Annotated in this window: 31 protein-coding genes and 2 pseudogenes (1 of these 33 running past the window's edge); 11 read left to right on the top strand and 22 right to left on the bottom strand. The window is 72.8% G+C overall.

Annotated elements, in window-relative coordinates; all coding sequences use genetic code 11:
* The 7 genes from P3T35_RS23130 to P3T35_RS23100 form a co-directional block, all read right to left on the bottom strand.
* Positions 1–2,441: the beginning of a type I polyketide synthase gene (locus tag P3T35_RS23130; protein ID WP_101378595.1), read on the bottom strand. 8,632 nt of this gene lie to the left of the window's left edge; only the first 2,441 of its 11,073 coding nucleotides appear in the window; it begins with the start codon at positions 2,439–2,441; the stop codon falls past the left edge of the window.
* Positions 2,442–2,481: 40 nt separating this feature from the next.
* The gene (locus P3T35_RS23125; RefSeq protein ID WP_180356276.1) at positions 2,482–11,904 is read right to left on the bottom strand and encodes a type I polyketide synthase; all 9,423 of its coding nucleotides are present in this window, start codon (positions 11,902–11,904) and stop codon (positions 2,482–2,484) included.
* A 108-nt stretch (positions 11,905–12,012) separates the two neighbouring features.
* Positions 12,013–36,021 (bottom strand): type I polyketide synthase, encoded by a 24,009-nt coding sequence (locus tag P3T35_RS23120; RefSeq protein ID WP_101378596.1) that lies wholly within the window; start codon positions 36,019–36,021, stop codon positions 12,013–12,015.
* 60 nt (positions 36,022–36,081) lie between these two features.
* Positions 36,082–49,926, bottom strand: a complete 13,845-nt coding sequence (locus tag P3T35_RS23115) for a type I polyketide synthase (protein WP_101378597.1) — start codon at positions 49,924–49,926, stop codon at positions 36,082–36,084.
* A gap of 280 nt (positions 49,927–50,206) precedes the next feature.
* The gene (locus P3T35_RS23110; RefSeq protein WP_101378598.1) at positions 50,207–60,148 is read right to left on the bottom strand and encodes a type I polyketide synthase; all 9,942 of its coding nucleotides are present in this window, start codon (positions 60,146–60,148) and stop codon (positions 50,207–50,209) included.
* A 65-nt stretch (positions 60,149–60,213) separates the two neighbouring features.
* Positions 60,214–74,877, bottom strand: coding sequence for a type I polyketide synthase (locus P3T35_RS23105; RefSeq protein ID WP_101378599.1), 14,664 nt, complete (start codon positions 74,875–74,877; stop codon positions 60,214–60,216).
* 131 nt (positions 74,878–75,008) lie between these two features.
* Positions 75,009–87,311 carry a type I polyketide synthase gene (locus P3T35_RS23100; RefSeq protein ID WP_101378600.1) on the bottom strand — a complete coding sequence of 4,101 codons (12,303 nt, stop codon included), beginning with the start codon at positions 87,309–87,311 and terminating at the stop codon, positions 75,009–75,011.
* 277 nt (positions 87,312–87,588) lie between these two features.
* Here P3T35_RS23100 and P3T35_RS23095 point away from each other — a divergent pair, with 277 nt between their 5' ends.
* The 6 genes from P3T35_RS23095 (at position 87,589) to P3T35_RS23070 (ending at position 93,899) form a co-directional block, all read left to right on the top strand.
* Complete coding sequence (locus P3T35_RS23095) at positions 87,589–88,827, top strand: cytochrome P450 (RefSeq protein WP_101378601.1); 1,239 nt, start codon at positions 87,589–87,591, stop codon at positions 88,825–88,827.
* Positions 88,824–89,039: a ferredoxin gene (locus P3T35_RS23090; RefSeq protein WP_101378602.1), complete on the top strand. Its 216-nt coding sequence runs from the start codon at positions 88,824–88,826 to the stop codon at positions 89,037–89,039. The genes P3T35_RS23095 and P3T35_RS23090 overlap by 4 nt, the downstream gene beginning before the upstream one ends.
* Before the next feature lie 173 nt (positions 89,040–89,212).
* A complete protein-coding gene (locus P3T35_RS23085; RefSeq protein WP_101378603.1) occupies positions 89,213–90,175 on the top strand; it encodes a malonyl transferase in 963 nt (320 codons plus the stop codon).
* A gap of 15 nt (positions 90,176–90,190) precedes the next feature.
* A complete protein-coding gene (locus tag P3T35_RS23080; protein ID WP_101378604.1) occupies positions 90,191–91,267 on the top strand; it encodes an arylcarboxylate reductase in 1,077 nt (358 codons plus the stop codon).
* Between the two features lie 55 nt (positions 91,268–91,322).
* Positions 91,323–92,378, top strand: coding sequence for an AfsR/SARP family transcriptional regulator (locus P3T35_RS23075; protein WP_180356277.1), 1,056 nt, complete (start codon positions 91,323–91,325; stop codon positions 92,376–92,378).
* 45 nt (positions 92,379–92,423) lie between these two features.
* The gene (locus P3T35_RS23070) at positions 92,424–93,899 is read left to right on the top strand and encodes an FAD/NAD(P)-binding protein (protein WP_101378606.1); all 1,476 of its coding nucleotides are present in this window, start codon (positions 92,424–92,426) and stop codon (positions 93,897–93,899) included.
* Between the two features lie 73 nt (positions 93,900–93,972).
* Here P3T35_RS23070 and P3T35_RS23065 read toward each other — a convergent pair whose 3' ends face one another.
* Entirely contained in the window at positions 93,973–95,079 is a 1,107-nt protein-coding gene (locus P3T35_RS23065; protein ID WP_101378607.1) for a 3-dehydroquinate synthase II, read from the bottom strand.
* An 84-nt stretch (positions 95,080–95,163) separates the two neighbouring features.
* Positions 95,164–95,991 carry a 2-amino-3,7-dideoxy-D-threo-hept-6-ulosonate synthase gene (locus P3T35_RS23060; RefSeq protein WP_101378608.1) on the bottom strand — a complete coding sequence of 276 codons (828 nt, stop codon included), beginning with the start codon at positions 95,989–95,991 and terminating at the stop codon, positions 95,164–95,166.
* A gap of 142 nt (positions 95,992–96,133) precedes the next feature.
* Here P3T35_RS23060 and P3T35_RS23055 point away from each other — a divergent pair, with 142 nt between their 5' ends.
* Entirely contained in the window at positions 96,134–97,105 is a 972-nt protein-coding gene (locus tag P3T35_RS23055; protein WP_101378609.1) for a diiron oxygenase, read from the top strand.
* A 63-nt stretch (positions 97,106–97,168) separates the two neighbouring features.
* Positions 97,169–97,504, top strand: coding sequence for an SAV_915 family protein (locus P3T35_RS23050; protein WP_101378610.1), 336 nt, complete (start codon positions 97,169–97,171; stop codon positions 97,502–97,504).
* Positions 97,505–97,649: 145 nt separating this feature from the next.
* On the opposite strand, the gene lysA is transcribed toward P3T35_RS23050, so the two are convergent.
* The 12 genes and pseudogenes from lysA to P3T35_RS22990 all read right to left on the bottom strand — a co-directional run bounded on the left by lysA (position 97,650) and on the right by P3T35_RS22990 (position 109,353).
* The gene (gene lysA, locus P3T35_RS23045) at positions 97,650–99,029 is read right to left on the bottom strand and encodes a diaminopimelate decarboxylase (protein ID WP_101378611.1); all 1,380 of its coding nucleotides are present in this window, start codon (positions 99,027–99,029) and stop codon (positions 97,650–97,652) included.
* Between the two features lie 131 nt (positions 99,030–99,160).
* Positions 99,161–99,499: an SAV_915 family protein gene (locus tag P3T35_RS23040; RefSeq protein WP_180356278.1), complete on the bottom strand. Its 339-nt coding sequence runs from the start codon at positions 99,497–99,499 to the stop codon at positions 99,161–99,163.
* Between the two features lie 795 nt (positions 99,500–100,294).
* Positions 100,295–101,410: pseudogene (locus tag P3T35_RS23035) on the bottom strand (universal stress protein); the annotation flags it as partial.
* 27 nt (positions 101,411–101,437) lie between these two features.
* Positions 101,438–102,052 (bottom strand): potassium-transporting ATPase subunit KdpC, encoded by a 615-nt coding sequence (gene kdpC / locus P3T35_RS23030; protein WP_101378613.1) that lies wholly within the window; start codon positions 102,050–102,052, stop codon positions 101,438–101,440.
* 19 nt (positions 102,053–102,071) lie between these two features.
* A complete protein-coding gene (gene kdpB / locus P3T35_RS23025; RefSeq protein WP_101378614.1) occupies positions 102,072–104,195 on the bottom strand; it encodes a potassium-transporting ATPase subunit KdpB in 2,124 nt (707 codons plus the stop codon).
* The gene (gene kdpA / locus P3T35_RS23020; RefSeq protein ID WP_101378615.1) at positions 104,195–105,856 is read right to left on the bottom strand and encodes a potassium-transporting ATPase subunit KdpA; all 1,662 of its coding nucleotides are present in this window, start codon (positions 105,854–105,856) and stop codon (positions 104,195–104,197) included. Before kdpA ends, kdpB (P3T35_RS23025) begins: the two co-directional genes overlap by 1 nt.
* Position 105,857: 1 nt before the next feature.
* Positions 105,858–105,947 carry a K(+)-transporting ATPase subunit F gene (kdpF, locus tag P3T35_RS23015; protein ID WP_101378616.1) on the bottom strand — a complete coding sequence of 30 codons (90 nt, stop codon included), beginning with the start codon at positions 105,945–105,947 and terminating at the stop codon, positions 105,858–105,860.
* On the bottom strand, positions 105,944–106,096 hold the full coding sequence (locus P3T35_RS23010; RefSeq protein WP_180356279.1) for a hypothetical protein: 153 nt from the start codon (positions 106,094–106,096) through the stop codon (positions 105,944–105,946). The genes kdpF and P3T35_RS23010 overlap by 4 nt, the downstream gene beginning before the upstream one ends.
* 236 nt (positions 106,097–106,332) lie before the next feature.
* Entirely contained in the window at positions 106,333–107,031 is a 699-nt protein-coding gene (locus P3T35_RS23005; RefSeq protein WP_143676696.1) for a hypothetical protein, read from the bottom strand.
* Complete coding sequence (locus P3T35_RS23000) at positions 107,028–107,732, bottom strand: hypothetical protein (protein WP_143676697.1); 705 nt, start codon at positions 107,730–107,732, stop codon at positions 107,028–107,030. Before P3T35_RS23000 ends, P3T35_RS23005 begins: the two co-directional genes overlap by 4 nt.
* A complete protein-coding gene (locus tag P3T35_RS22995) occupies positions 107,729–109,063 on the bottom strand; it encodes a hypothetical protein (RefSeq protein ID WP_101378619.1) in 1,335 nt (444 codons plus the stop codon). Before P3T35_RS22995 ends, P3T35_RS23000 begins: the two co-directional genes overlap by 4 nt.
* Positions 109,060–109,353, bottom strand: a complete 294-nt coding sequence (locus P3T35_RS22990; RefSeq protein ID WP_101378620.1) for a hypothetical protein — start codon at positions 109,351–109,353, stop codon at positions 109,060–109,062. Before P3T35_RS22990 ends, P3T35_RS22995 begins: the two co-directional genes overlap by 4 nt.
* A gap of 840 nt (positions 109,354–110,193) precedes the next feature.
* Here P3T35_RS22990 and P3T35_RS22985 point away from each other — a divergent pair.
* The 3 genes and pseudogenes from P3T35_RS22985 to kdpB (P3T35_RS22975) form a co-directional block, all read left to right on the top strand.
* Positions 110,194–111,312: pseudogene (locus P3T35_RS22985) on the top strand (universal stress protein); the annotation flags it as partial.
* Between the two features lie 126 nt (positions 111,313–111,438).
* A complete protein-coding gene (locus P3T35_RS22980) occupies positions 111,439–112,179 on the top strand; it encodes a hypothetical protein (protein ID WP_143676698.1) in 741 nt (246 codons plus the stop codon).
* Between the two features lie 284 nt (positions 112,180–112,463).
* On the top strand, positions 112,464–114,584 hold the full coding sequence (gene kdpB, locus P3T35_RS22975) for a potassium-transporting ATPase subunit KdpB (protein ID WP_101378622.1): 2,121 nt from the start codon (positions 112,464–112,466) through the stop codon (positions 114,582–114,584).
* Between the two features lie 563 nt (positions 114,585–115,147).
* On the opposite strand, the gene P3T35_RS22970 is transcribed toward kdpB (P3T35_RS22975), so the two are convergent.
* Positions 115,148–115,343: hypothetical protein (locus P3T35_RS22970; protein WP_280707512.1), on the bottom strand; the 196-nt coding region annotated here is incomplete at its 5' end.

Genomic DNA, 115,343 nt, shown 5'->3' with positions numbered 1-115,343 from the left:
GCTTCGAGTTGGACGGGCCGGCGGAGGTTCCGGTACCAGTAGGCGGCGTCCAGCTGGGCGGTGTCGAACAGGCCGGCGGTGACGGTGGAGTAGAAGGGCACCTGCGAGGTACGCGGCGTGATCGGCCGCAGCACGTCCAGGAGTTCGGCCTCCACCGCCTCCACGTGCGTGGAGTGCGAGGCGTAGTCCATCGGGATCCGCCGGGCCCGCACGCCCTCTGCCTCGCAGCGGGCCAGCAGTGCGTCCAGCGCCGAGTTCTCGCCCGAAACAACCACCGTTGCAGGGCCGTTGACGGCCGCCACTGTCAGGTCAGAGATCAGCATCTCGCGCACCCGGTCCTGGGGCAGCGAGACGGAGACCACACCGCCTCGGCCGGCGATCGCTCGGAGGACCCGGCTGCGCAGCGCCACCACCCGGGCCGCGTCCTCCAGCGACAGTGCGCCGGCCACACACGCGGCAGCGATCTCACCCTGGCTGTGCCCGACGACCGCCGCGGGCGTGACGCCGTAGGAGCGCCAGAGCTCCGCCAGCGACACCATCACCGCGAACAGCACCGGCTGCACCACATCGTCGCGTCCGAGCACGGCACCGTCCCCGCGCAGTACCTCGAACAGGTCCCAGTCCACGAACGGCGCCAGCGCCGCCGCGCACTCACCCATCCGCGCCGCGAACACCGGTTCGATGTCCAGCAGTTCGACCGCCATGCCGGCCCACTGCGCACCCTGCCCCGGGAACACGAACACCACCCGGTCCCGCTCACCGGCCGCCACGCCCTGCACCACACCAGGCGCCGGCTCACCCGCCGCCAGCGCACCCAGCGCCGCCAGCGCGCCGGGCCGGTCCGCGGCCAGCAGCACCGCCCGGTGGTCCAACGCCGCCCGACCGGCCGCGAGTGTGCGCCCGGCCTCGGGGAGCGGCAGCTCCGGCCGGTCCACCAGGTGCGCGCGCAGCCGGGCCGCCTGGGCGCGCAGTGCGTCGGCGCCACGGGCGGACAGCGGCCAGGGCACCGGGAAGGTCATCGGTTCGCCGGGCTCGGCCGACTCCTCGACGGGGGCCTGCTCAAGGATCACGTGGGCGTTGGTACCGCTCATGCCGAAGGAGGACACCGCCGCGCGCCGCGGCCGGCCGGTCTCCGGCCACGGCACGGCCTCGGTCAGCAGCTCCACGGAACCCGCCGACCAGTCGACGTGTGGCGTGGGCACGTCCACGTGCAGCGTCTTCGGCAGCAGGGCGTGCCGCATCGCCATGACCGTCTTGATCACCCCGGCGACACCGGCCGCTGCCTGGGTGTGCCCGAGGTTGGACTTGACCGAACCGAGCCGGAGCGGAGCCGCCTCCCGGTGCTGCCCGTAGGTGGCGAGCAGCGCCTGCGCCTCGATCGGGTCACCGAGCGTGGTCCCGGTGCCGTGCGCCTCGACGGCGTCCACCTCGGCGGCCGTCAGACGCGCGTCGGCGAGCGCCTGCCGGATGACGCGCTGCTGGGACGGGCCGTTCGGCGCGGTGAGGCCGTTGCTGGCGCCGTCCTGGTTGACCGCGCTGCCGCGCACCACTGCCAGCACCGGGTGCCCGTTTCGGCGCGCGTCCGACAGCCGCTCCAGCAGCAGCACGCCGACGCCTTCGCCCCAACCAGTGCCGTCGGCCGCGGCCGCGAACGGCTTGCAGCGGCCGTCAGCGGCCAGCCCGCGCTGGCGGCTGAACTGGACGAAGGCGGCGGGCGTGGACATCACGGTGACACCGCCGGCCAGCGCGAGGTCGCACTCCCCCGCCCGCAGCGCCCGCACGGCGAGGTGCAGCGCGACCAGCGAGGAGGAGCAGGCGGTGTCGACGGTGACGGCCGGGCCTTCCAGCCCGAGCGTGTAGGAGATCCGGCCGGAGACCACGCTCGCCGCGTTGCCGGTGCCCTCGTGGCCGTCGAGGCCCTCCGGGTTGGCCAGCAGCAGCATCGAGTAGTCCTGGCCGTTGGTGCCGGCGAAGACGCCGGTGCGGCTGCCGCGCAGCGCGGCCGGGTCGATGCCCGCGCGCTCGATCGCCTCCCAGGAGGTCTCCAGCAGCAGGCGCTGCTGCGGGTCCATGGCCAGCGCCTCGCGCGGCGAAATGCCGAAGAAGTCGGCGTCGAACCGGCTCGCATCGGCCAGGAACCCGCCCTCACGGGTGTAGCTGGTACCGGACTGCTCCGGGTCGGCGTCGTGCAGCGCGTCCAGGTCCCAGCCTCGGTCGGCCGGGAAGTCCGAGACGGCGTCGACGCCGTCGGCAACCAGCCGCCAGAGCTCCTCCGGGGTCTGCACCCCACCGGGGAACCGGCAGCTCATCGCGGTGATCGCGATGGGCTCCGGCTCGCCCGACTCGACCGCCAGCAGGCGCTCGCGGGTCTGGTGCAGATCCGCCGTGACGCGCTTCAGGTAGTCGAGGAGCTTCTCCTCGTTCGTACGTGTGTCACCCATGGGACTGGTCAGGGCTCCTCGGAGATCGGAAGGCACCGGCTCAGGAGAACCCGAGCTCCTTGTCGATGAAGTCGAAAATCTCGTCGGACGAAGCCGACTGGATCTGGTTCGCGACCGCGTTGGTCGCCGTTTCCGACCGCGAGCCGCCGCACTTGAGCAGCAGGGTCTGCAGCCGGGTGGCGATCTGCGCCCGGTCGGGGTCCTCGGCGTCGAGCGCGGCCAGAGCCGTATCGAGCCGGTCCAGCTCGCCGAGCAGCGCGGTGCCGGCGGGAACCCCGCCGGGCGCGAGTTCGGTGTGCAGCCGGCGGGCGAGTTCGGCCGGGGTCGGGTGGTCGAAGACCAGGGTGGCGGGCAGCCGGACCTCGGTCGCGGCCGCCAGTCGGTTGCGCAACTCGACGGCGGTCAGCGAGTCGAAGCCGAGCTCGCGGAAGGCGCGCCGGGAGTCGACCGCCTCCGCCGTGCGGTGGCCCAGCACGGTGGCGACCTTGGTGCGCACCAGGTCGGTCAGCAACCGGAGTTGGTCGGCCGGCGGCAGGCCGGCCAACTTGGTGCGCAGCGACGGGGCGTCGGACGGCCCGTCGGCGGTCTGTTCGCGGCCTGCCCCTTCGAGCGCGCGCCGGGCCTCCGGCAGCGTGTCGAGCAGGCGGCCGGGCCGGTCCTTGCAGTGGGCCGGCGCGAAGTGCGACCAGTCGAGGTCGGCGACCGCGACGGTGACGTCCCCGTGCCCGAGCGCCGCGCCGAGCGCGGCCAGCGCCCGCTCGGGCGCCATCGGCCGCAGGCCGCCGCGCCGCAGCCGGTCCGCCACCGTGTGGTCGGCGGCCATGCCGGCGCCGGCCCACGGGCCCCAGGCGATCGCGGTCGCCGGCAGGCCGAGGCCGTGCCGGTGCTCGGCGAGTGCGTCCAGGTAGGCGTTCGCGGCGGCGTAACTCGCTTGGCCTGCCCCACCGGTGGTGCCGGCGAGGGAGGAGAACAGCACGAAGGCATCCAACTCCAGCTCGCGGGTCAGCTCGTGCAGGTTCCAGGCGCCGTCGACCTTCGGGCGCAGCACGGTCGACACGCGCTCGGGGGTCAGGCCGTCCAGCACGCCGTCTTCGAGCACTCCCGCGGTGTGGACGACGGCCGTCACCGGGATCCGGGAAAGCAGGTCGGCAAGTGCTTGACGCTCCGTCACATCCACTGTTTCGACCAGCACTTCCGTCCCGGTCGCGGACAGCTCGGACAGCAGCTCGGCCGCGCCGGGGGCCGCGAGGCCGCGCCGGCCGGCCAGGACGAGACGCTCGGCGCCGTTGGCGGCCAGCCAGCGGGCGACCTCGGCGCCCAGGGCGCCGGTGCCACCGGTGACCAGGACCGTGCCGGACGGGTGCCAGGCCTGCGCCTTCGGGCCGGTGGTGGCACGCGCCAGGCGGCGTCCCAGCAGGCCCGCCCCGCGTACGGCGACCTGGTCCTCGGCCCCACCCGCGAGGACCGCGACCAGGCGGGACGCCGCGCGTTCGTCCAGGGTCGGCGGCAGGTCGACCGAACCGCCCCAGGAGGAGGGAAGTTCGAGCGCCGCGACCCGACCCAGACCCCAGAGCGCCGCCTGACCGGGGTCGGCCGACCGGTCCGCGTGCCCCGTCGACACCGCGCCACGGGTGACCGCCCAGTACGGCGCCGCGAGTCCGGCGTCGCCCAGGGCTTGGAGCATGGTGATGGTCAGCGTGAGGCTCCGCGCGGCCTGCTCGGGAGCCGCACCGTCTTCCCAACCCACGAGTGCGGCAATGCCGTTGAGGTCGGCGTCGGCCAGCTCGGTGCGCAGCAGCGCAGTGAGGCCGGCACGCTCGGCGTCCGCGGGAAGCACGAGGCGGACTACGTGGGCGCCGTGCCGCACCAGGCCCGCCTCGATGGCGGTGACCGCCGGGTCGGCAGCGGCGGCCTGATCCAGCACCAGGGCCCAGGTGCCGTGGAGTGCGGTAGTGGCGGGTTCGGGCAGCGCCGCCCAGTCGATCTGGTAGCGGCAGCTGTCGAGCTCGTTCTGCTCACGTCGTCGGTGACGGTAGGCAGCGAGGGCGGGCAGCAGCTCGCTGAGCGGGCGGTCGGCGTCCAACTGGAGGGAGTTGGAGAGTTCGGCAGCGTCCGCGCGGTCGACGAGCTCCCAGAACTCGGTGTCCACCCCGGCGACGTCGGCGGGCCGAGCCTCGGACTCGGGGGCCTCCAACCAGTAGCGCTCGCGCTGGAACGGGTAGGTGGGCAGGTCGATCCGGTGGGCACCGGGGAAGGCGCGGGTCCAGTCGACGGTGGCGCCGTCCACGTACAGCTCGGCCAACGCGGAGAAGAACGCGGTCGGCTCGGAGCGGTCCTTGCGCAGGGCGGTGGTGACGACGCTCGGGGCGGTGGACAGGCCGTCCTCGGTGAGCGCGGTCAGCACGCCGTCGGGGCCCAGCTCCAGGAAGCGGGTGACGCCGGCTGCTTCGAGCGCCTGGACGCCGTCGTGGAAGCGGACCGCCTCGCGGACGTGCCGCACCCAGTAGTCCGGGTCGCGGAGTTCCTCGGCGGTCGCGAGGCGGCCGCTGAGGTTGGAGACCAGCGCGAGGCTCGGCGCGGCGAGGTCCAACCCGCGCACCACCTCGGCGAACTCCGCCAGCATCCCGTCCATAGCAGGAGAGTGAAACGCATGCGAGACCCGCAAACGCCTAGTCTTTCGACCCAACCCCTCCCAGTGGGCCGCCAACTCCAGTACGCCGCCTTCGTCGCCGGACAGCACCACCGAACGCGGACCGTTCACCGCCGCGATGGCCACGCCCTCGTCGAGGCCGTACTCCAGAATCTCGGCCTCAGTCGCCGCCACGGCCACCATCGCACCACCGGGGGGAAGTTGCTGCATCAGGCGACCGCGGGACGCCACCAGCCGGCAGGCGTCGTCCAGCGAGAAGACACCTGCCACGTGTGCGGCGGCGATCTCACCGACCGAGTGGCCGATGAGGGCGTCCGGCATCAAGCCGAAGGACTCCAGCAACCGGTACAGCGCCACTTCCAGGGCGAACAGCGCCGGTTGGGTGTACGCAGTCTGGTGGATCACCTCACTGTCGCCGAACACCACCTCCCGTAGTGGCCGTTCGAGCTCGGCGTCCATCCGTGCGCACACCGCGTCGAAGGCTTCCGCGAACACCGGGAACGCCGCGTACAAGTCTCTTCCCATACCCGGGCGTTGCGCCCCCTGGCCGGTGAAGAGGAACGCCGTCCGGCCGGCCGCCGCGACGCCCCGGACCAGCCCCGGCGCCTCGTCGCCCAGCGCGAGCGCCGCCAGCGCTTCCGGCTCCAGGGCGACCGCGCGGTGCTCGAACACCGCACGCCCGGCCGCCAACGAGAAGCCGCCGTCCGCCAACGAAGTCTTTCCGTCGAAGAGTTCACGCAGGAGATCGGCCTGTGCCCGCAACGCCGCCGCGCTGCGCCCCGACACCACCAGCGGCGTGACCTCACGGGTCGGCGTGGCCGGAGCGTCCAGGACGGCCGGTGCCTGCTCGATGATCGCGTGGGCGTTCGTCCCGCTGACCCCGAACGAGGACACGCCCGCCCGCCGCGGCCTGCCGCTCTCCGGCCAGTCCACCGCCTCGGCCAGCAGCCGCACTTCGCCCGCCGACCAGTCGACCTGCGGCGTCAGCTCGTCCACGTGCAGGGTCTGCGGCAGCACCCCGTGCTCGATGGCCAGCACCGTCTTGATCACCCCGGCGATGCCCGAAGCCGCCTGGGTGTGGCCGAGGTTGGACTTCAGCGTGCCGAGCCACAGCGGCCGTTCGGCGGGCCGGTTCTGCCCGTAGGTGGCCAGCAGCGCCTGCGCCTCGATCGGGTCGCCGAGCCGGGTGCCCGTACCGTGCGCCTCCACCGCGTCGACCTGGTCGGCCGTCAAACCGGCGTTGGCCAGCGCGGCTCGGATCACCCGCTGCTGGGAGGGACCGTTGGGCGCGGTCAGGCCGTTGCTCGCACCATCCTGGTTCACCGCCGTGCCTCGCACCACCGCCAGCACCGGGTGCCCGTGGCGCTCCGCGTCCGAGAGCCGCTCCAGCAGCAGCACCCCGGCGCCCTCCGCCCAGCCGGTCCCGTCCGCCGCCGCCGCGAAGGCCTTGCAGCGGCCGTCCGAGGAGAGTCCGCCCTGGCGGCTGAACTCCACGAAGGCCATCGGCGTGGACATCACCGCCACGCCGGCGGCCAGCGCCATGCCGCACTCGCCCCGGCGCAGCGACTGCACCGCCAGGTGCAGCGCCACCAGCGAGGAGGAGCACGCCGTGTCCACCGTCACCGCCGGCCCTTCGAGCCCGAAGGTGTAGGCCAGTCGGCCTGAGGCGACGCTGCTGGCGTTGCCGGTGAGCAGGTACCCCTCCACGCCCTCGGGGACGCTGGCGAGGCTGGTCCCGTACCCGGATGCACCGGCGCCGACGAAGACCCCGATCTGCTCGCCCTTGACCGTGTCCGCCCGGATCCCCGCCCGTTCGAACGCCTCCCAGGCGGTCTCCAGCAGCAGCCGCTGCTGCGGGTCGGTGGCCAGCGCCTCGCGCGGCGACATGCCGAAGAAGCCCGGGTCGAACAGGCTCGCGTCGTAGAGGAAGCCGCCCTCGCGGGCGTAACTCGTGCCGGGGTGCTCGGGGTCGGGGTCGTAGAGCTCGGCCAGGTTCCAGCCACGGTCGGCCGGGAAGCCGCCGATCGCGTCACCACCGGCGACGACCAGCCGCCACAGCTCCTCGGGGCTGCGCACCCCGCCAGGAAGACGGCAGCTCATGGCGACGATCGCGATCGGCTCGTCATCGATGGCGGCGACGGCAGCGACCGGCATGTGGTTGCCGGCAGAGACGGCCGCGCCCAGCAGCTCGTCGCGCAGGTGGCGGGCGACCACGGTGGGGGTCGGGTAGTCGAAGACCAGCGTCGCGGGCAGCCGCAGACCTGTCTCGGCGGTGAGCCGGTTGCGCAGGTCGACCGCGGTCAGCGAGTCGAAGCCCAACTCGCGGAAGGCCCGGCCGGGTTCCAGCTCCGCCGCCGACGCGTGGCCGAGCACAGCGGCCGCGTGGCTGCGGACCAACTCCAGCAGGCGGTGCTCGCGTTCGGCCTCGGCGAGCGGGGCGAGCTCACGCCGCAGCCGGGCGCCGGTGTCGGCCGGGTCGGCCGCGGGTGCCGCCTGCTCCAGGGCTCGACGGACCTCCGGCAGGTCGCCGAGCAGCGCGCTGGGGCGGGTCAATGTGAACGCCGGCGCGAACCGGGCCCAGTCGACGTCGACGACGGTGAGAGTCTCCTCGCCGGCTGCGAGTGCCTGCTGCAGTGCGGCGATCGCGGACTCCGGTGCCATCGCGGGCAAGCCGCGCCGGGCCAGCTGCTCGCCGGCGCCGTCGCGGGTGGCCATGCCGACCTCAGCCCACGGGCCCCAGGCGACGGCCGTGCCGGCCAGGCCGCGGGCCCGGCGGGCCTGGACCAGCGCGTCGAGGAAGGCGTTCCCGGCCGCGTACGCGCCCTGGTCACCGCCACCCCAGACGCCGGAGATCGATGAGAAGACGACGAACGCGTCCAGCTGCCGGTCGCCGAGCAGCTCGTCCAGGTGCGCGGCGCCGACGGCCTTGCCCGCGATCACCTGCGCTGCTTCGGCGAGACCGGTCCGGGCGAGCGGCGCCGCGAGGGTGACACCCGCCGCGTGCACCACTGCCGACACCGGCCAGCGGTCCAGCAGGTCGGCCACGGCCGCGCGGTCTGCCAGGTCGCACGCCTCGATCGCCACCTCCGCGCCCAGCGCGCGCAGTTCCTGGGCCAGCTCGGCGGCGCCGGGCGCGGCCGGGCCGCGACGGCTGGTCAGCACCAACCGCTCGGCGCCCGACCCGGCGAGCCAGCGGGCGACCTGCGCGCCGAGGCCGCCGGTGCCGCCGGTGACAAGCACCGTGCCGCGCGGGCGCCAGTCGACGAGCTGCCCGGAGTCGGCGCGCACCAGGCGCCGCCCGAAGACGCCGGAGCCGCGCACGGCCACCTGGTCCTCAGTCCGGGCGTCCTCAGACCGGGCGCTTTCGACCCCGGCGGCGAGTACGGCCAGCAGGCGGGCGACCGCACGCCGGTCCACCTGCTCGGGGAGGTCGATCAGCCCGCCCCAGGAACGCGGGGTCTCCAGGGCGGCCACCCGGCCCAGGCCCCAGGCCATCGCCTGCACGGGTGCCGCCAACCGGTCCGAGCGGCCGGTCGACACCGCGCCGCGAGTCACGCACCACACCGGTACCGGCAGCCCGGCGCCGGCCAGCGCGAGCGTCGCGGCGAAGCCCGCCGACAGCTGCGGATGCTCGGAGTGCGGCCGCTCGTCCAACGCGAGCAGCGACAGCACGCCGGTCGTCGCGTCGTCCAGCGCCTCGCGCACGGCGGCCGGTCCGCCCGACACCAGCACCGCGCCCCGGCGTTCGAACTCGGCGACCAGCTCCGACAGGCCGTCGGGGACGGTTTCCGGGAGTGCGACGATCCAGCGGCCGGGGAGCTCGGGAACGCCTGCCAGGTCCAGCGGCCGCCAGGACACCCGGTAGCGCCACCGCTCGGTCTCCGACCAGCTGCGGCTGCGGGCCCGGTACGAGGTCAGCGCCGGCAGCAGGCCGCCGAGAGCCTCCGTCTCGGTGAGCTCCAGGGCCCCGGCGAGGGTGGTGAGGTCGGCCCGCTCGACGGCGTCCCAGAAGCGGGTGTCGCCGACGGGTTCCAGCCGGACCTCGTCCGCCTCGGTGGCGGGGACGTCCTGGAGCCAGTACCGCTGCCGTTGGAAGGGATAGGTCGGCAGCTCCACGGGCTGGGCCGGCGTGCCGGTGAACAGGCCGCGCCAGTCCACCGCCCCACCACCGGTGTGGAGTTCGGCGACGGAGGTGAGCACCCGGCGGGCTCCGCCGTCGTCGCGGCGGAGCGTGCCGACCACGCAACTCGGCTGCTCAGCCGGTAGATCGGCCGCGTCGAGACTCTCCTGCAGGGCCATGGTGAGCACCGGGTGCGGGCTGACCTCCACGAGGCGGGTGTGCCCCGAAGAGATCAACTGCGAAACAGCCGCGCCGAGTTGGACGGTGCTTCGAAGGTTGCGGTACCAGTACGCGGCGTCCAGCTGCTCGGTGTCGAGTAGGCCGCCGGTCACGGTGGAGTAGAACGGCACCTGCGCGGCGCACGGCGTGACTGGGCGTAGTGCGTCCAGGAGTGCGGCCTCCAGCGCCTCGACGTGGGCGGAGTGCGAGGCGTAGTCGACCCAGATCCGCCGGGCTCGCACGCCGTCCGCCTCGCAGCGGGCCAGCAGCTGGTCCAGTTCCCCGGTGTCACCCGAAACCACCACCGTGGCAGGGCCGTTGATCGCCGCGATCGACAGTCCCGGTGTGAGCAGCTCACGCACCCCGTCCTGGGGCAGCGCGACGGAGACCATGCCGCCGCGTCCGGCGATCGCTTGCAGGGCCTTACTGCGCAGCGCCACCACCCGGGCCGCGTCCGCCAACGACAGCGCACCCGCCACACAGGCCGCCGCGATCTCACCCTGACTGTGCCCCGCCACGGCGGCCGGCTGCACGCCGAACGAGCGCCAGACCTCCGCCAGCGAGACCATCACCGCGAACAGCACCGGCTGCACCACGTCCACGCGTTCGAGCTCGGCCCCGTCCCCGCGCAGCACCTCCAGCAGGTCCCAGTCGACGAACGGCGCCAACGCCGCCGCACACTCCGCCATCCGATCGGCGAACACCGGTGAAGCGTCCAGTAGTTCGACCCCCATGCCGACCCACTGCGCACCCTGCCCCGGAAAGACGAAGGCCAGCCTGCCCCGGGAGCCGGCCACCCCCCGTACGAGCCCGTTCACCGAGGTGCCCGAGGCAAGAGCGTCCAGGCCCTTGAGGAAGTCCTCGCGCCGGTCGGCGAGCAGCACCGCCCGGTGTTCGAAGACCGCACGGGTGCCAACGAGCGAGAGCGCGGTATCGGCCGGGTCAAGGTCCGGGTGCTCGGCCAGGTGGGCCCGCAGCTGCTCCGCCTGGGCCCGCAGGGCGTCGGCGGTGCGCGCGGACAGCGACCAGGGCAGCAGGCCGGCGGTCCGCAGCACCGGCTCGGGCTGCACTCCGTTCTCCGGCTCGGCCACGGCCTCGGGTTCCGGTGCCTGCTCCAGTATCGCGTGGGCATTGGTGCCGCTGAGTCCGAACGAGGAAACGCCGGCCCGGCGAGGCTCGCCGGTCTCCGGCCAGGGTCGGGTATCGGTCAGCAGCGCCACGGCCCCGGCCGACCAGTCGATGTGCGGCGAGGGCGCGTCCACGTGCAGAGTCTTCGGCAGCAGTCCGTGCCGTATCGCCATGACCGCCTTGATCACCCCGCCGACGCCGGCCGCCGACTGGGCGTGGCCGATGTTCGACTTCAACGAGCCTAGCCAGAGCGGCCGTTCGGGGGTGTGCTCACGTCCGTAGGTGTTGATCAGCGCCTGCGCCTCGATCGGGTCGCCGAGCGTGGTTCCGGTGCCGTGCGCCTCCACCAGGTCGACCTGCTCCGCCGTCAGTCGGGCGTTGGCGAGTGCCGCGCGTATCACCCGTTGCTGGGACGGGCCGTTCGGTGCCGTGAGGCCGTTGCTCGCGCCGTCCTGGTTGACCGCCGTGCCGCGCACCACCGCGAGCACCGGGTGCCCGTTGCTGCGGGCGTCCGAGAGCCGCTCGACCAGCAGCAGCCCGACGCCCTCGGCCCAGCCCGTCCCGTCGGCGGCGGCCGCGAACGCCTTGCAGCGGCCGTCGGCGGCGAGGGCACGCTGGCGGCCGAACTCCTGGAACATGCCGGGGGTGAACATCACGGCCGCGCCCCCGGCCAGGGCGAGCGTGCACTCGCCCCGACGCAGCGACTGAACGGCCAGGTGCAGCGCCACCAGCGAGGACGAGCAGGCGGTGTCGACGGTGACCGCCGGGCCCTCCAGGCCGAGCGTGTAGGAGATCCGGCCGGAGGCCACCGAGAGGGCGTTGCCGGTCAGCATCAGGCCGCCGAGGCCGTCCGGGAACCGGGTGACGCCGGCCCCGTAGCTGGACGAGGCGGCGCCGACGAAGACGCCGGTCCGGCTGCCCTTGAGCGAGGCCGGGTCGATGCCGGCGCGCTCGCAGGCATCCCAGGAGGTCTCCAGCAGCAACCGCTGCTGCGGGTCTGTGGCCAGTGCCTCGCGCGGCGACATGCCGAAGAAGCCCGCGTCGAACTGCCCGGGCTCGTCGAGGAAGCCGCCGCGACGGACGACGGACATCTCGGCGGGGTCGGGCTCAGCGGCGAGCCCCCAGCCGCGGTCGGCCGGGAACTCGCCGACCGCGTCGCCGCCGTCGGCCACCAGCTGCCACAGGTCCTCGGGGCTGCGGACCCCGCCGGGGAACCGGCAGCTCATCGCGACGATCGCGATCGGCTCGTGGTCCTTGGCCTCCACCTCGTGCAGCCGGCGGCGGGTCTGGCGCAGGTCCGCCGTCGCCTTCCGGAGGTAGTCCAGGTACTTCTCTTCGTTCACCACTTACCGTCAGCCCCTTTGAGCAGCCAGGGAAATCGATTGAGCAGCCGGGCACCGCGGCTGTGCGGACCGGGCTGGGCCCAGGTGGGCCCGATCCGGTCCGCCGGTCCGTCAGATGCCGAGTTCGTCGTCGAGCAGGCTGAACAACTCGTCGGCGGTGGCCGCCTGGAGTTCGCCGTCCTCGATCGCCTCGCCGCCGCTCGCGGTCCAGGTCGCGAGTAGCCGCTGCAGGCGCTGGGTGATCTGTCCGCGTGCGTCCTCGTCCGGGGCGAGCGCGGCGAGTGTGCGCTCGATCCGGTCCAGCTCGCCGAGCACCGGCTCACCGGCCGAGGCGGGCTCCTGCGGCGCGAGCTCGACGTCCAGGAAGCCGGCCAGCGCCTGCGGGGTCGGATAGTCGAACACCAGCGTCGCGGGCAGCCGGACACCGGAGGCAGCGTTCAGCCGGTTGCGCAGCTCGACAGCGGTCAGCGAGTCGAAGCCGAGCTCCTTGAACGCGCGGCCCGGCTCGATCGCCTGTCCGGAGGCATGGCCGAGCACGATCGCCACCTGTCCGCAGACCAGGTCGAGCAGCAGGCTCTCCCGCTCGGCCGGTCCGCGACCGGCCAGCCGCTGGGCGAGCGCGCCCGCCGCGTCTGCCGACACCGCGCCGGCCTGGGCGGTGCGCCGGACGGTGGTGCGGACCAGGCCGCGCAGCAGGGTGGCGACCGCCTCGCCCTGGCCGCGCAGGGCGGCCAGGTCCAGGAGCATCGGCACCGGGTTCGCCGCGTCCAGCGCGAGCGCGGCGTCGTACAGTGCCAGGCCCTCGGCGGCGGTCAGGGCGACCATGCCGCCGCGGCTCATCCGGCTCACGTCCGCCTCGGCCAGCGCGGTGGTCATGCCGCTGCCCTGCGCCCACGGACCCCAGACAAGCGAGACCGCCGGCAGGCCGGCCGCCCGGCGCTCGCGGGCCAGCGCGTCCAGGAAGGCATTACCGGCCGCGTAGTTGCCCTGTCCCGCGCCGCCGAAGGTACCGGAGACGGAGGAGAACAGGACGAAAGCGCCGAGGTCGAGGTCGCGGGTGAGTTCGTGCAGGTTGAGTGCGGCGTCGACCTTGGCGCGCAGCACGTGGTCGAGCCGGTCGGGGGTGAGGGAGGCGATGGTGCCGTCGTCGAGCACGCCGGCGGCGTGCACTACGGCGGTGAGCGGGTGCTCGGCGGGCACGGCCGCGAGCAGCCCGGCCAGGGCCTCGCGGTCGGCCGTGTCGCAGGCCGCGATCGCCACCTCGGCACCCAGGTCGGCCAGTTCGGCACACAGCTCGGCCGCACCGGGTGCGTCCGGTCCGCGACGGCTGGTCAGCAGCAGGTGCCGCACGCCGCGCTCAGCCACCAGATGGCGGGCCAGCTGTGCGCCCAGGCCGCCGGTGCCGCCGGTGAGCAGCACGGTGCCGTGCGGGTCGAGCGCTGCCGGGACGGTCAGCACGACCTTGCCGGTGTGGCGGGCCTGGCTGACGTACCGGAACGCCTCCGGAGCCCGCCGCACGTCCCAACTCGCCACCGGCAGCGGCCTGAGCGCGCCGCACTCGAAGAGCGCGAGCAGCTCGGCCAGCATCTCCTGGATCCGGTCCGGGCCGGCCTCCATCAGGTCGAAGGCCCGGTAGGCGACGTCCGTGTGCTCGGCCGCGACCTGCTCGGCGGAGCGGATGTCGGTCTTGCCCATCTCCAGGAAGTGGCCGCCGCTGGGCAGCAGTCGCAAGCCCGCGTCCACGAACTCCCGGGCCAGCGAGTCGAGTACCACGTCCACACCCTGACCACCGGTCGCCTTCAGGAACTTCTGCTCGAAGTCCAGGGTGCGCGAGGAGGCCAGGTGGTCCTCGTCCAAGCCCAGTTCGCGCAGCACGTCCCACTTGCCCTCGCTCGCGGTGCCGAACACCTCGACACCGAGGTGCCGGGCCAGCTGGAGGGTGGCCATGCCGACCCCGCCGGCCGCCGAGTGGACCAGCAGCCGCTGTCCCTGGCTCATCGGGGCGAGCTCGGTGAGCGCGTAGTAGGCGGTCAGGAAGACGATCGGGGTGGCGGCCGCCTGAGCGAACGACCAGCCTGCGGGGATCCTGGCCAGCATCCGGTGGTCGGTCACCGCGACCGGGGCGAACGAGCCGAACAGCAGACCCATCACGCGGTCGCCGACGGCCAGCCCGGTCACCCCGGGGCCGACCTCGGTGACCACGCCGGCGCCCTCGCCGCCGAGCAGGCCGGCCTGGCCGGGGTACATACCGAGTGCGTTGAGCACGTCGCGGAAGTTCAGGCCGCCGGCCCGGACCGCGACCCGCACCTGTCCCTCCGTCAGCGGTGTGTCCACTTCGGGGCAGGCAGCCAGGGCCAGGTTCTCCAGGGTGCCGCGGGTGTCGATGTCCAGGCGCCAGCGGTCGGCACCCTCGGGCACGGCCAGCAGCTCGGCCGGGGCGCGCCGGGCCAGCCGCTGGGCCCGGATCACACCCTGACGGATCGCCAGGTGCTGCTCGTCCAACGCCAGCGCGCCGGGCAGGGCGGCCTCGGACTCCGCGGTGCCGTCGAGGTCGACCAGCAGGATCCGTCCCGGGTTCTCCGACTGCGCGGAGCGGGCCAGACCCCAGACCGGGGCGTGCTCCAGGTCCACGGCGCCGTCGTGCGCGTCGGTCGACACCGCGCCGCGGGTGACCAGGACCAGCCGTGCGGCATCGAGGCGCTCGTCGGCGAGCCAGGTCTGGAGCACGGCCAGGGTCTGGTGAGCAGCGGCGCGCGCCGCCGTCGCGAGCTCCGCCGCACCGGTGGCGGGCACCGGCCGCGGGTCCAGAGCCAGCACGATCGCGTCCGGCGCAGGGGCGCCGGCCTCGACCGCCGCGGCGAGCGCGGCGAGGTCCGCGTAGTGCTCACCCAGGTCTGCGGGCAGCAGGGCAGAGCGGCCGAGCACGGCGAGGCGCGGCGTGCGGGCGGGCGCGGGGGTCTCGACAGGGGTCCAGTCGAGGCGGAACAGCGAGTCGCGGTGCGGGTCGCGCTCGGTGTGCAGGTGGGCGGCCGTGACCGGGCGCAGCACCAGCGAGTCGACCGAGGCCACCGGCGCACCGGTGCCGTCCGCGACGGCCAGCGCGATCGCGTCGGGGCCGGTCCGGGACAGCCGGACCCGCAGCGTGGGGGCACCGGACGCGTGCAGCGTCACCCCGCCCCAGGAGAACGGCAACCGGGCCAGGCCGACATCCTCCAGGGCCACGAACAGCACCGCCTGAAGCGCGGCGTCGAGCAGCGCCGGGTGCAGCCCGTAGCGGGCGGCGTCGGTGGCGTGCTCCTGCGGCAGCGCGACCTCGGCGAACACGTCGTCACCGAGCGTCCAGACCTGGCGCAGGCCCTGGAAGGCCGGGCCGTAGGCGAATCCCGAGGCGGCGTAGTTCGCGTAGAAGTCGGCGATGTCGACCTCCGCGGCGCCGGCCGGCGGCCAGATGGCGAAGTCGAACTCCGCGGGCTTGACGGCCGGGGCCAGCACGCCGCTCGCGTGCCGGGTCCACGGCTCGTCGGCGGCGCCGTCGGCCGGACGGGAGTAGAGGTCGAGCGAGCGGAGCCCGCTCGACTCGTCGGACCTGCCGATCCACAACTGGAGCTCCACCGCGCCCTGTTCGGGCAGCACCAGCGGAGCCGCGAGGGTGAACTCGTCCACCCGGCCGCAGCCGACCGCGTCGGCCGCCCGGACGGCCAGCTCCAGGAAGGCCGTGCCCGGGAAGAGGACCAGGCCGGAGACAGCGTGGTCGGCGAGCCAGGGCTGGCTGTCCACGGAGAGGCGGCTGGTGAAGAGGAAGCCGTCGGTGCCGGCCAGCTCGATGCCGGCGCCCAGCAGCGGGTGGTCGGGCGAGGTCAGGCCGGCCGCGCGAACGTCACCGGAGCCGGGGAGCGCCGCCTTGGGCCAGTAGCGGGTGCGCTGGAACGGGTAGGTGGGCAGGTCGATCCGGTGGGCGCCGGGGAAGGCGCGGGTCCAGTCGACGGTGACGCCGCTGACGTGGAGTTCGGCCAGCGCGGTGATGAGGGTGCGGGTTTCCGGGCGGTCCTTGCGCAGGACGGCGGTGGCCACCCGGGGGGCTTCCGGAAGCAGCGCGGTCAGCACACCATCCGGGCCGACCTCGACGCACCGGGTGACACCGAACTCCTGGAGTGCCTGCACACCGTCGTGGAAGCGCACGGCCTCGCGGACGTGCCGCACCCAGTAGTCGGGGTCGTCGAGCTCCCCGGCGGTCGCGAGGCGTCCGGTGAGGTTGGAGACCAGCGCGACAGTCGGCGCCGCGAGTTCCAACCCGCGCACCACCTCGGCGAACTCCGCCAGCATCCCGTCCATGGCAGGAGAGTGAAACGCATGCGAAACCTGCAAACGCCTAGTCTTTCGGCCCAGCTGCTCCCAGACCACGGCCGCCGCCAGCACCGCATCCTCATCGGCGCCGGACAACACTGCGGAACGCGGACCGTTCACCGCTGCTATGGCCACGCCGTCACCAAGACCGTGCTCCAGAATCTCGGCTTCGGTCGCCTCCACGGCCACCATCGCACCGCCGGTCGGAAGTTGCTGCATCAGGCGACCGCGGGCAACGACCAGCCGGCACGCGTCGTCCAGCGAGAAGACGCCTGCCACATGCGCGGCGGCGATTTCGCCCACTGAGTGGCCGATCAGCACATCCGGCGTGACACCGAAGGACTCCAGCAGGCGGAACAGCGCCACCTCCAGTGCGAACAAAGCGGGTTGGGTGTACGCGGTCTCATGGATCACCTGACCATCGCCGAACACCACCTCCCGCAAGGGCAATTCGAGCTCGGCGTCCACCCATGCGCACACCGCGTCGAATGCCGTCGCGAACACCGGGAACGCCTCGTACAACTCCCGTCCCATGCCAGGACGCTGTGCACCCTGGCCGGTGAAGAGGAACGCCGTTCGGCCGGCCCCCGCAACACCGCGTACCAGCCCGGGCGCCTCCCCTTCGCGTGCCAGCGCGGCGAGCGCGCCGGCGTCCAGCGCGACCGCCCGGTACTCGAACACTGCACGGCTTGCCGCCAGTGAGAACCCGGCGTCCGCCAACGAGACTCCTGTGCCCAGGAGTTCGCCCAGCCGCTCGGCCTGGGCGCGCACCGCCTCCGTGCTGCGCCCCGACACCACCAGCGGGGTGACCGCACCGGCCACCGTCGCCGGAGCTTCCAGGGCTTCCGGTGCGTGCTCGATGATCACGTGCGCGTTGGTCCCGCTGATCCCGAACGAGGACACACCCGCCCGGCGCGGCCCGCCGGTCTGCGGCCAGACCACCGCCTCGGTCAGCAGCCGCACTTCGCCCGCCGACCAGTCGACCTGCGGCGTCGGCTCGTCCACGTGCAGGGTCTGCGGCAGCAGACCGTGCCGCATCGCCAGAATCATCTTGATCACACCCGCCACCCCGGCCGCGGCCTGGGTGTGACCGATGTTGGACTTCAATGCGCCCAGCCACAAGGGCCGTTCGGCGTTTCGCTGCCCGTAGGTGGCCAGCAGCGCCTGCGCCTCGATCGGGTCACCGAGCCGGGTGCCCGTGCCGTGCGCCTCCACCGCGTCTACCTGGTCCACCGTCAAACCGGCGTTGGCCAGCGCGGCGCGGATCACCCGCTGCTGCGACGGCCCGTTCGGCGCCGTCAGGCCGTTGCTCGCACCGTCCTGGTTCACGGCGCTGCCACGCACCACCGCCAGCACCGGGTGACCATTGCGCTCCGCGTCCGACAACCGCTCCAGCAGCAGCATGCCGGCACCTTCCGACCAGCCGGTCCCATCCGCCGCCGCCGCAAAGGCCTTGCAGCGCCCGTCGGCGGCCAAGCCGCGCTGGCGGCTGAAGTCGATGAACGAGCCGGGGCTGGACATGATCGTGACGCCACCGGCGAGGGCCATGGTGCACTCCCCCTGCCGCAGCGACTGCACGGCCAGGTGCAGCGCCACCAGTGAGGAGGAACAAGCCGTGTCCACCGTCATCGCCGGGCCTTCGAACCCGAAGGTGTAGGCGATCCGCCCGGAGACCACACTTGCCGCGTTCCCGGTCCCGAGGTAGGAGTCCGGGCCGCCGGGCGCGCTGACCAGCAGGCCGATGTAGTCGTTGCCGTTGCTGCCGGCGAAGACACCGGTTCGGCTGCCGCGCAGCGTGTCCGGGTCGATGCCGGCCCGCTCGAACGCCTCCCAGGAGGCCTCCAGCAGCAGCCGCTGCTGCGGGTCGATGGTGACCGCCTCACGCGGCGAGATCCCGAAGAAGTCGGCGTCGAACTCGCTGACGTCGTAGAGGAAGCCACCGCCCGAGGTGTAGCTGGTGCCGGTGTTCTCCGGGTCCGGGTTGTACAACGAGGCGAGGTCCCAGCCGCGGTCGGTCGGGAAGTCGCCGATCGCGTCGGCTCCGTCAGTGAGCAGCCGCCACAGGTCCTCGGGGCTGCGCACCCCGCCGGGCAGTCGGCAGCTCATGGCGACGATGGCGATCGGTTCGTCGTCCGCCGCGGTGGCCGGTTCGACCGCGGCCGACTGCGCCGCGCCGCCGGTCAGCTCGCCGGCCAGGAAGCGGGCCAGCGCTGTCGGGTTGGGGTGGTCGAAGGCCAGCGTGACCGGCAGGTTGCGGCCGACCGCACGGCTCAGGGCGTTGCGCAGTTCGACCGCCGTGAGGGAGTCGAAACCGAGAGCCTTGAAGGCCTTGTCCGGCTCGACGGCGTCGGGGCCGGCATGCCCCAGTACTTCGGCGGCGTGGGTGCGGACCAGGGCCAACAGCTCCTGCTCACGCGCCGCCTCGGTCAGGCCCGCCAGCCGGGCCGCGAGCGCGCCGCGGCCGTCGGCCTCGGCTCCGGCCTCGGTAGCCGCCGCCTCCACCGCCCGCCGGACCTCCGGGAGTTCATTCAGCAGCGGGCGCGGCCGGGCTGCCGTGAAGCCGGGCGCGTAGCGGTCCCAGTCGACGTCCGCGACCACCAGCTCGGTCTCGCCGTGGTCCAGCGCCTGCTGCAGCGCCTCGATCGCGAGCTCGGGCGCCATCGGCGGCATGCCGCGCCGGCGCAACTGCTCGCCAAGTGCCTCGTCGACCAGGCCGCCGCCACTCCACACGCCCCAGGCCACCGAGGTGGCCGGCAGGCCCTCGGCGCGCCGCTGCCAAGCCAGCGCGTCAAGGTAGGCGTTGGCTGCCGCGTAGCTGCCCTGGCCGGCGCCGCCGACCGTGCCCGCGTACGAGGAGAAGAGCACGAACGCGGACAGGTCGAGCCCGCGGGTCAGCTCGTGCAGGTTGTGCGCGGCATCGGCTTTCGGCCGCAGCACGCCCTCGGCGCGGTCGGCGGTGAGGGTGTCGATCACGCCGTCGTCCAGCACGCCGGCGGCATGCACGACGGCGGTCAGCGGCTGGTCGGCGGGCACGGCGGCCAGCAGCGCGGCCAGTGCCTCGCGGTCGGCGGCGTCGCAGGCCGCGACCGTGACCTGAGCCCCCAGCGCCGTCAGCTCGGCCCGCAGCTGATCGGCGCCGGGCGCGTCCGGGCCGCGACGACTGGTCAGCAGCAGGTGCTGGGCGCCGCTTCGGGCCAGCCAGCGGGCGAGGCGGCCGCCGAGCGCGCCGGTGCCACCCGTGATCAGGACGGTGCCTGTCGGGCGCCACGGTGCCTGCGGGTGTGCGCCACCGAGCGGCGAGCGGACCAGCCGGCGGGCGAACAGGCCGTTCGAGCGGACGGCGAGTTGGTCCTCTGCGTCGGTGCGCCCGAGCGCGCCGACCAGGCGGTCGAGGGCGCGGGCGTCCGGTGCGTCGGGGAGGTCGAGCAGGCCGCCCCAGCGCTGCGGGTACTCCAGGCCGATGATCCGGCCGAGGCCCCAGGTCAGCGCCTGCGCGGGGCTGGTGACACGGTCGAAGCGCCCCACCGCCACTGCGCCACCGGTCAGCAGCCAGAGCGGGGCCCCGACGGAGCGATCACCCAGCGCCTGCACCAGCGCGACCGTGTGGCCGAAGCCGTGCCGGGCCTGCGGGTCGAGGGCGAGCAGCGACAGCACGCCGGCGAGCGGCTCCTCGTCCGGCAGCGCGGCGGTGAGCCGGGTCACGAGCGCGGTGCGGTCGGGTTCGGCCGCGTCGACCTCCACGGTCAGCGGCTGAGCGCCGTGCCGGGCGAGGGTGTCAGCGAGCCGGCCGGCGAGCCGGCGGGCGGACTCGGCCGGCGGGACGACCAGCAGCCAGCGACCGACGGGCGTCGGCGACGCGGCATCGTCCAGCGGCCTCCAGCTGATCCGGTAGCGCCAGCGGTCGACGGTCGACCGGTCCTGCTCGTCGCGGTGGTAGGCGGAGAGCGCCGGCAGCAGTGCGTTGAGCTGCGCCGCGTCGTCCACCTTCAGCGCCCGGGCCAGCTCCTGGAGGTCACCGCGCTCGACGGCCTCCCAGAAGCGGGCGTCTGCGGTCGCCTCGCCGACCGGGGCCGCCGGCGGCTCGCCGCCGATCGCGAACGGCAGCTGCGGCCAGTAGCGCTGCCGCTGGAAGGCGTAGGTGGGCAGGTCGACGCGGCGGGTGCCGGCCGGGAACTGCCAGGCCACGGGGACACCGTGCACGTGGAGTTCGGCGGCGGAGGCCAGGAAGCGGGCCGGGCCCCCCTCGTCGCGGCGCAGGGTGCCGGTGACGACGGCCTCGGGCGCGGTCTCCTGGAGCGCCATGGTGAGCACGGGGTGCGGGCTGACCTCGACGAAGGTGTCCAGGCCGTCCGCCACCAACGTGTCGACGGTTGCTTCGAGTTGAACGGTGTGGCGCAGGTTGCGGTACCAGTAGGCCGCGTCCAGCTGCTCGGTGTCGAGCCGGCCGGCGGTGACGGTGGAGTAGAACGGCACGGTAGCGGCACGCGGTGTGATCGGCCGCAGCACGTCCAGGAGTTCGGCCTCCAGCGCCTCGACATGGGCCGAGTGCGAGGCGTAGTCCACCGGGATCCGCCGGGCCCGCACACCGTCCGCCTCGCAGCGGGCCAGCAGCGCGTCCAACTCCGCGATGTCGCCCGAAACCACCACGGTGGCAGGTCCGTTGACAGCGGCAACCGACAGACCGTCAGTGAGCAACGCGCGAACCTCGGCCAGCGGCAACGCGACCGAGACCATCCCGCCACGCCCCGCGATCGCGTGGATCGCCTTGCTGCGCAGCGCCACCACCCGGGCAGCGTCCTCCAAAGTGAGCGCGCCGGCCACGCAGGCCGCCGCGATCTCACCCTGACTGTGCCCCACCACCGCAGCCGGCTCGACACCGTACGAGCGCCACAGCTCCGCCAGCGACACCATCACCGCGAACAGCACCGGCTGCACGACCTCCACGCGCTCCAGCACGCCACCGTCACCGCGCAGCACCTCGAACAGGTCCCAGTCGACGAACGGCGCCAACGCCACCGCACACTCACCCATCCGCGCCGCGAACACCGGCTCGGAGTCCAACAACTCCACTGCCATACCCATCCACTGCGCACCCTGCCCCGGGAACACGAACACCACCCGGTCCCGCTCACCAGCAGCCACACCCCGCACCACCCCGGGCAGCCGCTCGCCACGGGCCAGCGCCTCCAGGCCGGCCAGCAGGGTGTCCCGCTCCGCACCGACCAGCACCGCACGGTGCTCGAAGGCCGACCGCGTGGTCGCCAGCGAGAACCCCACGTCCGTCAACGCCGCGTCACTGTCCAGGAGTTCGCGCAGCCGCTCGGCCTGGGCGCGCAGCGCGTCGGCGTTGCGGGCGGAGAGCAGCCAGGGCGCCACCGACATCGCCTGCCCGGTCTCGACCGGCTCTTCGGCCGGAGCCTGCTCCAGGATCGTGTGGACATTGGTCCCGCTCATGCCGAACGAGGAGACACCCGCCCGCCGCGGCCGCCCGGTCTCCGGCCACGGCACGGCCTCGGTCAGCAGCTCGACGGAACCCGCTGACCAGTCGATGAGCGGCGACGGCGCGTCGATGTGCAGCGTCTTCGGCAGCACGCCGTGCCGCATCGCCTGCACCATCTTGATCACCCCGGCGACCCCCGCCGCGGCCTGCCCGTGCCCGATGTTGGACTTGATCGAGCCGAGCCTCAGCGGGACCTCCCGGCCCTGCCCGTAGGTGGCGAGCAGTGCCTGCGCCTCGATCGGGTCACCGAGCGAGGTGCCCGTGCCGTGCGCCTCCACGGCGTCCACCTGGTCAGCCGTCAGACCGGCGTTGGCCAGCGCCGCGCGGATCACCCGCTGCTGCGACGGCCCGTTCGGCGCGGTCAGCCCGTTGCTCGCACCGTCCTGGTTCACCGCGCTGCCGCGCACCACCGCCAGCACCGGGTGGCCGTGGCGGCGCGCGTCCGACAGCCGCTCCAGCAGCAGCATGCCGACGCCCTCGGCCCAGCTCGCGCCGTCGGCGGCGGCCGCGAACGGCTTGCTGCGCCCGTCGGCGGCGAGCGCGCGCTGGCGGCTGAACTCGATCAGCGACATCGGGGTGGCCATCACGGTCACGCCGCCGGCCAGCGCGAGCGAGCACTCACCGGCCCGCAGCGCCTGCACCGCGAGGTGGAGTGCCACCAGCGACGAGGAGCAGGCCGTGTCGACCGTCACCGCCGGGCCCTCCAGGCCCAGCGTGTAGGAGATCCGGCCGGACAGCACGCTCGGCGAGTTGCCGGTGCCGACATAGCCCTCGAAGTTGTCCGTGGATCCGGCCAGCACCCCGGAGTAGTCCTGGTACGTGACGCCGGCGAAGACACCTGTGCCGGTGCCGCGCAGCGCGACCGGGTCGACCCCGGCCCGCTCGATCGCCTCCCACGAGGTCTCCAGTAGCAGGCGCTGCTGCGGGTCCATGGCCAGCGCCTCACGCGGCGAGATGCCGAAGAACGCCGGGTCGAACGCGCTGGCGTCGTGCAGGAACCCCCCCTCGCGGGCGTAGCACTTGCCCTGCCGGTCCGGGTCGGGGTCGTACAGCCCGTCGACGTCCCAGCCGCGATCGGTCGGGAAGCCCGAGACCGCGTCCACGCCGTCCGCGACCAGCTGCCAGAGCGCCTCCGGAGTGGTCACGCCGCCCGGGTAGCGGCAGGCCATCGAGACGATGACGATCGGGTCGTCCGCGACCGGGCCGGCCGTCGCGACCGGCGCCTGGGCGGCCGCCGACCGGGCTACGCCGAGCAGTTCGTCCCGCACCTGGCGGGCCAGCGCGGCCGGGGTCGGATAGTCGAACACCAGGGTGGCCGGCAGCCGCAGGCCGGTGGCCTTGTCCAACCGGTTGCGCAGCTCCACCGCGGTCAGCGAGGTGACGCCCAGCTCCTTGAAGGGCTGCCCGGGCCGGACCTCCGCCATCGACTCGTACCCGAGCGCTGCGGCGACCTGGGTGCGCACCAGTTCCAGGACGACCCGGTCACGCTCCGGCTCGACCAGGCCGGCCAGCTGCGCGCGCAGGTTCGCCGACCTGCCGGTGGGCGCCTCGGCCGTCGCGGGCTTGGCCGCCCGGCCGCGGCCGGTGCCGCGCTCGCGGCCCTTTCGGCGCTGCTGCCGGGCACCGCTGCGACGGGACTCCCCCGCCGCCGCGGCCGGTCGCAACACCAACGCGGCGATGCTGATCACGGGCTCGCCATCCGGGTCGGCGGCGAGCAGCGCCAGCCGCTCGGGGCCGGTCCGGGTCAGCCGCACGCGCAGCGTGGCCGCCCCGGCCGCGTACAGCTCGACGCCCTGGCACACGAAGACCAGCCGGTCGCGGCCGAGGCCGTCGAAGACGCCGGCACCGAGCGCATGCAGCGCGGCGTCGAGCAGGGCGGGGTGCAGACCGAAGCGCTCGGCCTCGGCCGTGCCGCTGCCCGGCAGGGCAACCTCGGCGAAGACCTCCTCCCCGCGCTGCCACAGGGCCCGTAGGCCGCGGAACCGCTCGCCGTACTCGAAGCCGCCGGCAGCCAGCCGCTCGTAGAGGTCGTCGACGGCGACCGGCGTCGCGCCGACCGGCGGCCAGGCCGCGAGGTCGGCTTCCGGCAGCTCCTCGTCACCCGGCTCGGCCAGCAGGCCGGTCGCGTGGCGCAGCCAGGGCGCGTCGAGTTCGACGTCCTCCGAGCGGGAGTGCACGGCGAAGGTCCGCTGACCGCTCTCGTCGGCAGGGGTGACGGTCAGTCGGAGCTGTACCGCGCCGTCCTCGGGTAGCGGCAGCGGCGCCTCCAGGGTCAACTCCTCGACGAGTGCGCAGCCGACCTCGTCGCCTGCCAGCACCGCGAGCTCGATCAGCGCGGTTGTGGGCAGCACGGTCCGGCCGTGCACGCGGTGCTCGGCGAGCCAGGGCTGGACGTCTTGCGACAGCCGTCCGGTGAGCAGGCAGCCGCCGTCCTCGGCGAGCGTGACGACCGCGCCCAGCAGCGGGTGCCGGACCGGGTCGATGCCGAGCGCGGCCGGGTCGCCGCCGGTGCCGGCCGCGGGCTCGAGCCAGTAGTGCCGGTGTTGGAAGGCGTAGGTGGGCAGGTCGATCCGGCGTACTGGGCGTCCGTCGAACAGTCGGGCCCACGGCACGGTGGCGCCGTGCACGTGCAGTTCGGCGAGCGCGGTGAGCAGCGCGGTCGGCTCCGGACGGTCCTTGCGCAGAGCCGGGACGAGCAGCGGCGGCTCAGCGTCCGCCGGCTGCGTGAGGCCTGCCAGGCAGTCGTCAGCGAGCGCGGTGAGCACGCCGTCGGGACCGAGTTCGAGGTAGTGGGTGACGCCCTCGGCGTGCAGGGTCCGCACGCCGTCGTGGAAGCGCACGGCCTCGCGGACGTGGCGCACCCAGTACGCCGGGTCGCACAGCTCCTCGGCGGTCGCGAGGCGGCCGCTGAGGTTGGAGACCAGCGGGAGCGTCGGGGCCGCGAGGGTGAGCGCCTCGACGACCGAACGGAACTCGGCCAGCATCGGGTCCATCAGCGGGGAGTGGAACGCGTGACTGACCGTCAGGCGACGGACCTTGCCACCAGCGGCCTCGAACTCCCCCTCCAGCTCCACAACAGCGGCCTCGGCACCCGAGATCACGGTCGAGCGCGGGCCGTTGACGGCGGCGATGCTCACATCGGTGCGGCCAACCAGCCGGGCCAGCACCTCGTCCTCGGTGGCCTGCACGGCCACCATCGCACCACCGGCGGGCAGTTGCTGCATCAGCCGACCGCGCGCCACCACCAGCCGACAGGCATCGTCCAGCGAGAACACCCCGGCCACATGCGCCACCGCGATCTCACCGACCGAATGCCCGATCAGCGCATCCGGCGTCACACCCCACGATTCGAGCAGCCGGAACAGCGCCACCTCAAGGGCGAACAGCGCGGGTTGAGTCCAGGCGGTCTCGTGGATCGCCCCATCTCCGCCGAACACCACCTCCCGCAACGGCCGTTCGAGCTCGGCGTCCAACCGCGCGCACACCGCGTCGAACGCCGCCGCGAACACCGGAAACGCCTCATACAACTCCCGCCCCATCCCGGGACGCTGAGCACCCTGACCGGTGAACAGGAAGGCCGTTCGGCCGTTCGGGCCGGTGGACCCGGCGACCACGCCCGGTACCTGGGTGTCCAGGGCCACACCATCCAGTGCGCGCAGCAGTTCCTCGCGTCCGGAGCCGAACACCACCGCCCGGTGCTCGAAGACCGAGCGGCCGGTGGCCAGTGCGAAGGCGACCTCGATCGGATCGTCCTCCGGGCGCGCCGTCAGGTGGTCGCGGAGCCGGACCGCCTGAGCCCGCAGGGCGTCGGCAGAACGGCCCGAGAGCGGCCAGACCATCGGCTCGCCCGAGGTCGCACTCGCCGGCGCGGCAGCAGCCTCGACCGCCGGTGCCTGCTCGATGATCACGTGAGCGTTGGTGCCGCTCACCCCGAAGGCCGAGACACCGGCCCGCCGGGGCTCGACGGTCTCCGGCCAGGCCATTGCTTCAGTCAGCAGGGACACCGCGCCGCCCGACCAGTCGACCTCGGGCGAGGGCTCGTCCACGTGCAGTGTCTGCGGCAGCAGGCCGTGTCCGATCGCCAGCACCGTCTTGATCACGCCCGCGACACCGGCGGCCGCCTGGGTGTGGCCGATGTTCGACTTCAGCGAACCGAGCCACAGCGGCGCCTCGCGGTCCTGGCCGTAGGTGGCCAGCACGGCCTGGGCCTCGATCGGGTCGCCGAGCCGGGTGCCGGTACCGTGCGCCTCCACCGCGTCGACCTGGTCGGCCGTCAAACCGGCGTTGGCCAGCGCGGCGCGGATCACCCGCTGCTGGGCCGGGCCGTTCGGCGCGGTCAGGCCGTTGCTCGCACCGTCCTGGTTCACCGCGCTGCCGCGCACCAGCGCGAGCACGGGGTGCCCGTGGCGCTGCGCGTCCGACAGCCGTTCCACCAGCAGCATGCCGACGCCCTCGGACCAGCCGGTCCCGTCGGCCGCCGCCGCGAACGGCTTGCAGCGGCCGTCGCCGGCCAGCCCGCCCTGCCGGCTGAACTCCAGGAACGCCGCCGGGCTCACCATGACGGTGACGCCGCCGGCCAGTGCGAGGTCGCACTCGCCCTGGCGCAGCGACTGCACGGCCAGGTGCAGCGCGACCAGCGAGGAGGAGCAGGCCGTGTCGACAGTCATCGCCGGGCCTTCGAGCCCGAAGGTGTAGGCCAGCCGCCCGGAGACGACCGAGGTCGCGCTACCGGTCAGCAGGTGCCCCGCCAGCTCCGGCGGCACATCGTGCAGGCCGGCGCCGTAACCGGACGTCGAGGCACCGACGAAGACGCCCGTCCGGGAGCCCTTGAGCGCGGCGGGGTCGATACCCGCGCGCTCGATCGCCTCCCATGTGGTCTCCAGCAGCAGGCGCTGCTGGGGGTCCATGGCGAGTGCCTCACGCGGCGAGATGCCGAAGAAGCCGGCGTCGAACTCGCCTGCGGCGGTGAGGAATCCGCCCTCGATGGTGGCGAGCGCGTCATCCGAGCCGTCCTCGGCTCCGGTGGCGTGGAGCGCGGCCAGGTCCCAGCCGCGATCGGTCGGGAACTCCGTGATGGCGTCCCCCGCGCCCGTGACCAGGCGCCAGAGGTCCTCCGGGGAGTGCACGCCGCCGGGCAGCCGGCAGCTCATCGCGACGATCGCGATCGGGTCGGCGGCGCCTGCGGTGTGGTGCGTGGTGGCAGCGGTGTCCGGCTGCGGGGGCTGAGTGCCCATGAGTTCGTCCTTCAGGTGCGCCGCCAGGTCAGCGGCGCTCGGGTAGTCGAAGACCAGGCTGGATGGCAGGCGCAGTCCGGTCTCCTGCTGGAGGCGGTTGCGCAGTTCGACGGCTGTGAGCGAGTCGAAGCCGAGGTCCTTGAACGGGCGGGTCGGCTCGATGGCCGCGGCGCCGCTGTGGCCGAGGGCAGCGGCGGTGTGGGTGCGGACGAGGTCGAGCACCAGGCGCTCGCGGTCCGCGGCCGACAGCGCGGCGAGGCGGTCGGCGAGGCCGGAGGTCGCCGCCGGTGCGGTGGTGTCGTCGGCGCGCAGCGCGGCGGCGGCCTCAGGCAGGTCGGCGAAGAGCGGGCTAGGGCGGGTCGCGGTGAACGCAGGCGCGAAGCGGGCCCAGTCCACGTCGGCGACGGTGATCGGCTCGTCGGCGGTGGCGACCGTGCTGCGCAGCGCCGCGATCGCGAGCTGCGGGGGCAGCGGCCGCAGGCCCCGCCGAGCGAGCTGGGCGGCGGCGTCGTCGGAGGCGGCCATGCCGATCTCGGCCCACGGGCCCCAGGCGATGGCCGTGCCCGCCAGGCCACGGGCGCGCCGGGACTCGACGAGCGCGTCCAGGAAGGCGTTGGCCGCACTGTAGACGGCCTGCCCGCCACTGCCCCAGATACCGGCGATGGAGGAGAAGACGACGAACGCGTCCAACTCCCGGTCGGCCAGCAGCTCGTCCAGGTGCACGGCGCCGAGGACCTTGCCGGCGACCACGGCCACGGCCTGGGCGAGATCCGTCTCGGTCAGCGCGGCGGCGTGGCTGACACCGGCGGCGTGGACCAATGCCGACACCGGGTGGCGCTCCAGCAGTGCGGCGACCGCCGCGCGATCGGCCAGATCGCAGGCCTCGACGACGATCTCGACACCAAGTGCGGACAGTTCCGTGCGCAGTTCCTCGGCACCTGGCGCGGCCGCGCCCCGACGACTGGTCAGCACGAGCCGCTCGGCGCCCGAACCCGCCAGCCAGCGGGCGACCTCGGCACCCAGCGCACCGGTGCCACCGGTGACCAGCACCGTGCCACGCGGGCGCCACTCGGCGGCAGGGGCAGCCTGCGCACGGACGAGCCGGCGACCGAAGACGCCGGCGGAGCGCAGGGCCACCTGGTCCTCGACACCCGAGGCCAGCACCGCCAACAGACGCCCGACGGCACGATCGTCCAAAACCTCCGGAAGGTCGATCAGACCACCCCACGATTCGGGCGACTCCAGCGCCGCTGTCCGCCCCAGGCCCCAGAGCAGCGCCTGCGCGGGCGACAGGCCCCGGTCCGACCGGCCGGTCGATACCGCACCACGCGTCACGCACCACAACGGAACACCGAGACCCGCACCGGCCAGCGCAAGTGTGGACGCGAAACCGATGGTCAGTTCCTGGTGTTCAGGGTGCGGACGCTCGTCCAGCGCCAGCAGCGACAGCAGGCCGGTCGTCGTGCCGTCCACCGCCGCGCCCACGTCCTCGATGCCGGACACCACCGTGGCGCCAAGCTGCTCCAGGGCGGTCACGAGAGTCGAAGCCTCACCGGACAGCATCTCTGGCACGACGACGACCCAGCGGCCTGGCAGCCCAGCGGCTGCCTGCGGCTCCAGCGGGCGCCAGGACACTCGATAGCGCCAACCATCCAGCAGCGAACGGGTGTTGCTTCGCTCGCGGTACGCGGAGAGGGCGGGCAGCAGCGCGTCCAGCAGCGCCTGGTCGGTGAGCCCGAGGGTCTCGGCGAGCGCGGCCTGGTCGGCGCGCGCCACCGCGGCCCACAGTGCGGCGTCCGCCGGGTCGGTGCCAGTGGCCGGGACGGCAGCGGCCTCAGGCCAGTAGCGCTCGTGCTGGAAGGGGTAGGTCGGCAGGTCCACCCGGCGGGCGGCGGGCAGCAGACGCGCCCAGGCGACGCTCGCACCATCGACGTGGAGCTCGGCCACGGCGGCCAGCAGCGTGCGGATCTCGGGGCGGTCCTTGCGCAGGACGGTGGTGACCACGCGCGGGGCGGTGGTCAGGCTGTCCTGGGCGAGCGCGGTCAGCACGCCGTCCGGGCCCAGCTCGACGAACCGGGTGACCCCGGCGGCCTCCAGGGCCTGGACGCCGTCATGGAAGCGCACGGACTCGCGGACGTGGCGCACCCAGTACTCCGGGTCGCACACCTCCTCAGCGGATATCTGGCGGCCCGTCAGATTCGACATCAGTGTGAGCGCCGGGGCCGCGAGGGTGAGCGTCTCGACGACCTCGCGGAACTCGGCGAGCATGGGGACCATCAGCGGGGAGTGGAAGGCGTGGCTGACCGTCAGGCGACGGGCTTTGCGCCCCTCGGCCTCGAAGTGCCGCGCCAACTCCAGCACGGCGGCCTCGGCGCCGGAAATCACGATCGAGCACGGGCCGTTGACGGCGGCGATGCTCACGTCGGTGCGATCGCCGAGCTTCGCCAGCGCCTCGTCCTCGGTGGCCTGGACGGCCACCATCGCACCGCCGGCGGGCAGTTGCTGCATCAGTCGGCCACGGGCGGCGACCAGTCGGCAGGCGTCGTCCAGCGCGAACACCCCGGCCACATGGGCGGCGGCGATCTCACCGACCGAGTGGCCGATCACCACATCCGGCCTGATGCCCCAGGATTCCAGCAGCCGGTACAGCGCGACTTCGAGTGCGAACAGGGCGGGTTGGGTCCAGGCGGTCTCGTGGATCGCTTCATCCTCGCCGAACACCACGTCCTGCAGCGACCGTTCGAGCTCGGCGTCCAGCCGCGCGCACACCGCGTCGAAGGCGTCGGCGAACACCGGGAACGCCTCGTACAACTCCCTTCCCATACCCGGACGTTGTGCCCCCTGCCCGGTGAACAGGAAGGCCGTTCGGCCGGCCGACGCGACACCACGTGTCACGTCGACGGCAGCAGCCTCCTCCTGCGCGAGGGCGTCGAGTGCGCGGAGGAACTCGTCGCGCTCGGCTCCGCTGACCACAGCCCGGTGTTCCAGTGCCGCGCGTGCGGTGGCGAGGGTGTGGGCGACGTCGGCCGGCACCAGCTCCGGGTGGGCGGCCAGGTGGGCCCGCAGGCGCTCGGTCTGCGCGCGCAGAGCCGGGGCGGTCTTCGCCGACAGCACCCACGGCAGCACACCGGCAGGCTTGGTCTGGCGCTGCTCCACCCCCGCGACCGGCGGGGCCGCTTCGAGGATCACGTGCGCGTTGGTGCCGCTCAGACCGAACGACGACACACCCGCACGACGCGGCTCGCCCGTCTCCGGCCACTCCACAGCGCTGGTGAGCAGCGACACCGCACCCGCCGACCAGTCCACATGCGGGCTCGGCTCCTCGATGTGCAGGCTCTGCGGCAGCACCCCGTACCGCATCGCCAGCACCATCTTCAGCAGACCCGCGACACCCGCAGCCGCCTGGGTGTGACCCAGGTTGGACTTCACCGAGCCGAGCAGGACCGGCCGCTCCGGTGACCGACCCTGCCCATAGGTGGCCAGAACCGCCTGCGCCTCGATCGGATCACCCAACGCGGTCCCGGTCCCGTGCGCCTCCACGGCGTCCACCTGGTCGGCCGTCAACCCGGCACTCGCCAACGCGGCGCGGATCACCCGCTGCTGCGACGGCCCGTTCGGCGCCGTCAACCCGTTGCTCGCACCGTCCTGGTTGACCGCACTTCCCCGCACCACCGCCAACACCTGGTGCCCGTGCCGCTGCGCGTCCGACAGCCGCTCCACCAGCAGCATGCCGACGCCCTCCGACCACCCCGTCCCATCCGCACCCGCCGCGAACGCCTTGCACCGACCGTCGGCTGCCAAGCCGCCCTGCCGTGCGAACTCCGCGAACGCTCCTGGCGTCGACATCACCGTCACACCACCGGCCAGCGCCAGATCACACTCGCCCGCCCGCAGCGACTGCACGGCCAGATGCAGCGCAACGAGCGACGACGAACACGCCGTGTCCACCGTCACCGCCGGCCCCTCGAACCCGAACGCATACGCCACCCGGCCCGACACCACACTCGCCGCGTTCCCGGTCCCCACATGCCCCGCCACCTCGGCACCGTCACCGGCGCCCAACAGCAGCATCGGGTAGTCCTGACCGTTCGTCCCCGCGAACACCCCGGTCCGCGAACCACGCAACGAGACCGGATCGATCCCGGCCCGCTCCAACACCTCCCAGGCGACTTCGAGCAGCAGCCGCTGCTGCGGGTCCATCGCCAACGCCTCACGCGGCGAAATCCCGAAGAACCCCGCGTCGAACCCCGTGACTCCCTCGACGAACCCACCCACCCGGGAAAAGCCACCCTCAAGCCCCGCCAGATCCCATCCACGATCCACCGGGAACCCCGCCACCACGTCCCCGCCGCCGGACAGCAACCGCCACAACGCCTCGGGCGAATCCACGCCACCGGGGAACCGACAACCCATCCCCACGATCACCACCGGATCAGCCTCGACAGCGGACACCGGGTCCGCTTCGACCGGGGTGGCCTCGTCCAGCAGCTCAGCACCGACGTGAGCGGCCAGTTCTTCCGCCGTCGGGTAGTCGAAGACCAGCGTGGACGGCAGCCGCAGCCCGGTCGCCAGGTCCAGGCGGTTGCGCAGCTCCACCGCGGTCAGCGAGTCGAAGCCCAACTCACGGAAGATCCGGCCGGGCTCGATCGCGTCGCCCGACGAGTGGCCGAGCACCGCGGCAGCCTCCGCCCGCACGAGGTCCAACAGCCGTCCAGCGCGCTCCGCCGCCGGGAGACCCAGCAGCAGGGCCCGGAGGTCGCCTTCCGGCGCCGGTGTGGTGGTCGGGGCGCCCGTGGCAGCCGGGCTCGCGACGAGTTCACCGATCAGCGGCGAGGGCCGAGCGGCGGTCAGGGCCGGCGCGAACCGCTCCCACTCGATGTCCGCCACCATCACCGACGCCGCACCACCGGCTACCACCCGCCCCAGCGCCTGAACCGCCAACTCCGGTGCCAGCGGGGCCACCCCGCCACGCCGCAACCGCTCCACCACCACACCGTCAGCCGCCATACCGGCCCCAGCCCACGGACCCCACGCCACCGAGGTGGCCACCGTGCCCAGACCCTGCCGGTACTCCGCCAGCGCATCCAGATACGCGTTCGCCGCCGCATACGCACCCTGACCGGCCGCGCCAAGGGCGCCGGCTTGGGATGCGAAGAGCACGAAAGCGTCCAGGTCGAGGTCAGCCGTCAGCTCATGCAGGTGCCAGGCACCCAACGCCTTCGGCGCCAGGACAGCCGTCACCTGATCAGAAGTCAAGCCGTCCAACACGCCGTCAGCCAGCACACCAGCCGCATGCACCACCGCCGACACCGGGTGACGCCCCAACAGCCCGGCAACCGCAGCACGATCCGCCGTGTCGCAGGCCTCGACCACTACCTCGACCCCGAGTGCGACCAGCTCGGCACACAGCTCTTCGGCACCGGCAGCGGTCGGCCCGCGACGACTCGTCAGCACCACCCGCTCGGCGCCGTTCACCGCCAACCAGCGCGCCACCTCGGCACCCAGCGCACCCGTCCCACCCGTCACCAGCACCGTGCCACGCGGCCGCCACAGGGCGGCCGGGGCAGCGTGGGCCCGGCTGAGCCGACGCCCGAACACCCCCGAACCACGCACCGCCACCTGATCCTCAACCCCACCAGCCAACACACCCACCAAACGCCCCACCACCCGGTCATCCACCACCTCCGGCAGATCCACCAGACCACCCCAGGAGCCCGGCGACTCCAACGCCACCACCCGACCCAGACCCCACACCAACGCCTGCCCAGGCGCCACCAACCGATCCGACCGCCCCACCGACACCGCACCACGCGTCACACACCGCACCGGCGCAGTCACGCCCGCATCGCCGAGCGCCTGCACCAGGGCCACCGTCCGGCCGAGGCTTGTCGCGTCAGCCTCGGCTGCGCCCTCGCAGGCGAGCAGCGAGAGCACGCCCGACAGGCTGCCGAGGCCGCGCAGCCGCCCGGCCAGCGCCACCCGATCGCCGCCGGCAGGCCCGACCTCGATTCGCACGACCTCCGCGCCGCGCTCAGCGAGGCCGGCGTGCAGGCGGTCGGCGAGCTCCGCGACACCCTGCGGCACCACGAGCACCCAGGTACCGGCCAGCCGCGCGGTGGCGGACTCGGCCAGGGGGCGCCAGACCGCGCGGTACTGCCAGCCGTCGACCGCCGACCGGTCACGCCGACGCCCGCGGTAGCTCGCCAGCGCGGGCAGCAGCTCGCCGAGGGCCGCGTCCTCGGCGAGTTCGAGCGTCCCGGCCAGCGCGGCGAGGTCCTGCCGCTCGACCAGCGACCAGAAGTCATCATCGGCCGGGTCCGCACCGCGGCCGCCCGGCAGCGGCTCGTCCAGCAGCCAGTAGCGCCGGTGCTGGAAGGCGTAGGTCGGCAGCTCGACCTGCCGGCCACCGCTGACGAGGTGCGTCCAGTCCACCGTGGCGCCGGCCGTGTGCAGCCCGGCGAGGGCCGTGGCGAGGGCGCGGGTCTCCGGCCGGTCCTTGCGCAGCACGGCCACCGCCACGCGCGGGGCGGTGGTCAGGATGTCCTGCGCGAGCGCGGTGAGGACGCCGTCTGGGCCCAGCTCGACGAGCCGAGTGACCTCGGACTCCTGGAGGGTCTGCACGCCGTCGTGGAAGCGCACCGCCTCTCGCACATGGCGCACCCAGTACTCGGGATCGCACAACTCCTCGGCGGTCGCGAGCCGGCCGGTGAGGTTGGATACCACCGGAAGCACCGGCGCCGTGAACGACAGGCTCTCGACCACCGCACGGAAGGCATCGAGCATCGGGTCCATCAGCGGAGAGTGGAACGCGTGGCTGACCGTCAGGCGACGGGTCTTGCGCCCCTCGCCCTCCCACTGCTTCGCAAGTTCCAGCACGGCGGGTTCCGCACCCGAAACCACCACCGCGCGCGGGCCGTTGACGGCGGCGATGCTCACCTCGGCGCGGTCGGCGAGCCGGGCCAGCACCTCCGTCTCAGTCGCCTGGACGGCCACCATCGCACCACCGGCGGGCAGTTGCTGCATCAACCGGCCGCGCGCAGCCACCAGGGCGCATGCGTCCGCCAGTGAGAACACCCCGGCCACATACGCCGCCGCGATCTCCCCCACCGAGTGGCCGAGCAGCACATCCGGCACGACCCCGAACGACTCCAGCAGCCGGAACAGCGCCACCTCCAGCGCGAACAACGCCGGCTGGGTGTACCCGGTCTCGTGGATCAGCGCGGCATCACCGAACACCACGTCCTTCAGAGGCCGTTCGAGCTCCTGGTCCAGCCGCGCGCACACCGCGTCGAACGCCGCCGCGAACTCCGGGAACGCCTCGTACAACTCCCGGCCCATACCCGGACGTTGTGCACCCTGCCCGGTGAACAGGAACGCCGTCCGACCGGCCGACGCCACCCCGCGCACCAACCCCGGATCCTCCTCGCCGCGCGTCAACGCCGCCAGGCAGTCCAGCAGTTCTCCGCGAGACTCCCCGATCACCACCGCCCGGTGCTCGAAGACCGCACGCCCCGCCGCCAGCGAGAACGCGACATCCGCCGGCTCGAGGTCCGGTCGTGCCACCAGGTGGTCCCGCAGCCGCTCGGCCTGGCCGTGCAGCGCGTCGGCGTTCCGCGCCGAGATCGGCCACAGGACGCCACCCGAGCCGCCTACCGCCGGCGGCTCCTCTGCCGACGGCGCCTGCTCGATGATCACATGCGCGTTGGTGCCACTGACGCCGAACGCCGAGACACCCACGCGGCGCGGCTCACCGGTCTCCGGCCAGTCGACCGCCTCGGTCAGAAGCTCCACGGAACCCGCCGACCAGTCCACCTCGGGCGTCGGCTCGTCCACGTGCAGCGTGCGCGGCAGCACCCCGTGCCGGATCGCCTGCACCGTCTTGATCACGCCGGCGACACCGGCGGCCGCCTGGGTGTGGCCGAGGTTGGACTTCAGCGAGCCGAGCCGCAACGGCCGCTCGGCGGACCGGTTCTGCCCGTACGTGGCCAGCAGGGCCTGGGCCTCGATCGGGTCGCCCAGCTTCGTGCCGGTCCCGTGCGCCTCCACGGCGTCCACTTGGTCGGCCGTCAGCTGCGCGTTCGCCAGCGCGGCGCGGATCACCCGCTGCTGACTTGGGCCGTTCGGAGCGGTGAGACCGTTGCTGGCACCGTCCTGGTTGACCGCACTGCCACGCAGCACCGCCAGCACGGGGTGGCCGTTGCGCTGCGCGTCCGACAACTTCTCGACCAGCAGCATGCCGACACCCTCGGACCACCCGGTCCCGTCGGCGGCGGCCGCGAACGGCTTGCACCGCCCGTCCACGGCCAACCCGCCCTGCCGGCTGAACTCCAGGAACGCCGCCGGGCTGGCGATCACGGTCACGCCACCCGCCAGCGCCATCGTGCACTCCCCCTGGCGCAGCGCTTGAGCGGCCAGGTGCAAGGCGACCAGCGAGGAGGAGCAGGCCGTGTCCACCGTCACCGCCGGGCCCTCCAGCCCGAAGGTGTAGGCCAGCCGCCCGGACAACACCGAGGTCGCGCTGCCGGTGAGGAGGTGACCGGCCAACTCCTCGGGCACCTCGCGCAGGTCGGCGCCGTAGCCGGAGGTCGAGGCACCGACGAAGACGCCGGCCCGCGACCCCTTCAGCGCGGCCGGGTCGATGCCGGCCTGCTCGAACGCCTCCCAGGCGGCTTCCAGGAGCAGCCGCTGCTGCGGGTCCATGGCAAGCGCTTCGCGCGGCGAGATGCCGAAGAATCCGGCGTCGAACTCCCCTGCCTCATAGAGGAATCCACCTTCTCGGGTGGTACAGCCGCCCGCGCCGTCGAGCCCGGCCGGATCCCAGCCGCGATCGGCCGGGAACTCGCCGATCGCGTCGACCTCGCCCGCCACCAGCCGCCACAGGTCACCCGGGGTGCGCACGCCACCCGGGAACCGGCAGCTCATGGCGACGATCGCGATCGGCTCCGGAACCCCTGACTCGAGTTCGCGCAGGCGCTGGCGTGCCTGGTGCAGATCAGCCGTGACCCGCTTGAGATAGTCGCGGAGCTTCTCTTCATTCACCATGGAAACCTTGCCTGTTGTGACGAGTCAGGGAGAAAGGGCCGGTGCTTGCCCGGGCTACGGTTACCCGAGCTCGTTGTTGATGAAGGCGAAGAGCTCGTCATCCGAGGCGTCTTCGAGATGCTGAATCACTGACGTGTCGTCAGCTTGCTTCTCAATAAGGCTGGCAAGCCGGGTCAGTAGGGCGTTGAGTCGGGCAACGGCCGTCGCCCGGTTCTCCTCGTCCGGATCGGAGCCCAGCAGCGCGGCCTCCAGCCGGTCCAGCTCGTCGAGCACCGAGCCGCCGGCCGCCGTGCCCGGGGCGAGCTCCGCCCCGAGGTGCGCGGCGAGTGCCACGGGGTTGGGGTAGTCGAAGACCAAGCTGGACGGCAGCCGCAGTCCGGTCTCCTGGTGGAGGCGGTTGCGCAGTTCGACGGCCGTGAGCGAGTTGAATCCCATATCGCGGAAGGCGAGTCCGGTCTCCACCGCCGCCGAGTCCGCGTGACCGAGGACGGCGGCGACCTGGCCGCACACCAGGTCGAGCAGCAGCTGCTCGCGTTCCGTCCCGGCCAGCACGGCCAGGCGCTCCGTCAGCCCGGCACCAGCAGCGGCGTCGGTTGCTGTCGCAGGTGCCACGGCCTCATTGAACTCGGTGATGTCCGCGAACAGTTGACTCGGGCGGCTCGCGGTGAACGCGGGCGCGAAGCGCACCCAGTCCACGTCAGCGACAGTGAGTGTCTCCGCGCCGGCCGCCACCGCACGCTGGAGCGCGGCAACCGCCGGCTTCGGCGCCAGCAGCCGCAGGCCACGCCGGGCCAGGTACTCCGCGGCGCCGTCGCCATCCGCCATGCCGCCGCCGGCCCAGGGCCCCCAGGCGATGGCCGTGCCCGCCAGCCCTCGGGCGCGCCGGGACTCGACGAGCGCGTCCAGGAAGGCATTGGCCGCACTGTAGACGGCCTGGCCACCACTACCCCAGACGCCGGCAATGGAGGAGAAGACCACGAACGCGTCCAACTCCCGCTCCGCCAGCAGCTCGTCCAGGTGCACGGCCCCCAGGGCCTTGCCCGAAACCACCGCCGCGGCCTGCACGAGATCGGTCTGCGCGAGCGGCACCGAGTGGTTCACCCCGGCCGCGTGCACCACCGCCGACACCGGATGACGCTCCAACAACGCGGCAACCGCGGCACGATCGGCCAGGTCGCAGGACTCGACGGCCACCTCGACACCGAACCCGGACAGCTCGGCGGCCAACTCCGCCGCACCAGGCGCGGTTACACCCCGGCGACTGGTCAGGACGAGCCGCTCGGCGCCCGAACCCGCCAGCCAGCGCGCCACCTCGGCGCCCAGCGCACCGGTGCCACCAGTAACCAGCACCGTGCCACGCGGACGCCACTCGGAACCCGGGCCGGCCTGAGCACGAGTGAGCCGGCGACCGAAGACGCCCGAAGCACGCATTGCCACCTGGTCCTCGACACCGGAGGCCAGCACCGCCAGAAGACGCGCAACGGCACGATCGTCCACCACCTCCGGAAGGTCGACCAGACCGCCCCACGACTCCGGCGACTCCAGCGCCGCCGTCCGACCCAGGCCCCACACCAGGGCCTGCGCAGGCGAAACGCCCCGGTCCGACCGGCCGATCAACACCGCACCACGCGTCACACACCACAACGGAACACCGAGACCCGCACCGGCCAGCGCAAGTGTGGACGCGAAACCAGTGGTCAGTTCCGAGTGTTCAGGGTGCGGACGCTCGTCCAACGCCAGCAGCGACAGCACACCGGTAGTCGCATCGTCCACCGACGCACGCACGGCAGCGAGATCTGCCGCGAGCTCCACGGCGGCTCCGTGCCGCCGAAGACCGGCGACCAGCTCAGCGGCGACCGCGTTCGGCGCCTCCGGCATCACCACTACCCAGCTGCCGGCCGGGGTCTCGGTTGCCTCGTCGGCCTCGGCCAGCGGCTTCCAAGCAACGCCGTACTGCCAGTCAGCCGTGGCGGAGAGCTCGCGCTGCTTCTGGCGGTAGGAGGCCAGCGCGGGCAGCAGCGCACTCAGCGGGGCGTCGGCGTCGACACTCAACTCACCCGCGAGCGCGGCCACATCACCGGACTCGACGGCCGACCAGAGCCGTCCAGCCGCCGGGTCGGTGCCGGCAGCCGGGACGGCTGCGGCCTCGGGCCAGTAGTGCTCGTGCTGGAACGGGTAGGTCGGCAGGTCCACCCGACGAGCGGCGGGCAGCAGGCGCGCCCAGTCGACGGTGGCGCCGTCGACGTGGAGCTCGGCCAGCGCGGTCAGCAAAGTGCTCGCCTCGGCGCGGTCCTTGCGCAGTACGGCGGTGGCCACGCGCGGTGCGGTGGTCAGGCCGTCCTGGGCCAGGGCGGTCAGCACGCCGTCCGGACCCAGCTCGACGAACCGGGTGACCCCGGACTCCTGGAGGGCCTGCATGCCGGCCTGGAAGCGCACGGCCTCGCGGACGTGCCGCACCCAGTACATGGGGTCGCACACCTGATCAGCCGTCGCCTGGCGGCCGGTCAGGTTGGAGACCAGCGCAAGGCTCGGCACGGCGGGTTCCAACCCGCGCACCACCTCGGCGAACTCCGCCAGCATCGCGTCCATGGCAGGAGAGTGAAACGCATGCGAGACCCGCAAACGCCTAGTCTTTCGACCCAACCCCTCCCAGTGGACCGCCAACGCCAGTACGCCGCTTTCGTCGCCGGACAGCACCACCGAACGCGGACCGTTGACGGCGGCGACGCTCACGTCCATCCGATCGCCGAGCTGCGCCAGCACCTCGTACTCGGTCGCCTCCACGGCCACCATCGCTCCGCCCGCAGGAAGCGCCTGCATCAGCCGACCGCGAGCAGCCACCAACCGGCACGCATCCTCCAGTGAGAAGACGCCGGCCACGTGGGCGGCCGCGATCTCGCCCACCGAGTGGCCGATCAGCACATCCGGCAGCACACCCCACGACTCCAGAAGCCGGAACAGCGCCACCTCCAGCGCGAACAGCGCGGGCTGGGTGTACTCGGTCTGGTGGATCAGTTCCTCGGCACCGAACACCACCTCGCGAAGCGGCCGTTCCAACTCGCCGTCCAGCCGCGCGCACACTGCGTCGAACGCCGCCGCGAACACCGGGAACGCCTCATACAACTCCTTCCCCATGCCCGGACGCTGAGCGCCCTGACCGGTGAACAGGAACGCCGTCAGCCCGTCCTGCTCCACCTCTCCCTGCCGAACCCGAACACGTGCGTCGCCGCGGCCCGCCGCGATCGCGGCCAGGCCGTCCAGGAGCTCCTGACGGTCCGCCGCCACGACCACCGCACACCGCCGGAGTGCTGCGCGCGCGGTGGCGAGGGTGTGGGCGACCTCGGCCGGCCCCAGTTCCGGATGGGCCACCAAGTGAGCATGCAGACGCTCGGCCTGGGCTCGCAGAGCCGAGCCGGTCTTCGCCGACAGCATCCACGGCAGCGCACCAACCAGCTCGGTCTGGCGCTGCGCCACCTCGGTGGCCGGCGGCGCCGCTTCGAGGACCACGTGCGCGTTGGTGCCGCTCAGACCGAACGACGACACCCCGGCCCGGCGCGGCTCACCGGTCTCCGGCCACTCCACAGCGCTGGTGAGCAGCGAGACCGCACCCGCCGACCAGTCCACATGCGGGCTCGGCTCGTCGATGTGCAGGCTCTGCGGCAACACCCCGTGCCGCATCGCCAGCACCATCTTCACCACCCCCGCCACGCCCGCAGCCGCCTGCGTGTGGCCCAGGTTGGACTTCACCGAGCCGAGCAGTACCGGCCGCTCTGTCGATCGGCCCTGCCCGTAGGTCGCCAAGACCGCCTGCGCCTCGATCGGGTCGCCCAACGCGGTCCCAGTCCCGTGCGCCTCCACCACATCCACCTGGTCGGCCGTCAACCCGGCACTCGCCAGGGCCGCCCGGATCACCCGCTGCTGCGAGGGACCGTTCGGCGCGGTCAGCCCGTTGCTCGCGCCGTCCTGGTTCACCGCCGTCCCACGCACGATCGCGAGCACTGGGTGGCCGTTGCGCTGCGCATCCGAGAGCCGCTCCAGCAGCAGCACCCCGACGCCCTCGGACCACCCGGTCCCGTCGGCAGCGGCGGCGAACGGCTTGCACCGGCCGTCCCCCGCCAACCCGCCCTGATGCGCGAACTCCGCGAACGCGCCGGGCGTCGACATCACCGTCACACCACCGGCCAGCGCCAGATCGCACTCGCCAGCCCGCAGCGACTGCGCCGCGAGGTGCAGTGCCACCAGAGACGACGAGCATGCCGTGTCCACCGTCACCGCCGGGCCCTCAAGCCCCAGGGCGTAGGCGATCCGGCCCGACACCACACTCGCCGCGTTACCCGTCCCCACATGTCCCGCGACCTCGTCCGTGCCCAGCAGGAGCATCGGGTAGTCCTGGCCGTTGGTTCCTGCGAACACGCCCGTCCGCGAACCACGCAACGACAGCGGGTCGACTCCCGCCCGCTCCACCGCCTCCCAGGCCACCTCCAGCAGCAACCGCTGCTGCGGGTCCATCGCCAACGCTTCACGCGGCGACACTGCGAAGAACCCGGCATCGAATCCCGAGACGTCGTTCAGGAACCCGCCCACCCGGGCGAAGTCCCCAGCCAGTCCGGCGAGATCCCACCCGCGATCGACCGGGAACGCCCCCATCGCGTCCGCACCGGCCGAGAGCAGCTCCCACAACTCCTCGGGTGAGTCCACCCCACCCGGGAAGCGGCAGCCGAGCCCGACGATGACCACCGGTTCGGCCCCAACACTGCCGACTGGCGCGGATTCCACGCCGACAGCAGCGATCGTCCCGGCCAACTCGCCCTCCAGGTAGTCGGCCAGCACGGCCGCCGTCGGGTAATCGAAGACCAGCGTGGACGGCAGCCGCAGCCCGGTCGCCAGGTCCAGGCGGTTGCGCAGTTCCACCGCGGTCAGCGAGTCGAAGCCCAGCTCGCGGAAGGCGCGTTCGCTGTCGACGGCCTCGGCGGACGCGTGGCCGAGCACCGCGGCGACCTGGGTCCGCACCAGCGAGAGCAGGAAGCGGGAGCGCTCCGCGCCGGCCATGGCGCCGAGCCGCTGCACCAAGGACAGTTCCGCGGTCCCAACGGCCGCGACCGTACGTGGGACGAGTTCGCCGATCAGCGGCGAGGGCCGGGCGGCGGTCAGCGCAGGAGCGAACCGCTCCCACTCGATGTCCGCCACCATCACCGACGCCAGGCCACCAGCCACCACCCGAGCCAGGGCCTGAACCGCCAACTCCGGTGCCAGCGCGGCCACACCGCCACGCCGCAACCGCTCCACCACCACACCGTCGACCGCCATACCGGCCCCAGCCCACGGACCCCACGCAACCGACGTCGCCACCAGACCCAGACCACGCCGATGCTCCGCCAACGCATCCAGATACGCGTTCGCCGCCGCATACGCCCCCTGACCAGCGCCACCGATCACGCCGGCCAACGAGGAGAAGAGCACGAAGGCGTCCAGTTCCAGCCCGGTGGTCAACTCGTGCAGGTGCCAAGCGCCCAGAACCTTGGGTGCCAGCACACCCGCCACCCGCTCGACGCTCATCCCGTCCAGCACGCCGTCATCGAGCACACCGGCGGCATGCACCACCGCCGACACAGGGTGACGCTCCAACAGCCCGGCAACCGCGGCACGATCCGCCATGTCGCAGGCCTCGACCACCGCCTCGACCCCGAGCGCGGCAAGCTCTGCGCACAACTCCTCAGCGCCGCCGGCGGCCGGCCCGCGACGGCTCGTCAGCACCACCCGCTCGGCGCCGTTCACGGCCAACCAGCGCGCCACCTCCGCACCCAGCGCACCCGTCCCACCCGTCACCAGCACCGCGCCACGCGGCCGCCAACCACCCCCACCAACGCCCGGCACCCGTGTCAGCCGACGCCCGAACACACCCGAACCACGCACCGCCACCTGGTCCTCACCATCGGAGGCAAGCACGGACAGCAGGCGCAGGACGGCCCGCTCATCCACCACCGCCGGCAGATCCACCAGACCACCCCAGGAGCCCGGCGACTCCAACGCCACCACCCGACCCAGACCCCACACCAACGCCTGCCCAGGCGCCACCAACCGATCCGACCGCCCCACCGACACCGCACCACGCGTCACACACCACACCGGCACACCGAGACCCGCGCCCGCCAGGGCGAGCGTCGCCGCGAAACCCCGAGTCAGCTCGGGGTGGTCGGGGTGCGGCCGCTCGTCCAACGCCAGCAGCGACAACACGCCCGCCGCGCCGTCCAGGGCCGCCCGCACCGCGTCCGGCCCACCCGTCACCGCAGTGGCACCCTGGCGGTCCAGCTCGGCGAGCAGCCCCGACAGGCCGTCCGACAACGACTCCGGCACCGCCACGACCCACCGGCCGCCGATCATCGGCGTCTCAGCCGGGTCCAGCGGCTGCCATGACACCCGGTACTGCCAGCCGTCGACCACCGACCGGGCCCGGCCGCGCTCGCGGTACGAGACCAGCGCGGGCAGGATGTCATCGAGCGCGTGCTCGTCGGCCAGTTCGAGCGTGCCGGCCAGTTCCTCGGAATCTCCGCGCTCCACCGCCTCCCAGAACCGGGCGTCGACCGCGTCCGCGCCACCGACCGTGACCGCAGCCGGCCGCAGCCAGTAGTGCCCGTGCTCGAACGGGTACGTCGGCAGCTCGATCCGCCGCGCGCCGCGACCGGCGTACCAGGCCTCCCAGTCCACCGACGCGCCGTCGACGTGCAACGCGGCGAGCGCCGTGAGCAGCGTCCGCATCTCAGGACGGTCCTTGCGCAGGGCCGCGCTGAACACACCGGCCTCGCTCGTGAGGGTGTCCTGGGCCAGCGTGGTGAGCACCCCGTCCGGCCCGACCTCAAGGAAGCGGGTCGCCCCGGCCTCTCGAAGCGCCTGGACACCATCGTGGAAGCGCACCGCTTCGCGCACATGGCGCACCCAGTACTCGGGATCGCACAACTCCTCGGCGGTCGCGAGCCGGCCGGTGAGGTTGGATACCACCGGAAGCACCGGCGCCGTGAACGACAGGCTCTCGACCACCGCACGGAAGGCATCGAGCATCGGGGCCATCAGGGGGGAGTGGAACGCGTGGCTGACCGTCAGGCGACGGGTCTTGCGCCCCTCCGCCTCGAACTGCCGGGCCAGCCCCAGGACAGTGGCCTCGTCACCGGAAATCACCACCGAACGCGGGCCGTTGACGGCGGCGATGCTCACGCCGACGTGACCGGCGAGCCGGGCCAGCACCTCCGCCTCAGTCGCCTGGACGGCCACCATCGCACCACCGGCAGGCAGTTGCTGCATCAACCGGCCGCGCGCAGCCACCAGGGCGCATGCGTCCGCCAGTGAGAACACCCCGGCCACATACGCCGCCGCGATCTCCCCCACCGAGTGGCCGAGCAGCACATCCGGCACGACCCCGAACGACTCCAGCAGCCGGAACAGCGCCACCTCCAGCGCGAACAACGCCGGCTGGGTGTACCCGGTCTCGTGGATCAGCGCGCCATCACCGAACACCACGTCCTTCAGAGGCCGTTCGAGCTCCTGGTCCAGCCGCGCGCACACCGCGTCGAACGCCGCCGCGAACTCCGGGAACGCCTCGTACAACTCCCGGCCCATACCCGGACGCTGTGCACCCTGCCCGGTGAACAGGAACGCCGTCCGACCGGCCGACGCCACCCCGCGCACCAACCCCGGATCCTCCTCGCCGCGCGCCAGCGCCGCCAGCGCACCGGCGTCCAGCGCCACCGCCCGGTGCTCGAACACCGCCCGCCCCGCCGCCAGCGAGAACCCGGCATCCACCGGCGAGGTGTCGGCATCCAGCGCCGCCACCAGCCGTTCCGCCTGCCGCCGCACCGCCGCCGCACTGCGCGCCGACAGCACCAGCGGCGCCGGCCCGCCATCCTCCGCTGACTGCTCGGATTCGGCGAACTCCGGCTGCTCCAAGACCACATGGGCGTTCGTCCCGCTCAGGCCGAAGGACGAGACAGCCGCCCGGCGCGGCTCACCGGTTTCAGGCCACGGCACGGCGTCGGTCAGAAGCTCGACGGAACCCGCCGACCAGTCCACCTCGGGCGACGGCTCGTCCACGTGCAGCGTGCGCGGCAGCACCCCGTGCCGCATCGCAAGCACCATCTTCATCACACCCGCGACACCGGCCGCCGCCTGGGTGTGCCCCAGATTCGACTTCAACGACCCGAGCCACATGGGCCGTTCGGCAGCACGCTGCCCATAGGTGGCCAACAGCGCCTGAGCCTCGATCGGGTCGCCCAGCCGCGTGCCCGTGCCGTGCGCCTCCACTGCGTCCACCTGGTCAGCCGTCAGCCCGGCGTTGGCCAGCGCCGCGCGAATCACCCGCTCCTGGGACGGCCCGTTCGGCGCGGTCAGCCCGTTGCTCGCACCGTCCTGGTTCACCGCACTGCCACGCAGCACCGCCAGCACCGGATGGCCGTTGCGCTGCGCGTCCGACAACTTCTCGACCAGCAGCACGCCGACGCCCTCGGACCAGCCGGTCCCGTCGGCCGCCGCCGCGAAGGACTTGCACCGCCCGTCCGCCGCCAGCCCGCCCTGCCGCCCGAACTCCACGAACGCGGCCGGGCCGGCCAGCACGGTGACCCCGCCGACCAGCGCGAGGTCGCACTCCCCCTGGCGCAGCGCTTGAGCGGCCAGGTGCAGCGCGACCAGCGAGGAGGAGCAGGCCGTGTCCACCGTCACCGCCGGGCCCTCCAGCCCGAAGGTGTAGGCCAGCCGCCCGGACAACACCGAGGTGGCGCTACCGGTGAGCAACTGCCCTTCCAGCGCCTGGAGTTCCTCGGGGTCCCCACCGCCGTAGCCCTGGTAGGAGGCTCCGACGAAGACACCGGCCCGGCTCCGCCGCAGGGTGGCCGGCTTGATCCCGGCCCGCTCGAAGGCCTCCCAGCAGGTCTCCAGCAGCAGCCGCTGCTGCGGGTCCATCGCCAGCGCCTCGCGCGGCGAGATCCCGAAGAAGTCCGCGTCGAACTCCCCGGCGCCGTAGAGGAATCCACCCTCGGGGGCGGGCCCGCCGCCGGCCGGCCCGTCCAGGCCCCAGCCGCGGTCGGCCGGGAATTCGCCGATCGCGTCGACGCCGTCCACGACCAGTCGCCACAGCTCGTCCGGCGTGCGTACCCCGCCCGGCAGGCGACAACTCATCGCGACGATCACCACCGGGTCGTCCGCGTCCCGCCGGCCGACGGCGGCAGCGGCAGCAGCCTCCGGCGCCACCGAGCCGAGCAGCTCGGCGCGCAGCCGACCGGCCAGCGCGACCGGTGTCGGGAAGTCGAAGACCAGGGTCGCGGGCAGCGCGAGGCCGGTCTCGGCGGTGAGCGCGTTGCGCAGTTCCACGGCCGTCAGCGAGTCGAAGCCCAGCTCGCGGAAGGCCCGGCCGGGTTCCAGCGCGTCCGGGGACGGGTGGCCGAGGACGGCAGCCGCCCGGGAGCGGACCAGGTCGAGAAGCTCACGCTCCGCCTCGGCGACCGGCAGCGCGGCGAGCCGCCCGCGCAGCTGGGCACCGGCCCCGTCCACGTCTGCGGCGGGCTGCTGCGCGGCCAGCGCCCGGGCGGCTTCGGGCAGGTCGGCGAGCAGCGGGCTGGGGCGGCCGACGGCGAAGGCCGGCGCGAAGACGGCCCAGTCCACGTCGGCGACGATCAGCTGTGACTCGGTGGTGTCCAGCGCGCCCTGCAGCGCGCGCAGCGCCGGTGCGGGCGGCATCGCGGGCAGGCCGCGGCGGGCGAGTTCGATCTCCGCGCCGTCCCGGGCGGCCATGCCTTCACCGGCCCACGGACCCCAGGCGACCGCGAGGGCGGCCAAGCCGCGGCGGCGGCGCGCGGCGGCGAGTGCGTCCAGGTGGGCGTTGGCGGCGGCGTAGCCGGCCTGGCCGCCGCTCCCCCAGATGCCGGCAATGGACGAGAACAGCACGAAGGCGTCGAGCGGGCGATCCCCGAGCAGCTCGTCCAGGTTGTCGGCGCCCACCGCCTTCGCGGCGAGCACCTCGGCGACCTCGGCGGGGGTCAGCTCGCCGAAGGCGGTCAGCTGCCCGACGCCCGCGGCGTGCACCACGGCGGTCAGTTCGGCGAGCGCGGGGGTCTCGGCCAGCAGCCGGGCGAGTGCGTCGCGGTCGGCGACGTCGCACGCGGCGACCGTCACCTCTGCGCCCAGCGCGCGCAGTTCCGCGCACAGCTCGGCGGCGCCGGGAGCCGCCGCCCCGCGCCGGCCGGTCAGCACCAGGTGCGCGGCCCCAGCGGCGGCGAGGTGGCGGGCCACCTGGGCGCCGAGCGCGCCGGTGCCGCCGGTAACCAGGACGGTGCCGCGCGGAAGCCAGGGCTCGGCCGACGCGGAAGCGGGCACGGCGCGGGCCAGCCGGCGGGCGAAGACGCCGGAGCCGCGCACCGCGACCTGGTCCTCGCCGCCTTCGGCGAGCACGGCGATCAGGCGGGTGAGTGCCCGCCGGTCCGGCTCCTCGGGGAGATCGACCAGCCCTCCCCACAGCCGCGGGAACTCCAGGGCCGCCACCCGGCCCAGGCCCCATACCTGTGCCTGCGCCGGGGCGGCCGGGCCGTCCGAGCGCCCGACGGCGACCGCGCCCCGGGTCAGCGCCCACAGTGGCGCCTCGACCACCGTGTCTGCCAGCGCCTGGACCAGGCAGAGCGTCGCGGTGAGGGCGCGCGGCAGCCCGGGGTGGTCCGGGTGTGCGCCGTCCATCAGGGCGAGCAGCGAGATCAGGCCGGCGTACGGCGCACTGTCCGCGCTGTGGTCCCGCAGCCGTGCCGCCAGCGCCTCACGGGTCAACTCATCGGCGTCGATTGCCAGTTCGATCGGCTCGGCGCCATGCTCGCGCAGCGCGCCGAGCACGGCGGACACCCGCGGGTCCGCGGCCCCGGTGCGCGGGATCAGCACCAGCCAGCGGCCGGTGAGCGGGGCTGCCGCGGGATCAGGAAGGGGCTGCCAGCGGACCCGGTAACGCCAGCCGTCGACGGTGGACTGCTCCCGCTGCCGGTGGCGGTAGCCGGCGAGGGCCGGTAGCAGTTCGCTCAGCGGGACCTGCGCGTCGACGTGCAGCGCCTCGCTGAGGCCGGCCAGGTCGGCGCGTTCCACCGCCTCCCAGAAGCGCCGGTCCTCGGCGCCGGTGTCGGTGACGGCTGTGGCAGCCGGGGCGTTGGCGTCGAGCCAGTAGCGGTGCCGCTGGAACGCGTAGGTGGGCAGGTCGACGCGCCGGGCGCCGCGACCCGCGAAGAACCGGGCCCAGTCGACGGCCGTGCCGTGGACGTGCAACTCGGCGACGGCCGCGAACAGGCTCGTCGGCTCCGGGCGGCCGCGGCGCAGTGCTGCAGTGAGCAGCACGGGGGCATCGTCCGGGGCGAGGCAGTCCTGGGCGAGCGCGGTGAGCACGCCGTCGGGACCGAGTTCGAGGTAGTGGGTGACGCCCTCGGCGTGCAGGGTCCGCACGCCGTCGTGGAAGCGCACGGCCTCGCGGACGTGGCGCACCCAGTAGGCCGGGTCGCACAGCTCCTCGGCGGTCGCGAGGCGGCCGGTGAGGTTGGAGACCAGCGGGAGCGTCGGGGCCGCGAGGGTGAGCGCCTCGACGACCGAACGGAACTCGGCCAGCATCGGGTCCATCAGCGGGGAGTGGAACGCGTGACTGACCGTCAGGCGACGGACCTTGCCACCAGCGGCCTCGAACTCCCCCTCCAGTTCCACAACAGCGGCCTCGGCACCCGAGATCACGGTCGAGCGCGGGCCGTTGACGGCGGCGATGCTCACATCGGTGCGGCCAACCAGCCGGGCCAGCACCTCGTCCTCGGTGGCCTGCACGGCCACCATCGCACCTCCGGCGGGCAGTTGCTGCATCAGCCGACCGCGCGCCACCACCAGCCGACAGACATCGTCCAGCGAGAACACCCCGGCCACGTACGCAGCGGCGATCTCACCGACCGAGTGGCCGATCAGCGCATCCGGCGTCACACCCCACGATTCGAACAGCCGGAACAGCGCCACCTCAAGGGCAAACAGGGCGGGTTGAGTCCAGGCGGTCTCGTGGATCGCCCCATCTCCGCCGAACACCACCTCCCGCAACGGCCGTTCGAGCTCGGCGTCCAACCGCGCGCACACCGCGTCGAACGCCGCCGCGAACACCGGAAACGCCTCATACAACTCCCGCCCCATCCCGGGACGCTGGGCCCCCTGACCGGTGAACAGGAAAGCGAGGCCACCCTCGCCGCGTGCCGCGCCGTACACCAGGTGCGCCGCCGGCTGTCCGGCCGCCAGCGCCTCCAGGCTGCGCAGGACCCCTTCTCGGTCGTCGGTAGTGACGGCGGCACGGTGCTCGAACGCCGAGCGTCCGGTCGCCAGCGAGAAGGCGATGTCCACCGGCGCGACCTCCGGACGCGCCGTCAGGTGGTCGCGCAGCCGCTCAGCCTGGCTGCGCAGCGCCGCCGCGCTCCGGGCGGAGAGCACCAGGGGCACCGCCGGCAGCGCCTCGGGCGGGTCCTGCGTGGTGAGCGGCTCGTCGGCAGGCGCTTCCTCAAGGACCACGTGCGCATTGGTGCCGCTCACCCCGAAGGAGGAGACGCCGGCGCGCCGCGGCCGGCCGGTCTCGGGCCAGGCGACGGACTCGGTCAGCAGGCGCACCTCGCCCGCCGCCCAGTCCACGTGCGGGGAGGGCTCGCTGATGTGCAGCGTCTTGGGCAGCACACCGTTCCGGATCGCCTGCACCATCTTGATCACGCCCGCGACGCCCGCCGCCGCCTGGGTGTGGCCGAGGTTCGATTTGATCGTGCCGAGCCACGCCGGCCGGTCCGCCGAGCGTCCTCGGCCGTAGGTGGCGAGCAGCGCCTGCGCCTCGATCGGATCGCCGAGGTTGGTGCCGGTGCCGTGCGCCTCGATCGCGTCGACCTGGTCGGCCGTCAGCTGGGCGTTGGCGAGCGCCGCACGGATCACCCGCTGCTGGGAGGGGCCGTTCGGCGCGGTCAGGCCGTTGCTCGCGCCATCTTGGTTGACCGCGCTGCCGCGCAGCACCGCGAGCACCGGGTGACCGTTTCGGCGCGCGTCGGACAGCTTCTCGACCAGCAGCATGCCGACGCCCTCGGCCCAAGCGGTGCCGTCCGCGTCGGCCGAGAAGGCCCGGCACCGGCCGTCCGACGCCAGCACCCGCTGCCGGCTGAATTCGACGAAGGCCGCCGGGCTGGCCATCACCGAGACCGCGCCGGCCAGGGCGAGCGTGCACTCGCCCTGGCGAAGGGCCTGCGCGGCCAGGTGCAGCGCCACAAGTGAGGACGAGCAGGCGGTGTCGACCGTCACTGCCGGGCCCTCCAGACCGAGGGCGTACGAGATCCGGCCGGAGACCACGCTGGCCGCGCTGCCGGTGCCGAGGTAGCCCTCGAAGTCCTCGGGGGCCCGGTGCAGGCGTGCGGCGTAGTCCTGGCCGTTGGTGCCGACGAACACGCCCACTTGGCCGCCGCGCAGAGCGACCGGGTCGATGCCGGCGCGTTCGAACACCTCCCAGGAGGTCTCCAGCAGCAGGCGCTGCTGCGGGTCGGTGGCGATCGCCTCGCGCGGCGACATGTCGAAGAACGCCGGGTCGAACTCGGCGGCTTCGTACAGGAACCCGCCCTGATCGGTGTAGCAGGTGCCGGGCTTGGCCGGGTCCGGGTCGTAGAGCGCCTCCAAGTCCCAGCCGCGATCGGTCGGGAAGCCCGAGATCGCGTCCATCTCGTCGCTGACCAGCTGCCAGAGGTCCTCGGGTGTCCGCACGCCGCCCGGGAACCGGCAGGCCATGCCCACGACGGCGATCGGCTCCCGCCCGGCGTCCGCCAGCAGCCGGTTCTCCTGCCTGAGGCGCTCGTTCTCCCGCAGGGACGTGCGCAGCGCTTCAACGACCTTGTCGGCTGGCGTAGCCATCGGATGCTCCACTGTCAGGACGAGACGGGACCGGTACTTCGGCGTCGCGGCGGGATCAGCCGGGGAGGCGTTCAGCGCACGGCGGCGGCACGGCAGCCTTGTCGGCGGCCGTAGCCCTCACATGCTCCACGGTCAGGACGAGCGAATCCCTAGAGATCGCTCTCATGGACTCGGCTCCAGAGCAGCGGTCAGGCACCGGTGTCGGCAGCTTGGTGGAACTCGCGGGTCCTGTCGTGGTGAACGGCGGCCGCTCGCGGTGAACGGCGGCCGCCACAGCCGGTCAGTCGCCCGAGGCGCTCATGGCGCGCTCGACCAGCGCCGCGACATCCAGCTCGTCGAGGTCGTCGGTGCCCTGCTCCTCGGTCACTGGCGGCGCGGCGGCGGCCGGGGCCCGGTCGGCCAACACCAGCAGCTGACCCAGCAGGCCGGCCTCGCGCAGGCGAGCCAGGGGCAGGCGGGCAAGGGCATCCCGGATGGCGGCCTCGTCCTCGCCGGTGTCGGGGGCCACGGGAAGCACCTGCTCGGCCAAGTGCCGGGCGAGCACCAGGGGCGTCGGATAGTCGAAGACCAGGGTCGCGGGCAGCCGCAACCCGGTGGCCCGGCCCAGGGCATTGCGCAGGCCGAGGGCCGTCATCGAGTCGAACCCGAGGCTGCGGAAGGCCAGTTCGGGCGCCACCTCGTCGACCGAGGCGTGCGCGAGGACGGCCGCGACGTGCGAGCGCACCAGGTCGACCAGCGCGCGCTCCCGCTTGGGCCCGGGCAGGGCGGTGAGGCGGGCCACCAGGGACTCGGCCTCGCCGCGAGGGTCCTCGGCCGATCCGGCCGGACCCGTGACGACGAGCTCGCTCAGCAGCCGTTCCGCCGCAGCAGCGGTCCAGTCGAGGTCGGCGACCAGCATCAGCGTCTCTCCCGCGTCGAGAGCGCGTTGCAGCGCCCCGAGCGCGAGTTCGGGCGCCATCGCCCGCACGCCGCGCCGACCGAGTTGCTCGCCCACCGCACCCGCGGCCAGGCCGACCCCGCCCCAGGCGCCCCAGGCCACCGAGGTGGCCGGCAGGCCGACACCGCGCCGGAAGTGCGCCAGGGCGTCCAGGTAGGCGTTGGCGGCCGCGTAGCTGCCCTGCCCCGCGCTGCCCAACGTCCCGGCGGCGGAGGAGAAGAGGACGAACGCGTCGAGGTCCTGGCCGGCGGTCAGCTCGTGCAGGTGCCAGGCGCCCAGCGCCTTGGGCGCGAGCACGGTTGCGGCCCGCTCGGCCGTCAGGGAGTCGAGGACACCGTCGTCCAGCACGCCCGCGGTGTGGAAGACCGATGTCACCGGCTCCCGTGCCAGCAGCTCCGCGAGGGCCTGCCGGTCCGCCACATCGCATGCCTCGACCACGGCCTCGGCCCCGAACGCGGCCAGTTCCTCGCACAGTTCGGCCGCGCCGGGAGCGCTCAGCCCGCGGCGGCTGGTCAGCACCAGCCGCTCGGCGCCGGCCCGGGCCAGGTGCCGCGCCACTTGGGCCCCCAGCCCGCCCGTCCCGCCGGTCACCAGCACGGTGCCACGCGGCCGCCAGGCCGGACCGTCGGCCGTCCCGGCCTCGGCACGGACCAGCCGCTTCGCGAACAGGCCCGCCCCGCGCACCGCCACCTGGTCCTCGGTGGCCTCGGCCAGCACCCCGGCCAGCAGCTCCGCGGCGCGGTCGTCCGGTAGCGTGGGCAGATCGACCAACCCGCCCCAGCGGTCCGGGTACTCCACCCCGACCACCCGGCCGAGCCCCCAGAGTAGCCCCTGCCCCGGCGACATCAGACGGTCCGAGCCGCCCACCGACACCGCGCCCCGGGTCGCCACCCACAGCGGCGCCGACACGCCCGCGTCACCCAGTGCCTGCACCAGGCCGACCGTCTGCGCGAAGCCCGCTTCGGCGACGGCGGTGTCAGGGCCTTCGCCGGCACGGGCGAGTAGCGACAGCACGCCGGTGACGGGTCCGGCAGCCGTTGCCGCGCCCAGTCGGTCGCTGAGCCCCGCGCGGTCGAGCCCGGCGGGGTCGGGGACGACCGGCACCACCCGGGCGCCGGCCTCGGTCAGCGCGCGGGTGATCAGGTCGGCCAGGGGGGTGTCACCGGCCGAGGCGGGCTGTAGCAGCAGCCAGTTCCCGGACAGGCGCCGGCTCGGGTCGGTCTCGAACCGCTGCCACCGCACCCGGTACCGCCAGCCGTCCACCGTCGAGCGCTCGCGCTGCCGGCGACGGTAGGTCGCGAGTGCGGGCAGCACGCTGCCGAGCGGCTCCTCGTCCAGCTCCAGCGACGCGGCGAGCGCCCGCAGGTCGTCCTGCTCCACTGCGTTCCAGAACTCGGCGTCACCCACGGCCGGTTCCGCCTGCGGCTCGGCGGGTGCGTCAAGCCAGTACCGCCTGCGCTGGAAGGCGTAGGTGGGCAGGTCGACGCGCCGGGTACCGGCCGGAAACTGCCAGGCCACGGGGACACCGTGGACGTGGAGTTCGGCGGCGGAGGCAAGGTACCGGGCCAGGCCGCCCTCGCCGCGCCGGAGGGTGCCGGTCACCAGGGCCTCGGGCGCGGTCTCCTGCAGTGCCATGGTCAGCACCGGGTGCGGGCTCACCTCGATCAGCACGTCGTATCCGTCAGCCAACAACTGCTCGGTCGTGGCTTCGAGTTCAACGGTGTGGCGCAGGTTGCGGTACCAGTACGCGGCGTCCAGGCCCGCGGTGTCCAGCAGGCCGCCGGTCACGGTGGAGTAGAACGCGACGTCGGACGACCGCGGGCCGATCGGCGCGAGCACCTCCAGGAGCCCGGCCTCCAACGCCTCGACCTGGGCCGAGTGCGAGGCGTAGTCCACCGGGATCCGGCGGGCTCGCACACCGTCCGCCTCGCAACGGGCGAGCAGTTGGTCCAGCTCACCGGTTCCACCGGAAACCACCACCGTGGCAGGGCCGTTGACGGCTGCGACCGACAGACCATCGGTGAGCATCTCGCGAACGTCGGGCAGCGGCAGCGCGACCGAGACCATGCCGCCGCGCCCGGCGATCGCGCCGATCGCCTTGCTGCGCAGCGCCACCACCCGGGCCGCGTCCTCCAGCGTGAGCGCACCGGCCACACACGCGGCCGCGATCTCACCCTGGCTGTGACCGACCACGGCCGACGGTGCGACCCCGTAGGAGCGCCACAACTCCGCGAGCGAGACCATCACCGCGAACAGCACCGGCTGCACGACGTCCACACGTGCCAGCAGATCGCCGTCACCGCGCAGCACCTCGAACAGGTCCCAGTCGACGAACGGCGCCAACGCCGCCGCGCACTCGGCCATCCGCTCGACGAACACCGGTGCACTGTCCAGCAGTTCCACCGCCATGCCCGCCCACTGCGCGCCCTGGCCGGGGAAGACGAACGCGACCTTCCCGTGATCCTCGGCCATACCCTGCACGACCACGGCAGCCGGCTCCCCCGCCGCCAGCGCGGTCAGCCCGTGGCGGAGCTCATCCCGCTCGGCGCCGACCACCACCGCGCGGTGCTCGAACAGCGCGCGGCCGCTCACCAGCGAAAACCCGACATCCGCCAACGGAGCGTCACTGTCCAGGAGTTCAACCAACCGCCCGGCCTGTGCGCGCAGCGCCTGCGCACTGCGCGCCGACACCACCAGCGGCGTGACCCCGCCGGCCACCGTCGGGCCGGGCTCCGGCGCATTCGGCGCCTGCTCGATGATCACATGGGCATTGGTCCCGCTGACCCCGAACGAGGACACCCCGGCCCGCCGCGGCCCGCCCGTCTCCGGCCACTCCATCGCCTCGCTCAGCAGCCGCACCTCGCCCGCCGACCAGTCCACGTGCGGGGTCGGCTCGTCCACGTGCAACGTGCGCGGCAGCAGGCCGTGCCGCATCGCCAGCACCATCTTCATCACGCCGGCCACACCCGCCGCCGCCTGCGCGTGCCCGATGTTCGACTTCAACGACCCCAACCACAGCGGCCGTTCGGAGTTCCGCTGCCCGTAGGTGGCCAGCAGCGCCTGCGCCTCGATCGGGTCGCCGAGCGTCGTCCCGGTGCCGTGTGCCTCCACGGCGTGCACCTGCTCCACCGTCAGGTCGGCGTTGGCCAGTGCCGCCCGGATCACCCGTTCCTGCGCCGGCCCGTTGGGCGCGGTCAGGCCGTTGCTCGCGCCGTCCTGGTTCACCGAGCTCCCGCGCAGCACCGCCAGCACCGGGTGCCCGTTGCGCCGCGCGTCCGACAGCCGCTCCAGCAGCAGCAGCCCGACGCCCTCCGACCACCCCGTCCCGTCGGCCGCTGCCGCGAAGGACTTGCACCGCCCGTCCGCCGCCAGCCCGCGCTGCCGGCTGAACTCGATCAACGTTGCGGGCGTGGACATCACGGTCACGCCGCCCGCCAGCGCAAGCTCGCACTCTCCCGCCCGCAGCGCCTGCGCCGCCAGGTGCAGCGCAACCAGCGAGGAGGAGCAGGCGGTGTCGACCGTCACCGCCGGGCCCTCCAACCCGAAGGTGTAGGCGATCCGGCCGGAGGCGACGCTCGCAGCGCTGCCGCTGCCCAGATGGCCTTCGAAACCCTCCGGTGCCCGCCGCAGCCGCGCACCGTAGTCGTTGTACATGACCCCGACGAAGACGCCGGCCCGGCTGCCGCGCAGCGCGGTCGGGTCGATCCCACCCCTTTCGAACGCCTCCCAGGAGGTCTCAAGCAGCAGCCGCTGCTGCGGGTCCATCGCCAGCGCCTCACGCGGCGAGATCCCGAAGAACGCCGGATCGAAGTGGTCGGCCTCGCGCAGGTAGCCGCCCGCAGTGGCGTAGCACGTGCCGGTGTGGTCCGGGTCCGGGTGGTAGAGCCGGTCCAGGTCCCAGCCCCGGTCCGCGGGCAAGCCGCCGACCGCGTCGACGCCGTCCGCAACCAGCTGCCACAGCTCCTCGGGCGTGCGCACGCCGCCCGGGTAGCGGCAGCTCATCGCGACGATCACCACCGGGTCGTCCTCGACCGGTCGGCCCGGCGCGACGGTTGCAGCGGTCGGCGCGGCGCCGACCGTCGCACCGAGCAGGTCGGCGCGCAGCTTCCGCGCCACCGCCTGCGGGTTCGGGTGGTCGAAGACCAGGGTGGCGGGCAGGCGCAGGCCGGTCGCTGCGGTGAGCCGGTTGCGCAGGTCGACCGCCGTGAGCGAGTCGAATCCGAGGTCCTTGAAAGCCTGCCGGACATCGACCGCTGCGGGCGAGGCGTGGCCGAGCACGGCGGCGATCCGGCCGCGGACCAGGTCGAGCAGCAGTGCGAGTTGCTCGGTCTCCGGCAGCACGGCGAGGCGTTCGCGCAGCCTGGCCGAGCCACTCCCGGCCGCCTCAGCCGCACCCGCGACGCGCCGGGCCGGGACGAGGGCCCGCAGCACGGCGGGCAGTGCCGGACCCAGTCCCCGCAGCACAGCGAGGTCGAGCCGGGCGGGCACCAGCACCGGCTCGCCACTGCGCAGCGCCGCGTCGAACAGGGCGAGCCCCTGGTCGGAGCCGAGCGACCGCATGCCGGTGCCGGCCACCCGCCGTTCGTCGGCCCGGTCCAGCTTGCGGGTCATCGTGCTGCGCTCGGCCCACAGGCCCCAGGCGAGGGACACCGCGGGCAGGGCCTGGGCACGCCGGTACTGGGCGAAGGCATCCAGGAAGCCGTTGGCCGCCGCGTAGTTGGCCTGCCCGGCCGCACCGAGAACGGCGGCGGCCGAGGAGAACAGCACGAACGCGGTGAGCTCGTGGCCTCGGGTCAGCTCGTGCAGGTTGCGGACCGCGTCGATCTTGGGGGTGAGGACGCGCTCCAGCTGCTCGGCGGTCAGCGAGGTGACGGTCGCGTCGTCGAGCACCCCGGCCGCGTGCACCACCGCGGTCACCGGGTGCTGGGCGAGCAGCCGGGCGAGCGCGTCGCGGTCGGTCGTGTCGCAGGCGGCCAGCGTCACCTCGGCCGCGCCCAGGGCCAGCAGCTCCGCCCGTAGCTCGGCCGCTCCCGGCGCCTGCTCGCCCTGCCGGCCCGCCAGGACCAGGCGCCGCACGCCGTGCTCGGCGACCAGGTGGCGGGCCGTCAGCCCACCGACCAGGCCGGTGCCGCCGGTGACCAGGACCGGGCCGTCGCCGAAGTCGAGCGGCGCCGAGGGCCGGGCGGGCGCCGGCACCCGGGCGAGGCGGGGCACCCGGAGTTCGCCGGCCCGCACCGCCGACTGGGGCTCGCCGCTGGTCAAGGCAGCCGCCACGGCGGCGCCCGGATCGCCGTCGGCGTCGAGGTCCAGCAGGACGAACCGGCCCGGGTGCTCGGACTGCGCCGAGCGCACCAGCCCCCACAGGGCCGCGCCCGCGAGGTCTGGCAGGCCCTCCCCGGACTGTGCCTCCACCGCGCCACGGGTCACCAGCACCAACCGGCAGTCGGCGAAACGCTGGTCGGCCAGCCAGCCCTGAAGCACCGTCAGTGCCTCGGAGAGCCGCTCGCGGACGCCCTCGACCGGGGCCGGGCCGGGCGCGAACAGCACTACTTCCGGAACGGTTTCGAGCGCGGCGAGCGCGGCGAGGTCCGGGCAGACGAGGCCCGGCAGGCCGAACGGGTCCTGCCCGAGCACGGCCCAGCGGCCGGTCGCCACCGGAGTCGGGGTGGGGAGTGCCGGCCACTCGACCCGGAACAGGGAGTCCGGCGGTACGGCGCCCGCCGCGGGCAACGCGTCCGCTGAGACGGGCCGCAGCGCCAACGCGTCCACCGCGGCGACGGCAGCGCCCGTGGGGTCGGCGAGCTGCAGCGAGAGCTCCTGGGGGCCGGTCGGCAACAGCCGCACGCGTAGGGCCGAGGCACCGGTTGCCGCGAGGGTGAGTCCGCGCCAGGAGAAGGGCAGCAGGGTCGGGCCCGGCTCGGCCGGGTGCAGGCCGGTGGCGTGCAGCGCGGCGTCGAACAGCGCGGGGTGCAGCAGGAAGTCGGCGGCCGCCGCAAGCTGCTCCTCGGGCAGCGAGACCTCGGCGAACAGCTCCTCGCCGCGTCGCCACGCGGCCCGCAGCCCCTGGAACGCGGGCCCGTAGCCCAGGCCCTGCTCGGCCGCCGCGGCGTAGCGGCCGACGAGGTCGACGGGCGTCGCCCCTGCCGGCGGCCAGGCGGCTGCCCACGCGGAGTCCGGCAGCGGCGCGGCAGTCGGGCGGCGGGCGACGGTGCCGGCGGCGTGCCGGGTCCACGGGGAGCCCGTCGGGTCATCATCGTCGGGGGCCGTGTGAACGGTCAGCGCACGGGCACCAACGGCGTCCGGCGCGCCGAGCCGGAGCTGGATCCGCACCGCGCCGTCCTCCGGGAGGACCAGCGGCGCCTCCAGGGTCAGCTCCTCCACTTGGTCGCATCCGACCAGATCGCCCGCGTACAGGGTGAGTTCCGCGACGGCCGTGCCGGGCAGCACGGCGGTCCCCTGCACTCGGTGGTCCGCCAGCCACGGGTGGGTGCGCAGCGAGAGCCGTCCGGTGAGCAGCCAGCCGTCGCCGTCGGCCAACGGGACGAGGCCGCCGAGCAGCGGATGCCCGGCCGCACCGAGGCCGGCGGCCGTGACGTCGCCGGCGGGCGCGGGGGCGTCGAGCCAGTAGCGCTCACGCTGGAAGGCGTAGGTGGGCAGGTCCACGCGGCGGGCGTGGGCAGGGAACTGCCAGGCCACGGCAACGCCCTGGACGTACAGCTCGGCGGCGGACGTGAGGAAGCGGGCCGGGCCGCCTTCGTTGCGGCGCAGGGTGCCGGTGACGACGGCCTCGGGAGCCGTCTCCTGGAGTGCCGTGGTGAGTACCGGATGCGGGCTGACCTCGACCAGCACGCCGTACCCGTCGGAAGTCAACTGATCCGTGGATGCTTTGAGTTGGACGGTCTGGCGCAGATTGCGGTACCAGTAGGCGGCGTCCAGCTGCTCGGTGTCGAGCAGGCCGGCGGTGACGGTGGAGTAGAACGGGACGGTGGCGGCGTGCGGCGTGATCGGCCTTAGCACGTCCAGGAGTTCGGCTTCCAGCGCCTCGACGTGGGAGGAGTGCGAGGCGTAGTCGACCGGGATCCGCCGGGCCCGCACACCGTCCGCCTCGCAGTGGGCCAGCAGCGCGTCCAGCTCCCCGGTGTCACCCGAAACCACAACCGTTGCAGGGCCGTTGACAGCGGCGACCGACAGACCGCCGGTGAGCAACGCGTGAACATCGGCCAGCGGAAGCGCCACCGACACCATGCCACCGCGTCCGGCGATCGCTTGGAGAGCCTTGCTGCGCAGCGCCACCACGCGGGCCGCATCCTCCAGCGTGAGCGCGCCGGCAACGCAGGCGGCCGCGATCTCACCCTGGCTGTGCCCCACCACGGCGGCCGGCTCGACCCCGTGCGAGCGCCACAGCTCCGCCAACGACACCATCACCGCGAACAGCACCGGCTGCACGACATCGACTCGTTCAAGCTCGGCGCCATCACCACGCAGCACCTCGAACAGGTCCCAGTCCGTGAACGGCGCCAACGCCACCGCACACTCGCCCATCCGATCGGCGAACACCGGGGCGGTGTCCAGCAGTTCGACCGCCATGCCCGCCCACTGCGCGCCCTGCCCCGGGAAGACGAACGCCACCTTCCCCGGCGTGTCCGCCACGCCGGCCACGACACCCGCGGCCGACTCCCCCTCCGCCAAAGCCCGCAGTGCCGAAGCGCGGTCCGCCGCCAGCACCACCGCCCGGTGCGCGAACGCCGTCCGGGTCGTGGCCAGCGAGAACCCGACATCCACCGGGTCCGCGGCGTCGACGGCCGCCACCGCCGCCGCCTGCTCGCGCAGCGCGCCCGCCGAGCGCCCCGACAGCACCCACGGCACCACGACATCGGGGTGATGCTGGGCCGACTCGGGCTCCGGCACCGGGGCCGCCTCGACGATCACGTGTGCGTTGGTCCCGCTCACCCCGAAGGAGGACACCCCGGCCCGGCGCGGCTCGCCCGTCTCCGGCCAGGCCACGGCCTCGGTCAGCAGTGACACGGCTCCGGCCGACCAGTCCACATGCGGGGTCGGCTCGTCCGCGTGCAGCGTGCGCGGCAGCACACCGTGGCGCATCGCCTGCACCATCTTGATGAGCCCGCCCACCCCCGCCGCGGCCTGGGTGTGGCCGATGTTCGACTTCAACGAGCCGAGCCAGAGCGGGCGTTCGGCCACCCGCTCGCGTCCGTAGGTGGCAAGCAGCGCCTGCGCTTCGATCGGGTCGCCCAGCGTGGTGCCGGTGCCGTGTGCCTCCACCGCGTCGATCCGGTCGGCGGTCAGCCGCGCGTCGGCGAGCGCCGCCCGGATCACCCGCTGCTGCGCCGGGCCGTTGGGTGCGGTCAACCGACTACTGGCCCCGTCCTGGTTGACGGCGCTGCCGCGGACCAGCGCGAGCACCGGGTGCCCGTTGCGCCGTGCGTCCGAGAGCCGCTCCAGGAGCAGCAGGCCGACGCCCTCGGCCCAGCCCGTGCCGTCGGCGGCCGCGCCGAAGGACTTGCAGCGGCCGTCGGCCGCCAACCCGCGCAGCCGGCTGAACTCGACGAACACCCCGGGCGTGGCCATCAGCGCCACGCCACCGGCCAGCGCCAGCGAGCACTCCTCCTCGCGCAGCGCCTGGCTGGCCAGGTGCAGTGCGACCAGCGAGGACGAGCACGCGGTGTCGACCGTCACCGCGGGCCCTTCGAGCCCGAAGGTGTAGGCCAGCCGGCCGGAGGCGATGCTGCCCGCGCTGCCGTTGCCGAGGTAGCCCTCCAGGCCGGCGGGCAGCTTGCGGATGCGCGAGCCGTAGTCGTTGTACATCACGCCGAGGAACACGCCGGTCCGGCTGCCGCGCAGGGCAGCCGGGACGATCCCGGCCCGCTCGAACGCCTCCCAGCCGGTCTCCAGCAGCAACCGCTGCTGGGGATCGGTGGCGAGCGCCTCGCGCGGCGACATGCCGAAGAAGGCAGGGTCGAACTGTGCGGCCTCGTGCAGGAACCCACCCTCACGGGTGTAGCTACGACCGGACCGATCCGGGTCCTCGTCGTACAGGTCCGCCGGCCAGCCGCGATCGGTCGGGAAACCCGAGATCGCGTCGGTGCCGGTACTGACCAGCTGCCACAGGTCCTCGGGCGAGCGGACCCCGCCCGGGTACCGGCAGCTCATGGCGACGATCGCGATCGGATCCTGCTCCTTCGCCTGCAGTTCGCGCAGTTTCTCCTGCGCCTCGTGCAGTTTGGTCGTCGCACGCTTGAGGTAGTCGCGAAGCCTGTCCTCGCTCACGGCTGGTTTGTCACTCCTCTATCGACGGCCGAGCGGATCGGTGCACAGCGGGAACAGCGGGCGGCTCAGTCCATGCCGAGCTCGTTGTCCAGGAAGTCGAAGATCTCGTCGTCGCTGGCCGACTCGATCAGCCGAGCGACGGAGGCCGCGCCCGGTTCGGCGGCCCCGGCTGCCGCGCCGAGCCGCGCCAGCAGGTCCTGGAGCGTGACGGTCAGCCGGGTGTACACCGCTTCGTCCCGGACGAGTGCCGCGAGCGCCGCCTCGTCGAGGCGGGACAACTCGGCCAGGCCGGGCAGCTCCGTCCGGGGCGGGCCCGCAGGCGCACCGAGGCGGAGCTCCTCCCCGAGGTGGTCGGCGAGGGAGCTGACCGTCGGGTGGTCGAACAGCAGCGTGGCGGACAGCCGCAGGCCGGTGGCCGAGCCGAGCCGGTTGCGCAGGCCGACGGCGCCGAGCGAGTCGAACCCCATGTCGAGGAAGCCGCGTTCGAGCTCGACGGCCTGCGGTCGCGGGTGTCCGAGCACGGTGGCCGCGTGGCCCCGCACCAGGTCGACCAGCGTGCGCCGGCGCTCCTCGTCGCTCAGTCCGGCCAACCGGGCCCGCAGCTCCTCGGCAGCGTCGGCCGGGTTGCGCGTGGCGTCGGCCGTGCGACGGGCGGGGGTACGGACGAGGCCGCGCAGCAGAGCCGGGACGCTACCGTCCGGGGCCCGCAGCGTGCCGGTGTCCAGGCGGGCCGGGATCAGTACCGGTTCGTCGGTGGCGAGCGCCGCGTCGAAGAGCGCGAGACCCTCCGGGGACGACATCGGCACGACACCGCCGCGGGCTATCCGGAGCAGGTCCGCCTCGCCGAGCTTGCCGGTCATGGCGCTGCGTTCGGCCCACAGGCCCCAGGCCAGCGACTGGGCCGGCAGGCCCTGCTCCCGGCGGTGGGCCGCGAGGGCGTCCAGGAACGCGTTCGCAGCCGAGTAGTTGGCCTGGCCGGTGCCACCGAAGGTGCCCGACAGGGAGGAGAACAGCACGAACGCCGAGAGCTTCTGATCACGCGTCAACTCGTGCAGGTTCAGCACCGCGTCGACCTTCGGCCTGAACACGGTGTCCAGTCGCTCGGCGTCCATCGACTCCACTACGCCGTCGTCCAGCACACCCGCGACATGCACCACACCACTCAGCTCGACACCGGCCAACACCTCGGCCAGCGCCGCACGATCGGCCGCGTCACAGGCCACCGACACCGCCTCGGCACCCAACTCCGCGAGCTCGGCACACAGTTCGGCAGGCACCCCGCGACGACCCAGCAGCAGCAACCGCCGCACCCCGTGCCGCACCACCAGATGACGCGCCACCAGCGAACCCAACCCGCCGGCCGCACCCGTCACCAGCACCGCGCCCTGCGGGTCCCGCACCGGCACCGCAGGCTCCCCGACCGGCACCCGCACCAGCCGGCCGACCCGCACCACACCCGCCCGCAGCAGCACCTGCGGCTCGCCGAAGGCCACCGCCTGCGGCAACGACCGGGTGTCCTCGTCCACATCGATCAGTACGAACCGTCCCGGGTGCTCGGACTGCGCGGACCGCACCAGCCCCCAGGCAGCGGCCAGCGCCGGATCGCGGAGGTCCGCACCGTCGACCGCCACCGCACCCGAGGTCACCAGCACCAGCCGCGACTGCGCGAACCGATCCTCCGCCAGCCACCCCCGCACCAGTTCCAGGGCCTGCCCGGCCGCAGCTCGCACACCCGCCGCCGTGAGCTCCGCCGGCGGAAGGGCCGCCAGCACGACCTCGGGGATCCGGGTGCTCGCGGTAGCGAGCGTCGCCAGGTCGACGTGGACGTCCAGGGCCACACCGGAGGCCTTGAGCGAGTCGGACAGCCCGAACGGGTCGGCGCCGACCAGCGCCATCCGGTCCACCGGCGCCGGCCGGGCGCCGGCCGCGATCCAGTCCAGCCGGTAGAGCGAGCGGTGCGTCTCGGTTGCGGCGGACCGCAGTTGCTCGGCCCGGGCCGGGCGCAGCATCAGCGACCCGACGGTGGCGACCGGTCGGCCGCCCGCGTCGGCGGCCAGCAGCGCTACGGTGTCCGGCCCGGTCGGCGTGAGCCGGACGCGGAGCACGCTCGCGCCGGACGCGTGCAACGTGACGCCGTGCCAGGCGAACGGCAGGATGCTGCCCTGGCTCTCGGCGAGCGGGCTGAACGCAACCGCATGCAGCGCGGCGTCCAGCAGGGCCGGGTGCAGCCCGTAACGGCTCGCCTCGGCGACCTGGCGTTCGGGCAGTTCAACCTCGGCAAAGACCTCGTCACCCCGGCGCCAGGCAGCACGCAGGCCCTGGAACGCCGGCCCGTAGCCGAAGCCGTTCTGTTCGAAGCGCTGGTACAGGTCCGCGACCGGGAGCTGCTCGGCACCAGCCGGCGGCCAGGCGGCAAGCTCGCCGCTGCCGTCGGCACCGGCGCCTGCGCCGGCCCCAGGGGCCAGCAGGCCGGAGGCGTGCCGGGTCCACTGGTGCTCGTCGGCGGCGCTGCCCTCGGGCCGGGCGTATACGGTGACCGGTCGCAGGCCGGCGTCGTCCGATTCCCCGATCGACACCTGGACCTGGACCGCGCCCCGGTCCGGCAGCACCAGCGGGGCCTCCAACGCCAGCTCCTCGACCCGGCCGCAGCCGACCTGGTCACCCGCGCGGACCGCCAGCTCCACGAATGCGGTGCCCGGGAAGAGCACCATGTCCGCGAAGGCGTGATCGGCGAGCCACGGGTGGGTGGCGGTGGCGAGGCGGCCGGTGAGCACATACGCATCGGCGCCGGCGAGCGCCACAGCGGCGCCGAGCAGCGGGTGGTCCGGCGACGCCAGGCCGACCTCGGCCACGTTGCCGACGGTCGCCGGTGCGTCCAGCCAGTAGCGCTCGCGCTGGAAGGCGTAGGTGGGCAGGTCGATCCGGTGGGCGCCGGGGAACGCCTGGGTCCAGTCGACGGTGGCGCCGTCCACGTGGAGGTCGGCCAGCGCGGTCAGCAGCGTGCGCGTCTCCGAGCGGTCCTTACGCAGGACGGCGGTGGCCACGCGCGGTGCGGTGGTCAGGCCGTCCTGGGCGAGCGCGGTCAGCACACCGTCCGGGCCCAGCTCGACGAACCGGGTCACGCCGGCTGCTTCGAGCGCCTGGACGCCGTCGTGGAAGCGCACCGCCTCACGAACGTGCCGCACCCAGTAGTCCGGGTCACGCAGCTCCTCGGCCGTCGCGAGGTGCCCGGTCAGGTTGGAGACCAGCGCAAGGCTCGGCGCCGCAAGCTCCAACCCGCGCACCACCTCGGCGAACTCCGCCAGCATCCCGTCCATGGCAGGAGAGTGAAACGCATGCGAGACCCGCAAACGCCTAGTCTTTCGACCCAACCCCTCCCAGTAGGCCGCCAACTCCAGCACGGCCTCCGCGACCGGCCCGGAGAGCACGACCGAACGCGGACCGTTCACCGCCGCGATGGCGACACCGCCGAGGCCGTACTCCAGCACCTCGGCCTCGGTCGCCTCCACGGCCACCATCGCACCGCCGGTCGGAAGTTGCTGCATCAGGCGACCGCGAGCAGCGACCAACGTGCACGCGTCATCCAACGAGTACACGCCCGCCACATGCGCGGCCGCGATCTCACCCACCGAGTGGCCGATCAACACATCCGGCACCACACCGAAGGACTCCATCAACCGGTACAGCGCCACCTCCAGCGCGAACAGGGCGGGCTGCGTGTACGCGGTCTCATGGATCAGTTCCTCGGCACCGAACACCACCTCACGAAGCGGCCGTCCCAACTCGCCATCCAGCCGCGCGCACACCGCGTCGAATGCGGTCGCGAACACTGGGAACGCTTCATACAACTCCTTCCCCATACCCGGACGCTGAGCGCCCTGGCCGGTGAACAGGAACGCCGTCCGACCAGCCGACGCCACCCCTCGCATCAGCCCCGGATCCTCCTCCCCGCGCGCCAGCGCCGCCAGCGCGCCCGGTTCCAGCGCCACCGCCCGGTGCTCGAACACCGCACGGCCCGCCGCCAGCGAGAACCCCACATCCGCCAACGAGGCACCCGTGTCGAGGAGTTCGCCCAGCCGCTCGGCCTGCCCCCGCACCGCCTCCGCACTGCGCCCCGACACCACCAGCGGCGTGACCGCACCGGCAACCGTCGCGGGAAGCCCAGGCGCGTCCGGCGCCTGCTCGATGATGACGTGCGCGTTCGTCCCGCTGATCCCGAACGAGGACACACCCGCCCGCCTCGGTTCACCGGTCTGCGGCCAGGCCACCGCCTCGGTCAGCAACGACACCGCGCCCGCCGACCAGTCGACGTGCGGGGTCGGCTCGACCACGTGCAGGGTCCGCGGCAGCAGGCCGTGCCGCATCGCCAGCACCATCTTCATGACACCCGCGACACCGGAGGCCGCCTGGGTGTGCCCGATGTTCGACTTCAACGCACCCAGCCACAGCGGCCGTTCGGCGTTGCGCTGCCCATAGGTGGCCAGCAGCGCCTGGGCCTCGATCGGGTCACCGAGCGCGGTTCCGGTGCCGTGCGCCTCGACGGCGTCCACCTGCTCGGCCGTCAGACCGGCACTGGCCAGGGCTGCGCGGATCACCCGCTGCTGCGACGGCCCGTTCGGCGCCGTCAGACCATTGCTCGCACCGTCCTGGTTCACCGCACTGCCTCGCACCACCGCGAGCACCGGGTGTCCATTGCGCTCCGCGTCCGAGAGCCGCTCCACCAGCAGCAGCCCGACGCCCTCCGCCCAGCCGGCGCCGTCCGCCGCTGCTGCGAAGGCCTTGCACCGGCCATCCGGTGACAGCACCCGCTGACGGCTGAACTCGACGAAGGTCGCCGGCGTGGCCATCACCGTCACGCCGCCGGCCAGGGCCAGCTCAGCCTCGCCACTGCGCAGCGCCTGGATCGCCAGGTGCAGCGCGACCAGCGAGGAGGAGCAGGCCGTGTCCAGCGTCACCGCCGGGCCTTCGAGGCCGAAGGTGTATGCGATCCGGCCGGAGGCGACGCTCGGCGCGCTGCCGAGGCCCAGATAGCCGTCCAGGCCCTCCGGGGTTTCGCGCAGCCAGGAGCCGTAGTCGTGGTAGTTCGAACCGATGAAGACGCCGGTGCGGCTGCCGCGCAGCGTGCCCGGGTCGATGCCGGCCCGCTCGAACGCCTCCCAGGAGGTCTCCAGCAGCAGCCGCTGCTGCGGGTCGACAGCAGCGGCCTCACGCGGGCCGATGCCGAAGAACGCCGGGTCGAACTCGCTGACGTCGTAGAGGAAGCCGCCCTCACGCGCATAGGTCGTGCCGGGGTGCTCGGGGTCCGGGTGGTAGAGCGAGTCCACGTCCCAGCCGCGGTCGGTGGGGAAGCCCGAGACCACGTCGGCGCCCGAGCTGAGCAGTTCCCAGAGCTGCTCCGGGGTGCGGACGCCACCGGGGAGGCGGCAGCTCATGGCGACGATCGCGATCGGCTCATCGACTGGCCCGGTTGAACGGACGACGAGAGCACTCGCATCGGTCGGCCCGGTCCCCATGACCTCCGCGCACAGGTAGTCGGCGAGCGCAATGGCGTTCGGATAGTCGAAGGCGAGCGTGACGGGCAGACGCAGCTCGGTCGCGGTCGCGATCCGGTTGCGCAGGTCCACCGCGGTCAGCGAGTCGAAGCCGAGGTCACGGAAGGCCCGGTCCGCACCGATCGCTTCCGCGCCGTTGTGACCGAGCACGGCGGCGGCCTCACCTCGTACCAACTCAAGGAGCCGGTCGGTCTGTTCGGTGTGGCTGAGGCCTGCCAGACGCTGGCGCAGCGCCGAGCCACCGCGTTCGGCCGACTGGTCACCGGACGGCGCGACAGGAGTGGCGGCCAAGGCCTCGGGCAGCTCGCGCAGCAGCGAGCCGGTCCCGTCGGCCGGCGAGCTGAGCAGGTAGCGGGCCCAGTCGAGGCTGGCGAGCAGGAGATGGGTCTCGTCCGCGTCAAGCGCCGACTGCAGGGCGGAGAGCGCGAGTTCGGGCGCCATCGGCAGCACGCCCCGGTGGCCCAGTCGCTCCCCCACCGCGCCGGCTGCCAGGCCGACCTCGCCCCAGGCACCCCAGGCCATCGAGGTAGCGGGCAGCCCGGCGTCCCGCCGGAGCCGCGCCAGCGCGTCGAGGAAGGCGTTGGCCGCCGCGTAACTGCCCTGGCCCGGCCCGCCCAAGATGGCGGCCGAGGAAGAGAAGAGCACGAACGCGTCGAGGTCCAGGCCGGCGGTCAGCTCGTGCAGGTGCCAGGCACCCAGTGCCTTCGGTGCGAGCACGGTCGCGGCCCGCTCAGCGGTCAACGCGGCCACCACGCCGTCGTCCAGCACCCCCGCCGTGTGGAACACCGATCGCAGCCCCGGAAGCCGCTCCAGCAACCTGGCCACGGCATCCCGGTCCGCCACGTCACAGGCCTCGATCGCGACCTCGGCCCCGAACTCCGCGAGTTCCTCACGCAGTTCCGGCGCACCGGGCGCGTCAAGGCCGCGACGGCTGGTCAGCACCAGCCGCTCGGCGCCGCCACGGGCCAGCCGACGCGCCAGCTGCGCGCCCAACCCGCCCGTGCCGCCGGTCACCAGCACCGTGCCACGCGGACGCCAGCCCGCACCCGCCGCGTGCGCCGCACCGGCGCGCACCAGGCGCTTCACGAAGACCCCGGCCGGGCGAACCGCGAGCTGATCCTCGGTGCCATCAAGCAGCGCAGCGGCCAGCAGGTCGGCGGCGTGCTCGTCCAGCACCGGGGGCAGATCGATCAACCCACCCCAGCGGTCCGGGTGTTCGACTCCGACCACCCGGCCGAGGCCCCACAGCAAGGCATGATCGGGGGCCACCAGCCGGTCGGAGCCGCCCACCGACACCGCACCCCGGGTCGCCACCCAGAGCGGCGCCGAGACACCCGCATCGCCAAGGGCCTGAACCAGCGTGCCGAGTCGGGCCACGGTGGGCACCAGCTCGGTCGGCCCGGCGGATGCCGCCAGTGTCAGCACACCGTCGACGCCATCGCCCACTGCCGACCGCAACCGCTCCGCCAGCCGGGTCCGGTCGGTCTCGTCGGGCCCGGCGGTCAGCGGGACGACGCACAGGCCGGCGGTCTCCAGGCCGCACACTACCGAGGCCGTCCACTCGCCGTCGGCGGCGGGCGCCGGCAGAACAAGGAGCCAGGTGCCGGACGAACGGCTCGTCGCCGCCCTGCCGGTCACCGGCTGCCAGCGCACCCGGTAGCGCCATGCGTCCATCGCGGCCCGGTCGCGGCCGTGGCGGTGATAGGCGGAGAGCGCGGGCAGCACCTCGCTCAACGGAGCCTCGCTGTCCAGCCGGAGCGAGGCCGCCAGCGCTCCGAGGTCCTCGCGTTCCACGGTCTGCCAGAACTCCTCGTCAACCGGCTCCGCACTGCCTGGCAGCGCCGGAGCGGAGGAGGTGGTGAGCCAGTAGTGGCGATGCTGGAAGGCGTAAGTGGGCAGGTCAACGCGGCGGGTGCCGGGCGGGAACTGCCAGGTCACGGGCACGCCGTGCACGTGGAGTTCGGCGGCGGAGGCCAGGAAGCGGGCCAGGCCGCCTTCGTCGCGGCGCAGCGTGCCGACCACGACGGCCTCCGGAGCGGTCTCCTGAAGTGCCATGGTGAGCACCGGGTGCGGGCTCACCTCGATGAACACGCTGTGGCCGTCGGCGGTCAACTGGTCGACCGTGGCTTCCAGTTCGACGGTCTGGCGCAGGTTGCGGTACCAGTACCCGGCGTCCAGACCGGCGGCGTCCAGCAGGCCTCCGGTCACCGTGGAGTAGAACGGCACACTGGAGCTGCGCGGCACGATCGGCGCCAGTACCTCCAGCAGCTCGGATTCCAACTCCTCGACGTGCGCGGAGTGCGAGGCGTAGTCCACCGGGATCCGCCGGGCCCGCACGCCGTCCGCCTCGCAGCGGGCCAACAGCTCCTCCAGCTCGCCGGTGTCACCGGAAACCACCACCGCAGCAGGACCATTGACGGCCGCGATCGACAGGCCTTCAGTCAGCAGGCGGCGAACGTCTGCCAACGGAAGCGCTACGGACACCATGCCGCCGCGCCCCGCAATCGCTTGCAAAGCCCGACTGCGCAACGCCACCACCCGGGCGGCATCTTCCAGCGACAGCGCGCCCGCGACACAGGCTGCCGCGATCTCGCCCTGGCTGTGCCCCACCACCGCAGCCGGCTCGACGCCATGCGAGCGCCACAGCTCCGCCAGCGACACCATCACCGCGAACAGCACCGGCTGCACGACATCCACGCGCTCCATTGCAGCGCCATCCCGCAGCACCTCGAACAGGTCCCAGTCGACGAACGGCGTCAACGCCGCCGCACACTCGCCCATCCGATCGGCGAACACTGGCGCGGTGTCCAGCAGTTCCGCCGCCATGCCCGCCCACTGCGCACCCTGCCCCGGGAAGACGAGCACCACCCGGTCCCGCTCACCAGCCGCCACACCTTGCGCCACACCCGCAGCCGGCTCCCCCGCCGCCACCGCGGCCAGCCCGGCGAGCAGTTCGCCCCGATCCGTGCCAGCCACTGCCGCGCGGTGCTCGAACAGCGCACGTCCCGCCGTCAGCGAGAACCCGACATCGGCCAACGATACGTCGCTGTCCAGGAGTTCACGGAGCCGTCCGGCCTGCGCCCGCAGCGCCTGCGTACTCCGCCCGGAGAACACCAGGGGCACCGCCGACCCCGCCTCGGCCGGGTCCGCCGCGGCGGCCGGTCCACCGACCGGCGCCTCCTCCAGGATCACGTGCGCGTTGGTGCCGCTCATCCCGAACGAGGACACCCCGGCCCGCCGCGGCTCACCCGTCTCCGGCCAGTCCATCGCCTCGGTCAGCAGCCGCACCTCGCCCGCCGACCAGTCGACGTGCGGCGTCGGCTCGTCCAGGTGCAGCGTGCGCGGCAGCACGCCGTGCCGCATCGCCAGCACCATCTTCATCACACCCGCGACACCTGCCGCAGCCTGGGTGTGCCCCAGGTTCGACTTCAACGAGCCGAGCCACAGCGGCCGTTCGGCAGTCCGCTGCCCGTAGGTGGCCAGGATCGCCTGCGCCTCGATCGGGTCGCCCAGCATCGTACCGGTCCCGTGCGCCTCCACCACGTCGACGTGCTCCACGCCCACGCCGGCGTTCGCCAGCGCCGCCCGGATCACGCGCTGCTGCGAGAGCCCGTTCGGCGCGGTCAGGCCATTGCTCGCACCGTCCTGGTTGATCGCGCTGCCGCGCACCACCGCCAGCACCGGGTGGCCGTTGCGCTCGGCATCCGAGAGCCGCTCCAGCAGCAGCATGCCAACGCCCTCGGCGAGGCCCATCCCGTCGGCTGCTGCGGCGAACGCCTTGCAGCGCCCGTCCGCCGCCAGACCGCGCTGGCGGCTGAAGCCGGTGAAGCCGGCCGGCGTCGACATCACGGCCGCACCGCCCGCCAGCGCCAGCTCGCACTCCCCGGCCCGCAGCGACTGCACGGCCAGGTGCAGCGCCACCAGCGAGGACGAGCAGGCGGTGTCCACCGTGACCGCCGGCCCTTCCAGGCCCAGCGTGTAGGCGATCCGCCCGGACAGCACGCTGCCCGCCGTGCCGGTGAGCAGGTGGCCTTCGGTGGTGTCGGCGCTGTGCCGCGGGCCGGTGCCGTAGCCCGAGCCGCCGGCCCCGATGAAGACGCCGGCCTGGCTGCCGCGCAGCGCGGTCGGGTCGATCCCGGCCCGTTCGAACGACTCCCAGGAAGTCTCAAGGAGCAGCCGCTGCTGCGGGTCCATGGCCAGTGCCTCGCGCGGCGAGATCCCGAAGAACTCGGCGTCGAACTCCCCGGCTCCGTAGAGGAATCCGCCCTCGCGGGCGTAGGAGTGGCCGACCCGATCGGGGTCGTCGTCGAAGAGGCCGGTCAGGTCCCAGCCGCGGTCGGCCGGGAAGCCCGCGATGACGTCCCCGCCGGTGGCGATCAGCCGCCACAGCTCCTCGGGGCTGCCGACCCCGCCGGGGAACCGGCAGCCCATCGCGACGATCGCCACGGGCTCGTCGCTCGCGACCGCCCGCGGCACGAGCACCGGCTGCCCGGCGGGCGCAGCGCCGACCAGCAGCTCGCGTACGTGCCGCGCGAGCAGCACCGCGTTCGGATGGTCGAAGACCACCGGCACGGGCAGCCGCAGGCCGGTCTCGGCGTTGAGCCGGTTGCGCAGCTCGACCGAGGTCAGCGAGTCGAAGCCCAGGTCCTTGAACGCCCGGTCGGCCGCCACGGATTCGGCGTCCGCATGCCCCAGCGCCGCGGCCACCTGGGCGCGGACCAGCGCCAGCACGGTCCGCTCCTGCTCGGCCGCGTCCAGCCCGGCCAGCTGACCGCGCACGCCCTCATCGGGGGTGGCCTCGGGTTCGGCGGCGGCGGCGAGGATCCGGACGATCTCCGGGACGCCGTCCAGCAGCGGGCGCCGCCGGGCGGCCGTGAACACCGGGACGAACCGCTCCCAGTCGATGTCGGCGCAGATCAGGAAGGTGTCATCGTGGTCGAGGGCCTGTCGCAGGCCGCCGATCGCCAGTTCGGGCGCCATGAACGGGATGCCGCGCCACCGCAGTTGCTCCTGCATGATGTCCACGGCCATGCCGCCCTCGCGACCGCCGCGCGGGTCCCAGATGCCCCAGGCGATCGAGGTGGCGGCCAGGCCGCGTGCGCGGCGCTGCTGGGCCAGCGCGTCCAGGAAGTGGTTGGCGGCGGCGTACGAGCCGTGGTCGCCGCTGCCCCAGACACCGGCGACCGAGGAGAAGAGCACGAACGCGTCGAGCGAGTCCTCGTCGAAGAGGGCGTCCAGGTGGCGGGCGCCGTCGACCTTGCCGCCCGCGCCGGCGGCGAACTCATCGAGGTCGGTCTCGGCCAGCGGGGCCAGGATGCCGAGGCCTGCGGAGTGCACGACGGTCCGGATCGCCGGCCCCTCCGCCTGGACCCGCGCGACCAGCTCGGCCAGCTGGGCGTGGTCGTCGACGTTGCAGGCGGCCACCGTCACCCGGCAGCCGAGCGCGGCGAGTTCGGCCTCCAGCTCGGCCGCGCCAGGCGTCTGCGGCCCGCGCCGGCTCGTCAGCACCACGTGCTCGGCGCCGTTCGCGGCGAGCCAGCGGGCTACGTGCGCGCCCAGGCCGCCGGTGCCGCCGGTGATCAGCGCGGTGCCGCGCGCTCGCCACGGCCGGGCCGGCTGCTCGGCCAGCGGGGCGCGCTCCAGGCGGCGCGCGAGTACGCCCGACGGGCGGACGGCGACCTGGTCCTCGTCCCGCAACCCGGCGAGCACGGCAGCGAGCGACGTGGCCGAGCGGGGCGTGAGTTCAGCAGGCAGATCGACCAGGCCACCCCACAGCTGCGGCTGCTCCAGGCCGATCACCCGGGCCAGGCCCCAGAGTTGCGCCTGATCGGGGCTCAGCAGCCGGTCGGCACCTCCGGTGGCGACTGCGCCCAGGGTCGCGTGCCAGAGCGGCACCCGCAGCTCGGCGTCGAGTAGGGCCTGGGTCAGTAGCAGCGTGCCCGCGAGCCCGCGTGGCAGCACGGGGTGCGCGGGGTGCGGCTGCTCGTCAAGCGCGAGCAGCGAGAGCATGCCGGCCAGGCCGCTGCCGTCGGGGACGGCCGCCCGCAGCCGGGCGCCGACCGCCGCGCGATCGTCCGCGGCGGTGTCCAGCACCAGACGGCGGACCTCGGCTCCGTGCCGCGCCAGCCCCTCGACCACGGCCTCGGCCAACTCGCCGTCCGCGTGGGCCTCCGGCAGGACGACCAACCAGTCGCCGGTCAGTGTGGCGCCCGAACTCGCGGGCACCGGCTGCCAGTCGATCCGGTAGCGCCAGCCGTCCAGGGTGGCCCGGTCGCGCAGGCTCCGTCGGTAGCTCGACAGCGCGGGCAGCACGCCGCTCAGCGGGGTGTCCGCCTCGACGTCGAGCGTCGCGCTCAGCGCGGCCAGGTCCTCGGCCTCGACCGCGTTCCAGAACAGCGTGTCCGCGGTGCGGGCCGGCAGCGCCGGGGCCTGCTCGGGTTGTGCCGGATGCAGCCAGTAACGCTGCCGCTGGAAGGCGTAGGTTGGCAGGTCGATCCGGCGGGCGCCGGCGGGGTGGCGCCAACCGACGTGCACGCCATGGACGTAGAGCTCGGCTGCGGAGGTGAGGAAGCGGGCCGGTCCGCCGTGGCTGCGGCGCAGCGTGCCTGTGACGACGGCCTCGGGGGCGGTCTCCTGGAGTGCCATGGTGAGCACCGGGTGCGGGCTGACCTCGACGAACACGCTGTGCCCGTCGTCCAGCAACCGCCCTACCGTGGCTTCCAGTTCCACGGTCCGGCGCAGGTTGCGGTACCAGTAGGCGGCGTCCAGCTGCTCGGTGTCGAGCAGACCGCCGGTCACCGTCGAGTAGAACGGCACACTGGAGGTGCGCGGCGCGATCGGTGCCAGGAGGTCCAGCAGCTCGGCCTCCAACTCCTCGACGTGCGCGGAGTGCGAGGCGTAGTCCACCGGTATCCGGCGGGCCCGGATGTCACGTGCCGCGCAGACCGCGAGCAGTTCGTCCAGCTCCTCGGTGTCACCCGAGACCACCACCGTCGCAGGCCCGTTGACGGCCGCCACCGACAGGCCGGGGGTGAGCAGCTCACGGACCCGCTCCGGCGTCACCGGCACTGACACCATGCCGCCGCGCCCGGCGAGCGCGTGGAGAGCCCGGCTGCGCAGCGCCACCACCCGGGCGGCGTCCGCCATCGACAGCGCACCGGCCATACAGGCGGCCGCGATCTCGCCCTGGCTGTGCCCCACCACGGCGGCCGGCTCGACTCCGTGCGAGCGCCACAGCTCCGCCAGCGACACCATCACCGCGAACAGCACCGGCTGCACCACGTCGACGCGCTCCAGCGCGGCGCCGTCACCGCGCAGCACCTCGAACAGGTCCCAGTCGACGAACGGCGCCAACGCCGCCGCACACTCGCCCATCCGCTCGGCGAACACCGGTGAAGCGTCCAGCAGTTCCATCGCCATACCGGCCCACTGCGCGCCCTGCCCCGGGAACACGAACACCACCCGGTCAGCCTGGTCCGCCATCGTCCCGCGGACCACGCCGGTGCTGTCGGCACCGCGGGCCAGCGCGTCGAGCTGCTCCAGGAACCCGTCCCGGTCGCCGGCGATGACGACCGCCCGCTGCTCCAGGCCGGCGCGGGTCACCGCCAGCGAGTGGCCGATGTCGGCGAGTTCGCGGTCCGGATCGGCGGCGACGAACTCACGCAGCCGCGCGGCCTGCGCTCGCAGCCCGGCGGCGTCGCGGGCGGACAGCGGCCACGCGAGCGCACTCGTCGGCGCCTGCTCACCGGCGGGATCGGCAACTGCCGGCTCCGGCGCGGGTGCCTGCTGCGGGGCGGGTGCCTGCTCCAGGATCACATGGGCGTTGGTCCCGCTGGCACCGAAGGAGGACACGCCGGCCCGCCGCGGCTGCCCGGTCTCAGGCCAGAGCACGGCCTCGGTCAGCAGTGAAACGGCTCCGGCTGACCAGTCCACGTGCGGGGTCGGCTGGTCCACGTGCAGCGTCCGCGGCAGCATCCCGTGCCGCATCGCCAGCACCATCTTCATGACGCCCGCCACACCCGAGGCCGCCTGGGTGTGGCCGATGTTGGACTTCAGCGAGCCGAGCCAGAGCGGTGCGGCCGCGTCCCGGCCCTGGCCGTAGCTGGCCAGCAGCGCCTGCACCTCGATCGGGTCGCCCAGCGTCGTACCGGTGCCGTGCGCCTCCACGGCGTCGATCTGTCCCGCCGTCAACCCCGCGTTCGCCAGCGCCGCGTGGATCACCCGCTGCTGCGAGGGGCCGTTGGGCGAGGTCAAACCGTTGCTGGCGCCGTCCTGGTTGATCGCGCTGCCGCGCACCACCGCCAGCACCGGGTGGCCGTTGCGCTCCGCGTCGGAGAGCCGCTCCAGCAGCAGCACGCCGACGCCCTCTGCCCAGCCGGTGCCATCGGCGGCCGCAGCGAACGGCTTGCAGCGGCCGTCGGGTGCCAGGCCGCGCTGGCGGCTGAACTCGATGAAGGCCAGCGGGCTCGCCATCACGGTCGCACCGCCGACCACCGCGAGCGAGGACTCGCCGCGGCGCAGCGACTGGCAGGCCAGATGCAGCGCGACCAGTGAGGAGGAGCACATGGTGTCGATGGAGACGGCCGGGCCTTCGAGACCGAAGGTGTAGGCGATCCGGCCGGCGGCGACAGCCGCCGAACCGCCGGTCAGCAGGTGTCCCTCGGCTTCCGGCGGCAGCTCCTGCAGACCCATGGCGTAGCCCTGGTTGCTGACACCGACGAACACACCGGCGGGGGTGCGCCGGACCGCCGCCGGGTCGATCCCGGCCCGCTCGAACGCCTCCCAGACGGCTTCCAAGAGCAGCCGCTGCTGCGGGTCCATGGCAAGCGCCTCACGTGGCGCTATCCCGAAGAATCCCGCGTCGAACTCCGCCGCGTCGTAGAGGAATCCGCCCTCGCGGGCGTAGCTGGTGCCCGGCCGGTCCGGGTCGGGGTCGTAGCGTCCGTCGAGGTCCCAGCCGCGGTCGGCCGGGACGGCCGAGATGACGTCCCGGCCGTCCCGGACCAGCTCCCACAGCTGCTCGGGGCTCTGGACTTCGCCGGGCAGCCGGCAGCTCATCGCAACGATGGCGAGCGGTTCCTGCTCCCCGGCCTCGACCTCCTGCAGTCGCCGGCGCGTCTCCCGCAGGTCGGTCGATACCCGCTTGAGGTAGTCACGAAGCTTTTCCGCATTCTCCACAGAACGTCACCTCATTGAGGCAGCCGGGAAATCCCGCGCTGACCGGTCAGGAATACCTCGAAGGAAGAGCCGGAACTCCGCGGCTCGGTAGGGGATCGCCGGACTGGCCGGCACAGGCGTCGCCGGACTCGTCAGAGGCCGAACTCGCTGTCGATGAGGTCGAATAGCTCGTCGTCGCTGGTCGCGGACTCAAAGGAACGTCCGTCCGCGTCGCTGCCGCTCTCCGGTCGCTGGATCTGCTCCCAGGCGTTCAGCAGCTCGCGCAGTCGCCCGCCGATCCGGTCGTCCACCGCGGGTGCATCCGCTCCCATGCCCGCGAGCGCGGCCGCCAGGCGATCCAGCTCGGCGAGCGCGCTCGCCTCCGGATCCGCCCGCTCGGGGAGCAGGCACGCGCCCAGGTGGGCGGCCAGCTCCTCGGGGGTCGGGTAGTCGAAGACCAGCGTCGCGGGCAGGCCGAGTCCGGTGGCGGTGGCCAGTCGGCGGCGCAGCTCCACGGCGCTGAGCGAGTCGAAGCCCAGCTCGCGGAAGGCCCGGCCCGGCCTGACCTCCGCGGGGCCCGGATGGCCCAGTACGGCGGCCGCCTCGGTGCGGACCAGCTCCAGCAGCACGCGGGAGCGTTCCGGTCCGGGTACGGCGGTCAGCCGCTCGGCCAGCGGGGTGCTGGTCTCGGCAGTCGGCGCCCGGTCGGCGGCCGCCGCATCCCGCAGGATCCGCCGCACCTCGGGCAGTTCGTCCAGCAGCGGGCGCGGGCGAGCCAGCGTGAATCCGGGCACGAAGCGCTCCCAGTCGATGTCCGCGATCACCAGCGTGGCCTCCTCGTGGTCCACCGCCTGGCGCAGTCCGGCCACGGCCGGCTCCGGCGCCATCTCCGGAACCCCGCCGCGCCGCAGCTGATCGCCGACGTGGCCCTCAGCCATACCGCCGCCGGCCCACGAGCCCCAGGCGATCGAGGTCGCGACCAGCCCGCTTGCGCGGCGCTGCTCGGCGAGCGCGTCGAGGAAGGCGTTCGCCGCGCCGTAGGCGGCCTGCCCGCCGCTGCCCCACACGGCGGCGCCGGACGAGAACAGCACGAAGGCGTCCAGATCCGTGTCTGCCAGGAGCTCGGACAGGTGCATGGCGCCCGCGACCTTGCCGCCGGCCAGTTCAGCGAGGTCCGCGATGGTGTTCCGCTCCACCGGGACGGCGAACTGCGCGGTACCGGCCGCGTGCACCACGGCGGTCGGCGGCCAGGTTGCCAGCAGCGCGGCCACGGCCTGACGGTCCGCCATGTCGCAGGCCTCGACGACGGCCTCGCAGCCGAGTGCGGACAGCTCCGCGATCAACTCCGCCGCACCGGGTGCCGCCGCGCCCCGGCGGCTGGTCAGCACCAGCCGCTCGGCGCCGGCCCGCGCCAGCCACCGCGCCACCTGCGCGCCGAGGCCGCCCGTACCACCGGTGACCAGCACCGTGCCGCGCGGCCGCCAAGGGCGCGCCGGTGCTGCGGTGAGCCCGGCACGGACCATCCGGCGGCCGTGCAGGCCCCCGGCGCGGACGGCCGCCTGGTCCTCGCCGTTCTCGGCGGCGAGCAGCGCGGTGAGCGCGACGCCGTCACGGTCGTCGAACGTCTCCGGGAGATCCACCAAGCCGCCCCAGCGCTCCGGGTGTTCGAGGCCGATGATCCGGCCGAGGCCCCAGGCCATGGCCTGGTGCGGGCTGCGTACCGGGTCGTTCCGGTCCACCGAGACCGCGCCACTGGTGACGCACCACAGTGGAGCCGTGCTGCCGGTCTGGCCGAGGAGTCGGAAGAGCGCGAGGGTCGTGGCCAGGCCGATGGGGACCACCGGGTGCTCCGGGAGCGGGAGTTCGTCCAGCGCGAGCAGCGACAGCACACCCGCCGTCGCCGTCGTGACGGCTGCGCGCACGGGTTCGAGGTCGGCGGGGTCGACGACCACGCGGGTGACGGTGGCGCCGCTCTGCCGCAGCGCGGCGGTCACGGCCGCGGGCAGCGCCTGCTCGGCGTGCGAGGCCGGGACGACCACGACCCAGTTCCCGTGCGGAGCGCCGTCTGCTGCAAGGGGCAGGGGCTTCCACACGATGCGGTAGCGCCAGTCGTCCACTGCCGACAGCTCGTGCTGCTCCTGGCGGTAGGAGGCCAGCGCGGGCAGCACGGCGCTCAGTTGCGTGTCGGTGTCGATGCCCAACGCGTCCGCGAACGCCGTCACATCGCCCGCTGCCACGGCCGACCACAGCCGGCCGTCCGCCTCGGCGGCGACGGACGAGGGGGCGGGGACGGAGGCGGCCTCGGGCCAGTAGCGCTCGTGCTGGAACGGGTAGGTCGGCAAGTCGACCCGCCGGCCGCCCCCCGTGACGCGGGCCCAGTCGACCGTGGCGCCGTCGACGTGCAGCTCGGCCAGCGCGGTGAGCAGCGTGCGCGCCTCGGGACGGTCCTTGCGCAGGACGGTGGTGGCCACCCGCGGGGCGGCCGTCAGACTCTCCTCGGCGAGCGCGGTCAGCACACCGTCCGGGCCCAGCTCCACGAAGCGCTTGACACCCGCGGCCTCCAGCGCCCAGACACCGTCGTGGAACCGCACCGCCTCACGCACGTGCCGCACCCAGTACCGCGGGTCGCACACCTCGTCCGCGCCGACCTGCCGTCCCGTCAGGTTGGAGACCAGCGGGACGGTAGGCGCGGCGAGCTCCAGCTCGCACACCACCTCGGCGAACTCCGCCAGCATCCCGTCCATAGCAGGAGAGTGAAACGCATGCGAGACCCGCAAACGCCTAGTCTTTCGACCCAGCTCCTCCCAGTGCATCGCCAGCTCCAGTACTCCGCTTTCGTCGCCGGACAGCACCACCGAACGCAGACCGTTGACGGCGGCGACGCTCACGTCCGCCCGATCGTCGAGCTGCGCCAGCACCTCGTGCTCGGTGGCCTCGACGGCCACCATCGCACCGCCCACGGGCAGCGCCTGCATCAGGCGCCCACGCGCCGCCACCAGCCGGCAGGCGTCGTCCAGCGAGAACACCCCGGCCACGTGCGCGGCGGCGATCTCACCGACCGAGTGGCCGATCAGCGCGTCCGGCATCAAGCCGAAGGACTCCAGCAACCGGTACAGCGCCACTTCCAGGGCGAACAGCGCCGGTTGGGTATACGCGGTCTGGTGGATCACCTCACCGTCGCCGAACACCACCTCCCGCAGCGGCCGTTCGAGCTCGGCATCGACCCGCGCGCACACCGCGTCGAAGGCCTCGGCGAACACCGGGAACGCCTCGTACAACTCCCGTCCCATACCCGGGCGTTGCGCCCCCTGACCGGTGAACAGGAACGCGGTCAGGCCGTCCTGAGCTGCCTCCCCCACCCTGAGGCACACGTCGGCGCGCCCTGCGGCAGCCGCCGACAGCCCGCCCAGCAGTTCTTCGCGGCTGCTGCCGACCACCACCGCCCGCTGCTCGAACACCGAGCGCCCGGCCGCCAGCGAGAACCCGACATCCGCCAACGATAGGTCGCTGTCCAGGAGTTCACCCAGCCCGTCGGCCTGTGCACGCAGTGCTTGGGGGCTCCGGGCGGAAAACGCCAAGGTCACCAGCGGCAGCACGGGCCCGGCGTCAGCTGACGGCTCACTGACCGGTGCCTCTTCGAGGATCACATGCGCGTTGGTCCCGCTGATCCCGAATGAAGAGACCCCCGCCCGGCGCGGTTCCTCCGCCCGCGGCCACGCCTGCGCCTCGGCAAGCAACTGGACGGCACCCGCCGACCAGTCCACGTGCGGCGTCGGCTCGTCCACGTGCAGGGTCCGCGGCAGCATCCCGTGCCGCATCGCGAGTACCATCTTGATGACCCCCGCCACACCCGAAGTCGCCTGCGTGTGACCGATGTTCGACTTCAGTGAGCCGAGCCGGAGCGGCACCTGCCGGTCCTGGCCATAGGCGGCGAGGATCGCCTGCGCCTCGATCGGGTCGCCCAGCGTCGTGCCCGTGCCGTGCGCCTCCACCGCGTCGACCTGGTCCGCCGTCAGCCCGGCGTCGGCCAGTGCAGCCCGGATCACCCGCTGCTGCGACGGCCCGTTCGGCGCCGTGAGCCCGTTGCTCGCGCCGTCCTGGTTCACCGCCGTACCGCGCACCACCGCCAGCACCGGGTGCCCGTGGCGCTCCGCGTCAGAGAGCCGCTCCAGGACCAGCACACCGACGCCCTCGGCCAGGCCGAAGCCGTCCGCCGACGCCGCGAACGCCTTGCAGCGCCCGTCCGGGGAGAGCGCGCGCTGCCGGCTGAAGGCGCGGAAGGCCTCCGGGTCGGCCATCACGGTCGTCCCGGCCGCCAGCGCCAGCGTGCACTCCCCCTGCCGCAGCGACTGCACGGCCAGGTGCAGCGCCACCAGCGACGAGGAGCAGGCCGTGTCCACCGTCACCGCCGCACCCTCCAGGCCCAGCGCGTAGGCGATCCGCCCGGAGGTGACGCTGCCCGCGGCTCCGGTGATCAGATAACCCTCCAGCCCCTGCTCGGCCTGGTGCACCCGGGCGCCGTACTCCTGCGCGGACGCCCCCACGAACACGCCGGTCCGGCTGCCGCGCAGCGCGCGCGGTTCGACACCCGCCCGCTCCAGCGCCTCCCAGGAGGTTTCCAGCAGCAGCCGCTGCTGCGGGTCCATGGCCAGCGCTTCGCGTGGCGAGATGCCGAAGAAGCCCGCGTCGAACGCCGCGGCGTCGTGCAGGAAGCCGCCGGCCCGCGCGTACGAGTGGCCTACCCGGTCAGGGTCGTCGTCGAACAGGGTGGCGAGGTCCCAGCCGCGGTCGGTCGGGAACCCGGAGACCGCGTCGGTCTCCGACCGGACCAGCTCCCACAACTGCTCGGGGGTCCGCACACCGCCCGGGAGCCGGCAACCCAGGCCGACGATCGCGATCGGTTCCGTCGCCGCCGCCACGGGTTGCGTCGTGGTCGCGACGGCGGGCGCCGCCTCGGTCAGCCGGCCCAGCAGGTAGCGCGCCAACTGCACCGCGCTCGGCTGGTCGAAGACCACCGCCACCGGCAGCGCCAGACCCGTCGCGGCGGCGAGCCGGTTGCGCAGGTCGACCGAGGTGAGCGAGTCGAAGCCCAGCTCCTTGAACGCCCGGCCGACCTCCACCGCTGCCGGACTGCCGTGGCCCAGCACCGCCGCTACCTGGGTCCGCACCAACTCCAGGACGGTGCGCTCCCGTTCGGCCGGTGCCAGCCCGGCCAGCCGGCCGCGCAGGCCCGGCTCGCCGGCGGTGCTCTCCTCGGACTCCCGCTGTGCCTCGGAGAGTTCGGCCAGTAGCGGGCTAGGGCGGGCACCGGTGAAGACCGGAACGAACCGGTCCCAGTCCACCTCGGCCACAAGCACGAAGCGGTCCGCGTGGTCGAGGGCCGTCTGCAGCGCGCCGATCGCCCGCTCCGGGTCGATCACCGGGACGCCGCGGCGGCGCAGCGTGTCCTGCAATGCCTCGGGGATCATGCCCCCGCCGGCCCACGGCCCCCAGGCCACCGAGAGCACCGGCAGCCCCTCGGCGGCGCGAAGCTGCGCGAACGCGTCGAGGTGGGCGTTGGCGGCGGCATAGGCGGCGTGCTCGCCCACGCCCCAGACGCCCGCGATCGAGGAGAAGAGCACCACGGCGTCCAGCGAGTCGCAGTCGAGCAGCGCGTCCAGGTGTCGCAGACCGGCCACCTTGCCACCCACCGCCTCGGCGAGCGCCGCCGGGTCCGTCTCTGCGAGCGGCGCGAGTCGGCCTACGCCGGCCGCGTGCACAACGCTGCGGATCGGACCGTGCTCGGCCGTGACCCGCCGGACCAGCTCCGCCGCCTGCCCAGGGTCTGCCAGGTCGCAGGCGACCGCCACGGCACGCACACCCAGGTCGCCGAGCTCGGCGACCAGCTCTGCGGCCCCGGCCGCGGCCGGGCCCTGACGGCTCACCAGGACCAGCCGCTCGGCGCCGCCGCGGGCCAGCCAGCGCGCGACGTGCGCGCCGAGCGCCCCGGTGCCGCCGGTGATCAGCGCGGTGCCGCGCGGCCGCCACGCCCGTCGGGCGGGCCGCCCGCCCAGCGGGGCATGCACCAGGCGCCGGGCGAAGACTCCGGAGGCGCGCAGCGCCAACTGGTCCTCACCGCCGACGCCCGCCCCGATGACACGGGCCAGGCGGGTGGCGGCACGGGCGTCCAGAGAGCCCGGCAGATCGACCAGGCCGCCCCAGAGCTGCGGGTACTCCAGGGCGGCGACCCGCCCCAGACCCCACAGTTGCGCCTGCGCCGGGCTCACCAGCCGATCAGACCGGCCGACCGAGACCGCCCCCCGGGTCGCGCACCACAGCGGAACGCCCGCGTCGAGGGCAGCGGTCACGCGGATCAGGTCGAGGCTCGCCGCGAGGCCACTGCTCAGCGCCGGGTGGCCGGGGTGCGGGGTCTCGTCCAGCGCCAGCAGCGAGAGCACACCGACAACGTCGGGCATGGCCGCGAGGGCCTGGCGCAGTTGCTCGGCCAGTTCCTCGCCGTCGACCTCCCCGGCGGGGACGAGGAGCAGGCGGCAGCGCAGGGCCGACCTGAGCGTCCCGGACAACTCGTCGTCTGCGAGGGCCGCCGGGACCACCAGCAACCAGGCACCCGGGGTGGCCGGTTGCGCCGGCTCGGGTAGCGGCCTCCACGCGATGTCGTAACGCCAGGCGTCGGTGAGCGTGCTCTGGCGGCGCCTGCGCTGGAAGGCGGCGAGGGCGGGCAGCGCGGCGGTCAGCTCCTGCGGCTCCGAGCCCACGGTCCGCGCGAGCGCATCGAGGTCCTCTTGCTCCACCGCTTCCCAGAATCCGGCGTCGCCGCCGCTCGGGGCGGCGATCGGCGCGGGCGTGTCGAGCCAGTAGCGTTGACGCTGGAACGCGTAGGTGGGCAGGTCGACTTGGCGAGTGCCGGACGGGAACTGCCAGGTCACTGGGGTGCCGTTGACGTGGAGTTCGGCGGCGGAGGCCAGGAACCGGGCCAGGCCGCCGTCGTTGCGGCGCAGGGTGCCCGTGACGACCGCTCCGGGAGCCGTCTCCTGGAGCGCCATGGTGAGCACCGGGTGCGGGCTCACCTCGACGAACACACTGTGGCCATCGGCCGTCAAACTGCCGACCGTGGCTTCCAGTTCGACGGTCTGCCGCAGGTTGCGGTACCAGTAGGACGCATCCAGGCACGCGGTGTCCAGCAGGCCGCCGGTCACCGTGGAGTAGAACGGCACCGTGGAACTGCGCGGCACGATCGGCGCCAGCACCTCCAGCAGCTCGGCCTCCAACTCCTCGACGTGCGCGGAGTGCGAGGCGTAGTCCACCGGGATCCGGCGCCCCCGGACGCCGTTCGCCTCGCAGCGGGCCAGCAGCGCGTCCAGCTCCCCGGTGTCACCCGAAACCACCACTGAGACAGGCCCGTTGACAGCAGCAACCGAGAGGCCGTCAGTCAGCAGTCCGCGAACGTCGGACAACGACAACGAAACCGACACCATGCCACCGCGCCCCGCGATCGCGTGGATCGCCCTACTGCGCAGCGCCACCACCCGCGCGGCATCCGCCAGCGACAGCGCACCCGCCACACACGCCGCCGCGATCTCACCCTGACTGTGCCCCACAACCGCCGACGGCTCGACCCCGTACGAGCGCCACAGCTCCGCCAGCGACACCATCACCGCGAACAGCACCGGCTGCACGACATCGACGCGATCCAGCGCGGCACCGTCACCGCGCAGCACCTCGGCCAGGTCCCAATCCACGAACGGCCGCAACGCCGCCGCACACTCGCCCATCCGCTCGGCGAACACCGGTGAAACGTCCAGAAGTTCCACCGCCATCCCGACCCACTGCGACCCCTGCCCCGGGAACACGAACACCACTCGGTCCCGGTCCTCGGCCGCCGCCACACCCTGGACGACGCCCGTGGCCAACTCCCCCTCCGCCAAGGCCCGCAGCGCCGAAGCGCGGTCTGCCGCCAGCACCACCGCGCGGTGCTCCAGGGCAGCACGCCCAGTGGCCAAGGTCAGGCCGACCTCGGCCGGTGACAGTTCTTCCCGGTCGGCCAGATGGGCACGCAACCGCTCGGCCTGGGCGCGCAACGCGTCGCCGCTGCACGCCGACAGCAGCCACGGCACGCTCTCCGCACCGTCCGGCGCGGCGTCGGCGACGTCCGCCACAGCAGGCGACTCCAGGATGACGTGGGCGTTGGTCCCGCTGATGCCGAACGACGACACCCCTGCCCGGCGCGGCCCGCCCGTTCGCGGCCAGGCCACCTCCTCCGTCAGCAGCGACACCGCCCCCGTCGACCAGTCCACATGCGACGTCGGCTCGTCCACGTGCAGCGTGCGCGGCAGCACCTCGTGCCGCATCGCAAGCACCATCTTCATCACGCCGGCCACACCTGCCGCCGCCTGCGCGTGCCCGGTGTTCGACTTCAACGAGCCCAGCCACAACGGCTGTTCGGCGTCCCGCTGCCCATAGGTGGCGAGCAGCGCCTGCGCCTCGATCGGGTCGCCCAACATCGTCCCGGTCCCGTGTGCCTCCACCGCGTCGACCTGGTCGACCGTCAGCCCCGCGTCCAGCAATGCCGCCCGGATCACCCGCTCCTGCGACGGCCCGTTGGGCGCGCTCAGGCCGTTGCTCGCGCCGTCCTGGTTGACCGCACTGCCGCGCACCACCGCCAGCACCTGGTGCCCGCCCCGCCGAGCGTTCGACAGGCGCTCCAATACGAGGACGCCCGCGCCCTCCGCCCAGCCGGTGCCGTCCGCGGCTGCCGCGAACGGCTTGCACCGCCCGTCCGCCGCCAGGCCGCGCTGGCGGCTGAACTCGGTGAACATGCCCGGGGTGGCCATCACGGTGACGCCGCCCGCCAGCGCCAGTCGGCACTCGCCCGCCCGCAGAGAGCGAGCGGCCAGGTGCAGCGCCACCAGCGAGGACGAACACGCCGTGTCCACCGTGACCGCCGGCCCCTCCAGGCCCAGCGTGTAGGCGATCCGGCCGGAGGCGACGCTTGCCGCGCCGCCGGTGAGCCTGTGCCCTTCGAGCCCTTCGACGGCCTCGTGCAGGCGCGGGCCGTAGTCCTGCGCCATCATGCCGACGAAGACACCTACCGCCTCTCCGCGCACAGCTGTGGGATCGAGCCCGGCCCGCTCCAACGCCTCCCAGGAGGTCTCCAGCAGCAGCCGCTGCTGCGGGTCCATGGCCAGCGCCTCGCGCGGCGAGATCCCGAAGAAGCCCGCGTCGAACTCCGCAGCTCCGGCCAGGAATCCGCCCTCGCGGGCGTAGCTGGTGCCGGGCCGGTCGCCGCTTGGGTCATAGAGCCCGGCCAGGTCCCAGCCGCGGTCCTCGGGGAAGCCGGTGACGGCGTCGCGACCGGCCAGCACCAGGTCCCACAGTGCCTCCGGCGAGTCGACACCGCCCGGCAGCCGACAGCCCATGCCGACGATCACGACCGGATCGTCCTCGTCTGTCACCACTCGTGCCGGCGCGGTACTCACCTCACCGGCGGTTCCGTCCGCCAGCGCCCGCAGGTGCTCGGCCAGCCGCGCGGGGGTCGGGTGGTTGAAGAGCAGCGCCGACGGCAGCGACAGCCCGGTGGCCCGGTTCAGGCGGTCGCGCAGCTCAACCGCCGTCACCGAGTCGAAGCCCAGTTCCTTGAAGGTCCGCTGCGGGGCGATCGCGCGGCGGTCGGCGTGGCCGAGCACGGCGGCGGCGTGGGCGCGCACCAGGTCGAGCAGCGATCGCTCGGCGGCAGCGGCCGGTGCCGGGTCTGCCTGGCCTGCCTGGCCTGCCGGGTCCGACTTCGGGCTCGGCAGCACGGAACGGTCGGTCGGCAGCTGCGGGGCCTGCAACCCGTCGAGCCAGTGGCGGGTGCGTTGGAAGGCGTAGGTGGGCAGCTCGATCCGTCGGGCGCTCTCGGGAAAGGCCCAACTCACGGGCACGCCTTGGACGTACAACTCGGCCAGAGAGGTCAGGAACCGAGCCGGGCCGCCCTCGCCTCGTCGCAGCGTGCCGGCCACCACCGCCTGGGGAGCCGTCTCCCGGAGCGCCCCGGTGAGCACCGGGTGCGGGCTCACCTCCACCAGCACGCTGTGCCCGTCACGGGTCAACGTGCCTACCGTGGCTTCCAGTTCGACGGTCTGGCGCAGGTTGCGATACCAGTACCCGGCGTCCAGACCGGCGGTGTCCAGCAGGCCGCCGGTCACCGTGGAGTAGAACGGCACGCTGGAGCTGCGCGGCACGATCGGCGCCAGTACCTCCAGCAGCTCGGATTCCAACTCTTCGACGTGTGCCGAGTGCGAGGCATAGTCCACCGGGATCCGCCGGGCCCGCACGCCGTCCGCCTCGCAGCGGGCCAGCAGCTCGTCCAGCGCCGCGTTGTCACCCGAAACCACCACCGCCTCGGGCCCGTTGACCGCAGCAACCGACAGGCCGTCAGTTAGCAGCCCCCGAACTTCGGCCAACGACAGCGCCACCGACACCATGCCACCGCGCCCCGCGATCGCTTGCAGAGCCCGGCTGCGCAACGCCACCACCCGGGCCGCGTCCGCCAACGACAGCGCACCCGCCGCACACGCGGCCGCGATCTCACCCTGACTGTGACCGACCACCGCAGCCGGCTCGACCCCGTGCGAGCGCCACAGCTCCGCCAGCGACACCATCACCGCGAACAACACCGGCTGCACCACATCGACACGATCAAGCTCGGCGCCATCACCACGCAGCACCTCGAACAGATCCCAATCCACGAACGGCGCCAACGCTGCCGCACACTCGCCCATCCGCTCGGCGAACACCGGTGCAGTGTCCAGCAGTTCCACCGCCATGCCCACCCACTGCGCACCCTGCCCCGGGAAAACGAAGGCGACCCGCCCAAGGTCCCCGCGAGCCACGCCCTCCACCACACCCGCAGCCGGCTCACCCGCCGCCAGCGCCCCGAGCGCCGCTACCCGGTCCGCCGCCACTACCACCGCCCGGTGCTCGAACGCGGTCCGGGTCGTCGCCAGCGAGAACCCGACATCCACCGGATCAACTGCGCCAACGGCCGCCAGCGCCGCCGCCTGCGCCCGCAGCGCGCCCGCCGACCGCCCTGACAGCACCCACGGCACCATGGCTGCGGGTCCGTGCCCCGACCGCGCCCCCTCGTCCTCCGCGACCTGCTCCCAGGCCGACAGCACCACATGGCAGTTGGTCCCACCCATCCCGAACGAGCTGACACCGGCCGTCAATTGCCGCTCAGGCGCGGGCCATGCGCCCAACTCTCGCTGCACCCGCAGGTTCAGCCGGTCCAGCGGGATCGCCGGGTTCGGCTGCTCGAAGTTCAGGCTGGCCGGCAGCCGGCGGTGTCGCAACGCCAGCACCGCCTTCAGCAGGCCGGCGATGCCGGCCGCGCCCTCCAGGTGGCCGATGTTGGTCTTGACCGAGCCGACCGCGAGCGGCGAGCCGGTCGGGCGGGCGGCGCCGAACAGGGCGCCGAGGGCCGCCGCCTCCACCGGGTCGCCGACCCGGGTGCCGGTGCCGTGCAGTTCCACGTACTGGATCTCGTCGGGCTCGACACCGGCCCGCTCACAGGCCAGCCGCAGCACCTCCCGCTGGGCGGCGGCGTCCGGCACGGTCAGGGCGACAGGATCAGCGGGCGCGATGCCGCCCCCGTCGTTGTTGACCGCGCTACCCCGAACAACGGCGTGGATCGGGTCACTGTCCGCGATCGCCCGGGCCAGCGGCTTGAGGACGACCAGACCGCCGCCCTCCCCGCGCACATACCCGTTGGCACGCTCGTCGAAGGTGTAGCACCGCCCGTCCGGTGACAGCGCGCCGAGCCCGGCGGCGACCAGTGCGCTCCGCGCGGCCAAGTTGAGGTTGACGCCACCCGCGAGGGCGATCTCGCACTCGCCACTGCGCAGGCTCTCGCATGCGAGGTGCACCGCGACCAGGGATGACGACTGGCCGCAGTCGACGGTCAGACTCGGTCCGCGCAGGCCCAGCACATGTGACAGCCGGTTGGCGATGATCCCGCGCTGCAGGCCGGTCGCGGTGTGGTGGCCGATCCCGCCCGTGCCGCGCCGGTGCAGCAGCGTGGCGTAGTCGTCCCAGATCGCGCCGACGAAGACACCGGCCCTGCTGCCGCGTGCCCGGGCCGGAAGCACTCCGGCATGCTCCAGGGCCTCCCAGCCTAGTTCGAGAACCAACCGCTGCTGCGGGTCCATGCCGGCGGCCTCACGCGGCGAGATGCCGAAGAACTCGGCATCAAACCGGTCGACCCCGTCCAGGAACCCGCCCCGGCGCAGGCTCGGCGCAGCCGTGGCCGCGGTGAGTGCGTCGTCCTCCCAACGGCCTTCGGGGATTTCCGAGATCGCGCTGCCACCGGCTCGCAGGAGTTCCCAGAAGGAATCAGGGTCGGGGGCCTGCGGTAGTCGGCACGACATTCCGATGATGGCGATCGCATCGCCCGGAATTCCCCATGCGGAACCATTCATGAAATCTCGCTCCACTGCGCCGAGAAAGCCGACCAAACGGACGCCGGCTCAGCAAAGCCGACCGTGAACACCTGCTGAGCAACAGCTCTGCGACGCGATACTAGTGACGGCGCAGAGCCACAAGCATGCTGCGGAGGAAAGACCATACAAACCCTCAGAAAGCAGCGACGGGGCTTGACGGGAGAGTGGCACACCCAGACTAGGGATTTCCACAGACCGAATTCGACTAGCCTGCGCCGCGCTCATCGACGTGACCGCGTGATCGAGGGAGAGTTCCATGGCCGACACCGAGCCGACGGCGCAGCAGCCCCAGGCGTCTGGGCAACCGGCGGCAGTCCCGCTGCCGACCGAGCGCAGTTGCCCGTTCAGCCCCGCCGACGGCTACCGGGTGCTGCGCGAGCAGGGCGTGGCCCGCCTCGCCTTCCCCAGCGGCCCGCTGGGCTGGGTGGTGACCCGGCACGCGGACGCGAAGGCACTGCTCACCGACACCCGGTTCAGCGCGCGACAGGAGGGCCTGGTGCCGCCGGTGCCGAGCGAGCTGCACTACGCCGCACCCGCCGAGCCGGGCGCGTTCGCCAAGACCGACGATCCGCAGCACAGCCACTACCGCAAGCTGCTCACCGGGTTCTTCACGGTCCGCCGGGTGCGCGAGATGCTGCCCCTGATCGAGCGGGTCACCCGTGAGCAGCTGGATCGGCTGGCCGAGGCGGGCCCGGGCGCAGACCTGGTCGAGCACTTCGCCGAGCCGCTCCCGGCCCGGGTGATGGGCGAGTTCCTCGGCATCCCGGAGGCCGACCTGGAGCCGCTGCAACGGCATGTGAACGCGCTCGGCAACATCACCAGCACCATCCCTGAGGCCATCACGGCGATCACCGGGCTGGGCGAGTTCCTCGGCTCCTTCGTGCCACCGCTGATCGAGACGCCGGACGAGGGCCCGGTCGGCGACCTGGTCCGCACCGGCAAGGTGGACGACAAGGAGCTGATGAACCTGGTCAGCACCATGATCAATGGTGGCCTCGACACCACCGGCAACATGCTCGCGCAGGGCGTCTTCGCGCTGCTCCAACACCCGGACCAGCTGGCCCTGCTGCGCGAGGGGCCCGAGCTGATGGACGGCGCGGTCGAGGAGCTGCTGCGCTACCTGACGATCTCCCACCTCGGCGCCAGCCGTTGGGCGCTGGAGGACACCGAGTTCGGCGGCCGGCAGGTCAAGCAGGGCGAGGTCGTGGTGGTCGCGCTCGGCGCCGCCAACCGCGACCCGGAGCGCTTCGCCGACGCCGACCGCCTGGACCTCACCCGCGCCGACCACAGCCACCTCGCGTTCGGCCACGGCTCCCACCAGTGCCTGGGCCAGCACCTGGCGCGGGCCACCCTGTCGGTCGCCTGGCGCGGCCTGCTCGACCGCTTCCCGGACCTGCAACTCGCCGTCCCCGCCGAGCAGATCACCATGCGCGAGAACTACGTCCACTACGGCCCGCTCGCCCTGCCAGTCAGCTGGACCCGGGAGGTCCGATGAGGATCACCGCCGACCCGTCACGCTGCTGCGGCGCGGGCCTGTGCGCCCGGATCGCGCCCGGGGTCTTCGACCAGAGCGAGGAGGACGGCACGGTCGTCCTGCTCGCCGCCGAGCCTCCCACCGAACTGCTCCCCGCCGTCCGCGAGGCGTTGTCCCGTTGCCCCACCTCTGCCATCCGTGGCACCAGCGGACCGTCAGGCCCGCAAGACTAGGTGAATCCCGGTCGGGACTCGGGTTCACTTCCACCCCTGACGACCGTCCGGCCCGCGGTCCCGTTCTCCCGGGCCGCCCCAGCTGTCAGGAGCGGCCGTGCCGGCAGCGCCTGCCGTCCGATTCCTGGCTGAGGCAACTGATGTGCCGTCACCCATGACGAAAGGAACGACGCGTGACCCTGGCCTACATCCTGGGTGGCGGCATCAGTCCGGCCTCCGAGAGCGGCGTGGAACTCTACGAGCAGTACCCGGTGGTCCGGGAGTGCTACGCAGAACTCTCGGGCTACACCGGCCTGACCGCCTCCCAGATCCTCACCGAGCCGCTGCCGGAGGAACCCGGCCCGCGGCGCAGTGTCGGAGCGGTCCGCCAGGCGGCGCTGGCCCTCGGCATCGCCGACCTGCTGGCCGACCTGGACGTCCGGCCGGGAGCCGTCGGCGGCCTCAGCCTGGGCGGGATGGTCAGCAGCTGCCTCGCCGGCTCGATCGAGCGCCGCGAGCTGGCCCGGTACCTGATGCACACCGGCGACGCGCCGCAGGTGGACCCGGACGCGCCGGCGGAGGGAATCGCCATCGCCTTCGTGCCCACCGACCGCGATCCCGCCGCCTACCACGAGCCGGCCGTCGCGGACGTCTACCTGGCCTCCGATTTCGGCCCCTCCATGGACGGCGGCGCCCGGATGCTCATGCTGTCGGGCCTGCGTGCGGCGCTGGAGAAGGTGGCGGCCGAGGCGCCGCAGGGCACGGTCGCGGTCCTCGACCAGTACCAGATCGCCCTGCACACCCCGCTGCGCCGGGCCGCCGGCGACTTCCTGGAGCCGTGGATCACCGCGATGCCGCTGCGTGACCCGGCACTGCCGCTCAGCTCCTGCCTGGAGCAGCGCACGCTGGTCACGGCCGAGGAGGTCCGCGACCTGTTCCTGCGCAACACCACCGACCCGGTCCATCTGCCGCTCGTGTATGCGGAGATGAAGCGCCAGGGCGTCCGGCTGGGCCTGGTGCTCGGCCCCTCGATCCCGTCCGGGATCGTCGACTTCCCATTCCCGGTGGTGCACATCGAGACCCCCGAGCACGTGGGGCAGGCACTGTCCGCGATCTACGAGCTCGGCATCGAGATACCCCCCGCGCAGGACGCCTGAGAGGACGGCGCCATCATGTCCACACCCCCCGGATACCTGACCCGCACCGACCGCTGGCTCTCGCTGGACCTGGACGACTGGACCCGCCGGGTCCTGCGCAGGCACTTCGACCCGGAGCACGGGAGCCCGTACTGGCTCAAGCGCGCCGCCGAGCTCCCCTTCGACCCGCTGGACGTCACCAGCTACACCGAGCTGTCGGCCTTCGGGCCGTTCCCGCTGACGGAGCTGCGCGAGCTGGACCCTGCGGACCTCGTCCCGCTGGCGGTGCCGCGGCCGCTGGCCGGCCAGGTGTGGGAGACCGGCGGCACGACCGGCGCTCCCTGCCGGGTCTTCTACACAGAGGCCATGCTCGCCCACAACATCGACTGGCGCTGCCGCGCGATGGAGGTGGGCGGGTTCGAGCCGGGCAGGTCCTGGCTGCACGCCGGACCCACCGGTCCGCACATCATCGGTACCACGACGCTGGCCCTGGCCAGGGACTACGCCGCCACCGTGTACGGGATCGACATGGACCCGCGCTGGGTCAAGCGGCTGATCCGGGCCGGTGATCTGAAGGGGGCCCAGTCCTACACCGACCACCTGCTGGAACAGATCGCCGACGTGCTCGGCAAGTGCGAGGTCGACTACCTCAGCACCACACCCGCGCTCTTCCAGGTCCTGCACCGCCGCCACCCCGACCTGGTGGGGCGCCTGCACGGCGTCCGCATCGGCGGCACCCAGGTGACGCCCGACATGTACCGCGAGTTCAGTGCCGCCATCGAGGGCAAGCCCCTCGGCCTGACCTACGGCAACACCCTCGGCAGCGGCATGGGCCTCCCGCCGTCCGGGGACGGCGCCCTGCTCCCCTACGTACCGCCCTACCCGCAGGTCACCTTCGCCGTGGTGCGCAAGGACGACTGGACCCGCAGCGTGGACTACGGACAGGTCGGCCGGGTGCGGCTGACCGTCCTGCACGAGGACCTGCTCCTGCCGAACGTCCTCGAACGCGACCGAGCCGTCCGCCACGCGACCGGCGACAGCTGGCCGTGCGATGCCGTCGCCAACGTCGAGCCGCTGCAGATCACCCAGGCTTCCCCCGAGGGCCTCTACTGACCGACCGCAGTCTCCAGCGGGCCACGCGTCCGCATGTCCAGAGCGGGATTACCACATGGCCGATCATCAGTTCCGGGTACTGGGCCCACTCGAAGTGGAGCATCCCGGTGGATCCCTCACCGTGGTCGGCGCGCGCCAGCAGATCCTGCTGACCATGCTGCTGCTCCATGCCAACCAGGTCGTCCCGGTGTCCCGGCTGGTCGAGGCGATCTGGGACGACATGCCGCCCTCGACCGCGCTGGCGCAGGTGCGCATCTGCGTGTGCAGGCTGCGCCGGACCTTCGCCCGGCTGGGCCTGGAGGATGCCATCCGGACGCACTCCTCCGGCTACCTGCTGCAAGCGACGGCGGACTCCTGCGACCTGGTGCGGTTCGAGGACTTGCTGGGCCGCGGGCGCGCGGCAGCCGCCTCGGGGCACACCGTGGGGGCCGCCGCGCTGTTCCGCGCGGCGCTGGCCCTGTGGCGCGGGCCAGCGGCCGACGGGCTCGAAAGCCCTCTGCTGCAGGCCGTGGTGTCGCGGGCCAGCGAGGAGCGCGCAGCCGCCCTCGAGGAGTGCTTCGATCTGGAACTCCAGCAGGGGATGCATCGAACCATCGTCGGTGAGCTCTTCATTCAGGCGTCCGCCTACCCCTATCGCGAACGGCTGAGCGCCCAACTCATGCTCGCGCTCTACCGTTCCGACCGGCAGGCGGAGGCGCTGGAGGTCTACCGGAACCTTCGACACCGGCTGGACGAGGAACTCGGCATCGAGCCGGGGTCGGCACTTCGCCGCCTTCAGCAGGACATCCTGGCGCAGGACCCGCGGCTGGTCGAGTCGTTCGACACCAGCCGCTTCCTCGACCCGGAGCCCACCCCCGGAGACGAACCTCCCGCAGCGCAGCAGTCGGCCGTCGCGACCTCCCTGCGGCCGGCGGCCCGGCCGTGGGCCGCACCGGACCGCAAGAGCGATCTTCTCCATCAACTCGAATGGGAGAACGCCTGGTTGCGCACCTGCTATGCCGCCCGCCAGTACCTCCTGGGGAACTTCGACCGCCTCCCGTCCTCGGCTGCCGGCCCCGCCCGTGCCCACGTCCTGAGCAGGAACAGCCTGACCAGGAACAGGGCGTCCTGAGCGCTCGCCTCCGTTCCTACGCATGCCCCGACAAAGGAGGTTTCCATGGATGTTGCCATAGTCGGCGCCGGCGCCGCCGCCGCCTGCCTGGTCGACGCCCTGTCCCGGCAGGAGTCCGAACCGGGCCGCCTGACCGTCTTCGACCCGTCCCCGCAGCCCTGGCGCGGGCAGCCCTACGCGCGCGACCTGGAACAGGTCAGGGTCAACCTGCCGCCGCAGCAGATGTCGGCACGCCACGGGGACGACGCCCACTTCGCCGACTGGCTGCGCTCCCGTCCCAAGGACGCAGCACGCCACCTGGACCCCCAGCTGAACCAGCCGCTGCCTCCGCGCGCCGTCTACGGCGACTACCTGGAGGAGACCGCCGAGGCAGCGATCGGGACGCTGCGCGGCCGCGGCTGGCAGGTCCAGCTGATCGCCGAACGCGTGACCGGGGCCGAGACCCGGCCAGGTGCCCGCGTGGAGTTGCACACCGCCGGCGGTGCGAAGCACCGGGTGGACCGCGCGGTGCTGTGCGTGGGCGCGGGTAGCCCCCGCGACGTCTACCGTCTCGCCGGTACACCGGGGTTCGTCCTCGACCCCTACCCGCTGGCCGACACCCTGGACGGCATAGCCGCCGACGCGGACGTCGCGGTCGTCGGCAGCGGCCTGACGGCGGTCGACGTGGCCGTCTGCCTGGCGGCGCGCGAGCACCGGGGAAGGATCACCCTGCTGTCCCGCCACGGGCTGCTCCCCCACGTCCAGCAGCGCGGATTCCCGTTCCAGCCGAAGCACCTCTCACGGGCCCGACTGCTCGAACTCGCCGAGCAGGGACAGCTGACGTTGCACCAGCTGAAGCCGCTGTTCGGCGCCGAGCTCGCCGAGTTCGGCGAGGACCCGGAGCAGTTGGCCGCCGAGATCGGTGCGGCCTGGACGGAACACCCGGCGGAGCGGCTGCGGCGTCAGCTGGGCGAGGTCGGCTCCGAGCAGCGTGCCCGCCGCGTCCTGGTGCGGCTCGTCCGCTCGCTGGGGCCGCTGGCGCTCGGCCTGCTCCCCGAACGGGAACGGAAGGAGCTGCAGGAGACCCACTTCCGGATCGTCTCCAGCCTCTGCTCGCCGATGGTCCCGGTGAACGCCGCCACCCTGCTTGCGCTCCACGACGCGGGACAGCTGGAACTGGTCGAGGGCGTGGAGCGGATCGAGCCCGCCCTGGGCGGGGGCTTCGGCATCGAAGCCACGGGTCGCGCTCGGCTCAGTGCCGACGTCGTGGTCAACGCGGTGAACGCGACGCCGTACGCGACGCCGGACTGCGCCGAGGGGTTGGTGCGCTCGCTGGTCGAGGCCGGCGCAGCCGAGTTGGGCGGCACCGGGGGCCTGGGCACCGAGCCAGGGACCGGCCGACTGGTCGTCGACGGACGCCCTGACCCGCGGCTACTGGCCCTGGGTGACATCGCCGGGCACAGCCTCTTCATCACGTCCAGCATCGCCGGCCTGGTCGCCCAGACCCCCGCCGTCACTGAGGCGCTGCTCTCCGGCTTCTGATTCCCGGTCATCGACGAAATGGTGGGGCGGGAGTGCAGTTGCACTCCCGCCCCACCATTGTCCGCTGCCGCGGCTACTTCTCGACGCAGAACTCGTTGATGGGGTAGCCGACGTGACGGTCCGCAGTGGGCAGGTAGCCCAGGACTTTGTCGCCCGGCTTGAGTTCGGTGCTGTTGAGGACGGTCCCGTTGGGGCCGAGGACCCGGACGTGCCAATCGTCCTGAAGGATCAGGTTGACGCCCTGGCCGTTGGGGGCGACGGCGTCGATGGAGATCAGCGGCCTCGACTCGATCTTGACCCGGCCCACGGTGACCACCCGGGTCTGGCCCTTGACGTCGACGGCCAGGAGCTTGCTGCCGGCCTGCAGCTCACTGAGGTAGTTGGTGCGGCCGTTCTCGCCGGAGATGGTGTAGGACATGATCGCGCCGGCGTTGACCCGGAAGGGGCGGGTGGGCATGTAGGGCAGCGGATGGGTCTCGCTGACGCAGAGGATCATGCCCTTGGAGTGGGAGCCCACCAGGATGCCCTCGTCCTTGCGGAAGTACGAGCAGGTGTCCACGCAGGCCCGCTCGCCCATGCCGATGTGCTCGGTCCGCACGACCTCCAGTTCCACCAGCGCCAGTTCGGCGGGCTGGGTCTCGGCGGCGGCCTTGAGCGCGGTGGCGTCGCCGACCGCCTCGGGAGCCATCATCACGCCCTCGGACCCGTGCTCCAGCACCCCGCAGATGATCTGGGCCTCCTCCACGTCCTTGGCCACCGTGATGATGTTGCCCTTCGACTCGGCGGCGGCGGCGATCACGATCTCCAGCGGGATCTTGGTGGGGTCGCGGAACAGCAGCAGGCTCCAGGGCTCGGTCCGCGCCGACTGGCACGCGTCCTCCAGGGTGTCCGCGTCCACGATCTCGACGAACCGGCCGAACTCGACCGTGGGGTGGGCCTTGGCGAGCGCCGCACGGCTGCCGTCCTGGCCCGGGGCGAGGATGACCACATCGGCCGGGGCCAGGTCCTCGGGCAGGTCCTTGCCCTGCGGCAGGTAGACCTTCTTCACCGTGGGCGGCAGCCCCTTGAGGTCGGCGAGGTTCGAGGTGACGATGCCGTCGATCCGCTGGTGCACCGCCTCTTCGATGATCGCCTTCTTGGCTCCCTTGATCGCCCGGATGTCCAACCAGGACAGCTTCACGAGATTCCCGCCTTCTGACGTGTGTTCCAACTGGTCATTCGTAACTTCGGTGAACCCAGGGGGTGCTGGGTACGGCCTTCACCGTCAGCCGCGGTCGGAGCCGGAGATCTCCAGCGCGCTCTCGGGGACGGCGAGTCCGAGGTCGCGATGGATGACGGAGGACAGCCGGCGGGCCATGGCCCCGGGGTCGGGTGCCTCGAACACGTTGCGCCCCATGGCCACACCCGCCGCGCCGCCGCGCAGCGCGTCCTCGACGAAGCTCACCACCGAGCCGCTGTCCTCGCGCCGGGGGCCGCCGACGACGATCACGGGGACCGGGCAGGCCCGGGCGACGTCGGCCATGTCCGCGACCGAGCCGACGTAAGGAGCCTTGACGAGGTCCGCGCCCAACTCGGCTGCCAGCCGGGCGGCGTGTGCCACCAGGGCCGGATCCTGCGGGTTGCCGATCTTCGGCCCGCGCGGATACATCATCGCCATCAGCGGCAGGTTCCAGCGATCGCAGGCCTCGGCCACCCGGGCCAGGTCCGAGACCTGCTCGCGTTCCTGCGCCGAGCCCATGTTCACGTGCACGCTCACCGCGTCCGCCCCCAGCCGCAGCGCCTCCTCCACGGTCGCGACCAGGTACTTGGCATCGGGGTCGGGGGCGTGCTGGGTGCTGGCGCTCAGATGGACGATCAGCGAGGTCCGGGTGAACCACTGCGGGTCGACGTGGCCGAGCACCCCCTTGTGGATCACCACGGCGTCAACGCCGTTGGTGGCCAGCCGCCCCACCAGCAGGTCGAGGCTGCCCCCCGACGCGATGGGGCCGTCCGTCACGGAGTGGTCGAGCGGGACGACGAGCAGCCGTTCCTCGTCATGGTGGTGCAGCCGCTGGAGGCGCAGCTGCCGGGCGAACGAGTGGTGTGAGGGCACTACTGCTCCTTCTCGCCGGTCGGGTTCGAGTGGGAACAGCCTGCCGGTGCACACATATCACCTGCGTTTCAGCCGGGGGGATACCTCGGTGATACCGGGCCCTTCTTAACGTGTTGCCCCACGAAGGCGGAAGGAAGCACACGTGAACTTCGAGCAGGAATCCCCTGTCGAGAGCGCCGTCATGCGCAGGCTCGCCACGAACTGGCACCGGCGGGCCGTCGTGAAGAAGCCGGAACCGGAGCTGAACGATCTGTTCGAGAAGGACCGGCCCGACTTCCCGCTGTTCATGACGCCCCTCCACGGCCATCCGGTCCTGGACGCCCTGGAGGACGAGACGATCCAGAAGATGCTCTTCTTCGCCGGCTTGGCCTTCCACAAGTTCACCATCGAGATCGAGAGCGAGATCGTGGCCCCGGCCTTCGCGGGTGTCCTGAGTGGACGGTTCCCGGTCGTCGGCGGCCGGCAGGCCCAGACCGCGATCGTCCAGGCGACAGTGGACGAGCAGTACCACTCGCTCCTGCACCTGAACGCTGCCCGGGTGATGCAGGACAACCGCCGCCCCTGGACCTTGGACTCCCGCGCGCTCCCGCTGTCCGACTTCGTCGCCCGGCATCACGTGCTCAGGACGCAGGCGGACCACGAGTGGCAGCGGGACCTGATCCAACTCGCCTTCTCCACCGTGGTCGAGGTGGCCATCGGCGGATATCTGGAGCTGGCCGCCAAGGACAAGGACATCCAACCGGTCAACAGCGCGACGGCGGCCATCCACTGGCGCGATGAGGAGTGCCACGGCTCCATCGCGGCCGAGTTCGCGACGGGAGTCTTCGAGAGCCTCGATGCTGACCGGCAGCGGTACTTCATGGCGATGATGGTGGAGGCGGCCCGCCAGTTCTCCGAGAAGGACTTCACCCTCTGGCACGCTATCGCCGACCTGGTCGACGCCCCCCGGGCACATGACGCCCTCAAGGAGGCCTACGAGCAACCGGGTTCGAGGATCCTGCGCCGCGACTACCGGCCGCTGGCCAAGCTGTGGGCCGGTATGGACGAGTCCAGCCCACTGGACCTCGGCTGGGCGGTGGAGAGCCTCGCGGGGGCCGGCACCGAGCGTCCCTGAGCCCCCTCTGTTCGCCGGGGCCCCTCCCCCACCACCGCCCTAGCAGGATCTGGAGCGCCAGCCGTGACCAGTGCCGACCCGGGTCCTCGGGAACTCGAAGAACGCGCTGCCGCGCTGTACGTCCCGGTCCGGACCGGTCGAGTCGGCTGCGCACTCCGGTTCTTCCGGCAGCGCGACGGTCGCCGCTGCGCCGTCGCCTTCAGCTCCGCCGAACGACTGACCGAACTGCTCGGTCCGACCCAGCAGTTCGTGCGGCTCTCCGAGTCCGCGCTGCGGGCCTTGGCGGAGCCGCTCGGCGCCGCCCTGGTCGTGGACCCGCGACTGATCTCCCAGCCGGTCGCCGCCGCACCCCCCGTCCCAACCCCCGCCCACCCGGACCCCGTTCCCTCTCAGCGGTGAATGTTCGCACCCGTCTCCGACGCACACGCGGGATAGCGGTCCTGCAGGCGCCGCGTCCGTTGACCGTCCAGGACCGGGCCCGCACAGAGCAGGCGCTCCTACTGCGGGACCGCCCCGACGACCTGGCCACCCCTGTGGCTGGCGATCACCGGCCGACCTCCCGGGCGCGGAAGTCCTCGATGCTTTCCCGGCGGATCAGCAGGCGTATCCGCGCGTCGCGGACGGCGGCGACCGCCGGACGGCCGACCAGGTTGTAGCCGGAGGCCATGGAGAGTTGGTACGCGCCGGCCGCGGGGATGGCCAGCAGGTCGCCAGGCCGCAGGTCGGCGGGGAGCTCGGCGTCATGGACCAGAACGTCGCCTGCCTCGCAGTGCCGGCCGACCACGTCGAAGACGGCGGCCGGGGCGTGGGAGGCGCGGCCGACCATCCCGACGGTGTACGCGGAGCCGTAGAGCGCGGGCCTCGGGTTGTCGCTCATTCCGCCGTCGACGGCCGCGAAGGCCCGCCCGTCGGCAGTGTGCTTCACCGACAGGACCCGGTACACCGCGACCCCGGCGGGTGCGGCGATCGCCCGCCCGGGCTCGACCAGCAGGCGGGGCACGGCGAGATCGTGCTCCGCGCAGCGGGTGGCGAGGTGCCGGGTGACCTCGGTGGCGAAGCGAATCGGGTCCAGCTCCTGGTCTTCGGGGAGGTAGCGGACGCCGTGGCCGCCGCCGAGGTCCAGTGCGGGGACTTCGATACCGTGCCGGTCCCGGATGTCCGCCAGGAGCTCGACCAGACGGTCGAGGGCGGTCAGATAGGGCCCGGTGTCGGTGATCTGGGAACCGAGGTGGCAGTGCAGGCCGACGAGTTGCAGGCTGCGCTGGGAGAGGATGCGGTCGATCGCCTCGGCCGCGTCGCCTCCGGTGATCCGGAAGCCGAACTTCTGCCCGTCGATGCCGGTGCGGACCGCGCTGTGGTGCCCGGCTGCGACGCCGGGCAGGACGCGGACCAGCACGCGCTGCGGAGTGTCGGCGATGGCGAGGGCGGCCAGCCGGGGAATCTCGGAGAGGCTGTCGATGACGATCCGGCCGACCCGCAGCCGCTGGGCGAGGCGAAGTTCCTCGGGGCTCTTGGCGTTGCCGTGCAGCAGGATGCGGTGCGGTGGGAAGCCTGCGGCGGTGGCGAGCCGGAGCTCGCCGGCCGAGCAGACGTCAAGTCCGAGCCCCTCCTCGGCGATCCAGTCGAGCATGGCACTGCACAGGAAGGCCTTGGCGGCGTAGAACACCTCGGCCTTCGGCAGGGCCCGCCGGTAGGCCTGGGCGCGGGCCCGGACCTCGGCCTCGTCCAGGACGTACAGCGGGGTGCCGAAGCGGTCGGCGGCCTCCGCCAGGCCGACCCCGCCCACCAGGAGTTCGCCGCCCGTCCCGAGCCGTGCGGAGGCGGGCCAGGGGCTGCCGAGCGGCCGGTCCACGACCGGGCGGCCGGTCTGCCGGGGTCCGGCATACGGCTGTCCATTGGGCGGAAGAGCAGACAAGGTGGTCATGACACGGTGCTCCTGATCGGTACGGATGGAGACCGGCGGGCGAGCGCACAGGCTCGGGTGCCGCCGTCGGCGCGTTGGGCCCAGCGAGGCGAGGTCCGGCTCGTCGACCCGACGGGGAAGATGATTCGGCGTCACCACTGGGGCTCAAGCCGGCGCTCGGGTTCGGCGGCGGCCGGAACGGGGTCGCCCACGGCCGGGGGCGCGACGAGTCCAGGGTCAAGGATCAGACTGCGGATACCGAGGGGCTCGGTGAGCTCGCGCAGCGCGGGCTCGGTCAGCTCGGCCGACTTCTGGCCGGGCCCGAGCAGTGCGCGTAGGGCCTCGACGCTGCTGAAGGCGACGGCGCAGCGGCTGCCGTCGCGTTGCCGGAACAGTCGCAGCACCTGCGCGCCGCCCACGGGCGTGCGGACCGGCACGAAGCGAAGCGGGCGTTCGTCGGGCTCGTCGAGTGCGGTGTCTTCGGTGGTCATCACACGTTCCTCAAGGGCAGGAGAATGATTCTGCGGATCGCCGGTTCCGGGCGGGTACTGTCGCGTCCGACCGCTGACCGGTCGTCAGCCCTCGTGGTGCATCGCGAAACGGCAGTGCGCGGCAGACGTGCGGCTGTGTTGCTTCTGGGGGAGCCGAGGCTCGCGTTCGTCAGGGTCGACGGAGACGACCTGGTAGTCGTTCAAGGCGTGTCGCTTCCTTCCAGTCGCGGTGCGGGCCTCCCGCAGGCCCTGCCCGCAGCTCCAGTGCAGTGCTTCCGCGCGCCGATGGCACCAGGCCTTGACGCATGGACTACACGCAACGGGCCTGCCCTGACGGGATCTTGACAGTGGCAGAGCCGAACGGGTGACGGACACGCTGCCCGGGAGCACCGCAGGCGTGTGATGGAACCGCGCACCGTGTCCCGCAGAGTGGGCGCCGGAATGCTCGAACCCAAGCAGCTCCGGCTCGCCCTGCCCGAGGCGCTGCGCAAGCCCTGGGGGGATGTTCTGGCCGATGAGGGCCGAGCCGACGGTCTCCCCTGCCGGATGATGAACGATCCCCCGGCCTCCTGCGCGGGAACGCCTGGCCGGCGACCACCACCCCGCGGCACGCACACGAAGGCCGCTCTCACCTCATTGCTGGAAACGGCCTCTGCCCTGCGGAAGCCCGCTGGTCCGGGCGACAGGATTTGAACCTGCGACACCTTGACCCCCAGGGGCACGGCCGACGGGCCCCTCCGCCACCTCCTCGCCTGGTCCGTCGCCGACCGGGCGCCCGCGGCTTCGGCGGGGGGACTCGTGAGTGACCATGTGGACGTCGATGTCGCCGGAGAGGTCGATGGTGGTCTCGCCGATGCCGTGGCCGGTGAGGAAGCGGTTGAATCTCCCGCGGCGGCTGGTGCCGAGCACGAGCTGGGTGGCGTTGTGGGCGCGCGCGAAGTCGAGCAGGGCTGCGGGAATGTCGTCGCCGATGATCCAGTGGAAGGTGCCGCCGAGGCTCTCGACCAGCCGTCGCTGCGCCACGAAGGCGTCCGGAGCCGCGTGAGTGAGGCCATCGCTGTGTGCGACGTGGACCGCCAGCAGGTCCCCGCCCCTGGCCCGGTCAACGATTCGGGCGGCTCGGCGGATCAGGTTCTCGTCCGCGGGCCCGCCGGTGAGGGCGGCCACCACCCGCTCCCTGGTCTCCCAGAGATCGCCGATTCCGTGCTCCGCGCGATAGCCGTGCAGCCGCTCGTCGACCCGTCCGGCCAGCCACAGCAGGGCAAGCTGGCGGAGCGCGGTGAGGTTGCCGAGCCGGAAGTAGTTGGCCAGTGCGGCGTCCGCTCGCTCGCGCGAGTAGATGTTGCCGTGCACCATGCGGCGTTGCAGGCCTTCCGGTGGCATGTCGACCAGCTCGATCTGGTCGGCCCCGCGGACCACCTCGTCCGGGACGGTCTCCCGTTGCGGCACTCCGGTGATCTTCTCGACCACGTCGTTGAGCGACTCCAGGTGCTGGATGTTGACGGTACTGATCACCTCGATCCCCGCGTTCAGCAGTTCCTCGATGTCCTGCCAGCGCTTGGTGTTCCGCCCTCCGGGGATGTTGGTGTGGGCGAGCTCGTCGACCAGGGCCAGCTGCGGCCTGCGGGCGAGGGTCGCTTCGACGTCGAATTCGGTGAACTCGGTTCCGCGGTAGGCGCGGTGGGTCGGTGAGACTGCTTCCAACCCGTCCACCATGGCCTCGGTGCGCTGCCGACCGTGGCATTCCACGAACCCGGCCACCACGTCGGTGCCACGGGACATGCGGCGCACGCCCTCGTCCAGCATCCGGTAGGTCTTGCCCACCCCGGGTGCGGCGCCGAGGTAGATCTTGTATCGGCCGCGGCCCGGACGGATCCCGGACGCGGGATGCGAGCCGGACTGCTCGGTCATCGAACGCCTCCTCCCGGCAGGCTCTGGTCAGCCGAGCCTGGCGAGGGCGAGGTTCAGGGTGACGACGTTCACCCGTGGCTCGCCGAGGAACCCCAGGATGCGACCCTGCACGTGGTCCCGGACCAGTTGTCGAACCGTGTTCGGGTCCAGTCGGCGCACCCTCGCCACCCGGTTGACCTGCTCATAAGCGTAGGCCGGAGAAATCTGCGGGTCGAGGCCGGAGCCGCTGGCCGTGACTGCGTCGGGTGGGACCTGGCTGCCGGGCACGCCGTCGAAGGCGGCGATCGCCGCCCGGCGGTTCCTGATCGTCCCGGTCAGGCCGGTGTCGTTGGGTCCGAGGTTGGACGCCCCCGAGGCGGTCGGGTCGTAGCCGTTGGTGCCGGCGGCCGACGGGCGCGGCTGGAACCACTTCGGGTCCGGCCCAGCCTGGTTCGGGAGGTTGAAGGTCTGCCCGAGCAGGCTGGAGCCGACGACCTGCCCGTTCTGCCTCAGCTGCGAGCCGTTGGCCTGCCGGGAGAGGGCGACCTGGGAGAACCCGGTGATCAGCAGCGGGTAGGCCAGGCCGCACACCACGGTGAACACCAGCAGCAGGCGCAGACCGGTCAGGTGCACCCGGACCAGGGCCGTCAGGGATCGTGGCATGGGCGTGGCTTCCTTGCCGTCAGTGCAGTCCGGGTAGGAACTGCACGACCAGGTCGATGAGTTTGATGCCGACGAACGGCGAGACCAGCCCGCCCACGCCGTACATGCCCAGGTTGCGGGCGAGCAGCGCAGAGGCCGAGGACGGCGTGTAGCGCACGCCGCGCAGGGCGAGCGGGATGAGCCCCACGATGATCAGCGCGTTGAAGATGATCGCCGAGGTGATCGCCGAGGTCGGGCTGTGCAGACCCATGATGTTCAGGTGCTTCAGACCGGGGTACACGCTAGCGAACATCGCGGGGATGATCGCGAAGTACTTGGCGACGTCGTTGGCGATCGAGAAGGTGGTCAACGCGCCGCGGGTGATCAGCAGTTGCTTGCCGATCTCGACGATCTCGATCAGCTTGGTGGGGTTGGAGTCCAGGTCCACCATGTTCCCGGCCTCCTTGGCCGCCGTGGTTCCGGTGTTCATCGCGACGCCGACGTCGGCCTGGGCGAGGGCGGGAGCGTCGTTGGTGCCGTCACCGGTCATCGCGACCAGCTTGCCGCCGCCCTGTTCCTGCCGGATCAGGGCCATCTTGTCCTCGGGCGTGGCCTCGGCGAGGAAGTCGTCGACACCGGCCTCTCCCGCGATGGCCCGGGCGGTCAGGGGGTTGTCGCCGGTGATCATGACGGTCTTGATGCCCATCTTCCGTAGGTCCTCGAACCGCTCCCGGATGCCGTGCTTGACCACGTCCTTGAGGTGGATGACGCCCATGACCCGGGCCGGCTCACCGCTGTGCTGGACGGCCACCACGAGCGGCGTGCCGCCCGCGGCGGAGATGCCGTCGACCAGCGGCCCGACCTCCGGGCCCGGCAGGCCGCCGTTGTCCCGCACCCAGCCGGCGACCGCGCTGGCCGCACCCTTGCGGATCCGCCGGACACCGCTGTCCTCGCTCAAGTCGGCGCCGCTCATCCGGGTCTGAGCGGAGAACTCGATCCACTCGGCGCGCCCGATCTCGGCCTCGGTCCGGCCGCGCAATCCGTAGCGTTCCTTGGCCAGCACGACGATCGACCGGCCTTCGGGGGTCTCGTCGGCGAGGCTGGACAGCTGTGCCGCGTCGGCGAGTTGCTCCACCTCGACCCCTCCGACCGGGGTGAGCTCGGCTGCCTGCCGGTTGCCGAAGGTGATGGTGCCGGTCTTGTCCAGCAGCAGGGTGGAGACGTCGCCCGCCGCCTCTACGGCGCGGCCCGACATGGCCAGCACATTGCGCTGCACCAGGCGGTCCATGCCCGCGATGCCGATCGCGGAGAGCAGCGCGCCGATGGTGGTCGGGATCAGCGCCACCAGCAGGGCCACCAGGACCACGATGGTCTGCTCAGCGCCGGCGTACGAGGCCATCGGCTGGAGGGTGACCACAGCCAGCAGGAAGACGATGGTCAGTGAGGCGAGCAGGATGTTCAGCGCGATCTCGTTGGGCGTCTTCTGCCGGGCGGCGCCCTCGACCAAGGCGATCATCCGGTCGATGAAGGTCTCGCCGGGCTTGGAGGTGATCTTCACGACGATCCGGTCGGACAGCACCCTGGTCCCGCCCGTCACGGCCGAGCGGTCACCGCCGGACTCCCGGATGACCGGCGCGGACTCACCGGTGATCGCCGATTCGTCGACCGAGGCGGCGCCCTCGACCACGTCGCCGTCGCCCGGGATGCCCTGCCCGGCCTCCACGATCACATGGTCCCCGAGCCTGAGCTCGGCGGCCGGCACCGCTTCCTCGGCCACCTCCGTGGTACCGGGGCGCCACGGCCCGGTGATCCGCCGGGCGACGGCCTCGGTCCTGGTCCGGCGCAGGGTGTCAGCCTGGGCCTTGCCGCGCCCTTCCGCGACCGCCTCGGCCAGGTTGGCGAAGACCACCGTCAGCCAGAGCCACACGGTGATCAGCCAGGCGAACACGCTGGGGTGCCGGATGGCCGAGTACGTGGTGAGCAGCGAGCCGATCTCCACCACGAACATGACCGGGTGGTGGACCATCACCCGCGGGTCGAGTTTGCGCACCGCGTCGGGGAAGGCGACGACCAGCTGGCGCGGGTTCAGCAGCCCGCCGGAGACCCGGTGCGGCTCGGTCGGGTCGGTCGGGTCGGCCGGCTCGGGCACAACGGGGTCGGTCATCAGCTCAGCCCCTCCGCCAGCGGCCCCAGTGCCAGGGCCGGGAAGTAGGTGAGCCCGACCACGATCAGCACCACGCCCAAGAGCATCCCCACGAACAGCGGACGATGGGTCGGTAGCGTACCGGCGGTCACCGGGACCGGGGTCTGCCGTGCGAGTGACCCGGCCAGCGCCAGCACGAAGATCATCGGCAGCAGCCGGCCGAACAGCATGGCCAGACCCAGCGCCGTCAACCACCAGGTACTGGTGGCGGTCAACCCGGCGAAGGCGGAGCCGTTGTTGTTGGCTGACGATGTGAAGGCGTAGAGGACCTCGGAGAAACCGTGCGCACCGTTGTTGAGCATGGCGGCCCGTTCCGCCGGGAAGGTCATCGCCGTGCCGGTGCCGACGAGCACGACCGCCGGGGTGGTCAGGATGTAGAGGGAGGCGAACTTCATCTCCCGGCCGCCGAGCTTCTTTCCCAGGTACTCGGGGGTGCGGCCGACCATCAGTCCGGCGACGAAGACCGTCACGATGGCCAGGATCAGCATGCCGTACAGGCCGGAGCCGGTACCGCCGGGGGCGATCTCACCGAGCATCATGTCGACCAGCAGCACTCCACCGCCCAGCGCCGTGTACGAGTCGTGCGCGGAGTCGACCGCGCCGGTCGAGGTGAGGGTGGTCGAGCTCGCGAACAGGGTGGAGCCGGGGATCCCGAAGCGCACCTCCTTGCCCTCCATCGCGGCCCCGGCCGCCTGGAGCGCACTGCCGTGGTGCTGCCACTCGAAGAGTGTCAGCAGCCCGGCCGAGCCGATCCAGATCAGCGCCATCACGGCGACGATGGCGTAGCCCTGGCGCCGGTCGCCCACCATGGTGCCGAAGGTCCGGGGCAGCGAGAACGAGATCACCAGCAGCAGGTAGATCTCCAGCCAGTTGGTCAGCGGATTGGGATTCTCGAACGGATGCGCGGAGTTGGCGTTGTAGAAGCCGCCGCCGTTGGTGCCCAGTTCCTTGATGACCTCCTGGGAGGCCACCGGGCCGCCGGTGATGGTCTGCGGGCCGCCGCTCACCGTGGTGATCCCACTGAACGCGTGCAGGTTCTCGACCATGCCCGCCGCCACGAACACCACCGCGAAGACGACCGACACCGGGAGCAGCAGGCGCAGGGTCAGCCGGGTGACGTCCACCCAGAAGTTGCCCACCCGGTCCGTCCGGTCGCGGCTGAAGCCCCGGATCAGTGCCGCCGCGACGGCGATGCCCACGGCGGCGGACAGGAAGTTCTGCACTGCCAGGCCGGCCATCTGCACCAGGTAGCCCATGGTCGACTCGCCCGAGTACGACTGCCAGTTGGTGTTGGTGACGAAGGAGGCCGCGGTGTTCCACGCCAACGCGGGCCGGACGGCGGGGAAGCCGAGCGACAGCCACAGGTGGTTCTGCAGGCGCAGGAAGGCGTGCAGGAAGAGAACCGAGATGGCGGAGAAGGCGATGACACTGCGCAGGTACGCCGTCCACGACTGGTCGAAGTCCCCGTTCACCCCGATCAGCCGGTAGACCACGCGCTCGGCCCGCAGGTGCTTGCCGCTGGTCAGCACCCGCGCCAGGTAGTCCCCCAGCGGGCGATACGACAGGGCGAGCGCGCCGGCCAGGGCCAGCGCCTGCAGAGAGCCGGCGAGTGCGGCATCCACGTCAGAACCTCTCCGGGCGGATGAGCGCGAGGACCAGGTACACCACGACGATCGCCGAAACGATCAGCCCCAGGATGTTGTCGCCCGTCACAGCCGCTCCACACCCTTGGCGATCAGACCAAGGACGCCGAACACGAGGACCGTGACACCGATGAAGACCAAGTCCGTCATCGCACTCCATCCAGTAACCGAACGTAACAGCCGGTACACCAGATTCTCGGATAGCGGGTCCGCGCTCACCGCCTTTACCTAGTCCGTTCGAGCAGCCGTCAGGGTCGCCTCAAGGCTTCGTGCCGTCACTTGCCCGGCACGCCGGGCCTGTCTGCACCATCCGACAGGTGCGCCATGTACGGGCCCAGGGACCTCGTCACAAGATCGCGGGCTTCGGCGGCGCCCATCGCCCTGTGCACGTGGATCGGGACGACGGCGCGGGCCGGTGCGCCGACCCGCACGGGCTCGGTACACCGAAGGGTGCGCTACGGCTTGCTCCGTCGCCGGTGTCCGCGCAGGCCAGCCCAAGCGATCACGGCGAGGAGGCCCGCTGCGATGGCGATCGACCATGCGGCGTCGCGCGCCGGATGAATGTCGGCTGGACGCCTCGGAGCCACGGTGCCGCCCGGGTCGTACACCACGTGGACGGTGTCGCCAGGGTGCAACCGCTCGGTGGAGTCGAGTAGCCGCGGCCCCGGGACCGGGGTGCCGTCGGACCGCAGGAGTGTGGCTTGCCAGCGTTGACTGCGGTCGACCACGGTGTGCTCGACGGAGACCACCCTCGCGTCGGCGGTCCGCCCGTGCAGGGCCAGCGGCAGCTGGTCGGCCGCCGAGGCGCCGGCCAGCCAGCTGACAAAGGCAAGCAGCAGTGCGGCGAACCCCGTCTGGCAGCCCGCCTCCGTGCCGGCCAGCGCCAGCAGCCCGAACACCAGCAGCAGCGCGTAGCACGCTGCCAGGCCGGTCATCGCCCAGGCACTCACATAGACTTCGGCAACGACGAGCCCGAAGAGGCCGCCGAGCGCGAACACCGCCACCCCGGTGGCAGTCAGCACCGCTTGCCAGCCGCTTGCCCGCCTACGGTTGTGCCGTTCCAAGTCCCCAACCGGGAAGAGGCGTTGACGCGCAGCGTCACCCGCCGAGCCGTCGGCGACCGCTCCAGGGCCGGTCTCGGCGTTCTCGCTCATCCGAAGGCCTGCCGGATCCGGTCGATTCCCATGTCTCCGGTCGTGCCGGGCGGCGGCGGGCCGTCGGCTTGCGGCGGGTAGAAGGAGAGCCCGCTCAGCGCGTTGGCGAGCACGGGCAGCCACTCCTCCCAGTAGTCCAAGTCCCCGGTGCTGAAGACCACCGCCACCAGGTGCCGGCCGTCCGGGTGCGCGAGCAGTGCCTCCAGCTGACGAAGCGTCACCACGCTGTCCTCGGCGACCCCGAAGGTCGTCCCGGGCACCCGCACCATGTGGTCCTCGGTGGCCACCAGCACCCGTCCGCACGGCAGGCCGAGCACCCCCACCTCCGCGTGCGGCCGGGCCGCGGCGAGGCGAGGAGCGCCACGCTGCGCGAAGGTGAGCGGCTCGCCGGTGGCCGTGGCCCGCACGGAGAGCTGGAACAGTCCGTGGATCACGCGGCCGTCGCTCGCTCGGTAGAGGCAGCTCGCGGCGTACCTGAGTCCCTGTGCGAGCTGTGCCCGCAGTCCCGCCTCGGCGCTGAGCGTCGCACTGAGCTTCTGCTCCACCGGAACCTGCGGATAGAGCGCGTCAAGTCCCTCCAGAATCAGGGTGGTTCGGTTGCCCGGGTCGATGTCGAGTGGCAGTTCGGTGAAGCCGACGGGTGCCTCGAACCAGACCGCCGGCCCGACTGCGCCCCCTGTGAGCATGCTCTGATCGGTCACCGGGACCACCAGACACCGACGCCCACCAGGTCGCCGAGCGTCAGCAGGGTACCCACCGTGCCCTGGATCCGCTGCTGCTTGAGTCCCGTGACCGACCCCGAGCCACCGATCGCATTGCCGGCCCCTGTTGTGTAGTTGACCCCGGTGGCCAGACCCGGGCCCGGGTTGTCGACGAAAAGGGAGTAGGCGGTCGGCGCGGTCAGGGCGACTGTGGTAGTGGCCTGCACGCCGTCGGCGATGTCGATCGCCGTCGACTTCGACGCTCCCAGCTTCACCGCGGCCCATTCGGTCGGCTTGCTCAGCAGCGGTGACGACGGGTCGATCCCCTTCGCCGACGTATAGATCTCCTTGGTGCCGGCCTTGGCGCCGGCCTTGACGGCGGCGACGGTGCCCTCGGTGGCGCGCACGCCCTCCGCCGCCTTCGAGCCTGCCTGGAGGCCCTTGCCGGCCAGCCCGACCCCGGGAACGGCGCCGAGCAGGTCGCCGGCCAGTGTGAGGTCGTTGCCGATGTTGTTGGCGTTCGGTGGCCACAGTCCGCTCAGTCCGTACTGCCGGGCGTGCGCCGCCGCCGCGCCGGCGCTGAGCGCGATGGCGGCGATGGCCAGTGGCGGGAAGAAGATGGCTGCAACTCCGGTGAGGGCGGCGGCCACGGACAGCATGTCGGCCCCATGCTGGTTGAGCCAGTGCCCGACCTTCTGCCAGAAGCCGGGCTCCGGCGGGGCCTTGCTGTCGGCGGCCGCGCGGATCTGGCCGGCCGTGTGCCGCGCGTCCGTCTCGTGGGCGGCGGCCAGGTCGTGGCCCCGCGCGACGTAGTAGTCAACCGTTTCGGAAGCGCTCTGCACCTTGCCGGCAGCCGCATCGAGCTGCGCCTTGGCCGTGTTGTACCGGACTTGGGCGTTCTGCAGCGAGGCCTGGTCGGGGAACTGCTGACCGGCCAGCTGCAGGTCGGCCGAGGCGGCGGCGGTCCGGTGGTCGGTCTCGGCCTGCGCCAACGCCTGCCGAGCGGCCACCGCCTGGTCGTCCAGCACGACGGCCCGGGGCTGGTTCGCGGTCAGCGACTGATACCACTTGTCCAGCTCCTGGTACGCCTGAGTGATCGAGTCGGAGGCGTCCTGCAGGTAGCCGGGGAGCTTGCCCAGGTGGCCCGCGAACGCCTGGGCGGCGTCGCCGGTCCACTCACCCTGGCCTGCAGCGATCTGACTCAACGTGCCGTGCACGCTGACCAGATGAGCGGCCACGGTCCGCAGACTGGTACTGAGGCCGGTCACCACCGCCTGGTCACCCGGCGCCGGGTCGAAACCAAGGCCCGCCCAGGCCCGATGCCCCGTCATGTGGCGCTCCCCTGCAGCGAGTCGGCCACGGACTGCTCGGTACCCACGTAGTTCTGCTGTGCCTGGTCAAGGCCCTCGTGCAGCTCCTTGACGCACTCGCGGACCTTCTTCAAGCCGTACTCCCACTTGCCCTGGAAGTGGTGGCAGGAGCCGTCGAGGAAGTCGAAGCCGAGCCCGCCGGCGTCGGTTGCCCTGAGTACCTGCAACCCGTGTTCGAGCTCCTCGGCGCACCCCTGGAGGTCTTTCGAGAGCTTCGCGAGTGCCTCCGTATCCACCGTGAAGTCTGACATGTCCCCGTATACCGCCAGTTTCGTCGTGACCGGTAGCTTTGGGATACAACAGTAGACAGCCCGTCAGATGGCTTGCCTGGTAACGGAGTCAATGTCTCGTCAAAGAAGATCGCGAGAAGGGTTACCCCGCGCGAGCATGCCGAGCCGTGGCCCGCCCAGTAGTGGAGTCGGCGGCGAGGGCTGGTCCCGCCGGCGCAGCCGGTGCCAGCGTCAGACCCTCACCGGCCACGACAGGAGACGAGGCCGCAGCCCAAGAGCTGAGGCCTCGTCAGGCCGTTGCAGTACCGGAGCCAGTGGCGGCCGTCGATGGCGTCGATAGGCCGACGCCATCGAAGTCACACCAGGCCGCGGCGCTGAGTGCGCCACCACGCCTGCGAGCCGGTGCCCCACGGCCGCAACCGCCACAACGGCGACGACCAGCAGCAGGGCCACGTTGGTGTTCGCCAGGTGGTCGCGCAGCGGCAGCAACACGGCACTGAGGGCGAGCCGGAACCAGGGCCGCCCAGACCGGCGAGAGCGGGCCCGTTGTCGTGTACCGGCGCATCGTTGCACCTCCCGGTCTGCGGTGGGCAGGCCCGGCGTCGCGCGCAAGCGGCACAGCAGGATGTTAACGAATCCCTTGCGCCGGATCCGCCCCGTTGGCGGCGGACAGGCGGGCGGAGAGCGTGGCGAGGAGAGTCCGCGTCGTGGGCCTGCGCGGATCCGTCCTAGGCTGGAGAACAGGTTGTTCACACGGTCCTGGTCACGCTGGAGGCACCCCGAGCGCGGGATGAGCGAGCAGGTCCACTCGGGACCGATGTGGTGCAGGCCGACGGGAGGCGCACGGTGGCACGGCAGACGGTGCCCAGTTCCTCGACGGGGCTCCGCCTGGGACGGGCCAGGTTCAAGGTCTATCTCGGCGCGGCCCCCGGGGTCGGCAAGACCTTCCGCATGCTGGAGGAGGGGCTGCGGCGCAAGGCGCGCGGCACCGATGTGGTGGTCGGCCTGGTGGAGTGCCATGGCAGACAGCGGACCGGCGCCATGCTCGACGGGCTGGAGATCGTTCCGCGCACCCACCGCACCTACCGAGGGACGGAATTCACCGAGCTCGACATCGATGCGGTCCTCGCCCGCCGGCCTCAGGTCGCCCTCGTTGACGAGCTCGCCCACACCAACGTTCCCGGTGGACGCAATCCCAAGCGCTGGCAGGACATCGAGGAGCTGCTGGATGCGGGCATCGAGGTCATCACCACCGTCAACATCCAGCACCTGGAGTCGATGAACGACGTGGTTCAGAAGATCACCGGTGTGGTGCAGCACGAAACCGTCCCCGATGAGATGGTCCGCCGGGCCGAGCAGATCGAACTGGTGGACATGGCGCCCGAGGGGCTGCAGCGCCGGATGGTGCACGGCAACGTCTATTCACCGGAGAAGGTGGACGCCGCGCTGGCCAACTACTTCCGGCTCGGCAATCTGACGGCGCTGCGCCAGCTGGCGCTGCTCTGGCTGGCCGGACGGGTCGACGAGCGACTGCACGACTACCGTGCGCAGCACGGCATCCACAAGCTCTGGGAGACCCGGGAGCGGGTGGTGGTGGCGCTCACCGGCGGCCCCGAGGGCGGCACCCTGATCCGCCGCGCCGCCCGGATCGCCGCACGCACCGGCGGCGGTGACCTGTTGGCCGTGCACGTGGCGCCGGGTGACGGCCGGGCGGCGGGCGAGCCGTCCTCCACATTGGCGGCCCAGCGCTCGCTGGTGGAGGACCTGGGCGGGACCTTCCATCAGGTCACTGCTGACGATGTCCCCACCTCACTCCTGGCGTTCGCCCGCGAGCACGAAGCCACCCAACTCGTCCTGGGCACCAGCAGGCGCGGGCGGCTCAACCGCTTCCTGGCCGGCCCCGGGATCGGCGAGACCACGGTCGACCTCTCCGGCGACATCGACGTCCACATGGTGACCCATGAGGCAGCCCGCCGCGGTCACTGGCGTCACCGGTCCCGCAGGCCGCGGTGAGACCGGATGGCCCGGCACCCTTGCGCATCGTCTACAGCCGAGTACCGTCGGTGAGTGGTGTGCCGGGAAGTCTGGTCGGCGAGAAGGTCGCACATGCGCGCCCACCGCGGACGGGCAGGTGCCGACAGGACCTCAACCAGTGGAGGCGCCATGGGCGTCATCATCCCGATCCTGCTCTTCGTCTGCTTGGCCACCCTCGTGCTCGCCGCGCCCCGGCTCCCTGCACTACGAGAACAGCGCCGTACCAGGGCGATCGGCAACGTCCTGATCTCCTGTCACGGTTTCACGGCCCGGCCCTCGTTCACCGCCTCGCGCATTGCCCTTCCCGGCCCGCCGTTCCACTACGGGTCCGCGCAGCGCCTGACGGACCAGGTCGCCGGCACGCTGGAGGGGCTTCCGGTGACGTCGGCCGGCTACTCGTGCCGCTACAACGGATCGTCCCACTTCTACGGCATCGCCCTGGTCACCCTGCCGTTACCGGTCGACGCCGCCGAGGTGCGGCACGAGCCGGCCTTCCACTCCGTCCGGGTCGTGGAGCCGATCCCGGACAGCCGCGTCCAGACCGGCGTGGCGCGGTTCGACGCGGACTACGAGGCCTACGGTCGCGATGCGCACCACGGCCAGAGCACGCTGTCGGCTGCCGGGGTGGGTGAACTGCTCGCCGCCCCGGAGCCGTTCAGCTGGCGGGCCGACGGAACGCAGCTGCTGCTCTGGCGCTCCGGAGGCTGGTCATCCGCCGCATCACTCCTCGGCTGTGTCCGGGCCGCGTCCTCTGCCGTCACCTCAAGTCTGGGAAACGGCACAGGAATTCAGTTCGTTCGGCCAACCCGGTAGACCACCTCCTCGTGCAGGGGGGCGAAGCCGGCCGCTTCCGCCAGGGCGCGGCCGGGTTCGGACGAATCCTTGCCAGGGTCAGCGCGTGACCGCCACCTCCGGGCCGAGCAGAAGCTCCGCCCGCGTCGGCACCGATGCCGTGGCTCTTGCACCGCACCGTCCCGGCCCCGGCTCCGTTCCCATCCGCTTCGTCGTGTCAATGCTCCGACAAGCCTTGCTGGCACAGCGTCAGGATGTCGTCAGAGAAGGTCAGTTCGTCGACGTCGCACGGTTGGCTGAGCCGCATGTCCTCCCTCGCTCCCGACGAAGCTGCTGCCGCTGGTTCGGCGCCTCCGCTGCCGGCCCATCACCGCCACCGCGCGGGCGGTGCGCTCTTCGACGCGGGACAGCTGCTCACAGCGCTCCCCGAGGCACTGCGCAAGCTTCATCCGCGGCTGATGGTGCGCAATCCGGTGATGTTCGTGGTGGAGGTCGGCTCCGCGCTCACCACAGTCTGCGCCGTGCTCTCGCCGAGTCTGTTCGCCTGGCTGATCAGTGGCTGGCTCTGGCTCACGGTCATCTTCGCCAACCTGGCCGAGGCGGTCGCCGAGGGCCGGGGCAAGGCGCAAGCGGAGTCGTTGCGTCGCGCCAGGACCAGCACGACGGCGCGGCGGCTGCGCCACTGGCGGGTGGGCCTGACCAGGTTCGAGGAGGAGACGGTGCCCGCCGAACACCTCCAGCTGTACGACGTCGTCGTGGTGGAGGCCGACGAGACGATCCCTGGTGACGGGGACGTGGTCGACGGCATCGCGGCCGTGGACGAGTCGGCGATCACCGGCGAGTCGGCGCCGGTGATCCGCGAGGCAGGCGGTGACCGGTCCGCGGTGACCGGCGGCACCAGGGTGCTGTCCGACCGGATCGTCGTACGGATCACTTCCAAGCCCGGACTGACGTTCCTCGACCGGATGATCGCCCTGGTCGAGGGGACCGAGCGGAAGAAGACGCCGAACGAGATCGCGCTCAACCTGCTGCTGGCGTCGCTGACGATAGTGTTCATCCTCTGCGTGGTCAGCCTGCAGCCGATGGCAGTCTACGCGGGCGCCGAACAGTCCACCCCGGTTCTGGTGGCGCTCCTGGTGGCATTGATCCCGACCACCATCGGCGCGCTGCTCTCCGCGATCGGTATCGCGGGCATGGACCGCCTCGTCCAGCGCAACGTCGTCGCCATGTCCGGCCGGGCGGTCGAGGCCGCGGGCGACGTGGACACCCTGCTGCTCGACAAGACCGGCACCATCACGTTCGGCAACCGGCAGGCCGTCCGCTTCCTTCCCGCCCCGGGTATCCCGGATGTCCAACTGGTCGAGGGCGCCCAGCTGTCCAGCCTCGCGGACGAGACGCCCGAGGGCCGTTCCATCCTGGTCCTCGCCAAGCAGTACGGCCTGCGGCAGCGGGCCGAGGGCGGGCACAAGGAGTTCGTGCCGTTCAGCGCCCAGAGCAGGATGAGCGGCGTCGACCTCAACTGGCCCGGCGCGCCAACCGTCCACGTCCGCAAGGGCGCCTCGGCGGCCGTCTCCGCCTGGGTCTACGAGCGCGGGGGCCTGGTGCCGGGAGCGGTGCTGGAGGCCGTCGACATCATCGCGGCCAACGGCGGCACTCCGCTGCTGGTCGCCGTCCACGACCGCCACGGGGTAAGGGTCCTGGGCATCGTCCAACTCAAGGACGTGGTCAAGGACGGCATCCGCGAGCGCTTCGCCGAGCTGCGCCGGATGGGCATCCGCACGGTGATGGTCACCGGCGACAATCCGCTGACCGCTCGCGCGATCGCGCGGGAGGCCGGCGTGGACGACTTCCTTGCGGAAGCCACCCCCGAGGACAAACTCGACCTCATCCGGCGGGAGCAGGCCGAGGGCAAGCTCGTCGCGATGACCGGCGACGGCACCAACGACGCCCCGGCCCTCGCCCAGGCCGATGTCGGGGTGGCGATGAACACCGGCACCTCCGCTGCCAAGGAGGCCGGCAACATGGTGGACCTGGACTCCAACCCCACCAAGCTGATCGAGATCGTCCAGGTGGGCAAGCAACTCCTCATCACTCGCGGCGCGTTGACCACGTTCTCGATCGCCAACGACGTGTCCAAGTACTTCGCGATCATCCCGGCCATGTTCGGCCAGGCCTATCCGGGACTGCGCGACATCAACATCATGGCCCTGCACAGTCCGACCTCGGCGATCACTTCGGCGATCATCTTCAACGCACTGGTCATCATCGCGCTGATCCCCCTCGCCCTGCGCGGGGTGCGCTACAAGCCCTCCTCCGCGGCCGACCTGCTCGCCCGGAACTTGCGGGTCTTCGGCCTCGGTGGTCTCATCCTGCCGTTCATCGGCATCAAGCTGATCGACCTGCTGGTCGTCCAGTTCCTGTTCTGAACCGGCGCGTCAAGGACTCATCAGAGCATCTGGATCGAGCTTGTCCCGCCGCTGCCAGTGGATTTGAATGAACGACGTGAACCGGCCGGCACCTCGCCACGGCTGTCCGCCGCATCCGTGGATGCGCGCTTGCCGCGACGGTCACCAGCGCACTTCGGCAAGGCCGTACCTCCCTTCGGCAACAGACCGAGTGCTCGGCGCAGACGGGCGGCAGCAGCGGCCCGTCTGCGCTTCCCGAGAGGAACGCTCGCCGCACGTAGCGGGCGAACCACGGCCGCCAGCCCGGCTCCCGGCTTCCCGAACCCCGGCGCCGCGTGCCACCGGCGCCGGTTTCCGCACCACCGAAGCCCTGGGAATCCACCGGATCCCGGGGCTTCGGCCTGCCCGGGCACCGGGCTCCCCCACCCATTCGACACGCACTCCGGTTGACTCGCAAGGCAGCTGATGCCCCTTCAGACCACTGCTGTCAGCCTAGAACACATTCCGGCCAATCCCAGGTCTCGGATGCATGACGCGGATATAAGGGTCGCGTCAACGTTTCGGGACCCCCCGTATGGAGCGCGTCAGGAATCCCCATCGCGCCGGAAACAGCTGGTTTCCTGCTCCGGCCGGTCTTCCGCCGGTGCCGCCAGCCGCCTCCAGGGGAGCCAGCGGCCAACAAGTCCCTGAAGCAACTGGTGGAGCTCATGCTCGATCTCGTCTTCGTCGGCCTCACGGTCCTCGTGTTCGCCGTCCTCGCTCTGATCGCCAAGGGGGTGG

Source organism: Kitasatospora sp. GP30, from assembly GCF_029892145.1.
GTDB classification, from domain to species: Bacteria; Actinomycetota; Actinomycetes; order Streptomycetales; family Streptomycetaceae; genus Kitasatospora; species Kitasatospora acidiphila.
This window is presented reverse-complemented; position numbering and strand designations above follow the sequence as displayed.

What these genes read in the sequence shown, in the direction of transcription:
- P3T35_RS23120 (WP_101378596.1), bottom strand. Translation starts at nt 36,021, where the DNA reads ATGGTGAATGAAGAGAAGCTCCGCGACTATCTCAAGCGGGTCACGGCT.
- P3T35_RS23115 (WP_101378597.1), bottom strand. Translation starts at nt 49,926, where the DNA reads ATGGCTACGCCAGCCGACAAGGTCGTTGAAGCGCTGCGCACGTCCCTG.
- P3T35_RS23100 (WP_101378600.1), bottom strand. Translation starts at nt 87,311, where the DNA reads ATGAATGGTTCCGCATGGGGAATTCCGGGCGATGCGATCGCCATCATC.
- P3T35_RS23095 (WP_101378601.1), top strand. Translation starts at nt 87,589, where the DNA reads ATGGCCGACACCGAGCCGACGGCGCAGCAGCCCCAGGCGTCTGGGCAA.
- P3T35_RS23090 (WP_101378602.1), top strand. Translation starts at nt 88,824, where the DNA reads ATGAGGATCACCGCCGACCCGTCACGCTGCTGCGGCGCGGGCCTGTGC.
- P3T35_RS23080 (WP_101378604.1), top strand. Translation starts at nt 90,191, where the DNA reads ATGTCCACACCCCCCGGATACCTGACCCGCACCGACCGCTGGCTCTCG.
- P3T35_RS23075 (WP_180356277.1), top strand. Translation starts at nt 91,323, where the DNA reads ATGGCCGATCATCAGTTCCGGGTACTGGGCCCACTCGAAGTGGAGCAT.
- P3T35_RS23070 (WP_101378606.1), top strand. Translation starts at nt 92,424, where the DNA reads ATGGATGTTGCCATAGTCGGCGCCGGCGCCGCCGCCGCCTGCCTGGTC.
- lysA (WP_101378611.1), bottom strand. Translation starts at nt 99,029, where the DNA reads ATGACCACCTTGTCTGCTCTTCCGCCCAATGGACAGCCGTATGCCGGA.
- P3T35_RS23040 (WP_180356278.1), bottom strand. Translation starts at nt 99,499, where the DNA reads ATGACCACCGAAGACACCGCACTCGACGAGCCCGACGAACGCCCGCTT.
- kdpC (WP_101378613.1), bottom strand. Translation starts at nt 102,052, where the DNA reads ATGCCACGATCCCTGACGGCCCTGGTCCGGGTGCACCTGACCGGTCTG.
- kdpB (WP_101378614.1), bottom strand. Translation starts at nt 104,195, where the DNA reads ATGACCGACCCCGTTGTGCCCGAGCCGGCCGACCCGACCGACCCGACC.
- P3T35_RS23005 (WP_143676696.1), bottom strand. Translation starts at nt 107,031, where the DNA reads ATGAGCGAGAACGCCGAGACCGGCCCTGGAGCGGTCGCCGACGGCTCG.
- P3T35_RS22995 (WP_101378619.1), bottom strand. Translation starts at nt 109,063, where the DNA reads ATGACGGGGCATCGGGCCTGGGCGGGCCTTGGTTTCGACCCGGCGCCG.
- P3T35_RS22990 (WP_101378620.1), bottom strand. Translation starts at nt 109,353, where the DNA reads ATGTCAGACTTCACGGTGGATACGGAGGCACTCGCGAAGCTCTCGAAA.
- P3T35_RS22980 (WP_143676698.1), top strand. Translation starts at nt 111,439, where the DNA reads ATGCGCGCCCACCGCGGACGGGCAGGTGCCGACAGGACCTCAACCAGT.
- kdpB (WP_101378622.1), top strand. Translation starts at nt 112,464, where the DNA reads ATGTCCTCCCTCGCTCCCGACGAAGCTGCTGCCGCTGGTTCGGCGCCT.